This is a genomic window from Streptomyces sp. NPDC039736 (assembly GCF_055596485.1).
This window is the reverse complement of sequence record NZ_JBVIUQ010000012.1, coordinates 1-114,513: the sequence shown is the minus strand read 5'-3', so window position 1 is coordinate 114,513 and position 114,513 is coordinate 1. Positions and strand designations below refer to the sequence as shown.

Sequence of the window (114,513 nt, the reverse complement as noted above, 5' to 3'; positions counted from 1 at the left end):
CAGGGCGTTGTCGGTGTACGTCAGGCCCGTGACGGTGGCGACCGCCTTGCCGTCGCGCAGGACGTCGTAGTTCTTGACGCCCTTGTCGTCCGTGGCGGCGGTCCAGGTCAGCTTGGCCGAGGTGTCCTTGATGTCGCTCGCGACCGGGGTGCCGGGGGCGGTCGGGGCGGTGTCGCCGGGCTGGGAACCGCCGTCGCAGGAGCCGCCGTTGAGCTTGCAGCCCGACGGGTTGCCGGGGCCGGTGCCGTTGAAGCCGAAGGTGACGGCGGCGCCGGGTGCCAGGGTCCCGTTCCAGGAGAGGTTCTTGGCCGTGTAGTGGTTGCCGGCGGAGGTGAGCGTGGCGTCCCAGGCCGAGCCGGCCTTGGTGCCGGTGGGGAAGTCCCACTCCACGGTCCAGGAGGACAGGGTGGTGGTGCCCGTGTTCTTCACGGTCCACGAGCCTTCGAAGCCCGTGCCCCAGTCCGACTTCTTGGTGTACGTCGCCGTGGCCGAGGGGGCGGCCTGGGCGGGGGAGGCCAGGCCGACCATCGCGGCGAGGGGAAGGGCGAGTGCGGTGAGCGTGGCCGCGATGCGTGTTCTGTAGCGCTGTCGCGTGGGGGTTGCTGTACTCAAGGGTTGCTCCCGAGAGAGGTCCGACATGACGGGGGTGGGACCTGCGCCGCCCGGTGAACACGCCACGGCCCGGATGGAGATGGGGAGGCGGGCCTTGGCGTGCTCACCACACAGTGCGGCGAGCGTGCCAAGGTCTGGACCAATCGTCAAGAGGTCTGGACCAGAGAAGGGGAACTCCCGTTCGGGACCCGGCACCGTTTCAGGAGAGCCCCAACTCCTGTGAGAGGACCGCCGCCTGGACCCTGCTCCGCAGCCCGAGCTTGCCCAGAAGCCGGCTGACATGCGTCTTGACGGTGGCCTCCGCCATGTCGAGGCGCACCGCGATCTCCGCGTTGGACAGCCCCTCGCCGAGCCGCGCCAGCACCTCCCGCTCGCGCCGGGTCAGCGGGTCCAGCACGGCCGGATCGGGAGCGTCCTCGCGGCGCGCGGGGGCGGGCGCGGCGAACTCCGCGATCAGCCGCCGGGTCACGGCGGGCGCGATCAGGCCCTCGCCGCGCGCCACGGTCCGCACCGCCTCCAGCAGGTCCTTGGCCTCGGTGTTCTTCAGCAGGAAGCCCGCCGCGCCGGCCCGCAGCGCCCCGAAGACGTACGCGTCGAGATCGAAAGTGGTCAGGACGAGCACGTCGGCGAAACCGCCGTCGACGACCTGCCGCGTCGCCGACACCCCGTCCAGGCGCGGCATCTGGACGTCCATCAGGACCAGGTCGGGGCGCAGCTCACGGGCCAGGCGCACGGCCTCCTCGCCGTCCGCGGCCTCGCCGACGACCTCGATGTCGGGGGCGCTGCCCAGGATGAGGACGAGTCCCGCCCGCACCGCTGACTGGTCCTCGGCGACGAGCACCCGCACCCGGCCCTCTCCTCGGGGTTCGGCGTTCATATGGGCAGCTCCTTGCTGTTGTCCTCGGCGGGCAGTTCGGCCCGCACCTGCCAGGTCTTCGTGCCGTCCGGGCCGGGGACGGGCCCCGTCGCGAGCACGCCGTGGAGGAGCGCCACCCGCTCCTCCATGCCCACCAGGCCCGCTCCGGAGCCGGGGGCGCGCGGGCCCGCGCGGTCGCCGTCGTACGGGCTGGTCACGGTCACCGTCAGGGTGTCGTCCGCGTGCGTGAGCGCGACGGTGACCGGGCCGGGGGACGCGTGCTTGAGGGCGTTGGTCAGGGACTCCTGGACGATCCGGTACGCGGCCAGCTCGACCGGCGTCGGCAGCTTCAGCCCCGGCGGCCGGGCGTCGTCGAGCGCGAAGGCCAGCCCGGTGTCCGCGGCGAAGGCCCGGGACTGCGCCAGCAGCGCGTCGAGCCCGTCGAGGGTGGGGGCGGCGGCCGGTTCCTCGCTCTCGCCGCCCGCCCGGAGCAGTCCGATCAGCCGGCGCATTTCGGCCAGGCCCTGGACGCTGTTCTCCCGGATCACGGCGAGGGCGCGGGAGGAGGTCTCGGGGGTGTCGATGGAGAGGGCCGCGGTGGAGTGGATGGCGATGGCGGAGAGGTGGTTCGCCACCATGTCGTGCAGCTCCCGGGCCATCCTCGTGCGCTCGGCGAGGACGGCCTGGTTGTGGTCGATCTCGGCGAGCAGGGCGGTCTGCTCGGCGCGCAGCCGGGCGGCGTCGGCGGCCTGGCGGTGGTTGCGCAGGGTGACGCCGGTCAGGGCGGGCGCGAAGCTGACCGCGGCGACGATCAGGCCGAACAGCAGGGCCTCCGCCGTCCTGAACCAGGCGACGAAGCCGATGGTCGTGATCAGCGTGATCATGCCCGTGGTGATCGGGATGCGCCGGGCGGCCGAGGGCGTGCCGTAGACGACGGCTGCGTACACGATGTCCGCGAACATGATCACGGTGGCGAGGTTGCCCCGGGTGAACTGGTCCGCGACCACTCCCAGGGTGGCGAGGACCAGGGCGAGCTGCGGAGAAGACCTGCGGATCAGCTCCAGCGCGGCGAGCAGGGTCAGGGGGAGCAGGGTCACCCAGGCGGGGAGCAGGTCGCGGTTCCCCTGGCTGTAGAGGCCCAGCAGCCACAGCAGCAGTCCGCCCAGCCAACTGCACACGGCGAGCAGGACGTCGTCGCGGTGCGGGCGGAAGGGCGGGCGGCGGAGGGGCACGCCTCCCATCCAACACGGATCTTCCCGGCGCGTCCTCCCCGCGCGGGCCGAAGCCGGGGTACACCGAAGGATGCAGTGGGGTTTCGTCACTGGTGACGATGTACGGCCAGGGGCGTACGGGCGATCGTGGGAGTGCGCTCACCGGAGTGCGTACGGGAGGAGCTGCTGTCGTGATCGTCGCACTGGTCGTCGCGTGTGAAGTGGGCTTCTGGGTGCTGCTGTTGGCGGGACTCGGGCTGCGGTACCTGGCGAAGATGCCCCGGCTGGGGGCGGCGGTGCTGCTGTGCGAGCCGCTGCTGGAGGTCGTGCTGCTCGTGGTGACCGTGCTCGACCTGCGCAACGGGGCGCGGCCGGACTGGAAGCACGGTCTGGCGGCGGTCTACATCGGCTTCACGGTGGTCATGGCGCACCGGGTGATCCGGTGGATGGACGCGCGCTTCGCCCACCGGTACGCGGGCGGGCCGCCGCCGGTGAAGCCGCCGAAGTACGGGTGGGGACGCACGAAGTTCGAGCTGCAGTCGGCGGCGCGGTGGATTCTGGCGTGCGCGATCGCGGCGGGGCTGTTGCAGGGGGCCGTGTGGCTGGTGGGGGAGAGCGGCGACGTCTCCTCCCTGCGGTGGTGGCAGCAGCGGATGGGGGTCGTGGCGCTGATCAACGTGATCATCGCGGCCGCCTACACCTTCTTCCCGAAGAAGGAGCCGGAGGGGACGGCCCTGCGGGAGCCGGAGCGCGTCCAGCGGCCGGGGGCGTTCACCGAGCGCTGAGGCCGGTGGCAGCGGCGGTACCCGGCCCCGGGCGCGCGGAGAGCCGCACGCCCGGGGCCGCCCTTCAGGCGTACCGCCCCGCCTGACCTGCCGCTCCGCCTGGCCTACCGCTCGCCGCCCGGCACCCACAGCACGTCGCCGACGGACTTGTTGGCGGTGCGGGCCAGGATGAAGAGCAGGTCGGAGAGCCGGTTGAGGTAGGTGGCGGTGAGCGGGTTCATCGTGTCGCCGTGCACCTCGAAGGCCGCCCAGGTCGAGCGCTCCGCGCGCCGGACGACCGTGCAGGCATGGTGGAGCAGGGCGGCCCCCGGCGTTCCGGCCGGGAGGATGAAGGAGCGGAGCTTCTCCAGGTCCGCGAGGTAGGTGTCGCAGTCCGCTTCGAGTTTGTCGATGTAGGACTGCTCCACGCGCAGGGGCGGGTACTCGGGGTCCGCGACCACCGGGGTGGACAGGTCCGCGCCCACGTCGAAGAGGTCGTTCTGGATGCGGGTGAGGACCTTGACCACGTCCTCGTTCAGGTTCCCCAGGGCGATCGCCGTCCCGATCACCGCGTTCGCCTCGTTCGCGTCCGCGTAGGCCGAGATCCGCAGATCCGTCTTCGCGGTGCGGCTCATGTCGCCCAGCGCGGTGGTGCCCTTGTCGCCGGTACGGGTGTAGATGCGCGTCAGATTGACCATGCCCCGAGGGTAGCCATCACGCGCCCGCCCGGCGGAACTCCCGGGTGCCCGCGAACACCGCCAGGCCCGTGAAGGCGACGGCCACCAGGACTCCGTACAGCATCGTGGTGTTCGCGTACTCGCCGACGTACGCCGACCGCACCGCGTCCACCAGGTACCGGAACGGCATGAAGTGGGAGAGGACGTCCAGCCAGGTCGGCGCCAGCGCCATGGGGAGCATCAGGCCGGACAGCAGGATCGCCGGCATCGAGACCGCGTTCACCACCGGCCCGAACCCCTGCGGCGTCGCCACCTTCATCGCCAGCGTGTACGAGAGCGACGCGAGTGCGACGGTGAGCACCGCGACGAACGCGAAGCCGATCAGGATCCCGGCGAGCGGTGCGCGCAGCCCCATCAGCAGGGCCGCCGCCACCAGCAGTACCGCCTGGAAGACGAAGAGGACCGTGTCCCGCAGCACCCGGCCCAGGAGCAGCGCGAGCCGGCTGACCGGGGTGACCCGCATCCGCTCCACCACGCCCGTCCCCTTGTCCAGGATCAGCGCGAATCCTGCGAACGAGGCCCCGAACAGGCCGAGTTGCAGGAGCAGGCCGGGTACCAGGACCTGCCAGGAGTCGCCCTTGGAGGCGAGGGGGAGGTCGGTGAGGAGCGGGCCGAAGAAGAGCAGGTAGAGCAGCGGCATGAGGACGCCGAAGAAGATCTGGAACTTCGAGCGCATCGTCTGCCGCAGATAGCGGCCGAGGACGATCGAGGTGTCGCTGAGTACGGAGGGCATCTCGGTGTTCCCCTTAGACCGCTGCGGGCGTGTTGTCCTTCGGCGCCGGGGCGGCGCGTCCGGTGATGGCCAGGAAGGTGTCCTGGAGGGAGGCGTCGGGCGAGCCCGCGTGGCGGGCCTTGAGCGCGCGGGGGGTGTCGTCGGCGGCGACCCGGCCCTTGTCGATGATCACCAGCCGGTCGGAGAGCGCGTCGGCCTCGTCCAGGTAGTGGGTGGTGAGGACCACCGTCGTGCCGTACGTGTCCCGCAGGCGGCGCACCAGGTCCCACAGGTCGCTGCGGCCCCCCGGGTCGAGACCGGTCGTCGGCTCGTCGAGGAAGAGGACCTCCGGGCGGTGGGTGAGGCCCATCGCGATGTCCAGACGCCGCCGCTGCCCGCCGGAGAGGGCGGAGCAGTCGCGGTCCAGGAAGCCGGTGAGGTCCAGTTCGTGGGCCAGCTCCTCGGCCCGCGCGGTCGCCTGGGCGCGGGTGAGGCGGTAGAGGCGGCCCTGGGTGACCAGCTCCTCGCGGACCGGGACGTGCGGGTCCACGCCGCCGGACTGGGCGATGTAGCCGATCTTCCGCCGCACGCCCGTGGGGTCGGTGAGCAGGTCGCAGCCGGCGACCGTGGCGGTGCCGCCGGTGGGGGCGAGGAGCGTGGTGAGCATCCGCAGGGTGGTGGTCTTGCCCGCGCCGTTGGGGCCCAGGAAGCCGAGGATCTCGCCCCGGCGGACGGTCAGGTCGATGCCGCGGACCGCCTCGACCGGGCCTGCCGCGGTCGTGAAGGTGCGGGCGAGGCCCGTGGTGCTGACGACCGCGGGCGGGACTTCGTTCGCTGTCATGGCTCCAGAAAAACAGAGACGGGCTAAATTTGCAATCACCCCAAAAATTAAGAGGGTGCAAGTTTCCAGTCGGTTCAAGGACGCTGCGTACGATGGCCGCATGGCTGAGGGACTGAGAGAGCGCAAGAAGCGGCAGACCAGGCAGTACATCTCCGACGTGGCCACCGGGCTGTTCCTGGACAAGGGCTTCGACGCGGTGACGATCGCCGAGATCGCCGCCGCCTGCGACGTCTCCGTCAACACCGTCTACAACTACTTCCCGGCCAAGGAGGACCTGTTCTTCGACCGCAGCGCGGGCGTCGTCGACCTCCTCGCCCGGTACGTCAGGGGGCGGGACCGGGGCGAGTCCGCGGCCGCCGCCGTCCTGCGCGAACTGCGCTCCGAGGTGGAGGCCGTCTCGCCGCGGGTCGGCCTCATGGCGGGCTACGACCGCTTCCTGAAGGTCGTGCACGGCGCCCACACCCTGCGCTCCCGGCTCTGGTACATCCAGCAGGAGTCGCTGGAGAACCTCCAGCGGGCGCTGGGCGAGGAGACCGGGGCCGAGGACGACATGCCGGAGCTGGTCGCCGGACAGATCTGCTGGGTGCACTCGACGCTGATGGCGTGGATCGGCCGCGAGATGGTCAAGGGGCGCGCGCCCGCCGAGGTGTCGCGGGAGGCGCTGGGCCTCCTGGACGACATGGAGGGGCTGTTGAGCGCACCGGTGCTCAACTACGCCGTGCGGGACGCGGCCTGACGCCCCGGGCCCCGCGCGCCGGCGCGTACCAGTGTGATGTCCGTCATCTGAGACGTGACGCGCATCTCTTCGCCGCCCCAGCGGCCCGATCCGGCGATAGCCTCCGCCACAGGACAACGAATACGCGCGTGCTCGCGGCAGTCGGCGCGGCAGTCAGAGGGAGTGTGCAGTGGCCAGGAAGCTCGCCGTCATCGGTGCCGGTCTCATGGGATCGGGCATCGCCCAGGTCTCGGCCCAGGCGGGCTGGGAGGTGGTCCTGCGCGATGTGACGGACGCGGCCCTGACCCGCGGCACGGACGGCATCAAGGCGTCGTACGACAAGTTCGTGAGCAAGGGCAGGCTGTCCGCCGAGGACGCCGGGGCCGCCCTCGGCCGGATCACCACGACCACCGACCTGGACGCCGTGGCGGACGTGGACATCGTCGTGGAGGCCGTGTTCGAGAAGCTGGAGATCAAGCACGAGATCTTCCGCACCCTCGACAAGCTGGTCCGCGAGGACACCGTGCTCGCCTCCAACACCTCCGCCATCCCGATCACCAAGATCGCGGCCGTGACGGAGCGCCCGGAGCGGGTCGTCGGCGCGCACTTCTTCTCGCCGGTGCCGATGATGCAGCTCTGCGAGCTGGTGCGCGGCTACAAGACGAGCGACGAGACCCTCGCGAAGACCCGCGAGTTCGCCGAGTCGGTCGGCAAGACCTGCATCGTCGTCAACCGCGACGTGGCCGGCTTCGTGACGACCCGTCTGATCTCCGCGCTCGTCGTCGAGGCCGCCAAGCTGTACGAGTCGGGCGTGGCCAGCGCCGAGGACATCGACCTCGCCTGCAAGCTGGGCTTCGGCCACGCGATGGGCCCGCTCGCCACCGCGGACCTCACCGGCGTCGACATCCTGCTGCACGCCACCGGCAACATCTACACCGAGTCGCAGGACGAGAAGTTCGCGCCGCCGGAGCTGATGCGGCGCATGGTCGACGCGGGCGACATCGGGCGCAAGAGCGGCCAGGGCTTCTACAAGCACTGAGCCGGTACGGGAGCGGAACCGTGTCATAACGGGCACGGTCTTCACCCCTGCGGGTGAATTCGGTATCGATTCGCTTACAGACGGCAACTTATCTGCCCGTACAGCAGTCAGTTGATGGAAAGAAAAAAGATGACGTAGACGTCACGGCGTCACGGACACGCACTCTCGGGGAGCGCACATGCACATCAGGGGCGATCACGTCGAGCTGGTCGTCGGGGGCCGCCTCGACGTCCGCAGCGCGGCGGACGCCCGTACGGTCCTGCACTCGGCCGTCGACGACGGCGCCGGCGACCTCGTGCTCGACCTGACCGAGCTGGACTCCTGGGACGCCGCCGGGCTCGGCGTCATCATGGGCGCCCACCGCAGAGCCGGCCGGTGCGGCCGGCGGCTGGTGCTGCGCGGAGTGCCCCCGCAGATGCAGCGGCTGCTCGTGGCGACCCGGCTGCACCGGATCCTGGCGATCGAGGGCGGACTCGCGGCGGACTCGCTGCCGCGGGTCTGAGACCCCTCCGGGCGGGGCCCGTCCCGTGCGCCCCGGCGAGGGCCGCCCGGCGGCGCAATCCTCACAGGACTGTGACGTGCCCGGCCCCCCGGGGCCCCGGACGTTCGTAGATAATGTGCGAAGGTCTAGGGTTCGGTCGCCTGCCGCTTGACGAGCCCATGCAATGGATGCACCCACGTCGGCGGGCACCGGACCAGAAGCGACAGCGAGCGTGCGAAAGGCCGGGAGGGGCAGTCAGCACGCAACGCATCTGGGGGGCTTTGACCATGTCTGAAGAGCGCGGTCAGGACAACATCCGCAACCACGACGAACGGGGCATACCGGACGGCGCGCGGGAGCGCGAACGCGCCCCGGTGCACCGCGACCCCGTCACCCGCGATCTCGCGCAGGGCGGGCCGCACTCGCTCGCCCGCACCGTCCAGTTCACGTCCGGGGACTTCCTGCTGACCGTCAACCCGGTCGACGGGAGCGAGATAGAGCCGTGCCCGCCGGGCGAGCGGCCCGCCGTGCCCGTGCGCCGTCCGGCCGTCGACCGCGCCGAACTCGCGCGCGCGGCCAAGCCGCCGGTGCCGCCGGGCGCCGCCGGGCCCGAACTGCCGCTCCTGGAGCGGCAGGAGGAGCGCGAGCGGCTGGTGGGGCTGCTGTCGCGCGGGCGTTCCGTGCGGCTGGTCGGCTCGCCGGGCTCCGGCCGCACCGCACTGCTCGACGCGGTCGCCGAGGAGTGCGCGGAACTCGCACCGGACGGCGTCGTACGGCTGTCCGGGCACCGGCGCACCGCGGCGGAACTGCTGCACGACCTGTTCGCCGCCGTCTTCCGGGCCCCGCTGCACCGCCCCGACCGCGACGAACTGCTCGGCCGCGTCCACGAGATCGGCGCGGTCGTCGTCGTGGACGACCTGGAGATCGGCGCGGAAGGGCTGGAGGAACTGCTCCGGGCCACGCCCGAGTGCGCGTTCCTGTTCGCCGTCACGCCCGAGACCGCCGCAGGCCTCCCGGCCGGCCGCCTCGAAGAGGTGCTGCTCGGCGGGCTCGGCCGGGGCTCCTCGCTGGAACTCCTGGAACTGGCCGTCGGCCGGCCGCTCACCGACGAGGAGGCCAACTGGGCGGGCGACCTCTGGTTCGAGTCGGAGGGGCTGCCGCTGCGCTTCGTGCAGGCCGGGGCACTGCTGCGGCAGCGCGACGCGCTGCGCGCCGGCCCCAGCGCCTTCGACGCGCACGAAGACGCCACCGGGACGCCGCAGGACGCGCCCCTCGACGCCGAGGACGGGCACGACGTACCGCTGCCCACCCTCGCCGAGGGCATCGCCCCCGTCGCCCCGCTGGCCGCCCGGCTCAGCGAGTCCGCCCGGGCCACGCTGCGCATCGCGCTGGCGCTCGGCGGCGAGGTCCCGCACCGGGCGCACCTGCCCGCACTGGTCGGCGACACCCACGCGGACGCCGCGCTGGGCGAGCTCGTCGCGTGCGGGCTGCTGTCCGCCTCCGGGGCGAACCACCGGCTGGCCGCCGGGGCCGCCGTGCAGTTGGAGAACGCCGGGTACGGCGAGGACGCCGTCGAGCACGCGCTGACCGCCGCCCAGCACTACGCCTGGTGGGCCGGACACCCCTCGGTGACCGCGGAGCGCGTCAGCGCCGAGGCGGACGCCGTGCTGGCCGCGCTCTCCGCCCTCGTGCCGGGCACGGAGTCGGGGCACCCGAGCGCCGCCGTGCTGCTGGCCCGCACGGCCGCGCCCGCGTTCGCGGCGGGCATGCAGTGGGGGGCTTGGGAGCGTTCCCTGCGCACGGGCGCGGAGGCGTCCCGGATCGCCGGCGAGGTCGCCGAGGAGGCGTACTTCCACCACGAGCTGGGCATCCTCGCCCTCTGCACCGGTCAACTCGACCGTGCTCGGGCCGAGTTGGAGACCTCGGTCGGGCTGCGCGGCGCCCTCGCCGACCGCCGGGGCACGGTCGCCGCCCGGCGCGCCCTGGCGCTGGTCACCGACCGCAGCGGGGGAGCGGGACTGCCGCCGCTGGTGCTGTCCGCACCGGGCCCGGTGTCGGGGTCGGTGTCGGGCACGGCGTCGCGCTCACCCTTCGACAGCCCGTTCAACCCCTTCGAGTCCGACTACGACGGGTACGGCTCGCCCTCGGCCGGCGAGGAGATGCCCGCCGCCCGGTACGAGGAGTCCGCGTCGCCGCCCGCCGGGGTCACCGCTCCGCCGGCCGGGGCCGAACTCCCCGACACGCACGCGGCCGTGGTCATCCGCCGCAGCCCCTCCGCGGCGGGCTCCGGTGCGCCGAGCAGGCAGTCGATGCTCAGCGGCGCCCGGCGCAACCTGGTCGCGGCCGGGGCGGGCGCGCTGCTGGTCGCGGTGCTCGGCACCGTGGTCACCCTGGGCGCCACCGGCAACAAGGACGGCATCGGCGAGCGGGTGTCCCCGCAGCAGTCCGCCAACGAGGACTCCGGCCGGGGCGGCCTCGACGCCGACCGGGCCGACGGGACCTCGGGCAACGGCGCCACCGGTGGCGGCGGCGCGGGCGGTGGCGGCGTCAAGGGCCCCGCCGAGCCCGGCGTCCCCGCCGCCGACTCCACCAGCCGGGGCCGGGTCACCCCCGGCGCGACCAGCGACCCGGGACCGACCGGCAAGCCCGGCGGGAAGCCGGGCACCACCGCACCGCCGACCAGCGACAAGCCCACGGACCCGCCCACCAAGCCGACGGACCCGCCGACCAGGCCGACCGATCCGCCGACGAAACCGACGGACCCGCCGACCAAGCCGACCGATCCGCCCACCAAGCCGACGGACCCGCCCACCAAGCCGACCGATCCGCCGACGACCACGGACCCGGAACCGACGGACCCCAAGACGGACCCGCCGTCCTCGCCGGTGGAGCCCCCGCCCACGGACGACAAGCCCCCGGCCTCGTCGTCCGGCGGGAACTCGCCCTCGGGCACGATCGCCTAGCGGCCCGTACGCGCGCGAAGAGGAGAACGGTGGCGGCCCGCCTGGAGTCAGGCGGGCCGCCACCGTTTCGTGCGTCGTGTCCGATCGAGGGGGTGCGGGCGGGGCGGCCCGGGGGTCAGAACAGCCGCAGCTTGTCGTCCTCGATGCCGCGCATCGCGTTGTAGTCCAGGACCAGGCAGCGGATGCCGCGGTCGGTGGCCAGCACACGGGCCTGCGGCTTGATCTCCTGGGCGGCGAAGACGCCCGTCACCGGGGCCAAGTGCGGGTCGCGGTTGAGGAGTTCGAGGTAGCGGGTGAGCTGCTCGACGCCGTCGATGTCGCCGCGCCGCTTCAGCTCGACGGCCACCGTGGCGCCGTCGGCGTCCCGGCAGAGGATGTCGACCGGGCCGATCGCCGTCATGTACTCGCGGCGGATCAGCGTGTAGCCCTCGCCCAGGGTCTCGATGCGGTCCGCGAGGAGCTCCTGGAGGTGCGCTTCCACGCCGTCCTTGATGAGCCCCGGGTCGGTGCCCAGGACGTACGACGAATCGTGGAGGACTTCCTCCATCGTGATGATCAGTTTCTCGCCCGCTTTGTTGATCACCGTCCAGACACCGGCTTCGTCACCGGTGCCCTCCTTGAGGGTGCACGGCGGCGACATCCAGTTGAGCGGCTTGTACGCCCTGTCGTCCGCGTGAATGGAGACGCTGCCGTCCGCCTTCACCAGGATCAGACGGGGGGCGGAGGGCAGATGGGCGGTGAGCCTGCCCGCGTAGTCCACGGAGCAACGGGCGATGACGAGACGCATGGGGAGCAACGCTACTTCACGACACGGGGTGGGCGCGATTCGCCCTGTAAGGCACGCTTCGCAGAGCGCGGACGTGCTTCCCCCGGTGGCCGGTTGTGTGCGCAATCCCCTGTCGCGGCAAGGGTGCCGCGCTTACGGTGGAAGCAGGAGGTCGCCGTGCGTGCACGCTGCGTGGCCGCCTCCTGCCCTGCCCGGAAGACCCCGTCTCGGTGCGGGGTCGCGAGAGGAGAACCCATGTCGCTCGACGTCTCACCGGCACTGTTGGAACAGGCCGAGCGAGGCGAGGTCGACGAAGCCGACTTCGTCGACTGCGTCCGGACCTCCCTGCCTTTCGCGTGGGAGATGATCAGCTCGCTGGTGGCCCAGTTGAAGGTCGACGGCGGCCAGTTCGCCGACAACCAGACGCCGCCCCCCGACGAGCAGGCCCGCGGCCAGTTGCTGCGCGCCCTGGCGAGCGACGCGATCCGCGGATCGCTCGAACGCCACTTCGGAGTACGTCTCGCGTTCCAGAACTGTCACCGTGTCGCGGTGTTCCCGCTGGACTCCTCGGTCGACGAGCGGCTCGCCCGCTTCACCTCGATCCGCGGCCAGTTGCTCAACCAGTCGCCGGAACTGCGGGACTGCTGACGTGTGAGGCTGCCGCTCCCGTGTCGCGGGAGGTGTACTGACCCAGGGGCGGCAGCCCCCGGCCTTCGGTGCGAGGAGGACGAGGCGCAGAGGACGTACGAGGCGTACGACGAAAGATGAGCCACGAGGAGACGAGGGGGACGGGGACACGAGCCCGGTCTCGCGCGTCCGGCAGCCGGCGCGCCGCCGCCCCGCGCGAGCAGGTGCCGCACCCGTGTCTCACGCGAGCAGGTCCCGGACCTCGCCGCCCAGCCGCCTGACGTTCTGCTCCGTGCAGGCCAGGTCGCCCGACCCCTCGGTGAGCAGGGCGAAGCGGGTGATGCCGGTCCGCTCGGCGGTCGCCGCCAGCCGGTCCGCCGCCAACTGCGGCGTCCCCACCGGGTGCAGCTCGCACAGCTTCTCCGTGTACTCCACCGGATCGCGCATCGCGCGGTGCCGGCCGTCGACCGTGACATGGGCGTCGAGGCCCTGCTTCAGCCAGCCGGGCATCGACTTGGCGAGGATCTCGCGCGCGTCCGCCGTGCTGTCGGCGATCTGCGCGACGCCCGCCGAGACATGGCCCACGAGGGCGATCTCCTCGGCGCTGCGGCCCGCCTCGCGTGCGCACCGCCGCCACAGGGCGGTCATCTCCGCCTTGTCCTCGTCGCCGCAGTGCATGCCCAGCAGCATCGGCAGCCCGCGCTCGGCGGCCAGCCGCACGCTCCTGGGCGAGGTGCACGCGACGACGACCTCGGGTCCGGGCGCGCCCTCCAACTGCTCGTCCGGGCGCGGTACGACCGCCACTTCCCGGAACTTGTAACGCTCCCCGTCCGCCCCGACCCGCGGCTCGCGCAGCCAGCGCAGCACCAGGTCCAGCGCCTCCGGGAAGCCCTCCTCGTACGCCTTCAGCCCGCTGCCGAAGACCTCCAGGTCGACCCAGGGCCCGCCGCGCCCCACCCCGAGCGAGAACCGTCCGCCCGATGTCAGGTGCAGCAGGGCCGCCTGCTCCGCCACGTTGACCGGGTGCGCGGTCGGCAGCACGGTCACCGCCGTGCCGACCCGCAGCCGGCGGGTGCGGCCGAGCATGAGCGCGGCCAGCGTCACCGCGGACGGGCACACCCCGTACGGAACGAAGTGGTGCTCGGCCAGCCAGACCGAGTCCAGCCCGGCCTCCTCCGCGACCTCGGCCGTCCGCACGGCCCGGTGCAGCGTCTCCCCCTGCCCCTGACCAGGGAACTGGGCCGCCAGTACAAAAGCTCCAATGTGCATCGCCCTCTGCCTCCTTCAGGCTCCGAAATCGGCGATCCCCCATTGGCATTAACGTCTGACAAGTGCCAAAGGCACGGGCCCGCGCAAAGTTCTTGTGATTTTCCGGTCGGTCGCGCGCCGGGAGTTCCGCGGTACCCACTTCAGTGGTACGCCTACCCCCGCCGGTTGGGCCTAGGCTGGAGGAAACCTGCCCGTACGGCCCCATGAGGTGCTACGTGTCCCCGCGCCGCAACCGCCCCCGAGGCGGCGAGTATCCGACCGCGAACAGCGGAGGCGCCGGTGGCTCACCGGACCGTTACGGACTCCAGCGCACGGAGACCTGGCAGGGCGAGGAGTGGCTGGTGCGCCAGGTGGCCGGGGCCAGTGCGCGGGGCAAGAGCTACCGCTGCCCCGGCTGCGACCAGGAGATCCCCTCCGGCGTTCCGCACGTGGTGGCCTGGCCCGACTACGGCGGCGTCGACGACCGCCGGCACTGGCACAAGGCCTGCTGGAACGCGAAGGACCGCCGCACCACGAAGGTGCAGCGGTCCCGGAACGCGCCCCGGCACTGAGCCGGCGCCACCCCGTCACGGCGTCGGCACGCCGGCGTGTCAGCGCATCAGTGTTTCGCCCGTCAGACGTCCCGGCGGTCCTGCAGGAAGAACGCGAGCCCCAGGAAGAGCGCCGTCAGGCCGCCCATGATGCCCAGCGCCTCCCAGCCGCCCGGCGCGTCCTGGGCCATCGCCGTGCCGTAGAAGACGCCGAGCTGGCTGGGGATGGAGTACTCCAGCAGGAAGGTCTGGAGGCCGCCCAGCGGCGTCGCGGCCAGGAACAGGGCCAGCACCAGCGGCAGCAGCACGAAGCCGATCATCAGGGTGATCGAGCCCGCCGAGTGCCGCAGCAGCGCGCCGATCGCGAGCGCGAAGAGGCCGATCAGGGCGACGTACACGCTGACGCCCACCGTCGCCCACCCCCACATCGGGGCGGTGGTGCGGCCGCCGAGGGTACCGACCAGGATCGCCGAGACGAGCGCGGTGGCGACCAGCGAGACGACGAAGGTCAGCGCCGCGAAGACGATCGCCTTCGCCGCCAGCACGCGCGCCCGGCTGGGGCAGGCGGTCAGGGTCGTACGGATCATGCCCGTGCCGTACTCGGAGGAGATCGTCATCACGCCGAGCGTCATCACCGGCATGATGCCGAGCAGCACCCCGACGAAGCCGAGGGCGATCGCCGATCCGCCCTCCGGCAGGTCGGACCGGGAGAGCGCGACGCCGATCAGCGTGCCGATGCCGAGGACCAGCGCGAGCATGACGCCGAAGCTCCACAGGGTGGAGCGCACGGAACGGATCTTCGTCCACTCCGAGGCGAGCGCGTCCGTCAGGGTGGCCCGGCGCAGCGGCACGGGGGAGACGTAACCGGTCCGCTGCCCCTGCCCGTGCGGCTCGGGGGCGGCGACGCTTCCGTACTGCTGCGGGTGCGGGGTCGAGGGAGTCGTCATCGGGCGTCCTCGGGGGTGGTGTCGTCGCTCTTGCTGAGGCTCGGGGGCGTCGTCGGCGCGGCGGCCGGGGGAGTGGGCGCGGGCGCCTGGGCGGGCGGCACGGGCCGCGCGTACGGGTTCTGGTCCGGCGGTACGGGACCGGGCGCGCCCGGCGCCGGGCCCGGCACTCCCGGGTGCGGCACGCCCGGCTGCGGGGGCGGGGGCGCGTACCAGCCCTGCTGCGGAGCCTCCTGCGGCACGGCGGCCTGCGCGCCCGGGAGCACGCCCGGCAGCACGCCGTCCGCGCCCTGCTGCGCAGCGAAGCCCGCGAGCTGGTCGTCGGTGGACCGGTAGTCGACCGCCCCCTGCGTCATCCGCATGTACGCCTCCTCCAGCGAGGCCTGGTGCGGGGCGAGTTCCCACAGCCGTACGTCCGCCTCGTGCGCGAGATCGGCGATGCGCGGCAGCGCGAGACCCGTGACGCGCAGCGCCCCGTCCTGTTCCGGCAGGACGTGGCCGCCCGCCTCGGTGAGCACGCCGGTCAGCTTCTCCCGCTGGGCCGGATCGGTGTGCGGGGTGCGCACCCGGGCGAAACCGGCGGAGTTGGCGGCGATGAACTCCCTGACGCTCATGTCGGCGAGGAGCTGCCCGCGGCCGATCACGATGAGGTGCTCGGCGGTCAGCGCCATCTCGCTCATCAGGTGCGAGGAGACGAAGACGGTGCGGCCCTCGGAGGCCAGCATCTTCATCAGGTTGCGCACCCACAGGATGCCCTCCGGGTCGAGGCCGTTGACCGGCTCGTCGAAGAGCAGCACCTGCGGGTCGCCGAGCAGGGCGGCGGCGATGCCCAGACGCTGGCCCATGCCGAGCGAGAACCCCTTGGAGCGCTTCTTGGCGACCTCCTGGAGGCCCACGACGCCCAGCACCTCGTCGACCCGGCTCGCCGGGATGCCGGAGAGCTGGGCCAGCGAGAGCAGGTGGTTGCGGGCGCTGCGGCCGCCGTGCACGGCCTTGGCGTCCAGCAGCGCGCCGACCTGGCGGGGCGCGTTGGGCAGGTCGCGGAAGGCGTGGCCGCCGATGGTGACACGGCCCGCGGTGGGACGGTCGAGGCCGAGGATCATGCGCATGGTGGTGGACTTGCCGGAGCCGTTGGGCCCCAGGAAGCCGGTGACGGTTCCCGGCCGCACCTGGAAGGAAAGGTTGTACACGGCTGTCTTCGCGCCGTAGCGCTTGGTCAGGCCGACTGCCTCGATCATTCTCCAGCCCCATCGACAGGTTGTCGGGGCCACGATCACGCGCCTGGTCGTGTGCGGTGATCCGTCTTGCCCCCGTAAGCAGTAGGAGCTTAACCAGGGGTGGCCCGTTCCGGCCAAGAACGGGTGTTCGGAGGGGGAGGGCCGGATGCGGGAGAGCGGTGTTCACGCCGACGGGCAGCGGGCCCGCGGCGCGGCGGCCCCGCTCACGCGTCCCGGTTCCGCAGCACCAGCCAGCCGCACAGCACCGCAAGCGCCGCCCAGGCCGCCATGATCGCGAAGCCGCCCCACGGTCCGTACGGTGCGACGTCGTTCTCCGGCGCCACCACCTGCATGATCTTGATGCCCGCCTGGTCGGGAAGGTACTGGGCGATCTTCCGGGTGGCCTCCACGCTGCCCAGGATCGGCGCGATCAGGAAGAAGACCGGCATCAGGATGCCCAGCGACAGCATCGGCGAGCGCAGGACCGTCGCCACGCCCATCGCGAAGACCGCGATCAGCGTCATGTAGAGCGCCGCGCCGATCACCGCCCGCAGCACTCCCGGATCGCCGAGCGACGCCTTGAACTCCCCGAGCGCCGCCTGCCCGACGAAAAACGTCACGAAGCTCGTCGCCAGCGCCACCACGAACGCCAGCAGCGTGGCAATTCCGATCTTGCTGAACAGGAAAGCGCCGCGCCGGGGCACCGCGGCCAGGGAGGTGCGGATCATTCCGGTGCTGTATTCGTTACCGACGACCAGCACCCCGAAAACGATCATTGCGAGCTGGCCGAGACTCGTCCCCGCGAAACTCGTCAGCGTCGGATCGATGAACTGCCGCTCCTGCGCATTCATCTTCGAGAACTGGTCCTTGGACAACAGGCTGATCAGAAAGCCGAGTCCGACCGTGAACACGAAGGCCGTCGTGAGTGTCCACACCGTGGAACGCACCGATTTGATCTTGGTCCATTCCGACGTCAATACCTGGGCGACCGCCATGTCAGTTCCCGCCTCCGGTCGATCCCCGGTCCTCGGAGGCCCCGGAGTCCGTCCGGGGCGCTCCCCAGCCCGGCCCGGACGCGGGCGAAGCCGGTTCCGTGTGCGCGTGGTACTCGACCGAACCGGCCGTGAGCTGCATGAACGCCTCTTCCAGCGAAGCCTGTTGCGGACTGAGCTCGTGGAGTACGAGCTGATGCCGGGCGGCGAGCTCACCGAGCTGCTCCGACCCCGCCCCGTCGACCTCCAGCGTGCCGTTCCCGGCCGTCACCGCGGTGATCCCGGCCTGGTGCAGCACGTCCCGCAACCGCTCCTGCTGGGGGCTGCGCAGCCGTACGTACGACCGGGAATTGGTACGGATGAAGTCGGCCATCGAGGTGTCCGCGAGCAGCCGGCCCTGCCCGATGACGACCAGGTGGTCGGCGGTCAGCGCCATCTCGCTCATCAGGTGCGAGGAGACGAAGACGGTGCGGCCCTGCGAGGCGAGGGACTTCATCAGGTTGCGGATCCAGTGGATGCCCTCGGGGTCGAGGCCGTTCACCGGCTCGTCGAACATCAGGATCTGCGGGTCCCCGAGCAGCGCGCCCGCGATGCCCAGACGCTGCCCCATGCCCAGCGAGAAGCCCTTCGAGCGCTTCTTCGCGACGGCCGTCAGCCCGACCGTGTCCAGCACCTCGCCGACCCGGGAGGACGGGATGCCGTTGCTCTGCGCCAGGCACAGCAGGTGGTGGTACGCGCTCCTGCCGCCGTGCAGCGCCTTGGCGTCCAGCAGGGCCCCCACGTGCGTCAGCGGGTCCTTGAGGTCCGTGTAGCGCCTGCCGTCGATGCGGACGGCCCCGGCGGTGGGCCGGTCCAGGTCCAGCATCATGCGCATCGTGGTCGACTTGCCCGCCCCGTTGGGACCCAGGAACCCGGTGACGATGCCCGGGCGCACCTGGAAGGTGAGGTCGTCGACGGCCAGCTTCGGTCCGTACCGCTTCGACAGTCCCGTTACCTCAATCATGCGGACACGCTAAGGGCGTACGAAACCCCCCGCCACCGGAATGGTGACGGAGGGCACGGGGCGTACGAGAGTGACTAGCGGGACTGCTGGGCCGGGACGCCGCGGGAGATCGGCTCGTCGTCCACCGGGGCGCCGGCGGCGGCCACGGCCGCACCGGTCAGCGTCGCCAGCATCTCGCGGACGTTGGTGAGCTGGGCGTTGATCGAGTCGCGGCGGTTGGTGAGCGCCGCGAGCTCGCGCTCGGACTCGCTGCGGATCCGGTCGGCCTTGGCGTTGGCGTCGGCCACGATGTCCTCGGCCTGGCGCTGCGCCGTCTCCACCGTCTGACGGGCCCGGCGCTCGGCGTCCGTGCGCAGCTTCTCGGCCTCCAGACGGAGCTGCTCCGCCCGGTGCTCGATCTCCGCGAGACGCTTCTCCGCCTTCGCCTGACGCGAGGCCAGGTCGCGCTCGGACTGCTCGCGGCGCTTGGCCAGGTTGGTCTCGAAGTCGGCGGCGGCCTGGGCGGCCTTGGCGCGGGTCTCCTCGAAGAGGGCGTCGGCCTCCTCGCGCTTGGACTGCGCGTCCTTCTGCGCCTCGGTGCGCAGCTGGGTGGCGTCGCCCTTCGCCTTCTCGACGATGCGGACGCCCTCGTCCTCGGCCTTCGCCTTGCGCTCGGCCGCGAACGACTCGGCGTCGTTGCGCACCTGCTGGGCGGCCGACTCGGCCAGCTCGCGGTGCTGCTCGGCGGCGCGGCGGGCCTCCTCACGCAGGTCCTTCGCCTCCTCCTCGGCAAGACGGAGGATCTTCTCGACACGGGCGCCGAGGCCCGCGTACGACGGCTCGGCATCGTTGACCTGGGCCTGCGCGTTCTGCGTTTCGAGGTGGAGCTCCTCGATGCGCTTCTCCAACGAGGTGATCCGGGCGAGCGCGCTGTCGCGGTCGGCGAGCAGTTTGGCGATGCGGTCGTCCACCTGACCGCGGTCGTAACCTCGCCGCACCTGCTCGAAGCCGTAGGGGGAGGCGGATGTGTCGCTCATGAGGTTCCTGTCGAATGAGACCGGTGAGGTGATAGGGGAATCCTAGGGGCCATAGCGGCGTGTCATCGAGCCATTGCCGGTTTGATCTGGAGAATGACCCTCCTTTTGAGTGGCAACCCGTCCAGTCGCTTGCCACTCGCACGGATGAACACACCGTCAAACCTGCCCGGAATCACGGCTCCCTCACAAGTGGCCCGTCGGTCACGGATGAGATTTCTCGAAACATCCGTGACTGCCGCACCTCGACCGCCGCCCGATTCCGCTAGCCGTTCGAGGACTTGCCACCCGATCGAGTCCCGCCCGCCGCCGCACCGGCCTTGACACCGCCCGGACCCGGACCGCCGGCCGACTTGCCGCCCTGGGACGGGGCCTCGAATGATTCCAACGCCTCAAGCACGTCCTGGACACGGGAGATCTCGGCCTGGATGTCCTCGCGTCTGCGCACCAGGACGTCCAGTTCGCGCTTGCCGTCGGCGACCATGCGGTCCGCCTCGGCCTTCGCGTCGTCCCGCAGCTTCGTGGCCTCGCGAACCAGTTCGGCCTTCTTCTGCTCGGCCTCCTTGAGCAGTTGCTCGGCCTTCTTGACCGCTGCGATGCGGACCTTGCCGGCCTCCGAACTCGCCTCGGAGACCATGGACTTGGCCTTCGCCTCGGCCTCGGCCTGCTGCTCGGTCGCCGCCTTCATCAGCTTGTCGACGCGCTCCCCGGCGGTCTTCATCTGCTCGGCGGTCTCGCGGCGGGCCCGCTCGTGCAGCTCCTCGATCTCGCCCTCCAGGCGGGCCCGCAGCTCCTCCGCCCGCTCCCTTATGGCCGTCGCGTCCCGGCGGGCCCCGACCAGCAGCTCGTCGGCGTCCGTACGGGCCCGCTCCACCAGGGAGTTGCCCTCGACCTTGGACTCCGAGACGATCCGCTCGGCCTCCTTGCGGGCCGCGCCGACCATCGTGTCGGCCTGCTCCTCGGCCCGGGTGGCCGCGCGCAGCGCCTCCTCCTGGGCCTTCGCGACGAGGGTGTCCGCCTGCTCGGCCGCGTCCGCGCGCCGCTTGGACGCCGCCTCGCGGGCCTCGTCGAGCAGCCGGTCGGCCTCGCTCCGCGCCTCCGTGCGCAGCCGCTCGGCGGCCGCCTCGGTCTCCTCGCGGTGCTGGGCGGCCTCGCTGCGGATGCGCTCGGCGGCCTGCTGGGCGGAGCCGACCGTCTCGGCGGCCTCCGCGCGCAGCCGCTCGGCCTCGCCGGTGGCGTCCGCCACCAGCCGCTCCGACTGCTGCGTGGCGTCGGTGACGAGCTGCTCCGCCTGCTGGAGCGCCTCGGTGGTCAGCTTGTCGGCCTCGGCCGCCGCCTCCGTGATGAGCGTGTCGACCTGCTCGGCGGCGTCCGTGCGCCGCTTGTCGGCGGCCTTGCGGGCCTCGTCGAGCACCTGCTCGCCGTCCGCGCGGGCGGCCGCCCGCAGCTCCTCCGCCTGCGCCTCGCCGTCCGCCTTGACCTGCTCGGCCTCGGCGCGCAGCCGCGCCGCGTCCTGCTCGGCGGTGGTCAGGGCGGCCGCCGCGTGCGCGGTGATCCGCTCGGCCTCCGCGGTCGCCTCGGCGACGGCGCGGGCGGCCTCCTCGTCGGCCCTGGTGCGTACCTCCGCGGCCTCCCGCTCGATCCGCTCGGCCTCGCCGCGGGCCTCCCCGATCAGCAGGTCGGCCTGGGCGGCGGCCTCGTTGCGGATGCGGTTGGCGTCGTCGCGGGCCTCGGCACGGGACTTCGCCGCCGCCTCCTCGGCCGCCGCGAGGGCATCGGACGCCTCGGTGCGGAGCTGCTGGGCGCGCTCCTGGGAGTCCGTGCGCACCCGCTCGGCCTCGGCGATGGCGTCGCCCACGGTGCGCTCGGCGAGCGCCTTCGCCGCGTCCGACTCCTCCTGGGAACGGCTGCGGATGCGGGCGGCGTCCTCGGCGGCCCGCTCCCGCTCGGCGTGCGCGTCGGCACGGACCCGGTCCGCCTCCTGCTGCGCCTCGGTCGTGGTGCGCTCCGCCGCGTGCTCGGCGGCGCTGCGCAGCCCGGCGATCTCCTCCTCGGCCTGCTCCTGGAGCCCGGCCACCGCGTCCCGCACCTGCTGCGCGGTCTGCTCGGCGGCCGACACCAGCTCCGCGGCCCGCCGCTCGGCGTCCTCGACCAGGCGCTGGGCCTCGGCCTGCGCCTCCTCGACGCGCTTGCGTGCGGAGGCGAGGAGCTCCTCGCTCTGCTCGCGGGCCTGGGCACGCTCCCGCTCGGCCTCTTCGCGGGCGCCGGTCAGCGTCTCCTCGGCCTCCCGACGGCGTCGTACGGCCTCCTCCTGCGCGGCGGCCAGCGCCTCCGCGGCCTCCCCGGACACCCGCTCGGCGGCCGCGGACGCCTCCGCGCGCACCCGGTCGGCGCTCTCCAGCGCCTCCGCCTTCAGCCGCTCGGCCTCCGACGCCGCCTCGCCCCGCAGGCGCACGGCGACGGACTCGCCCTCCGCGCGGGCCTGCGCGGCGTCCGACGCGGCCTCGGTCCGCAGCCGCTCGGCCTCCTCCTCGGCCTGCGCCTGCACGGTCCTGGCCCGCTCGGCGGCCTCGGCGCGCAGCCGGTCGCTCTCCTCGCCGGTCTCCCGGCGGATCCGCTCGGCCTCGGCGCGGGCCCCGATGAGGGTCTCCTCCGACGAGGTGAGCCGCTGCTCGGCCTCGCCGCGCAGCCGCTCGATCTCCGCGTCGGCCTCCGCCTGCCGGGCCGCCACCGCGCGCTCCGCCTCCACGCGCAGCGCCCGGGCGGACTCCTCGGCCTCGGCGCGGGTCCGCTCGGCCTGCTCGTCGGACTCCGCGCGCAGCCGCTCCACCTCGGCGCGGGCCGCCTCCAGGGCGTCCTCGGCCTGCTTGCGCAGCGCGGCCGCCCGCTCGGCGGCCTCGGAGCGGACCTGCTCGCTGTCGGCGCCCGCGGCGGCCCGCAGCTCCTCCGCGTCGGTGCGCGCCTTGGTCAGCAGCTCCTCGGCGGTGCGGGCCGCCTCCTCGATCTGCTGGACGGCCTCCCGGCGGGCCTCGCCGCGGATCCGCTCGCCCTCGGCGACGGCCTCCGCGCGCAACTGCTCGGCCTCGCCGCGCAGCCGGCGGGCCTCCTCCTGGAGCTCGACCGTTCTGGCCCGGTACTCCTTGGTGTCGTCCTTGGCCGCGCCCTTGAGCTCGTCGGCCTGCTCGGCGGCGTCGCCGCGCAGCCGCTCCGCCTCGGCCTCGGCCTCGCGGCGGATGCGCTCGGCCTCCTCGGCGGCCTTGCGGGTGGTCTCCTGGGCGTTCTCGGAAGCCTTGGTGAGGATCTCCTCGGCGGTCCGCGCCGCCTTCGCGAGCTGGGCGGCGGAGTCCTCGGACGCGGCGGTGCGGGCCTTGTCGGCGGCCTCCTTCACCACCCGTTCGGCCTCGGCGCGGGCGTCGGCGAGCGCCTGCTCGGCCTCCGCCTTCAGCGCCTCGGACTCCTTGGTCGCCTCGCCGACCAGGCGGGCGATCTCCGTCCTGGCCGTACGAGTGCGCTGCTCGTTGACGGACTCCGCGCCGGAGAGCTGCTTGGCGGCGGCCTCCTTCGCCTCGCTGAGCACCCGCTCGGCTTCGAGGCGGGCCTCGCGCAGCGCCGTCTCGGCCTCCTGCATCCGCGTCTCGGCGGTGCGGGACAGCTCGGCGGCCTGCTTGCGGGCGGCCTCCGACTCGGTCGTCGTGGAGGTGCGCAGCTCCTCGGCGTGGGCGGTGGCCTCCTGCGCCTGGGTGGAGGCGGCGTTCAGCAGGCGCTCGGCGTCCTTGCGGGCGCGCAGCAGGATCGCCTCGGCCTCGGCGCGGGCGGCCTCGGAGTCGGCGGTGAGCCGCTGGCGGGCCTCCTCGGTGACCCGGGCGGCCTCGGCGCGGGCGGCGGACAGCGCCTGCTCGGCCTCGGCGCGGGACTCCTCCATGAGACGGCGGGCCTGCGCCTCGGTACGGGCGCGAAGCTGCTCGGCCCACGCCACGTTCTCGTTGACGTGCGACTCGACGGTCTGGCGGCGCTCCGCCAGCTCCTGGTCCAGGCGCTGGCGGCGCGTGACGGCTTCCTGGTGCAACTCGGCCTGGAGCCTGGCCTGGTGCTCGGCGTGCTCCTGGAGGATGCGCTGGGTCTGCGCGCGGGCGTCCCGCAGCTCGCGCTCGGCGTCGGTGCGGAGCTGGTCCGCCTGCACCTGCGCGTTGCGCAGCAACTGCTCGGCCTGGTAGCCGATGTCCGCCGCGTCGTAGGCAGGCCGGGACGCGAGGTTGCGGCGCGCCTCGTGCAGCTTGGCGCGCAGCACCTCGACCTGGTAGCCGAGGTCCTCGGCGTGCTGGACCGCCTTCTCCCGCTCGGTCTTCAGCCGGTCCATCTCGGCCTCGAACCGCGAGAGATGGTCGGACTCAGCCCGTAGAGGGCCCTCCTGGCGTTCGTAGCCCCGCACTGCGCGGTCCCATCCGTCCCCTGGTCGCAACTGACTGTCGTGACTCTGTTGTCGTACGTTCGTGGTCGTATCGGCCCGTCCGGGCGCGGCGAGCGCGCACGGGCGATCCGTACGGCCCCACCCTGACAGCGGGCGGGCCCCCGGGGGAATGGTGTCAGATCAACAGCGGGCCACAACTCGCAGGCCCGATTCCCGGCCCCGGCCCGGAACGGCCCACTGTACCGGCCGGGTCGGGCGGGAGTCAGTGGTCCTCCGGACTGCCCCCCTCGGCGGGCGGGGCGGCCGTGACCAGTTCGGTCAGCACGCCGTGGCAGTCCTTGGGGTGCAGGAAGGTGATCCGGGACCCCATGGAGCCGGTGCGCGGCTCGTCGTACAGCACCCGCACGCCCTTCTCCCGGATGTCCGCGGCGTCCGCGTCCACGTCGGCGGTGCCGAAGGCGATGTGGTGGACGCCCTCCCCGTTCTTCGCCAGCCACTTGCCGACCGCGCTGTCCTCGCGGGTCGGTTCGAGGAGCTGGAGGTAGGTGGCGCCGCCGTCGGAGGCGTCGTTGACCTTGATCATGGCCTCGCGGACGCCCTGCTCCTCGTTGATCTCGGAGTGGTGCACCTCGAAGCCGTACGTGGCCCGGTAGAACTCGACTGTCCTGTCGAGGTCGTGGCAGGCAATCCCGATGTGGTCGATTCGCGTCAGCATGCTTGTAGTGCAGCGTGGTTGGGGCCGGTTACGCAACGTGCGCGCCGTCACACCGGCTGCCCGGTGACGTGCGAGGACGGCGTCAGTATCGTCGGGTGAACCCTCGTTCACTTCCAACCTCCCAAGGGGCCGTGCCTCATGTCTGGAACGACCGGTACCACTTCTGTCATCGTCGCGGGCGCGCGCACGCCCATGGGCCGCCTCCTCGGCTCCCTGAAGTCCTTCTCCGGAGCCGACCTCGGCGGCTTCGCGATCAAAGCGGCCGTCGAGCGTGCGGGCATCGGCGGCGACCAGGTGCAGTACGTGATCATGGGCCAGGTGCTCCAGGCCGGCGCGGGCCAGATCCCGGCCCGCCAGGCGGCCGTCAAGGCGGGCATCCCGATGCACGTCCCGGCGCTCACCGTCAACAAGGTGTGCCTGTCGGGCCTGGACGCGATCGCGCTCGCCGACCAGCTCATCCGCGCCGGAGAGTTCGACATCGTGGTCGCGGGCGGCCAGGAGTCCATGACCAACGCCCCCCACCTGCTGCCGAAGTCCCGCGAGGGCTACAAGTACGGCGCCGTCGAGATGCTCGACGCGATGGCGTACGACGGCCTGACCGACTCCTTCGAGAACATCCCCATGGGGGAGTCGACGGAGAAGCACAACACCCGGCTCGGCATCGAGCGCGGCCCGCAGGACGAGTTCGCCGCCCGGTCCCACCAGCGCGCCGCCGCCGCCCAGAAGAACGGCGTCTTCGAGGCCGAGATCACCCCGGTCGAGGTGCCGCAGCGCAAGGGCGACCCGGTGCTGGTCTCCACCGACGAGGGCATCCGCGCCGAGACGACCGTCGAGGGCCTCGCCAAGCTGCGCCCCGCCTTCGCGAAGGACGGCACGATCACCGCGGGCACCTCCTCGCAGATCTCCGACGGCGCGGCCGCCGTGGTCGTCATGAGCCGGGCCAAGGCCGAGGAGCTCGGCCTGGAGTGGATCGCCGAGATCGGCGCGCACGGCAACGTGGCGGGCCCGGACAACTCGCTCCAGTCGCAGCCGTCGAACGCGATCGCGCACGCGCTGAAGAAGGAGGGGCTGGGGGTCGACGACCTGGACCTGATCGAGATCAACGAGGCCTTCGCCGCGGTCGCCGTCCAGTCAATGAAGGACCTGGGCGTGTCCCCGGAAAAGGTGAATGTCAACGGTGGCGCGATCGCCCTGGGCCACCCCATCGGCATGTCCGGCGCGCGGGTGGTCCTGCACCTGGCGCTGGAGCTGAAGCGGCGCGGCGGCGGGGTCGGCGCGGCCGCCCTGTGCGGGGGCGGCGGCCAGGGCGACGCGCTGATCGTGCGCGTGCCGGGCAAGTAGTTCTCGCAGGTACGGAGCGGATGAGCGGAGCGCTGAGATGCAGGACGTCCCCACGCTGGTGGAGCAGGCCCGGGCAGGGCGGCCGAGGGCCGTGGCCCGGCTGATCTCGCTGGTCGAGGGGGCGTCCCCGCAACTGCGCGAGGTGATGGCGGCCCTGGCGCCGCTGGCGGGCAACGCGTACGTGGTGGGGCTGACCGGGTCGCCGGGGGTCGGCAAGTCGACCTCCACGTCGGCGCTGGTGGCCTCGTACCGGCGGGCCGGGAAGCGGGTCGCGGTGCTGGCCGTCGACCCGTCCTCCCCGTTCAGCGGGGGAGCGCTGCTCGGGGACCGGATCCGGATGGCCGACCACGCCTCGGACCCGGGCGTCTACATCCGGTCGATGGCGACCCGGGGGCACCTGGGCGGGCTGGCCTGGGCCGCCCCGCAGGCGATCCGGGTGCTGGACGCGGCCGGTTTCGACGTGGTGCTGGTCGAGACGGTGGGGGTCGGGCAGTCCGAGGTGGAGATCGCCTCGCAGGCCGACACCTCGATGGTGCTGCTCGCGCCCGGGATGGGCGACGGGATCCAGGCCGCCAAGGCGGGCATCCTGGAGATCGGCGACGTGTACGTGGTGAACAAGGCGGACCGCGACGGGGCGGACGCGACCGTGCGCGAGCTCAACCACATGCTCGGGCTCGGGGAGTCCCGGGGGCCCGGCGACTGGCGGCCGCCGATCGTCAAGACGGTCGCCGCGCGCGGTGAGGGCGTCGACGAGGTCGTGCAGGCGCTGGAGAAGCACCGGGCGTGGATGGAGGAGCGGGGGGTGCTGGCCGAGCGCCGGGCCGCCCGCGCGGCGCACGAGGTCGAGACGATCGCGGTGACCGCGCTGCGGGAGCGGATCGGGGACCTGCGGGGCGACCGGCGGCTGGGCGCGCTGGCGGCGCGGATCGTGGCGGGGGAGCTGGACCCGTATGCGGCGGCGGACGTGCTGGTGGAGGGAGTGCGGGAGGGGGACTGAGGGCTTCCGTGCGGGGCGGGCGGCCGCTGTTCCTGCCGTGGATTCCGCCCCCGGACCCCCGTCGCGCGGTTCCCCGCGCCCCTGACGGGGCCCGGGAAACCTGTCGCGGCCCGGAAAACCCCTTGTGCGGGGTGCGCGGGCCCTGTTGGCTCGGCCGCATGATCTTCCCCCGTGTGTAGGCGGCACCCCCTCCACGACCCCCCTCCGGCAGGAGCGCGCGCGGTCGTGGTCCGGCGTGTCCTCATTCCCGCACACCTTCCGAGGAAGACCCATGTCCGCCAAGCCTTCGTACGGCGCTGTCCTGCGCACCCCCCGAGCCGCCCGCACCTTCGGCTCCGCCCTGCTCGGGCGTCTCGCCTACGGCGTCCTTCCGCTGCCCCTCGTCCTCACCGTCAAGAACGCCACCGGGTCGTACGCCGCCGCCGGCACCCTGGTGGCCGTCGAGGCGGCCTGCGCCGTCCTGCTCGGGCCCTGGCGGGCCGGGCTCGTCGACCGGTTCGGGCCCCGGCGGGCCCTGCTGCCGCTGGCCACGGTCTTCGCCGCGTTCCTGGTGGCCTTCGCCCTCGTCTGCTGGACGCCTGGCGCTCCCCTCCCGCTGATCGGCGTCCTCATCGCCCTCGTCGGCGCGAGCTGCCCGCCGCTCGGGCCCACCATGCGGGTCCTGTGGGGGCGGCTCGTGCCCGACCGGGCCCTGCTCCAGCGGGCGTACAGCCTGGACGGGGTCGCGGAGGAGCTGCTGTTCGTGACCGGCCCGCTGATCGTCGCGATCCCGGTCGTGTACGCGTACCCCGCCAGCGGCCTCCTCGCCGCCGCCGCCCTGGTGCTCGTCGGCACGGCCGCCATGGTCACCTCACCGGTCGCCGCCCAGGTCGGGGCGGAGGGGCCGGACGCGAAGGCGACGGAGGGCCGGAAGAAGGCGCGTCTGCCCGGCGTCGTCCTGCCCGCGGCCGTCGCCGCCGCCACCGGGCTCTCCCTCGGCGGCGTCGGGCTCCTCGGCATCGCCTTCACCGAGAGCCACGGCCACCCCACGGCCGTCAGCTGGGTCGAGGCCGCGCTCACGTTCGGCAGCGCCGTCGGCGGGCTGGCGTACGGCGCGGTCACCTGGCGTTCCGGGGGCCGTACCCGGCTGCTGGTCCTCGCGAGCCTGCTCGGGTGCGCCCTGGCGGCCGCCGGGTCCGCATCCGGGGTGGCCGTCCTGGTGCCCGCCGTGGCGGTCGTCGGGCTCTTCATCGCCCCGGCCGTCACCACCGCCTACCTCATCGCCGACGAGGCGGCCGGCCCTGGCTCCCGCGCCCGGGCCGGGGCCTGGGTCAACACCGCCCTCAACGCCGGCTCCTCGCTCGGCGCCGCCGGCGTCGGACTGCTGGTGGGGCGGGTCCCGCTGCCCCTGTGCTACGTGCTGGTCGCCGCGCCGGTGCTGTGCGTCGCGGCGACGGGGCTCGTGCTGCGAGCGGGCCGGCGGGGCGGGCGTCCGGCTCAGTCGTCGGAGCCGGCGTCCGCCGTGCCGTCGTCCGCAGCGGCGTCGTCGTCCTGATCCTGCGGGACCACGGCCGCCCTGCCGGTCTTCGCGTCCACGGCCACGTCCGTGTGCCGGCCGTCCTCGCCGCGCACCTCCACCGACCAGTGGCCGCCTTCGAGGTCGGCCTCGGTGACCTGGCCGGGGGCGGCCTTCAGCGCCGCCGCTACGGCCTTGTCGACGGTGACGTCCGCGCCCTTCGGGGCGTGGTCGTCGCGGTCGTCGTCGCCGGTGCCGACGCGGTCGTTCCGTACCTTCGCACCCGTCGGATCCAGCGTCACGTCGTGCCACTTGCCGTCCTTGCCGAAGACGTCGACGTCCCACTGCCGGCCGTCGTCCTCCAGGTCCACACCGGTCACGGTGCCGGGCACGGCGGACGCGGCCGTGGCGACCGCCCGGTCCAGGTCGGCGGGGGCCGCCTGGGCGGACGTGCCGGCGGAGGCGGGGCCGTCGTCCGACGGCAGGCTCAGCGCCGTCGCCGTACCCCCTCCGACCAGTACGACTGCCACGGCCGCTGCGACGACGGACTTGCGCTTCATGGGTTCCTCCCGGGTTCGGTGCGAACGAGCGGTTACGTCCACCAATCTGCGCCCGGCATCCTTAACCCCGCCTGAAGGCGCCTGAAGCCCGGTTCAGCTTCGCCCTGCGACCCTTGTCCCATGCGCCTGTTGATCGTGGAGGACGAGAAGCGGCTCGCGGTGTCGCTCGCCAGGGGACTCACCGCCGAGGGCTTCGCCGTGGACGTGGTGCACGACGGGCGGGAGGGCCTGTTCCGGGCGGGCGAGACCCCGTACGACCTGGTGGTCCTCGACATCATGCTGCCCGGGATGAACGGCTACCGGGTCTGCGCCGCCCTGCGCGCCGCCGGCAACGACGTGCCGATCCTGATGCTCACCGCGAAGGACGGCGAGTACGACGAGGCCGAGGGGCTGGACACCGGGGCCGACGACTACCTGACCAAGCCGTTCTCGTACGTCGTGCTCCTCGCCCGGATCCGGGCCCTGCTGCGCCGCCGGGCGAGCGCCGGAGCCCCGTCGCCCGTGCTCGTCGTCGGCGGGCTCAGCCTCGACACCGCGAGCCGCCGCGTGCACCGCGACGGGGCGGAGGTCACCCTCACGGCGAAGGAGTTCGCCGTACTGGAACAGCTCGCGCTGCGGCCCGACGCCGTGGTCAGCAAGGCGGAGATGCTGGAGCACGTCTGGGACTTCGCCTACGACGGCGACCCCAACATCGTCGAGGTCTACATCTCCACGCTGCGGCGCAAGCTGGGCGCGGAGCGCATCCAGACCGTGCGGGGCGCCGGATACCGGCTGGTCGCCGTGGGGCCCGCGGGGGAGGGCACGGCGTGATGCGCTCGGTGCGGGCCCGGGCCGCCCTCGGGGCCACCGCCGTCGTCACCGTGGCGCTCGTCGCGGCGGGGCTCGCGGTGCTGCTCGTGCTCGGCGCGAAGCTGACGGACCAGACCGACCTGCGGGCCGAGGTCGCCGCGCGGGAGGTGGCGTCGCAGGTCGCGGTGGGGGTCGCGTACGAGAAGCTGGAGCTGCCCGACAAGGACGACAACCCGGTCCAGGTGGTCACCGAGGACGGGCGGTTGGCAGCGGTGAGCGAGAAGCTGGAGGCGATCTCGGGGGCCGGGAGCCCCCGGGTGCGGCCCGCCGCCCCCGGGACCGCGCCCGCCGAGGACGACGACGAGTCCGACGGCCCCGGCCGCGGCGAGGTCTCCCGCGACGAACCCCGCATGTCGACCGGCAGCGCCACCGTCGACGGGGACACGGGCGAGTACCGCTTCGCCGCCGTCGAGGCGACCGGCCCCGACGGGCGGACCGTCACCGTGTACGCGGGCGCGCCCCTGTCCGGCGAGCGCGAGGCCGTCGGCGCCGTGCGGGACGCCATGCTCACCGGGCTGCCGGTGCTGCTCGTGATCGTGGCCGGGGTGACCTGGCTGGTCACCCGGCGGGCACTGCGGCCGGTGGAGGGCATCCGGCGCGAGATGGCCGCCATCACCGCGTCCGAGGACCTGTCGCGCCGGGTGCCGGCCCCCGGCACCGGCGACGAGGTGGACCGGCTCGCGGTCACCACCAACGAGACGCTCGCCGCGCTGGAGGGTTCCGTGGAGCGCCAGCGCCGGTTCGTCGCGGACGCCTCGCACGAGCTGCGCAGCCCGATCGCCTCGCTGCGCACCCAGCTCGAAGTGGGCGCGGCCCATCCGGAGCTGCTCGACCTGGACGGGGCGGTGGCGGACACCGTACGGCTCCAGGACCTGGCCGCCGATCTGCTGCTGCTGGCCCGGCTGGACGCGGGGGAGCGGCCGGGGTCCGCCCGGGTGGACCTGTCGGCTCTCGTGCGCCGGGAGGTCGCCCGGCGGGCCGACCGGGACCGGATTCCGGTGACGGCGGAGGTCGCGGACGGCGTCCAGGTGGCTGGATCGCGCGGTCAGCTCGGGCGCGTGCTGGGCAATCTGCTCGACAACGCGCAGCGCCACGCGACGGGTTCGGTCGCGGTGACGCTGCGCGCGGAGGCCGGGCGGGCGGTGCTGGAGGTGTCCGACGACGGGGCCGGGGTGCCGGAGGCCGAGCGGGAGCGGATCTTCGAGCGGTTCGTCCGGCTCGACGACGCCCGCAGCCGCGACGACGGCGGCGCGGGCCTCGGCCTCGCCATCGCCCGGGACGTCGCCTACCGGCACGGCGGCACGCTGACGGCGGGCCGGGCGGCGGACGGGGGCGCGCTGTTCCGGCTCGTACTGGAGCTGACGTAGGCGCGGCGGCCGCTGATCGCGCGGCGCCGGCGGCCCGGGGCGCCACGGAGCACGCAACGGCTCAGATCTTGCCGCGCTTGTCCCGCAGGTCCCGTGCGACCGGCTTCAGGACGGTGCTCAGCCGGTCCAGGTCCGCCGGCTCGATCAGGTCGATGAAGTGCCGGCGCACCGACGCCACGTGGTGCGGGGCGACCTTCTGCATCACCTCGCCGCCCTCGTCGGTGAGGACCGCGTAGAGGCCGCGCCGGTCGGACTCGCAGTTCTCGCGCCGGACCAGGCCCGCCTTCTCCATACGGGTGATCTGGTGCGAGAGGCGGCTCTTGGACTGGAGGGTGGCCGCCGCCAGGTCGCTCATCCGCAGCCGCCGGTCGGCGGACTCGGAGAGGTTGACGAGGATCTCGTAGTCGTTGTTCGTCAGGCCGAACGGCTGGAGGTCCTTCTCCATCCCGTGCATGACGAGCTTGCTGGCTTCCAGGTAGGTGCGCCAGGCGCACTGCTCGGCGTCGCTCAGCCAGGGAGTGTCAGCCGGTTCGCTGTCAGAGGGGGGCATGCAGGCATCATACCTAAGAAGTTGAATACTGGACGAAAATGGCGGGTCTGCGCGGTGTGACGCCCGGCACGCCCCTCAACGGGCGGCTCCCCTCGAACGGACGGTCACACTGCGCAGAATACCGCTCACAGTCCGAAGCGCCGCTGGAGGTCCCCGAGTTGGCCGGGAAGGCGCGTTCCGGAGCCCTGCGGACCGCCCTGCCCGCCGCCCGGCACCCCGGCATTCTGCCCCGCCGCGCCGCCGACCGCGCCCACCGCCTGCTCGGCCATCAGCAGCTCGGTCGACTGGAGCAGCACCGTGCCCGCGCCGACGAACTCGAACTGGTGCTCCTCGCCGGAGGCGCCGCCGACGCCGGTCATGGCGCGGAGCCCGCCCAGCACGCCGGCCAGATACCCGTGGTCGTAGTGGTGGCAGGGGGACGGGCAGTCCGCCCAGCCCACCAGCGCCTGCGGGTCCACCCGGATCGGCGGCTCCATGAAGACGACCGGACCGTTGGAGGCGGCGACGAACTTGCCCGTGCCGATCAGGGTGAGGAAGCCCGGCACGATCGACTGCTTGAGCGCCAGCGTCGGCTGGTACGCGAGGAGGTTCCCGGCGCGGATCGTCAGGTTGCCCTCCTCCAGGTCGAAGGAGTTCACGTCGAAGGCGCGGTCGGCGAGCAGCATCTTGCCGCTGCCCTCGGCGACCACCCAGTCACTGGCGTGCAGCGGCGAGTGGAAGCTCGTGCGCAGCAGCCGGTCGAAACGGCCGTGGCCGATGCCGTTGAACTCGATCTGCCCGTAGTAGGCGATCATCTTGCCCTTCTGCAGGAACCACTGGCTCCCCTTGAGCTCCACGCAGAAGGTGTACGGATTGACGTTGTCGTCCGAGGGAAGGGTGTGCGGGTCGAGGACCACAGGGCCGGTCACAGCTTCTCCTCCGAGGCCTGGACGTACACCGCGCCGTGGCCGGACAGCTCCAGTTGGAACGCCTCGCCGGAGCCGCGTCCCACCATGTCGCGCCAGCCGAGCGCGGTCGACAGCTTGTTGCGGACGTCCCCGTGGTGGGCGACGTACGCCTGCGGGTCGACGTGCACCGGGCGCTGCGGGGTGATCGGCAGCTCGATGACGCCGCCGTGCGCCATGACGGCCACCGCGCCGTGGCCCTTGAGGGTCGTGGTGAACAGGCCCTGGCCCGTCACCTGGCCGCGCACCATGCCCATGACGCCGCCCTGCGAGCCCATGAACATCGTGCCCTGGGTCAGGGTGCCGTCGAAGGCGAGGAGGCGGTCGGCCTCCACGCACAGGGTGTCGCCGGACAGGTTGATCACCTGGATGTGGTGGCCGCCGTGGCCGAACATCACTGTGCCGCTGCCCTCGACCGTCATCAGGGGCGTCGCCTCGTTGGCCACCCGCCGGCCGATCATCGACATGACGCCGCCCTGGCCGCCCTGGATGTTCGGGGTGAAGGACACCTCGCCCCGGTACGCGAGCATCGCGCCGCGCTGGCTGTACATCTTCTGGCCGGGCAGCACCCGCGCCTCGACCATCCGGGAGTTGATCTCGCGGAACGGCATCAGACGTCGCCCCCGACCGTGTTGCGCTCGCTGGGCTGGACGTACACCAGGCCCTCGCCCTCGAAGCGGATCTGGAAGGCCTCGCCCGAGCCCTCGCCGATGAACGTCCGGAAGGTGACCCCGGACTGGAAGGACTGGCGGAGGTTTCCGGTGTGCGCGACGTACGCGCCCGGGTCGACCTGGAGCGGGTACTGCGAGGACACCCGCAGGGCGACCGCCTGCCCGTCGGAGGTGATGGCCGCCTGGCCGTGCCCCTCCACGGTCGTGGTGAACAGGCCGTTGCCGGTCGCGCCGCCGCGCAGCCCCGTGAACGTGGTGCCGGTCCGCAGCCCCGCGTCGACGCACAGCAGGTTGCTGGACTCCACGTGGAGCTTCTCACCGCTGAGGTTCACCAGGTTGATCTCGGAGGCGCGGTCGGCGAAGTAGCACGTGCCGTGCCCCTTGGCCTCCATCACCGTCATCTGTTCGCCGGTGATGCGCCGGGTCACCATGCCCCGTACGCCCTCACCGCCGCCGGTCATCTTCTTGAAGGTGATCTGGCCGTCGTACGCCACCATGGAGCCGTTCTTCGCCTTGACGGCGTCCCCGGTCATGTCGACGGCGAGCACCTTGCTGCCTTGCAGTCGGAACTGAGCCACGACTCGACGGTAGCGGGCGGCTGCCGTCGCGACCAGGGGCCTTCCGGTGGAGGACGCCCCTGACCCGACCCTGAGCCAAGGGTTGGCAAAGCCGGATGCCACAATGTGCGGAGCGCTTGTGCATGCGTTCACAAGATCGCTTCTCCGTATGCCCCGTGAGCTGCCCGTCCGCTCGCGCCGACGACGAAGGTTGCCCCTCCGTGGATCTCAAGACCGCCTCCGCACTCCGCCGCCTCCGCCTGGTCTCCGCCCCCGAGGCGGTGTCCTTCCTGCTGCTCCTCGTCTGCTCGGTGCTCAAGCGCACCACGGAATTCAACGCGGTCCCGGCGATGGGCGCGATCCACGGGCTGCTCTTCGTGCTGTACGTCCTGTTCTGGGCGGACGCCTGGAACCGCACCAAGTGGCCGCTGAAGACCGCCGCCTTCTACGTCGTGATGTCGGTGCTGCCGCTGGGCGGCTTCTTCGCCGAGCGCAAGCTCAAGGCCGAGGCCGAGCAGGCGGTCATCGCGGCCCGCGCCTGCAAGGAGGCCGTCGCGTGATCGTCGCCTTCTCCGTCACGCCGCTGGGCGTCGGCGAGGACGTGGGGGAGTACGTCGCGGACGCGGTGCGGGTGGTCCGGGAGTCCGGCCTGCCGAACCGCACGGACGCCATGTTCACCTCGATCGAGGGCGAGTGGGACGAGGTCATGGAGGTCGTGAAGCGGGCCGTGGCCGCCGTGGAGGCCAGGGCGCCCCGGGTGTCCGTGGTGCTGAAGGCGGACATCCGGCCCTCGGTCACGGACGGCCTGACGTCCAAGGTGGCGACGGTGGAACGGCACCTGTCCGCCTGACCCGCACGCACACGAGAGACCCCTGGCCCACGGGCCGGGGGTTTTTTGCCGCCCACGATTTGAGCAGTAGCTCAAAAGCGTCTTGAGCAGTCGCTCAAAAAAGCGTATCTTCCGTTTGAGCGGTCGCTCAAATCCGGCGGGGTGTGGAGGTTCGCAGATGAAGCGGCAGAGGAAGCAGCTGTACGTCGAAGCGCTGATCCGGGCCGATCCGGAGCTGCTCTGGGAGCGCACCCAGGAGCCCGCCCAGCACCAGCGCTGGGACCTGCGGTTCGGAGAGATCGACCCCCTGCCGTGCGCCGGCGCCGGTGAGCCGCAGCGCTTCCGCTACGCGACCCGGGTGCTGCCCTTCCTGGTCATCGCCGGTACCGGCGTCTCGGCGGGCGAGAAGCGGCGGCCGGACGGCACCCGCACCTCCGCGCTGCGCTTCGCGTCCGCGCACCCGCTGTCCCTGCTCGCCGAGGGCAGCGGGTACTGGCGGTACGTGCCCACCGGGGACGGGGTCCGGTTCCTGACCGGGTACGACTACACGCCCCGCTGGGGACGGTTCGGGGCGGTCGCCGACCGGCTGGTGTTCCGGCCGCTCATGGGGTGGGCCACCGCCTGGTCCTTCGACCGGCTGCGGCTGTGGCTGGAGCGGGGGACCGGCCCGGGGCGGCTGCTGGCGCGGGCCCTGGGCGAGGCGGCCGTCCGTGCCGTCGCGGCCGCCGGCGCGGTCGCCCTCGCCGTGGACGCGGCCGGGCACTCCGACGACGCGGTCGCGGGCGCGGTGCCCGTCCTCGCCGCCGCCCTGCTCGCCGCGGCGGTCCTGCTGCCGCCCCTGCCGGGCACCCCGGCCGCCCGCCGCTGCCGGCGCGCACCGCTCGCCCCCGTCCGCACGCCCGCCGTCCTCACCGCCCTGGAGCAGTCGTGAACCACGCCTCGATCTTCCGCACCGCCATGGGCGACGACCTCTTCGACCGGCTGCACCCGCAGCTCCAGCGCCGCTTCTCGGTCGGGCTGGACAGCGGGGAGATGTGCGTCGGGCGCGGGGTGATGGACCGCATCTGGCACGGGGGCGCCTTCGTGCGGCCGTTCCTGAAGCTCGGGGCGACGCGCAACATCCTGGTGCCCGAGACCGGACGGCACGTCCCGTTCGTGATCGAGAACGTGCCCTACGTCGACGCGTACGGAAGGGAGACCGTCACCTTCGTGCGCACCTTCCACCTGCCGCGCGGACCCCGCCGGTTCGACGCCACCATGGTCCACAGCCCGCAGCGGCAGTGCGTGCTGGACTACCTCGGCACCCACCAGCACCTCGCCAGCGACCTGCACTTCTCCGCCGACCAGCGGGGCGGCCTGGTGATCCGCTCCGGCGAGCACCGCTTCCGGGAGGGGCCGGTGGACGTCCGCGTACCGGACCTGATCGGCGGGGACGCCGAGGTCCGCGAGGACTACGACGACCGGACAGGACGCTTCCGGATCCGTGTCAGGGTGGTCAACCGGCGGTTCGGGCCCCTCTTCGGGTACGAGGGGTCCTTCCGGGCCGCCTACCGAGACGCGTCAGCGCACGGCCTGCGGCCGGGGCTGCGCCCGATCAGGGAAGAGGCTCGCGCGTGAGTGCCGCGGAGACCAAGGAGAAACTGCTGGCCGGAGCGTTGCGCACGCTCAACGAGCAGGGCATCGCCAAGACCTCGGCACGCACCGTCGCCGCCGCCGCCGGGGTGAACCAGGCCCTGGTCTTCTACCACTTCGGCTCCGTCGACGAACTCCTCGCCGCCGCCTGCCGGTACGGCGCCGAACAGCGCGTCGCCCGCTACCGGCTGCGGCTCGCCGGCATCCGGTCGCTCGCCGAACTGCTGGACTTCGGCCGGGCCATGCACGAGGAGGAGAAGCGCGGCGGACACGTCGCCTTCCTCGGGCAACTGCTCGCCGGGGCCCAGAACCAGCCGGGGCTGGCCCCCGCGACCGCCGCCGGCCTGGACCTGTGGATCGAGGAGATCGAAAAGGTGCTGGTCAGGGTGCTGGACGGCAGCCCGCTCGGGGAGTTCGCCGATCCGGCGGGGCTCGCCAGGGCCGTCGCCGCCTCCTTCGTGGGCCTGGAGCTGTACGAGGGCGTCGACGAGGCCGGCGCGGCGGGAGCGTTCGACGCGCTGGAGCAGCTCGCCGCGTTGGCCGGCGCCCTGGAGCACCTCGGCCCGGTCGCCCAACGCGCCGTCAGGCACCACCTGCGCAAGGTCCGCAGACAGAGCGCTCCGTGAGGAACCGGCCGCGGCCGCTCCGCGCACCGGTGACCACCGGCCGCGTCCCCCGGTAGCTCCATCGGACGCCCCAAGTCGACACGAACTCATATCTGACGTTTCGTGGCTTTCGTGAGGTATGGGCCTCACGTGATCAGCTTGGAGGCAGTGTGTTGCCGGAGGGCTACGACTACGAGAAGCACAGCCGCCTCGCGGGGCCGTTGACGGACCCGGGGCGCGGTCCCTACACGGTCCAGTACACGAGCCTGCTCTCGAAGGAGCCCCACCGAATACGAGCGGTCCTCCTGATGACGCTCGCCCCGCTCCTCTCGGCCGTGCTGCTCGCGTACCTGGTGTGGCCCTCGCACTGGACCGAGCGGGAGAACGCCGACCCGTGGCTGGTCCGGGCCGACCACACGATGCTCGGCGCGATCGCGCTGATCATGTTCTTCATGCTGCTGAACGTGGTGTCCATCGCGCACGCCACGATGGTCGCCCGCGACCCCGTCCCGGTGAGGGCGCAGAAGGGCACCCGGGTCGCGTTCCTGACGACGTACGTTCCGGGCAAGGAGCCGCTGGCGATGGTCCGCGCCACCCTGGAGGGCGCGGTCGAGGTCCGCCACAAGGGGCGGCTCGACGTGTGGCTGCTCGACGAGGGCGACGACCCGGCGGCGAAGGCGCTCTGCGCGGAACTGGGCGTCAAGCACTTCACCCGCAAGGGCGTCCCGGACTGGAACCAGGAGAAGGGCGCGCACCGGGCGAGGACCAAGCACGGCAACTACAACGCCTGGCTGGCCCTGCACGGCGGCAAGTACGACTACTTCGCCTGCGTCGACACCGACCACGTCCCGCTGCCCAACTACCTGGAGCGGATGCTCGGCTACTTCCGGGACCCCGACGTCGCCTTCGTCGTCGGCCCGCAGGTGTACGGCAACTACACCTCCGTCGTCACCAAGGCCGCCGAGTCGCAGCAGTACCTCTTCCACGCCCTCATCCAGCGGGCCGGCAACCGCTACCGCGCGCCGATGTTCGTCGGCACCAACAACGTCGTCCGGGTCAGCGCGCTGACCCAGATCGGCGGTCTGTACGACTCGATCACCGAGGACATGGCGACCGGCTTCGAACTGCACCGCCGCAGGAACCCGGCCACCGGGCACTTCTGGCGCTCGGTCTACACCCCCGACGTGCTCGCGGTGGGGGAGGGGCCCGCCTCCTGGACGGACTTCTTCACCCAGCAGATGCGCTGGTCCCGGGGGACGTACGAGACCGTCGTCAAGCAGTTCTGGAAGGTGCCCTTCCGGATTCCGCCGGGGCGGCTCCTCAACTACGGCCTGATGCTCGTCTACTACCCCATGACGGCGGTCAACTGGCTGCTCGGCATCCTGAGCTGCGTGCTGTTCCTCTGGTTCGGCGCGTCCGGCACCCAGGTCTCCACCTCCGTGTGGCTGATGCTCTACAGCGACGCCGTGGCCCTCCAGATCTGCCTCTACCTGTGGAACCGCCGCCACAACGTCTCCCCGCACGAGCCCGAGGGCTCCGGCGGCCTGGCCGGCATGGCGATGTCCGCGATCTGCGCGCCGATCTACCTGAAGTCGCTCGGCGCGGCCGTCGTCGGGCGGCGCGGCACGTTCGTCGTCACCCCCAAGGGCGGCGAGGCCAGCCCCGACCGGCTGCTCACCTTCCGCATCCACCTGTTCTGGGCGGCGGTCGTCGTCGCCTCCCTGTGGGCGTCCGCGTACTACGGGCACACCCACGCGGCGATGCGCACCTGGGCCGTACTCGCCCTGGTCATCACGCTGGCCCCGGTCGCGCTGTGGATCTGGAGCCGGCACGCCGAGCGGGACCCGGGCACCGCCGCGCGCCGCCGCGCCCAGGGCGACGCCGGCCCCGAGCCCGCCCGCCCCGCGAGCCCCCCGGCGCCCGCCAGCGCGGCCGCCGCAGCCACCGTCAACGCCACGTCCGGAGGGAAGTGACATGGCTCCCCGACCGCCCGACGACCGGCCGAAGGCCTCCTCGAACACGCCCGGCCCCACCCCGGGCAAGCCCCGCCGGAAGCTGAAGAACTCCCTGCTCGGCGGTGGCGCGGTCATCCTGCTCGTCGGCCTCAACGCCCCCGCGGCGCTGGACTTCGCGCAGGAGAAGTACCACGCGTACAAGATCGCCCAGCCCGACTACCTGGCGGAGTACGGCTCCTGGGACATGCTGGAGGTCCCCGGCGAGTACCGGCTCAACGCCATCCACGCCGCCCTGCTGCACACCGGCAAGGTGCTGCTGATCGCGGGCTCCGGCAACGACCAGAAGAAGTTCGACTCCGGCACCTTCGAGACCGTGCTGTGGGACCCGAAGAAGAACACCTGGAAGAAGATCCCCACCCCCGAGGACTTCTTCTGCGCCGGTCACGCCCAGCTCCCCGACGGCAGGCTCCTCGTCGCGGGCGGCACCGCGCGCTACGAGGTCCTCGACGGCAAGGTCACCCGGGCCGGCGGCGGCATGCGGGTCAAGAACGAGTCGCCGGACAAGGAGATCACCCTCAAGAAGGGCACGCGCTTCCGCTCGCCGTCGGGCGTCGAGTACGTCTCCAAGTTCGACGTCACCGTCCCCAAGGCCGAGCGGGACTTCAAGATCGGCTACTTCTCGTCCGGCCGGATGAAGCCCTGGGAGACCAAGGTGAAGGCCGCCGAGGCGCGGGTCTTCGTCGAGGCCGCCGAGGAGGGCGCCGCCGCGCTCACCACCCAGGCCGCCCAGTACGAGGTCGTCGGCCTGGAGGGCGAGGACGCCGACAACGTCTACGGCCTCGCCCAGAAGATCACCACCGAGAAGCAGGACTTCCAGGGGATCAAGGCGGCGTACGAATTCGACCCCAGGGCGGAGAAGTACGTCCCGGTCGCGCCCATGAAGGACGCCCGCTGGTACCCGACGCTGACCACCCTCGAAGACGGCCGGGTCCTCGCGGCCTCCGGACTCAACGACATCGGCGACGTCGTCCCCGGCGACAACGAGATCTACGACCCCCGCACCAAGAAGTGGGGCAAGGGCCCCTTCCGCTACTTCCCGACCTACCCGGCGCTCTTCCTCACCAAGGGCGGCAAGCTCTTCTACTCCGGCTCCAACGCCGGATACGGCCCCGCCGAGAAGGGCCGCGAGCCGGGCCTGTGGGACGTGCGGACCAACACCTTCAGCAAGGTCTCCGGGATGACCGACCCCGACCAGCTGGAGACCTCGGCCTCCGTGCTGCTGCCGCCCGCGCAGGACCAGAAGGTGATGGTGCTCGGCGGCGGAGGCGTCGGCGAGTCCGAGAAGGCCACGGCCCGCACCGCCATCGCCGACCTGAAGGCCGGCAACCCCGCCTTCAGGACCGGGCCCCCGCTGGCCCGGGGCACCCGCTACCTCTCCTCGGTCCTGATGCCCGACGACTCGGTCTTCACCAGCGGCGGTTCCCGGGACTACCGGGGCCGGGGCGCCAGCGACATCCTCCAGGCGCAGTTCTACGACCCCCGGGCCAACGCCTTCAGGGACGCCGCCGAACCCACCGTCGGCCGCAACTACCACTCCGAGGCCCTGCTGCTGCCCGACGGCCGCGTCGCGACCTTCGGCTCCGACCCGCTGTACGGCGACGAGGACAACACCAAGCTCGGTACCTTCGAGCAGCGCGTGGAGATCTTCACCCCGCCCTACCTGCACCGGAACAAGCCCCGCCCGGTCCTGGAGGGCACCGCCGACTCCTTCGGCCCGGGGAACTCGGCGACGTACCGGACCAAGGACGCGGACCGGATCGTGAAGGCGCGCCTGATGCGTCCGAGCGCCGTCACGCACACCACCGACGTCGAGCAGCGCTCGATCGAGCTGGGGCTGAAGAAGGGCGGCGGCGAGGTGACGCTCACCGTCCCGCGCGACCCCACGCTGGTGCCCGCGGGCTGGTACATGCTGTTCGTCACCGACCGGGACGGCGTGCCGTCCGAGGCGAAGTGGATCCAGGTCAAGTGACCCGGCAGCCGGGCCCGCGGTCCTAGCGGGACGCGCGGGCCAGGCCGAGCGCGTAGTCCGGCCACCAGGTGCCCGCCGTGGGGCCGCCCCGGCACTCGCCGTCCGAGTCGCCGGGGCGCTTGACCCACAGGTAGGCGTCGAGCAGCGGGTCGCCGGTCCGGTCGGTCGGCGGTTTGCCGAGCGCCCGGCCGGGCGGGTTGCACCAGGCGTCGGTGCGGGTCCCCGGGAGGGGGCCCGCGCCGTTGCGGCTGGAGTCGACGACGAAGTGCGCGCCGCCCAGCAGCCCGGACAGCTTCCGGCCGTACGCCCGCACGTCCGCGTCGCGCTGGAAGTTGGAGACGTTCAGCGCGAAGCCGTCGGCCCGGGCGATCCCGGCGCGCCGGAGGGGCCCGACCAGCTTGCCCGGGTCGGTGATCCACGCCGGGTTCCCGGCGTCCACGTACACCCGCGTCCTGGGCTGCTTCTTCAGCCGGTCGACGGCCTGCGTCAGGAGCGTGCTGCGCTCGGCGTGGAACTCGGCGGGGGTGCAGCCGTCGACGATGTGCGGGACGGCGTCCGGCTCCAGGACCACCGTGGCGGACGCGTCGCCGACGGCGCTGGCGAAGGCGTCGAGCCAGCCCCGGTAGGCGGCCGCGTCGGCGGCGCCGCCCGCGCTGTGCTGGCCGCAGTCGCGGTGCGGGATGTTGTACGCGACGAGGACGACGGTGCGTCCCTCCTCGGCCGCGCCCGCGGTGACCCGCCGGATGTCGGCCGCCGGGTGGTCGCCCGCGGGCCAGTCGGCGACCGGCCGCCCGGAGATCTTCGTGAGCTGGCGCGCGTCCTCGGTGCGCCCCTGGGCCGACCACTGACGGACCTGCCGGGCGGCGCTGGAGTCGGGGTCGACCCAGAAGGGCGAGGTGTCGGCGGCGGGGCTGCCGGACTGCCGGGAGGGCTCCGGTCGCGCGGGTTCCGGCTCCGGGGGCGCGGAGCAGGCGACCGCCGCGCAGATCAGCGCACCGGCGAGCGCGGCCGACGCCCGGGTGCGGATCGGGGTGTGGGAACGGAAGGACCTGCGGCCGGACATCCAGCCCCCTCGGGCGACTGCGGGCGGGTGGAACGGAACGCGGCCAATCGTGACACAAGGGATGGTTCGGGCAGGGGTGCGACGCGGTGGCGCGGGCGGATGCGGGCCCGGCGAGGGGGCCCGGTGCGTCGCGGTCGCGGAAGGGGAGGCTCCACAAGACCGAACAGCGAGACAAAGCTGACCAGCATATGACTGACCGGTAGGGTCGGGACCGTGCCGAAGCCGCTCAGCCTCCCCTTCGATCCCATCTCCCGCGCCGACGAACTCTGGCAGCAGCGCTGGGGTCCCGTGCCGTCGATGGCCGCGATCACCTCGATCATGCGGGCCCAGCAGATCCTCCTCGCGGAGGTGGACGCCGTCGTCAAGCCGTACGGGCTGACCTTCGCCCGTTACGAGGCGCTGGTGCTGCTCACCTTCTCCCGGGCCGGCGAGCTGCCCATGTCCAAGATCGGCGAGCGGCTGATGGTCCACCCGACCTCCGTGACCAACACGGTGGACCGGCTGGTGCGCTCCGGCCTGGTCGACAAGCGGCCCAACCCGAACGACGGGCGCGGCACGCTGGCGTCCATCACGGAGAAGGGGCGCGAGGTCGTCGAGGCGGCGACCGGGGACCTGATGGCGATGGAGTTCGGGCTCGGGGCGTACGACGCGGAGGAGTGCGGGGAGATCTTCGCGCTGCTGCGGCCCCTGCGGGTGGCGGCGAAGGACTTCGACGAGAGCTGAGTCCGCCGCCCCGGGCCCGGCGGAAGATCGTCCCGGTCGTCCCGTTACGCTCGACGCATGAAACAGAGCGTGCTGACCCGCTACCGGGTCATGGCCTACGTCACCGCCGTGTGGCTCCTCGTCTTCACCGGGGCCATCGTCCTGAAGTACGCCTTCCAGATCGGCGACACCATGCTGATCTCGCAGATCCACGGCGTGCTCTTCATCATTTACGTGATCTTCGCCTTCGACCTCGGCTCCAAGGCGAAGTGGCCCTTCGGGAAGCTCCTGTGGGTGCTCGCCGCCGGCTGCATCCCCGTGGCCTCCTTCTTCGTCGAGCCGAAGATCACCCGCGAGGCCAAGCCCCTCGTCAAGGACCAGGGCCCGGTCACCGGCGTCAGCAAGGCGTAAGCCTCCCGCCGTACGGATGTGCGCATTCGTGCGGCGGTTGTCCATCGACATTTACTAGGACGTCCTAGTAAATTGGTGGGCATGGACGCCGAAGCGATCGAAGAGGGCCGCCAGCGCTGGCAGGCCCGGTACGACAAGGCCCGCAAGCGTGACGCCGACTTCACCACGCTGTCCGGGGACGAGGTCGAGCCCGTCTACGGCCCGCGGCCCGGGGACGCGTACGAGGGGTTCGAGCGCATCGGCTGGCCCGGCGAGTACCCCTTCACCCGGGGCCTGCACGCCACCGGCTACCGCGGCCGGACCTGGACCATCCGCCAGTTCGCGGGCTTCGGCAACGCCGAGCAGACCAACGAGCGCTACAAGATGATCCTGGCCGCGGGCGGCGGCGGACTGAGCGTCGCCTTCGACATGCCCACCCTCATGGGCCGCGACTCCGACGACCCCCGCGCCCTCGGCGAGGTCGGCCACTGCGGCGTGGCCATCGACTCCGCGGCCGACATGGAGATCCTCTTCAGGGACATCCCGCTCGGCGACGTCACGACCTCGATGACGATCAGCGGCCCGGCCGTGCCCGCCTTCTGCATGTACCTGGTCGCGGCCGAGCGGCAGGGCGTCGACCCCGCCGTCCTCAACGGCACGCTCCAGACGGACATCTTCAAGGAGTACATCGCCCAGAAGGAGTGGCTCTTCCAGCCCGAGCCGCACCTGCGCCTCATCGGCGACCTGATGGAGCACTGCGCCGCGGGCATCCCGGCGTACAAGCCGCTCTCCGTCTCCGGCTACCACATCCGCGAGGCGGGCGCGACGGCCGCGCAGGAGCTGGCGTACACCCTCGCCGACGGCTTCGGCTACGTGGAGCTCGGCCTGTCCCGCGGCCTGGACGTGGACGTCTTCGCGCCCGGCCTCTCCTTCTTCTTCGACGCGCACCTGGACTTCTTCGAGGAGATCGCCAAGTTCCGCGCCGCGCGCAGGATCTGGGCGCGCTGGATGAAGGAGGTGTACGGCGCGAAGACCGACAAGGCGCAGTGGCTGCGCTTCCACACCCAGACGGCGGGCGTCTCGCTCACCGCCCAGCAGCCGTACAACAACGTGGTGCGGACCGCCGTCGAGGCCCTGTCCGCCGTGCTCGGCGGCACCAACTCCCTGCACACCAACGCCCTGGACGAGACCCTCGCCCTGCCCAGCGAGCAGGCGGCGGAGATCGCGCTGCGCACGCAGCAGGTGCTGATGGAGGAGACCGGCGTCGCCAACGTGGCCGACCCGCTGGGCGGTTCCTGGTACGTCGAGCAGCTCACGGACCGCATCGAGGCCGACGCGGAGAAGATCTTCGAGCAGATCAAGGAGCGGGGCCTGCGCGCCCACCCGGACGGGCAGCACCCCATCGGCCCGATCACCTCGGGCATCCTGCGGGGCATCGAGGACGGCTGGTTCACCGGCGAGATCGCCGAGTCCGCCTTCCAGTACCAGCGTTCGCTGGAGAAGGGCGACAAGAAGGTCGTCGGCGTGAACACCGCGCACGGCTCGGTGACGGGCGACCTGGAGATCCTGCGCGTCAGCCACGAGGTGGAGACCGAGCAGGTACGGGTCCTGGCCGACCGCAAGGCACGCCGCGACGACGCGAAGGTGCGCTCCTCCCTGGACGCCATGCTGGCGGCCGCCCGCGACGGGTCGAACATGATCGAGCCGATGCTGGAGGCGGTACGGGCGGAGGCGACGCTCGGCGAGATCTGCGGGGTGCTGCGGGACGAGTGGGGCGTGTACGTCGAACCCCCGGGCTTCTGAGCCCCCGGCTTTCTGAACCCCCGGGTCTCCGAGCGGAGTCCGGCCGGGCGGAAGACGCTTGACCTCGACCCAGGTCGAGGTTCTAGCGTCTCGCGCATGACCACGACGACGAACGCCACCCCGCAGCACCCGGCCGACCCGCTGGCCGCCGACGCCGACCTCGCCTCGCAGCCCGTCGCCTACTGGACGGGGGTGGCGAGCACCACGGTGAAGAACCTGCTGCGCGACTCGATGGCCCGGTACGACGTGACGCAGCCCCAGTGGTGGGTGCTGAGCCGGGTCGCCGCGGGCCCCGCCACCCGGGAGGAACTGGTCGCGGGGCTCGCGGAGGTGGCGGACAACCCGTACGACATCTCCCGGGTCGTCGACCAGCTCCTGCACCGGGGCTGGCTCGCCGCCGACGCGACGGGCGGGCTCTCCCTCACCGAGGCGGGGACCGCCGGGCGGGCGGAGATCAAGGCGCTGGTGACGGAGCTGCGGGCGCGGGTCCACGAGGGCGTCACGGACGAGGAGTACGTGGCGGCGCTCAAGGTGCTGCGCCGTATGACGGCGAACGCGCGGCGGGCCGCGGAGAACCGGTAGGGGTGCACCGGCGAACGGGGGCGCGGGACGGCGGCCGGCCGCCGGTGCTCGCTCTCACAGGCTCCGCAGGAAGTCCGTGAGGTACGCGTTGAAGAGGTCGGGCCGTTCCATGTTCGGGTAGTGCGCGGTGCCCGTGACGCGTTCGATCCGCCCGTGCCGGACGGTCCGTACCAGCCGTTCCGCCATGGCGTGGTGGTCGTCGGAGTCGAGTTCGCCGTTGAGGAGGAGGACCGGCACGTCGATGCCGGCGGCCCGGGCCCAGGTGTCGGCGACGGGCACCCGGTGGTCGGGCTCGGCCCCGGTGTGCTTGGCGAGCGTGTGCGCCTGCATCTCCCGCAGCAGTCGTACGACGCCGGGGTCGACGGCGTCCAGGGAACGGTGCGGCCCGGCGGCGTACAGGGTGAACTCCTCGATCCACCGCGCCGCGTCCCCGGCCGCGAGCGCGCGCGCCTGCTCGGCCTGCCGCTCCAGCACCCACGGGTCGTGCCACTCGGGCTCGCTGGTCCCGGTGCCGCTGACCACCAACGCCCTTACGAGGTGCGGGTGTTCGAGCGCCACGTCGACGGCGGTCGCCCCGCCCATGCTCAGCCCGACCAGCACGGCGGGCCCCGTGCCCAGGTGCGCGAGCAGAGCCGCGACGTCGTCGGCGGGCCGGAAGGGGGCCTTCGCCACGGAGGAGCCGCCGTGCCCGCGGGCGTCGGGGGCGATGACGCGGTGGGTGCCGGCGAGTGCGGGGACCTGGGCGCGCCACATGCGGTGGTCGAGGAAACCGCCGTGCAGCAGGACCACGGGGGGCCCGTCGCCGCCGGTGTCGCGGTGGACGAGGGGGCCGCCCTCGGTGTCGAGGGTGCGGAGTTCCTGGAACTGTGTCCCGATGGCATCAATCATGACAACCAAGGTGTCATGAAGGGTAGTTGATTGGCAACCAAGGTGTCATGAGGGACGGTTGATTGGCAACCGAGGTGTCATCATGTGCGCATGACCGAGAAGCCGCTGCCGCCCGACGAACTCGCCTCCCGCCTCACCGAGGTCTTCGACCTGGTCGGCCCGCTCTACCGGCGCGTGCAGCGCAAGGTGGAGCAGGCGGCGCCGCTGGAGGGGGTGTCGGCGGGGGTGCGCGCGGTGCTGGACCTGCTGCGGGCGCGGGGTCCGATGACGGTGCCGCAGATGGGCCGGGCCCAGTCGCTGAGCAGGCAGTTCGTCCAGCGGATGGTGCACGACGCGGAGTCCCGCGGCTGGGTGGAGACCGTCCCCAACCCGGCCCACCGGCGCTCGTCCCTCGTCCGCCTGACGGACGGGGGACGCACGGTCATCGCGGCGGTGACCACCCGCGAACACGCGCTGCTGCGCCAGGTGGGCGGCGACCTGACCGACGCGCAGGTCACGGCGTGCGTGCACGTCCTGGGCCGGATGCTGGCCCTCTTCGACGACGTGGACGTCGACTGAGGCCGCCGGCGCGCGGCGCGGCCGGCGCGGCGAGCCGCTAGGCGGGGGCGAGCCGGGCCAGGTCCTGCTCCGTGAGGCGCAGGGCGGCCGCCGCGACGTTGGCCGCCAGGTGGGCGGGGTCGCCCATGCCCGGGATGGCCAGGACGTGGGGGCCCTGGTGGAGCGTCCAGGCCAGTCGGACCTGCGCGGGGGAGGCTCCGTGGGCGCGGGCGACGGCGAGGACGCGGTCCTCCTCGGTGCCGGTCGCGCCCGCGTCGCGGCCCGCGCCGGCGATGGCGTAGAAGGGGACGAACGCGATGCCCTGCTCGCCGCAGGTGCGCAGGAAGGCGGTCTCCTCCGAGGTGGCGTCCAGGCCGTACGGGTTCTGGACGCACACCACCGGCGCGATCGACCGGGCCTCGGCGAGGTGCGCGGCGGTGGCGTTGGAGAGGCCGAGGTGGCGGACGAGACCGGCCTCGCGGAGTTCGGCGAGGGCGCCGAAGTGCTCGGCGACGGAGCCGGTCGCCCTGCTGCGCGGAAGGCGGAGGTTGACCACGTCGAGGTGGTCGCGGCCGAGCGCGCGGAGGTTGTCCTCGACCTGCTCGCGGAGCTGGTGCGGCTCGGCGTACCACCAGGAGCCGTCCGGGTTGCGGGCCGGCCACACCTTGGTGGTGATGGTCAGGTCGTCGCGGTACGGGAAGAAGGCGGCGCGGAGCAGGTCGTTGGAGGAGTGCGCCGAGGAGAAGTAGAAGGCGGCGGTGTCGAAGTGGTTCACGCCGAGTTCGACGGCCCGGTGCAGCAGGGCGACGGCCTCGGCGCGGTCGCGCGGGGCGGAGGCGGTGTCGAGCGCCGGGCCGATCTGGGGCAGGCGCATGGTGCCGTAGCCGAGGCGGTTGACGCGGAGGTCGCCGCCGAGCTTCCAGGTTCCGGCCGCCGCTGCGGCGGGCGTCCCTGCGGTCGGCGTCCCCGCGGTGCTGCTCGTGGTCACACGTACCCCTGTCGGTGAGTGGGCCCCCGCCCGGACCGGCGGAGGTCGACTCGGAGTATGCGGGGGCGGCGGGACCGGGGGGAAGGCCCGACGGACCGGGCGAATGTCACTCGGATTCCGGGAACAGGACGGGCCGGGCGGGGAGTTGAGAGGGGTGGCGGCGCGGGAGGACGGGGGCCTTCACCGGCGGGACGGCCCTCCCGCGGTCACGCGTGCGTACGGCCCCCGAACCGCAGCCGGAACAGCGCCCCGCCGCCCGGCGCCCGTTCGGCGGTCAGCTCCGCCCCGTGGGCCCGCGCGATCTGGCGGGCCATCGCCAGGCCCAGGCCCGAGCCGGGCAGGGCGCGGGCCGCCTCCGCGCGGTAGAAGCGGTCGAAGACGTACGGCAGGTCGTCGGCGGAGATCCCCGGGCCGTGGTCGCGGACCGTGACCTGCACGCCGAGGCCGACGGCCGTGAGTTCGACCTCCACCGGCGTCCCGGGCGGGCTGAACTTCGCCGCGTTGTCGAGCAGGTTGGTCAGGAGCCTGGTCAGGCGGGCCGGAATGCCCGGCAGGGTGCGGTCCGAGGTCTCGGGGGCCACGGTCAGGGGGAAGGGGACGGCGGGCCAGTGCGTCTCCGCCGTCGCGACCGCGTGCTCGACCAGGGCGGCGAGCCGGACCTCCTCCAGGAGCGGCTGCGGCTCCTCGTCGCGGGCCAGCTCGATCAGGTCGTTGACCAGCCCCGTCACCTCGCGGAGCTGACGGCCCAGGGCCCCCGCCGCCCGGTCGCGCTGCTCCGGGCTCAACCGGTCCGCGCGGGCCAGGAGTTCGGCGTTCGTGCGCAGGGCGGTGAGGGGGGTGCGCAGCTCGTGGGAGGCGTCGGCGACCAGGCGGCGCTGGGCCGAGACCGACTGTTCGAGTTCGCCGAGCATGGTGTTGAAGCTGGCGGCGAGCCGCGTCACCTCGTCCTCGCGGCCCGGCGGCCCGGGCGGGAGTTCGATGCGGTGGCGGGGGTCGCGGGTGGCGGCGATGCGTTCGGCGGTGGCCGTCAGGCGGGCGACGGGAGCCAGTCCGGTACGGGACACCCAGTAGCCGAGCGCTGCGGCGAGCAGCACGCCCGCCCCGCCGACGGCGGACAGCAGGAGCGCAGCCTGCCGGACGCCGCGCTCCACCGAGTCGGCCCGCAGGGCGAGTTGGAGCGCGCGTCCGTCGCCGATCGGGGTGACCGCCATCCGGGCCGGGTGGCCTTCGAGGGTGAAGTTGGAGAAGTACGGGGTGCGCTCGCCCGACGCCACTTCGCGCACCGGGGGCGAGAGGGGCAGGACGTAGCGGCCCGCGGCGTCCTTCGCCGGGTCGGCGGGCACGACCTGCGCGCACGCCGGGGCCGACAGGTACCGGCACTCGCCCGCGAGGACGGCGGTGTCCGGATGCCGGTCGGCCTGGATGATGCGGGTCGCCGACTGGGTCAGGTTCAGGTCGAGCTGGTGGTACATCTCGTAGCGGATGACGAAGTACGCGGCCGTGCAGACGCCGACCGCGACCAGCGCGACGGCCGCCGACGCGGCCACCGCGAGCCGGGCCCGCAGGGGCCGGTGCCGCCGCCAACGCCCCCCGAGCCCGCGCCCGCGCCGCCCGCCGCTCACGCGCGGCCCGGGCGGCGGAGGGGACGCAGGCTGCGGCCGGCAGGTACGGCGGACGTACGGCCCGGCGCCGGACGGCCACCGAGGTGCGCCGGGGCGTCGGCGGTGCGACCGGCCGCCGGGGCCGGGCGCGGGCCGGTGCCCGGGAGGCCGGCCGTGGGTCTGCGGGGGCGGCCCCGGTGCGCGGTCACGCCACGTCCAGGCGGTAGCCGACGCCGTGCACCGTGTGGACCAGCCGGGCCTCGCCCGCCGCCTCCAGCTTGCGGCGCAGGTAACCCACGTACACCGCGAGGGAGTTGGAGTCGGGACCGAAGTCGCGGCCCCACACCAGTTCGAGGATCAGCTCGCGGGGGAGCACCTGGCCCGGGTGCCGCAGCAGGAGTTCCAGCAGGGCGAACTCGGTGCGGCTGAACTCCAGCGGGCGGCCGGAGCGGTGGCCGGTGCGGGTGGCCGGGTCGACGGCCAGGTCCGCGTACGTGAGGAAGCCGTCCTCCTCGGGGAGCGGCGCGGCGCGGCGCAGCAGGGCGCGCACCCGGGCGACCAGCTCGTCCAGGGCGAAGGGCTTCACCAGGTAGTCGTCCGCGCCCGCGTCCAGCCCGTCGACCCGGTCGCTCACCGAGTCCAGCGCGGTGAGCACCAGGACCGGGGTGCGGTCGCCGGCCGCGCGCAGCCGGCGGCAGACCCCGAGGCCGTCCAGCACCGGCATCATCACGTCCAGGACGAGCGCGTCCGGCTGCCAGGCGGCGAGGGCGGAGAGCGCCGCCAGCCCGTCGGGCGCGCCCCTGACCTCGTACCCCTCGATGGACAGGCCGTCCTCGACGGCGGCCCGCACTTCCGGTTCGTCGTCGGCCACCAGGATCTTCGTCATGGGCTGAATACTGCCAAAGCGGACTCTTAGAACCTTCTTAAGGATCTTCGTGAGTGTGGCGGCCATGCGCACACCACTCTCAGCCGGACCCCTGTCCGTCGTGATCGGGGCGGGCGGCACCGGGGGGCACATCTACCCGGGGCTCGCCCTCGCCGAAGCCCTGCGCCGGGCCGTGCCCGACGCCGTCGTCTCCTTCGTCGGGACGACCCGGGGACTGGAGACGGACCTGATACCGGGCGCCGGGTACCGGCTGCACACCGTCGACATGATTCCGTTCGACCCCGCCCTCGGGGCGAGGAGATTCCTGCTGCCCGCGGCCCTGCTGAAGTCGGGCGCGCAGGCCCGGGCGGTCCTCAGGGAGCAGGGGGCGCACGTCGCCGTCGGCATGGGCGGCTATCCCAGCGCTCCGGTGATCGTCGGGGCGAGGCTGGCCGGCCTGCCGAGCGTCATCCACGAGTCGAACGCCGTTCCCGGGCGGGCCAACCAGTTCGCGGCCCGGCTGACCGGCAACGTCACCGTCGCCTTCGACCGCAGCCGCGCCCACCTCGCGGGCGGGCAAAACGCCATGACGGTCGGGATGCCGATCGCCGCCTCCCTGGCCCGCCTCGACCGGACGGGGCTGCGGGCCGGGGCCCGGCGCGCGCTGGGCGTCCCGGCGGGGGCGCGGCTCGTCCTCGTCAACGGGGGCAGCCTGGGCGCCGTACGGCTCACCGACGCGGCCACCGGGCTCGCCGAACGCTGGCGCGGGCGCGAGGACGTACACCTGCTGATCAAGACCGGCCCGGCCCGGCTGGAGGAGACCCGGGCCCGGATCGGGGACAACCCCGTCGCCACGGCCGTGCCCTACCTGGACCGGATGGACCTCGCGTACGCCGCCGCCGACCTCGTGGTCTGCCGGGCCGGATCGGCGACCGTCGCCGAGCTGGAGACCGTCGGCGTCCCCGCCGTGCTCGTGCCCTATCCGCACGCCCCCGGCGACCACCAGACGCACAACGCCCGGGTGCTGTCCGACGCCGGCGCGGCCCATCTCGTACCGGACGGGGAGGCGACGGCCGAGCGCCTCGCCGCCCTCCTCGGACCGCTGCTCGCCGACCCCGCGCGGCTGGCCGCGATGTCACGGGCCGCCGGGCCCAGCACCCACGCGCGGGCCGCCGACCTGCTGGCCGCGCAGGTCCTGCGGCTGTCCGGCCTTCCCCACCCCACCCACGACGCAACGGAGTTCACCCGATGACCCTCAGCGAGCACGGCAACCACGGAAACCGCGACAACCGCGGCAACCGCGTCGACTGGAACGGCCGCAGGGTCCTCGTCACCGGCGCCGAGGGCTTCATCGGCTCCACGCTCGTGGACCTGCTGGTGGAGCTGGGCGCCGACGTCCGCGCCTTCGTGCACTACAAGCCGTACGCCGAGAAGGGCTTCCTCAAGCACCACCTGGCGGGCGGCCGGGTCGAGATGTTCACCGGAGACGTACGGGACGCGGGCCGGGTGTCCGACGCCGTGGCGGGCACGGACACCGTCTTCCACCTCGCCGCGCTCATCGGCATCCCGTACAGCTACTCCTCGCCCGGCGCGTACGTCCAGACGAACGTGGTCGGCACGGAGAACATCGCCGAGGCCTGCCGCCGGCACAGCGTGCGCCGTCTCGTCCACACCTCCACGAGCGAGGTGTACGGGACTGCCCTGACCGTGCCGATCAGCGAGGCCCACCCGCTCCAGCCGCAGTCGCCGTACTCCGCGTCCAAGATCGGCGCCGACATGACGGCGCTCAGCTTCCACCACGCCTTCGAGCTGCCGGTGACGGTGGTGCGGCCCTTCAACACGTACGGCCCGCGGCAGTCGGCGCGCGCCGTCATCCCGGCCGTCCTGGCCCAGCTCCACTCCGGCGCACGGCAGATCAAGCTCGGTTCGCTCACTCCGACGCGCGACTTCACCTACGTCACCGACACCGCGCGCGGCTTCCTGGCGATGGCCGGCTGCGACCGGGCGCTCGGGCAGACGGTCAACCTCGGCACCGGCCGCGAGATCGCCATCGGCGAGCTGGCCGAGGCCCTGATCGCCGCGTCGGGGCGGGACGCCGAGGTCGTCGTCGACCCGGCACGGCTGCGGCCGTCGGGCAGCGAGGTCGAGCGGCTGCTCTCCGACAACACCCGGGCCCGCGAATGGGCGGGCTGGGAGCCGGAGACGAGCCTGGCGGAGGGGTTGAAGCGGACCAGCGAGTGGGTCGCGGAGAACCTGCACCTCTTCGCGCCGGACCGCTACCAGGTCTGAGCCTCCGGGGCGGGCGGCGCCGGGGACGACGGCGGCACGCCGCCGAGGCCGCCCACCAGCAGGGCGGTGAAATTGCGCGCCCAGGTCGCGTCCACCGGCTCCGCGCTCACCAGCGCCCGGTGGACGACGGCCCCGGCGATCACGTCGAAGATCAGGTCCGCGTTGCGGGCGGCCTGCGCGGGGGACTCCTCGTACGGCAGCTCGCCGCGGGCCTGCGCGCGTTCCCGCCCCAGCAGCACGAGGCGCTTCTGCCGGTCCACGATCGCCGAGCGGATCCGCTCCCGCAGGACCGCGTCCCGGGTGGACTCCGCGACCACCGCCATCAGCGCGGTCTTGGTCTCCGGACGCTCCAGGAGCGCCGCGAACTGCAGGACCACCCCCTGCACGTCCTCCAGCAGGCTGCCCCGGTCCGGCAGCTCCAGCTCGTCGAAGAGCACCGCGACCGCGTCCACCACCAGCTCGTTCTTGTGCGCCCAGCGCCGGTAGAGCGTCGTCTTGGCGACCCCGGCGCGCTGTGCCACGTCGCCCATGGTCAGCTTCGACCAGCCCAGCTCCACCAGCGCGTCCCGCGTCGCGCGCAGGATCGCCGCGTCGGCGGCGGCACTGCGGGGGCGTCCGGGACGGGGCTGCGCCGGGGTGGCAGGGGTGGCGGGGGTGGACATGCCCGCGACCATACCGGTGAGTAGGTACGGCGCGTCCATGCCCTGTCAGTGGCCCGGTGCATGATCGTGAGGGAGATCACGGGGCGCTCGGGCGGGGTGTCGAGTTACGCTACGGCCTGTAGCGAAAGCTCCTCCGGCACCGGGCACGGTGCCGCGGGCGGGCCGAGCGACAACCACCGGCGCCAGGTGGGGACCCGGCGCCAGAGGCACCACCCGTCGCGGCACCGCCGCGACGCTTTTCTGAACCGGCCGCCGAGGGGGGAGGATGTACGCATGCAGCCTAGGAACATGTCCATGAGCGGCGTCGTCGACCTCGCCGCGGTGAAAGCGGCCAGCGAGGCCAAGCAGAAGGCGGAGCAGGCCCGCGCCGAAGCCGCCCGGCAGGGCGGCGCACCGGCCGTGCCCGCCGACAACCTCGTCTTCGACGTCGACGAGGCCGGCTTCGAGACCTCCGTCCTCCAGCTCGCCTCCGAAGTGCCGGTCGTCGTGGCCTTCTGGTCGCGCCGTTCCGCGCAGAGCGAGCAGCTCGTGCAGCAGCTCGCCGGTCTCGCGGCCGAGTACCGGGGGCGCTTCGTCCTCGCCAAGGTCGAGGGCGAGAGCGCCCCGATGCTCCTCCAGCAGTTCGCCGTCCAGGGCGTCCCGGCCGTCTTCGCGGTCGTCGCGGGACAGGCCCTGCCGCTCTTCCAGGGCGTCGCGCCCGAGGAGCAGGTCCGGGCCACGCTGGACCAGTTGATCCAGGTCGGCGAGGAGCGCTTCGGGCTCACCGGCATCCAGGTCGCCGACGCCCCCGCACCGGTCGACGCCCCGGCTCCGGCGGGACCGTACGACGCCCTGCTGGACGCGGCGATGGACGCGCTGAACGCGAACGACTTCGCGGGCGCGGTCCGGGCGTACCAGAACGTGCTCGCCGACGACCCGGCGAACCCGGACGCCAAGGCCGGCCTCGCGCAGGCCGAACTGCTCGGCCGGGTCACGCAGTTGGACCCGCAGCAGACCCGCAAGGACGCGGCGGAGCGCCCCGCCGACGTGCCGGCGCAGATCGCCGCCGCCGAACTCGACCTGGCCGGCGGCCACATCGAGGACGCCTTCGGGCGGCTCGTGGACACCGTGCGTGTGACGGTCGGGGACGACCGGGACGCGGCGCGCGTGCGCCTCCTGGAACTCTTCGAGGTCGTCGGCGCGGACGACCCCCGGGTCGGCAAGGCGCGGACGGCGCTGGCGCGGGTGCTGTTCTAGCCGGAACGCTCCCGCCCGCGCCGGGGACGCAGTGCGTCCCCCCTGCGGAAGCGGTTCGTACGGAAGTGCTCAAAGCGGTCTCACGGGGTGTCGGTGCTGTGCGCACCGGCACCCCGTTCAGCTCTCCTTGTCGATAAATCACGGCTCCGCTTTGCCAAAACTTGGCCATCGCGGGAGCTGTTACTCGCAGTAAGCCGAACTCGTCCTTCTGTCCGACTTGTTGCGGCATTCGCCTGCTTTTCCGTGTCACGGGTCGCAGCCGTCCGCGACCCTGCGAGACCGCCCGGCCGCGCTTCGGTTATCCGGCCGTTACCAGTGAGTAACGAACCCCCTTGTGCCCGGCCCGTGAATGCACCACGATCGGCCACGCTCGGTCCATTGGTCGCGCCCTGACAAGCCAGTCGGGTCCGCACGGCCGATGGGTCCCCACCGGGTGGGCCGGCAGCAGTGTGCCGGCCCCGGACAGGGGGGTCTCCGCTCGTGCGGCGGGGCCTGTCCGGCAGGTTGCGCGAACGCGTGGCCAAGTGGTTGTCGCTCGGGGGTGATCGCCGGTGATTTCGGACGGCACGGACGTGGCTTGCGCCGTGGTTCACGCCTGATGACGCAGGCGCCCGCACTCCGAGGACGTAGCACTTCTCCCATCCCGGGACGGGCCCGATCGAGGCCCGGATCTGGAGATGTACGTCCGAGAAGGAGGAAAGTACATGAGCTCAGCAGTACGCGGTGGGACCAGATGGCGTCGCTTCGCGGTCGTCATGGTGCCGAGCGTCGCCGCGACCGCGGCGATAGGCGTGGCCATGGCCCAGGGTGCGCTGGCGGCTTCGTTCAGCGTCTCCGGCCAGAGCTTCAAGGTCACCACCGACAAGCTGGACGGCGAGGGCTTCGTCCAGTACGGGTCGCTGGCCAAGGGCAACGACCTGAAGGGGAACCCGACGCTGCACCCGGTCGCGGTCTCCGGCTTCAAGAAGGCCACGATCTCGAACATGTGCCAGTCGGTCGTCACCCCCGACGTTCCGGTCTTCGGCAGCGTCAGCCTGATGTTGAAGGCCGGCACGGACGCGGCGAACCCCGTCGTGGCCGAGAACCTCTACCTGGACGTCGCCGACCTCGACGCCGACGCCGAGTTCTCGAACATCGACATCGGTGTCGCGGCCGGTCAGGCCAAGAAGGGCCCCGGCATCCAGAAGGGCACGGAGGCCAACCCCTTCGGCTTCGCGCAGCAGGCCGACCGGGCCGTGCTGACCAACGTGAAGCAGCGCGCCTGGGCGACCTCGGCGGGCACCTTCAAGCTCAACGGGCTGAGCCTGCGCCTGCACAAGGGCGTCAAGGAGTGCTACTAAGCACCCCGTCGCGGGCGGGGCGCTGAACAACTGCCGTACTCGGCCGCCGGGCTGACCGGTCGTCGGGCGCGCGCGGGGTGCTCCGCCCGTTCCCTCTCTCCTCTTCTGCACAGCAACACCGGTTCCAGGGAGCTGTTTTCATGAGCGCCGAGACCTCGGTTCCGAGCGGGAGCCGCGATGGCGAGAGCCGCGATGTCCACTACTGGCGGCTGCGATTCCGCGCCTGGCGGGGCGCCCGGCCGTTCTGGGCGGGACTCTTCACCATCCTCGGTGGCATCCCGATCATGTATTTCCCGTACAACGACCTCAAGATGGGCGCGCTCACGCTCACCATGGCGACGACGGCGGGCGCGGGCTCGCTGATCATCGGCGTGCTGCTGGTCACGCTGGGCCTCACGATGTGGTTCCACTCCATCGTGCGGATCTTCGCGGGTGTGGCCGCGATCCTGCTGGCCCTGGTCTCCATACCGGTGTCGAACATCGGCGGCTTCCTCGTCGGCTTCCTGCTGGCGCTGCTCGGCGGTGCGCTGTCGATCGCGTGGTCCCCGGCGAAGGGGGCGGGCGTTCCGGCTCCGCCCGAGGGGGCCCCCGCTTCCGCCCACGCCCCCGGCGGTGCGTACGCGGGCCCGCCGGCCGGTCCCGAGACGCCCGCCGAGCAGACGATGGCCCTGACGCAGGTGCCGCCGCAGCAGGCGGAGCAGTCGGCGCAGACGGCGCAGCCCAGGGCGAACCTCATGAAGTCCCCGGGGCCGGGGCCGGACACGACCACGACCGACGCCGATGGCAGGAGGAACAGTGCGGGGTGACGAGGCCCGGACGACCGCGGGCGGGGGAGCGCAGTCCCGCGGCAGAAGCGGGCCGCGTCACGCGGCCCCCAAGAAGTCGCTGCTGACCAAGTTCCACATGCCGGCCGGCAAGGCGCTCGCCCTCGCGGCGATGCCCACGGCGGTGTTCGTCGGGATGGGGCTGACGCCGAAGCTGGCGGTGGCGGCCGAGGAGCCGGGCAACCCGTTCGCCCCCGGCCCGTGCGTGACGCAGCCGGACGCGGCGGGCAAGGACGCCGAGAAGGACGCGGAGAAGGACGCGGCCAAGGGCAAGGACGACGCGGCCAAGGGTGACCCCGACAAGGCCAAGCCCGACAAGGCTGAGCCCGACAAGGTCAACCCCGACAAGGCCGGCCCCGACGCCGCGAAGCCCGGCAGGACCCCGGTTCCCGGCACGGCGAAGCCCGGCAAGACCCCCGCTCCGGACGCGGCGAAGCCCCCGGCGGAGCAGCCCGCGGGCGGCGCGGAGAAGGCGAAGGCCCCCGGGGCCCCCGCCGGGGCGGAGACCAAGAACCCCCTCGACCCGCTCGGGGTGGGCCCGGCCATCAAGGACTTCTTCGAGGGCCTGGGCGGCAAGAAGAAGGAGGAGCAGCCCGCTCCTCCGGCCGCCGACCCGGCGAAGAAGGACGCCCCGGCCGCCGACGCGGCCAAGAACGCCGAGCCCGACGGGAAGGCCGGCAGGCCGACCCCGAAGGACGACGCCGGGGACACCAAGGACACCAAGGAATCCGGGGCCGAGAAGGCCGCCGAGGAGACCGAACAGACCAAGGACGCCAAGGACGCCAAGGACGCCGAGCAGGCCGAGAAGGCGAAGGCCGACAAGGCGGAACGGGCCGAGAAGGCGAAGCTCGACAAGGCCGCCGAGGACGCCGAGGAGAAGGCCGAAGCGACCGCCGCCAAGACCGCGAAGGCCATCAGGGCGGCCGCCGAGAAGCTGGGCATCGAGGTCGAGGACTTCGACAAGGACGGCGACGGCAAGCCCGACCTCGTCCCGAACGAAGACGGCCTGATCCCCTTCCCCTGCCCGACCGCCGACCCGGACGCCCTGGCCGACGCCGAGCTGGAACCGGGCATCCCGGCCCTCCCCGACGACCCCTGGGTCCTGGAGACCTCCATGCTGACCCTGCGCGGCCTGGACTACGCGGGCGTCGTCGAGGTGCGCACCGCCAGCGGCAAGATCAAGAAGGTCCTGAAGTTCACCGCCAAGGAAACGGACATCAAGGACCTGCACCAGACGACGGTCGGCCCGAACGGCACCACCGGCCACGTCATGGCCCGCAAGGGCTCCACCTCGACCCTCCGCCAGGGCACGGTCACGATGTACACGGAGGAGCTGAAGGGCAACCTCTTCGGCCTCATCCCGGTGACCTTCAGCCCGCGGACCCCGCCCCCGCTGAACGTCCCGATCGCGATGTTCACCAAGGTCAGGGTCACCCAGGCCGGCCAGTTCGGCGGCACCCTGACCGTCCCCGGCCTGCACAACTACTACACCGGCCCGGGCACGGGCAACGCCGCCGGCTGAGGGCGGCGAAAGGGGCGGGCCCGGGGTTCACAGGGAACCCCGGGCCCGCCCCCGCCTGCGCGGTGCGGCTCAGGCAGCGCCCTCTTCGCCGCCCAGGTGGTGGACCCGGACCATGTTCGTCGTGCCGGGGATGCCGGGGGGCGAACCGGCGGTGATGATCATGGTGTCGCCGTTGTTGTAGCGCTGGAGCTTCAGCAGCTCGGCGTCGACCAGGTCGACCATCGCGTCCGTGTTGTCCACGTGCGGAACGACGAAGGACTCGACGCCCCAGCTCAGCGCGAGCTGGTTGCGGGTGCCCTCGTCGGTGGTGAAGGCCAGGATCGGCTGGGCCGCGCGGTAGCGCGAGAGGCGGCGGGCCGTGTCGCCGGACTGGGTGAAGGCGACCAGCGCCTTGCCGTCCAGGAAGTCCGCGATCTCGGCGGCCGCGCGGGCGACCGAACCGCCCTGGGTGCGCGGCTTCTTGCCGGGGACCAGGGGCTGGAGGCCCTTGGAGAGGAGTTCCTCCTCGGCGGCGACGACGATCTTCGACATCGTCTTGACGGTCTCGATCGGGTACGCGCCGACCGAGGACTCGGCGGAGAGCATGACCGCGTCCGCGCCGTCCAGGATGGCGTTGGCGACGTCGGACGCCTCGGCGCGGGTCGGGCGGGAGTTGGTGATCATCGACTCCATCATCTGGGTCGCGACGATCACCGGCTTGGCATTGCGGCGGCACAGCTCCACCAGGCGCTTCTGCACCATCGGGACCTTTTCGAGGGGGTACTCGACGGCCAGGTCGCCACGCGCCACCATCACACCGTCGAACGCCGCGACGACGCCCTCCATGTGCTCCACGGCCTGCGGCTTCTCCACCTTGGCGATGACGGGGACCCGGCGGCCCTCCTCGTCCATCACCTTGTGCACGTCCTTGACGTCGTCGGCGTCGCGGACGAAGGACAGCGCGACCAGGTCGCAGCCCATGCGCAGCGCGAAGCGGAGGTCCTCCACGTCCTTCTCGGACAGGGCCGGGACGTTGACCGCCGCGCCGGGCAGGTTGATGCCCTTGTGGTCGGAGATGACGCCGCCCTCGATGACGATCGTCTTCACCCGCGGGCCGTCGACCGACACGACCTTCAGCTCGACGTTGCCGTCGTTGATGAGGATCGGGTCGCCCTTCTGGACGTCGCCCGGCAGCCCCTTGTACGTGGTGCCGCAGATGGACTTGTCGCCCGGCACGTCCTCGGCGGTGATGGTGAACTCGTCACCGCGCACCAGCTCGACGGGGCCTTCGGCGAACTTCGCCAGCCGGATCTTCGGACCCTGGAGGTCGGCGAGCACGCCCACCGCGCGGCCGGTCTCGGCGGCGGCCTTGCGGACCCGGTCGTACCGGCCCTGGTGCTCCTCGTGGGTGCCGTGGCTGAAGTTGAATCGGGCCACGCTCATGCCGGCTTCGATCAGAGCGACGAGCTGCTCGTGCGAGTCGACGGCGGGGCCAAGGGTGCAGACGATTTTGGAACGGCGCATAAGACGATCCTATCGGTTTGTTTCGCTGCGGAATATTCCGTCTGGTGGAATGTACAAATGGGCGCGGGTGCGCTCAGACGGGCTGTCTTGTCGGCTCCGGATTACTCACTGACCAGGTCGTACACCTGGGTCGCGATTTCCAGTTCTTCGTCGGTCGGTACAACGGCCACGGCGACCCGGGCGTATTCCGGCGAAATCAGCCGCGGTTCGTCGGATCGTACGGAATTGAGGTCCGCGTCGACCGCCAGGCCCAGCTCCTCCAGCCCCGCGACGGCCGCCGCCCGCACGGGAGCGGCGTTCTCGCCGACGCCCGCGGTGAAGGCCACCGCGTCCACCTTGCCGAGCACGGCGCAGTACGCGCCGATGTACTTCTTCAGCCGGTGGATGTAGATCTCGAAGGCGAGTTCGGCCTGCTTGTCGCCCGCGTCGACACGACGGCGGATTTCCCGCATGTCGTTGTCGCCGCAGAGTCCGACGAGCCCGCTCTTCTTGTTGAGGAGCGTGTCGATTTCGTCCGTCGACATTCCGGCCACCCGCTCCAGGTGGAAGATCACCGCCGGGTCGAGGTCGCCGGAACGGGTGCCCATGACGAGGCCTTCGAGCGGGGTGAGGCCCATCGAGGTGTCCACGCAGCGGCCGCCCGCGACGGCGGAGGCGGAGGCTCCGTTGCCGAGGTGCAGGACGATCACGTTGACCTCGGACGGCTCCTTGCCGAGCAGGGCCGCCGTCTTGCGGGAGACGTACGCGTGCGAGGTGCCGTGGAAGCCGTAGCGGCGGATGCGGTGGGCGTCGGCGGTCTCGACGTCGATCGCGTACCGGGCCGCGTACTCCGGCATCGTGGTGTGGAAGGCCGTGTCGAAGACCGCGACCTGGGGGAGGTCGGGGCGCAGGGACATGGCGGTCCTGATGCCGGTGATGTTGGCGGGGTTGTGCAGCGGGGCGACCGGGACCAGGCGCTCGATCTCCGTCATGACCTCGTCGGTGATCACGGTGGGGGCGGAGAACTTCAGGCCGCCGTGGACCACGCGGTGGCCGATCGCGGCGAGCTCGGGCGAGTCCAGGCCCATGCCGTCGGCGGCGAGCTCCAGGGCGACGGCCTGGAGCGCTTCGTCGTGGTCGGCGAACCGGGTCTCCTGGGTGCGCTTGCGGCCGGCCCGCTCGCCGAGGAGGGGGGTGTGGGCCAGGGCGGAGGTGTCCTCGCCGATCTTCTCGACGAGGCCGACGGCGAGGCGGGACCGGTCGCGCATGTCGAGGAGCTGGTACTTGACGGAGGAGGAACCGGAGTTGAGGACCAGGATGCGGGTGGGGGTGCTGGGGGTCACGGAGGGTGCCTTCTTGTACGGGTACGAGTAGGGAGTTCGGCGGTACGGGGCGGCTCGGCGGTGCTTCGGGGTGCGGGGCGGGCGGGGCGAGCGGGCGGGCCGCCCCCTTGTCCGCCCGTCCCGTTCCCGGGGGCGGCCCCGCCGCCCGAGGGGGATCGGGCCCCGGGGCTAGGAGGGTTCCCCCTGGGCCTGGACGGCGGTGATGGCGACCGTGTTGACGATGTCCTGGACCAGGGCCCCGCGCGAGAGGTCGTTGACCGGCTTGCGCAGGCCCTGGAGGACCGGGCCGACCGCGACCGCGCCCGCCGAGCGCTGGACCGCCTTGTAGGTGTTGTTGCCGGTGTTCAGGTCCGGGAAGATCAGCACGCTCGCCTGGCCCGCGACCTCGGAGCCCGGGAGCTTGGTCGCGGCGACCGAGGGCTCGACGGCCGCGTCGTACTGGATCGGGCCCTCGACCTTGAGGTCCGGCCGCGAGGAGCGGACCAGCTCCGTCGCCTCGCGGACCTTGTCCACGTCCGCGCCCGCGCCCGAGGTGCCGGTGGAGTACGACAGCATCGCCATGCGCGGCTCGACGCCGAACTGGGCGGCGGTCCCCGCCGACTGGATCGCGATGTCGGCGAGCTGGACCGCGTTCGGGTCCGGGTTCACGGCGCAGTCCCCGTACACCAGGACCTTGTCCGCGAGGCACATGAAGAAGACCGAGGAAACGATCTTCGCGTCCGGCTTGGTCTTGATGATCTCGAAGGCCGGACGGATGGTGGCGGCCGTGGAGTGGACCGAGCCGGACACCATGCCGTCGGCCAGGCCCTCCTGGACCATCAGCGTGCCGAAGTAGTTCACGTCCGCGACCACGTCGTACGCGAGCTCCACGGTGACGCCCTTGTGGGCGCGCAGCTCGGCGTACCGCTCGGCGAAGGTCTGCCGGAGCTCGGAGGCGGCGGGGTCGATGAGCTGGGTGGCGGCCAGGTCGATGCCCAGGTCGGCGGCCTTCTTGCGGATCACGTCCACGTCGCCGAGCAGCGTCAGGTCGCACACGTCCCGGCGCAGCAGGACGTCCGCGGCGCGCAGCACGCGCTCCTCGGTGCCCTCGGGCAGGACCACCCGGCGGCGGTCGGCGCGGGCCTGTTCGAGCAGCTCGTGCTCGAACATCATCGGGGTGACCCGGCCGCTGCGGGCCACCGAGACCCGGGCCAGCAGCTCGGCGGTGTCGACGTGCCGCTCGAAGAGGCCGAGCGCGGTCTCCGCCTTGCGCGGGGTCGCCGCGTTCAGCTTGCCCTCCAGCGCGAACAGCTCGCCCGCGGTCGGGAAGGACCCGCCGTCGACGGAGACGACCGGGGTGCCGGGGGCCAGCCGTGAGGCCAGCGTCAGGATCTCCGGGCCCGGCCGCTCGCCCAGCGTCAGCAGCACGCCCGCGATCGGCGGGGTGCCGGCGCTGTGCGCGGCCAGCGAGCCGACCACCAGGTCGGAGCGGTCGCCGGGGGCCACCACCAGGCAGCCGGGGGTGAGCGCGTTGAGGAAGTTGGGCAGCATCGCGCCGCCGAACACGAAGTCCAGGGCGTCGCGGGCAAGACCCGCGTCGTCGCCCAGCAGAACCGTTCCGCCGAGCGCCTGGGTGATCTGCGCGACCGTCGGCGCGGCCAGCGCGGGCTCGTCGGGCAGGACGTACGCGGGCACCGGCAGGCGGCTGTCGTTGAGCCGCTCGGCGATGCCGGCGCGGTCCACGGGGGCCACCCGGTTCACGACCAGCGCCAGGACGTCGCAGCCCAGGCCCTCGTAGGCCCGGTGGGCGTTGCGCGCCTCGGCCCGCACCGACTCCGCGGTCTGCTTGCGGCCGCCGACCACGGGTATCACCGAGGCCCCGAACTCGTTCGCCAGGCGCGCGTTCAGCGCCAGCTCGTCGGGGAGCTGGGTGTCGGCGAAGTCCGTGCCCAGGACGAGTACGACCTCGTATCCGCGCGCCACCCGGTGGAAGCGGTCCACGAGCCGGGAGACCAGTTCGTCGGTGCCCTTCTCGGCCTGCAGCGCGGACGCCTCGCGGTAGTCCATGCCGTACACCGTCGCCGGATCCTGGGACAGCCGGTAACGGGCGCGGAGCAGGTCGAAGAGCCGGTCGGGGCCGTCGTGCACCAGCGGGCGGAAGACGCCCACCCGGTCCACCTGGCGGGTCAGGAGTTCCATGACTCCCAGCTCGACGACCTGGCGGCCGTCCCCCCGGTCGATGCCGGTCACGTACACGCTGCGCGTCACGCGTGCTCTCCGTCTCGTCGTCGGTCGGCGGTGCCGCGGCGCTGCCGACAGGTAAACAGGTAACTTTGCCTATTTTGTGCGGTTAGGGTGGCCTTGCACCCTTGACAATACCTTTGGGGCTGGATAGAGCGCCCGCCGGAAGAAGTACCCGCGAACCGGGCACAAAGGCCCCCTGTCCCGCTTGTACCGGAGTATCCGAAAGCGCGCCGCCTGTTCCGGGCGTGGAACAATCGGAACCTGGCTCACAAGTACCACCAAGAGCAGGAGACACAGCACGATGCGTATCGGAGTTCTCACCGCAGGCGGCGACTGTCCCGGGTTGAACGCAGTGATCCGGTCGGTCGTGCACCGTGCCGTCGCCGGACACGACGACGAGGTCATCGGGTTCGAGGACGGTTTCAAGGGTCTCCTCGACGGCCACTACCGTCCCCTGGACCTCAACGCGGTCAGCGGCATCCTCCCGCGCGGCGGCACCATCCTCGGCTCGGCCCGCCTGGAGCGCGACCGGCTGCGCGAGGCCGCCGAGAACTGCGCCGCGCTCACCGCGAAGTACGGCATCGACGCGCTCATCCCGATCGGCGGCGAGGGCACCCTGACCGCCGCCCGGATGCTCTCCGACGCCGGAATGCCCGTGGTGGGCGTTCCCAAGACGATCGACAACGACATCAACGGCACCGACCGCACCTTCGGCTTCGACACCGCCGTCGGCGTCGCGACCGAGGCCATAGACCGTCTGAAGACCACCGCCGAGTCGCACCAGCGCGTCATGGTCGTCGAGGTCATGGGCCGCCACGCGGGCTGGATCGCGCTGGAGTCCGGCATGGCCGGCGGCGCCCACGGCATCTGCCTGCCCGAGCGCCCCTTCGAGGTCGACTCGCTGGTCAAGATGGTCGAGGAGCGGTTCGCGCGCGGCAAGAAGTTCGCCGTCATCTGCGTCGCCGAGGGCGCGCGCCCCGCCGAGGGCACCATGCCGTACGAGAAGGGCGTCATCGACCAGTTCGGCCACGAGCGCTTCACCGGCATCGGCACCCGGCTGGCCGTCGAGCTGGAGGCCCGCCTCGGCAAGGAGGCCAGGCCGGTCATCCTCGGCCACGTCCAGCGCGGCGGCACGCCCACCGCGTACGACCGCGTCCTGGCCACCCGCTTCGGCTGGCACGCCGTGGAGGCGGCGCACGCCGGGCAGTTCGGCAAGATGACCGCGCTGCGCGGCACGAGCATCCGGATGGTGCCGCTGGCCGAGGGCGTCACCGAGCTGAAGACGGTCCCCGAGAGCCGGATGTACGAGGCCGAGTCGGTCTTCTAGGCGCGCTCCGGCCGCCCGCCGGGCGCGACAACGGCCCCCGTCGTCTCCTCCGTGGACGGCGGGGGCCGCCGCGTGCCCGCGGGGAATGCGGCGTCCCCGGCACCCGCCTCACCGGGCGGCTCCCGCCCGACGGCCGATTCGGGTCCCGCGGCCGTGCGGGAGACACCCCCCGACGGCCCCGGCGGACCCTGCCGCACCGCCCCCTCCGACGGGCCGGAAGCCACCGGTCCGCACCGGCTGCCGAGGGCCGAGGTCCTTGCGGCGGTCGCGGCGACGGAGCCGTACCCCTGCGCCGGCGGCGCCGGCGGCGGGCTCCTCCGCTTCGGCCCGGCCCGGTCAGACCCGCTGGACCCGCTCCCAGAAGTGCCCCACGATCCCCTCCAGGAACTCCCGCCCCGCCATGCCGTCCCCCGCGTCGCCCACCCCGCCGCCCCAGCCCAGGGTCGCCACCATCCGGGACTGGTAGTCGGCGTGCAGGCGCGGCAGGGCCGCCTCGATCGTGCCGCGGTCCACCGGCAGCAGTTTGGCCAGCGGTTTGACGTACGCCTGCCAGCGCGTGGTGACCGCGCTGCGCAGCAGCTCCGCCAGCTCCGCGTCGCGTCCGGCGGCCGTGACGAACTGGGCGGGGGAGAGGCCGAGCGCGGCGACGAGCGCGGCGGACTGCCGCTCGGTGCCCCGCCAGCGCCCGCTCTCCTCCATCCGCTGGTACGCGTCCACGCTCAGCCCAACCCGGCGGGCCAGGTCCGGCACGGCCACGCCGCGCATGGTGCGGTGCTCGCGCAACGTCCGGGCGGCATAGAGGAGTTCGGCGGGGTCGCACCACAACACCCCGGCCAGGGCGCTCACTTCACGGCTGTCGGGCGCGCGCAGCCCCCGCTCCCACGCGGTGACCAGATCCGGCCCCACGTCCATGCCGTACTGCGCGCGCAGCCCGTACGCGACGTGCCCGGGCAGCATCCCGAGGGCCTCACGCAACCGCCGGGCGGCCGCGCTGTCGAACGGAGGGGCCTCGGAGGGCGGGACGTCTGACGGCGGGGTGGGGTGCACGCGCACACGGTATGGGGGAAGGGGGGAAATGGCTACGGTGTGTTCGGCCAACGTCACGGCTCGTAGGAACGTCCAGTGTGTACGCATTCGTCGAACTGTGAACTCAACGACCGCAAGGGTGTGTCGGCGCGCGAGGTGATGCATAGTCGCCGGGACCCACTTCCACGTGGGCGAAGACCGGTGAGGACGAAGGAGGGCCCCGTGGCCGCAACGGAGACCGGAGCGGGGCAGCAGCCCGCGCCCAAGAGGCGGGACAGGTCGCACTACCTGTACCTGGCGGTGATCGTCGCGGTCGCCCTCGGCATCACGGTCGGCTTCCTGGCCCCGGGTGTGGCCAAGGACCTGAAGCCGATAGGCACCGGCTTCGTGAACCTGATCAAGATGCTGATCTCGCCGATCATCTTCTGCACGATCGTGCTGGGCATCGGCTCGGTGCGCAAGGCCGCCAAGGTGGGAGCGGTCGGCGGGCTCGCCCTCGGCTACTTCATGGTGATGTCGACGGTCGCGCTCGGCATCGGCCTGCTGGTCGGCAACCTGATCCACCCGGGCACCGACCTGGACATCGACGCGCACAAGGGCGAGGGCGCGAAGCAGGCGGCGGGCGGCGACGAGGGCACGGCCGACTTCCTGCTGGGCATCATCCCGAAGACCCTTGTGTCGGCGTTCACCGAGGGCTCGGTGCTCCAGACCCTGTTCGTCGCGCTGCTCGTGGGCTTCGCGCTGCAGGCGATGGGGCGGGCGGGCGAACCGGTGCTGCGGGGCATCGGGCACATCCAGCGGCTCGTCTTCCGCATCCTGGCGATGGTGATGTGGGTGGCCCCGGTGGGCGCCTTCGGGGCGATCGCTGCGGTGGTCGGCGAGACGGGCGGCAAGGCGCTGGCCGCACTCGCCACCATCATGATCGCCTTCTACATCACCTGCGTGCTGTTCGTCTTCGTGGTCCTCGGCGCGATCCTGAAGCTCTGCACCGGGATGAACATCTTCCGGCTGCTGGGGTACCTGGGCCGGGAGTTCCTGCTGATCCTGTCCACCTCGTCCTCGGAGACGGCGCTGCCCCGGCTCATCGCGAAGATGGAACACCTGGGGGTCAGCAGGCCGGTCGTCGGCATCACCGTCCCGACGGGCTACTCCTTCAACCTCGACGGCACGGCCATCTACCTCACCATGGCGTCGCTGTTCATCGCGAACGCGCTGGGGGACCCGCTGTCCGTCGGGGAGCAGATCGCCCTGCTCGGCTTCATGATCATCGCCTCGAAGGGGGCGGCGGGAGTGACCGGCGCGGGGCTCGCCACCCTGGCGGGCGGCCTCCAGTCCCACCGGCCCGAACTGGTCGACGGGGTCGGCCTGATCGTCGGCATCGACCGCTTCATGAGCGAGGCGCGGGCGCTGACGAACTTCGCGGGGAACGCGGTGGCGACGGTCCTGGTCGGGACCTGGACCAAGGAGATCGACAAGGAGCGGGTGGCGGAGGTCTTCGCCGGCCGGCTGCCCTTCGACGAGCAGACCCTGCTGGACGACGGGCACGGCCACGGCCCGGACCCGGAGCCGGAGCCGGCCCCCGCCGGCACCGCTCCGTCCCTTACCAAGTAGCGGCGACGCGCGGCGAGAAGCCACCGACGGAAGCGGGAGGGCGCGCGCCCGGCACCGCGCGCCCGGCCGCCCGGCGACCACGCGATGCCGCGCCTCCTTCGGGGTACACGCCCCCCGGAGGCGCGGCCTCGTCAGTACGTCGTCGCGAGGTGAGGGACATGAACCGGGAGCACCGCTGGCTGGAAGCGTCCGTCCGACTGGCCGAGCTGATGCGGGCCGGTCCGGGCCCGGAGCCCGAAGCGGGCGTCTTCCTGCGGGAGTTCTGCCGGATGGGCGTCGAGCTGCTCCACGTTCCCGCGGTGGGCGCCGTGCTCGCCGAGGCGGGCGGCGCGCCGCGGGCCGCCGCCGCGCCGGACGGGGACTCGGGGCTTGTGGACCTCGTCGCCGTCGCGCCGGACGGGGACTCCGGGCTCCTGGACCTCGTCGCCGCCCGGCGCCAGGACGGCCCCCGCGCCGAGGGCTCCTGCCGGGACGAACCGCTGCTCGACCTCGATCTGCGGGCGCACGCCGGCCGCTGGCCCGACTTCTGCGCCCGCGCCCTGGCGCACGGCATCGACCGCGTCGCCGTGCTCCCCCTGCGGCTCCGGGAAACACGGCTCGGCACCTGGCAGGTCTACGGCCGCGACGGACTGCCGGCCCGTGAGGAACTGGACATGGCCCAGCGGCTGGCGGACATCGCCGTCCTGTCCCTGGTGCAGACCCGGCAGTTGTCCCGGTTGTCCCGCTCGGCCGACGAGCTGCGCGGCGCGCTGGCCAGCCGGGTGGCCATCGAGCAGGCCAAGGGCATGCTCGCGGCCCGGTGGGGGGTGCGCCCGGACGAGGCCTTCCAGCCGATGCGCTCCTACGCGCGGGCCCGTCGGCGCAAGCTGCGCGAGGTCGCCCACGACGTCATCGAGGGCAGGCTCCAGCTCTCGCCGTACGGTGTCCGACATAGCTGAGGCGCACCGAAAGTCAATGTCCGCAGCTCAGCTTCACTCGGAAGTGCCATACCTGGATGAGTAACCGATTCTTCTCGGGTACCGCACGCGTACCTTGCTTCAAGACCATCCCAGACCCCGGTGAGTCCGACAGACGCCACCGATCGCTCAACAAGGCACCTGGGGTGAAGAGATGCCCGAATCATTCGTGGAACAAGCCGTGGAAGTGCGCCGTGCCGGCGACGCGCTCGTCCTCGCGCTCTGCGGAGAGCTGGACCTCTACGCGGGGCTGCGGGCCGGCCCGCTCACGGACCGGGTCCTGCGCGGACACCCCCGCCACGTCGTCGTGGATCTGACCCGCGTCACCTTCATGGACTGCGGCGGTCTCGCCCTGCTGCTGCGGATGCGCGGGCAGGTGACCCGCCGGGGAGGCGAGTTCGCGGTGTACTGCCCCGATCCCCGGCCGCTCAGGATCCTGAGGTACGTGCGGCTGGACGAGCCTCTGCGCACGGTCGCGGAGCTTCCCTCCGGCGGCTGACCTGCGCTGCGGCGGGCACCGCACGGGCCGACGGGCCAAAAGAAACACCCCGGCGCATTGACAGCCGGGGTGTTTCTCTGCGTATATTGGGCGATTCCCTGCCGAAATTACAAGCGGGCAGGGGGAAGCGCTATATGGACACGATAACCCAGTGGGGGAAGACTTGTCAACCGAGGAATTGTCAACCCGTGAACTGCGGGAGGAGCGGCAGTTCGTGGCGGGGCTCTACGCACGCCTCGACGAACTCCGCGCCGAGGCCGAGACCGCCGTGCGCGGTTCCCTCGCTCCGGCCGGGAACGGACGCCAGGCCCGGGTGGAGCGCGACGTCGCCGTGATCGAGCGCTCCGCCACCCTTACCGCCCTCAACGCGGCGGACTCCGGCCTCTGCTTCGGCCGCCTCGACTTCGCCCCCGAGTCCGAGGGCGAGCCGGGCGCCACCCACCACATCGGCCGCATGGGCATCCGCCGCGACGACGCCGAGCGCAGCCCCCTGCTCGTCGACTGGCGCGCCGCCGTCGCCCGCCCCTTCTACCTCGCGACCGGCCACACCCCCATGGGCCTGCGCCGACGCCGCCACCTGACCACGAAGGGCCGTACCGTCACCGCCCTGCACGACGAGATCCTCGACCTCGGCGACCCCACGCGCACCGGACATGAGGACCCCACCGGCGACGCCGTCCTCCTCGCCGCGCTCAACGGCGCCCGCACCGGCCGCATGTCCGACATCGTGCAGACCATCCAGGCCGAGCAGGACCGCGTCATCCGCGCCCCGCACCGCGGCGTCCTCGTCGTCGAGGGCGGCCCCGGCACCGGCAAGACCGCCGTCGCCCTGCACCGCGCCGCCTACCTCCTCTACGCCCACCGCGAGCAGCTCGCCCGCCGCGCCGTGCTCATCGTCGGGCCCAACCCCGCCTTCCTCTCCTACATCGGCGACGTCCTGCCCTCCCTCGGCGAGACCGGCGTCCTGCTCGCCACCCCCGCCGAACTCTTCCCCGGCGTCACCGCCACCGCCGCCGACACCCCCGAGGCGGCCGCCGTGAAGGGGAGCGCCGCGATGGCGGACGCCCTCGCCGCGGCCGTACGGGACCGGCAGACCGTGCCCGACACCGTGACCGAGATCGACCACGAGCAGTGGACGCTCTCCCTGGAGCGCGCCGTCGCCGAGGACGCCCGGCACCACGCCCGCGCCACCGGGCTCCCGCACAACCTCGCCCGCGCCCACTTCGGCCGCCACGTCCTGGACGCCCTGACCGAACAGCTCGCCGACCGCGTCGGCCGCGAACCGTACGAGGCCATCGCGGAGGAGCTCGGCGAGGAGATCCCCGAGGGCAACGTCCTCGCCCCCGCCGACATCGAACAGCTCGGCAGGGAGATCGCGGGCAACCCGGACGTCGTCGCCGCGATCGACGCCCTGTGGCCGGAACTCACCCCGCAGCGGCTGCTCACCGACTTCCTCCAGGAGCCCGTCCACCTCCCGGACGCCGACGCCGCGTCGATCCGCCGCGCACCGGGGGCCGGCTGGACCGCCGCCGACGTGCCCCTGCTCGACGAGGCCGCCGAACTCCTCGGCGAGGACGACCACGCGGCCCGCGCCGCCGCCGCCCGGGAGTACGAGGAGCGCGTCGCGTACGCCAAGGGCGTCCTGGACGTGTCGTACGGCTCCAGGACCTACGAGTTCGAGGACCTGGACGACGAGGACTCCGAGGTGCTCGGCGCCCACGACCTCATCGACGCCGAGCGGTTCGCCGAGCGCCACGAGGAGGACGACCACCGCAGCGCCGCCGCCCGCGCCGCCGCCGACCGCACCTGGGCGTTCGGGCACATCATCGTGGACGAGGCGCAGGAGCTGTCCGCGATGACCTGGCGGCTGCTGATGCGCCGCTGCCCCACCCGCTCGATGACCCTGGTCGGCGACCCGGCGCAGGTCGGCGACGCGGCGGGCTGCGACTCCTGGAAGCAGATCCTCGACCCGTACGTCGGCGACCGCTACGAGCACACCCGCCTGGGCGTCAACTACCGCACCCCGGCCGAGATCATGGACCTCGCGGCACGGGTGATGCGGGAGGCCGACCCGGCCTTCGAGCCGCCGAGCTCCGTACGCTCCACGGGAGTGGAGCCGTGGGTGCGCCGCAGCACGCCGGACGAGCTGCCCCGTACGGTCGCGGAAGCCGTGGCGGCGGCCGGAGGGGCGGGGCGGACCGCCGTCGTCGCCCTCGCCGACCTGCTCCCGGCGCTCGCGCGGGAGCTGCCCGGCGCGTCCTGCGGGGCGCACCCCGACCTCACCGCGCCGGTCGTGCTGCTCGCCCCGCGGCAGGCGAAGGGCCTGGAGTTCGACACGGTGGTCGTGGCGGAGCCGGACCGCATCCGGTCCGGCTCGCCACGCGGACTCAACGACCTGTACGTGGCCCTGACCCGGGCCACTCAGTCACTGGGCCTCGTCCACACCGGGGGCTGGCAGGTCACGCCGGCCGCAGCCACACCGTCGCCAGCGGCGGCAGCGTCAGACTGATGCTCGCCGGGCGGCCGTGCGACGGGTGCGACTCCGGCTTCAGGGGCTCCGGGTTGTGGACGCCGCCGCCGCCGTAACCGGCCGCGTCGGTGTTCAGGACCTCCACCCACGCCGGTACGTCGTCCGGGACCCCGAGGGTGTACGCATGCCGCACGACGGGCGAGAAGTGGGACACCGCGAGGAGCGGGTTCCCGGCGGCGTCGTGGCGCAGGAACGCGAACACGTTGTCCTCGGCGGCGTCGCCCGCCACCCAGGCGAAGCCCTCGGGGACGGTGTCCCGCTCCCACAGGGCGGGGGTGGCGCCGTAGACGGTGTTCAGGTCGCGGACCAGGTCGCGCACGCCCCGGTGGTCGGCCTCCGCGCCGTACGACGGGTCGAGCAGCCACCAGTCGGGCCCGTGCGCCTCCGACCACTCCGCGCCCTGCGCGAACTCCTGCCCCATGAACAGGAGCTGCTTGCCGGGGTGGGCCCACATGAAGCCCAGGTAGGCGCGGTGGGTGGCGCGCTGCTGCCACCAGTCGCCGGGCATCTTGCTCACCAGCGAGCGCTTGCCGTGCACGACCTCGTCGTGCGAGATCGGCAGGACGTAGTTCTCGCTGTACGCGTAGACCATCGAGAAGGTCATCTCGTGGTGGTGGTACTTGCGGTGCACCGGCTCCTTGGACACGTAGTCCAGCGAGTCGTGCATCCACCCCATGTTCCACTTCAGCCCGAAGCCCAGGCCCCCGAAGCCGCCGGGGCCCATGTGGTGCGTGGCGCGGGTGACGCCGTCCCAGGCGGTGGACTCCTCGGCGATGGTGACGACGCCCGGGTTGCGGCGGTAGACGGTGGCGTTCATCTCCTGGAGGAAGGCGACCGCGTCGAGGTTCTCCCGGCCGCCGTGCGCGTTGGGCACCCACTGGCCCTCCTCGCGCGAGTAGTCGAGGTAGAGCATCGAGGCCACCGCGTCCACGCGCAGGCCGTCGATGTGGAACTCCTCGCACCAGTACGTGGCGTTGGCGACGAGGAAGTTGCGGACCTCGGTGCGCCCGTAGTCGAACTCGAGCGTCCCCCAGTCGGGGTGCGCCGACTTCAGCGGGTCCTCGTGCTCGTACAGCGGACGGCCGTCGAACTCCGCGAGCGCCCAGTCGTCGCGCGGGAAGTGCGCGGGCACCCAGTCCATGATCACGCCGATGCCGGCCCGGTGCAGGGAGTCGACGAGGAAGCGGAAGTCGTCGGGCGTGCCCATCCGGGAGGTCGGCGCGTAGAACCCGGTGACCTGGTAGCCCCAGGACCCGCCGAAGGGGTGCTCGGCGACCGGCATCAGCTCCACATGGGTGAAGCCCAGGTCGGCGACGTACGTCGGGAGCTGCTCGGCCAGTTGGCGGTACGTCAGTCCGGGCCGCCAGGACGGCAGGTGCACCTCGTACACCGACAGCGGGGCCTCGTGCACCGGCCGGGCGGCGCGCGAGGCCATCCAGGCGGCGTCCTGCCACACGTGCCGCGAGGAGGTGACGACCGAGGCGTTGGCCGGGGGCACCTCCGCCTGCCGGGCCATCGGGTCGGCGCGCATCGTGTGCGAGCCGTCGGGGCGGGTGATCTGGAACTTGTAGAGGGCCCCCTCGCGGACGCCGGGCAGGAACAGCTCCCACACGCCCGTCCCGCCGAGCGAGCGCATCGGACAGCCGGCGCCGTCCCAGTAGTTGAAGTCGCCGGCGACGCGCACGCCGCGCGCGTTGGGCGCCCAGACGCTGAAGCGGGTGCCGGCCACGTCCTGGAGGGTCATCGGCTGCGCGCCGAGCACCTTCCACAGCTCCTCGTGCCGGCCCTCGCCGATCAGATGCAGGTCGAGGTCGCCGAGCGAGGGCAGGAACCGGTACGGGTCGTCGACGTCGATCTCGTTGTCGTCGTACGTCACCCGGAGCCGGTACGCCGGAACGTCGGGGAGCGGCAGCACCCCGGAGAACAGGCCGTCGCCCTCGTCCAGCAGCGGCACGCGCAGGCCGGGCGCGAGGACGGCGACCGCCCTGGCGTGCGGGCGCAGCACCCGGAAGGAGACGCCGCCGGGCGCCGGGTGCGCGCCGAGCAGGTCGTGCGGGGCGTGGTGCGCGCCGTGCAGCAGGCGGCCCCGGTCGTCCGGGGAGAGGGGGGCGGCGGGCAGGACGGCGAGGTCACCGGCGGGGGCCGGTGCGACGGGTCCGGCGGGGGAGACCTGGTCGTCCTTGGGCTTCACGGCCCGCGGCTTCACCGGCTTGGCCTTGGTGGGGGCCTTGGCCGCGCTCTTCTTCGCGGTCTTCCGGACGGTCTCCTTCACGGCCTTCTTCACGGCCTTGGGCCGCTCGGCCTTCGGCGGCGCGGCCTGGGCGCCGGCGGGCGCGGCCGGCGCGGCCTTGGTGCCGGCGGCCTTCGCCCTGGCGGCCTTGGCGGTGGAGGTCTTCGGCCCGGCGGGCGCGCCGGTGGTGGTCTTCGGCCCGGCGGCCGGGACCGTGGCGGGCCGCGGACTGTCGGCCGCGGCCGCCTTCGGCTTCCCGGCCGTGGTGCCGGCGGCCTTCGGCCGTTTGCGCGGGCCGGGCGGTACGGCGGTCTCCGCGACGGCTTCCGTCACCGTGTCCGGCACGGGTTCCGACCCGGGCACGGGCAGACGCGCGGGCGGGGCCGGGGCCTCGGTCGGTGACGAGGTGCGGCGCGTCGGCCGGGGGGCGTCCCCGCCGGAAGCGGGGGTGGGACGGGGGGTCACGGGAGGGTCCTCCTCGAAGGGGGGTCGTCAGGAAGGGGGAGCGGGGGTTCAGGAAGCGTGGGCGAGCCGGCGCACCGCCGCCATCGGCACCGGGAGCCAGTCCGGCCGGTGCCGGGCCTCGTACAGGACCTCGTACACGGCCTTGTCCGTCTCGTACGCCCGCAGCAGGACGGCCTGCCGGCGCGGATCGAGGCCGGAGGCCGCGGTGTAGCCGTCCAGGTAGGCGGTGCGGCAGCGGGCCGCCCAGTCCGGGCTCCACGGTTGGTGGGAGCGGGCCGCGTAGTCGAAGGAACGGAGCATTCCGGCGATGTCGCGGACGACCGGCTGCGGGCGGCGGCGCTCGGTGAGGGGCTTCGCGGGCTCGCCCTCGAAGTCGATCACCGTCCACGCGCCGTCCCGGGTGTGCAGCACCTGGCCGAGGTGCAGGTCGCCGTGGACGCGCTGGGCGGTGACGACCGGCCCGGCCGCGCCCAGCTCCCGCACGGCGTCGAAGGCCCGGCGCAGGCCGTCGGCGTACGGCAGCAGCGCGGGGACGGCCTGCACCGTGGCCGCCAGCCGTTCCGACATCTGCGCGCCGAGCAGTTCCGCCTGAGGGCGGCCGAGGGTGAGCGTGGGCAGCGAGGCGGCCAGCGCGAGGTGCACCTCGGCGGTGGCCCGGCCCAGCGCGTGCGCCTCCCGGGTGAAGTCCTGCCCGACGGCGAGCGACGCGAGGGCGAGCTGCCAGCCGTCCTGGGCCTCGCGCAGGAAGGGCTGGAGCAGACCGAGTGTGAACGGCTCGAAGGGGTCCTCCGGGTTGGCCCCCTCGAACCAGGCGATCGGCGCGGGCACCCGGGTGCTGCCCTCCGCGGCGAGCGCGAGCGGGAGCTCCAGGTCCGGATTGGCCCCGGCGTGCACCCGGCGGAAGACCTTCAGGATGGCGGAATCGCCGTACACGATCGAGGTGTTGGACTGTTCCACGCCGAGCGTGCGGGGGGTGAGCCCGGACCCCACCACGGCCTTCGGCTCCTTGTCGAAGCGCAGGGAGCCGATCGCCCCGGGCAGCCGCAGGCGCTCCAGGAGCAGCCCGGCCAGCTTCGGGTCCTGCAGGCCCTCGTACACGGTGTGACCGGCGAGCGGCCCCTGCGCGACGTACCCGATCAGGGCGGGCGCCAGCGCGGGCGGCAGCGATCTGCGCACGCCGAGGAGCAGTTGGTAGCAGTCGGCGGTGGGCGGCGACGGGGTCCCGCGCGCGGGGACGGCCGGCTGCTGGGCCCGTACGAGCAGATGGAGCAGCCCGGGGGAGCCGCTCAGCGGCAGCAGTTCGGTCGCCGAGACCAGGGTGAAGCCCACGACGGGACGGCCCTTGCCGGCGAACCAGCGCTGGCGGGGCAGCCAGTCGTGCAGCAGCGGGCTCAGCGAGGCGAGCAGCGCGGCCGACGCGTGCGGAACGGGTGGTGCGGGTGGTGCGGCGAGCGGTGTGGTGGGGCCGTGCAGATCAGAAGTGCTGCCGAGCGGACCGGAAGTACCGGCAGGGCTGGGCGCACCGGGTGTTGCTGATGAGGCGGGAGCAGCCTCCGACATGGCATCGCGTCCTTTCCCCGGGCACACCTCCGAATGCGCAGAGTGTCCCGGATTGCGGCAAAGCTGTCCGGCTGTACGGGACGTGTCGGGAGAGGGAGATCCATTGGGCGAACCGCGGCCGGTCGATTGGCCGCAGGGAGCTGTCGATGATCTGTGAATCGCATACGCGTATGAAAGGGAGAGTGCCCCGGGCGGGGCGGGGAAAACCGTCGTACGGCTCCCCGCCCCGGCCCGCGGGCCTCAGCGCGGCGGCTTCGGCGGACGGACCAGCGAGGGGGTGTCCTTGCGCAGCCGGAACCAGTAGAAGCCGTGTCCCGCCAGGGTCAGCAGGTACGGCAGCTCACCGATCGCCGGGAAGCGCACTCCGCCGATCAGCTCGACCGGGTGGCGGCCGTTGAACATCTGCAGGTCCAGCTCGGTGGGCTGCGCGAACCGCGAGAAGTTGTGCACGCACAGCACCAGGTCGTCCTCCCCGTCCCGGGACGAGGGGGCCTCGCGCAGGAACGCCAGCACCGCCGGATTGGAGGAGGGCAGCTCCGTGTAGGACCCCAGCCCGAAGGCGGGGTTCTGCTTGCGGATCTCGATCATGCGCCGGGTCCAGTGCAGCAGCGAGGACGGCGAGGTCATGGAGGCCTCGACGTTGGTCACCTGGTAGCCGTAGACCGGGTCCATGATCGTCGGGAGGGAGAGCCGTCCCGGGTCGCAGGAGGAGAATCCCGCGTTCCGGTCGGGCGTCCACTGCATCGGGGTGCGGACCGCGTCGCGGTCGCCGAGCCAGATGTTGTCGCCCATGCCGATCTCGTCGCCGTAGTAGAGGATCGGCGAGCCGGGCAGGGACAGCAGCAGCGCGGTGAACAGCTCGATCTGGTTGCGGTCGTTGTCCAGCAGGGGGGCCAGCCGGCGGCGGATGCCGATGTTGGCGCGCATCCGGGGGTCCTTGGCGTACTCCGCGTACATGTAGTCGCGCTCTTCGTCCGTGACCATTTCGAGGGTCAGCTCGTCGTGGTTGCGCAGGAAGATGCCCCACTGGGCGCTGGAGGGGATCGCCGGGGTCTTGGCGAGGATCTCCGACACGGGGTAGCGGGACTCGCGTCGCACGGCCATGAAGATGCGTGGCATGACGGGGAAGTGGAACGCCATGTGGCACTCGTCCCCGCCCTTCTCGAAGTCGCCGAAGTAGTCGACGACGTCCTCCGGCCACTGGTTGGCCTCCGCCAGGAGCACCGTGTCCGGGTACGAGGCGTCGATCTCCGCCCGTACCCGCTTCAGGAACTCGTGGGTGCGCGGGAGGTTCTCGCAGTTGGTCCCCTCCTCCTGGTAGAGGTACGGGACCGCGTCGAGGCGGAAGCCGTCGATGCCCAGGTCCAGCCAGAACCGCAGCGCGGAGATGATCTCCTCCTGCACGGCCGGGTTCTCGTAGTTGAGGTCCGGCTGGTGGGAGAAGAAGCGGTGCCAGTAGTACTGCTTGCGCACCGGGTCGAAGGTCCAGTTGGAGGTCTCCGTGTCCACGAAGATGATCCGCGCGTCCTGGTACTGCTTGTCGTCGTCGGCCCAGACGTAGTAGTCGCCGTAGGGCCCCGTCGGATCGCTCCTGGACTGCTGGAACCACTCGTGCTGGTCGCTCGTGTGGTTCATGACGAAGTCGATGATCACACGCATGCCGCGCTGGTGCGTGGCGTCGACGAACTCCACGAAGTCGGCGAGGTCGCCGAACTCGGGGAGCACGGCGGTGTAGTTGGAGACGTCGTAGCCGCCGTCGCGCAGCGGCGACATGAAGAACGGCGGCAGCCAGAGGCAGTCGACGCCCAGCCACTGGAGGTAGTCCAGTTTGGCGGTGATGCCCTTGAGGTCGCCGACGCCGTCGCCGTTGCTGTCCTGGAAGGAGCGGACGAGGACTTCGTAGAAGACGGCCCGCTTGAACCACTCGGGGTCGCGGTCCTTGGCGGGGGTGTCCTCGAAGGTGTCGTGGACGGGCTCATTGAAGATCATGTGGGTGACCCTCCGGTCAGCGGGGACGGTCGCAGGGTCACGATGTGCGCGGGCAGGACTCCCGGCTCCAGGCGCACGTAAGCGTCCCTGCCCCAGTGGTAGGTCTCGCCGGTGAGCTCGTCGCGCACCGGGACGACACTGTGCCAGTCGAGGCCGAGTGCCGGCATGTCCAACGAGACCGTGGCCTCCTGGGTGTGGTGAGGGTCGAGGTTCACGACCACCAGAACGGTGTTCGAGCCGCCTTCACCCTCCTGGCTCTGCCGGGTGCTGCTGGTTTCCGGGGTGCGGGCGCGCTTCGAGTACGCGATCACCGCGTCGTTGTTCGTGGGGTGGAAGGTGATGTCCCGAAGCTGCTGGAGCGCCCGGTGGCGGCGCCGCAGCCGGTTCAGGGTGGTGATCAGGGGGGCGATCGTGCGCCCTTCGCGCTCGGCGGCCTCCCAGTCGCGCGGGCGCAGCTGGTACTTCTCGGAGTCCAGGTACTCCTCGCTGCCGTCCCGCACCGGGGTGTTCTCGCACAGCTCGTAGCCCGCGTAGACGCCCCAGGACGGGGACAGGGTCGCCGCCAGCACCGCCCGGACCTCGAAGGCGGGCCGCCCGCCGTGCTGGAGGTAGGCGTGCAGGATGTCCGGGGTGTTCACGAAGAAGTTCGGACGCATGTACGCGGCCGTCTCGTGCGCCAGCTCCAGCGCGTACTCGGTGAGTTCCTGCTTGGTGTTGCGCCAGGTGAAGTACGTGTACGACTGCTGGAAGCCGACCGCGCCCAGCGTGCGCATCATCGCGGGCCGGGTGAACGCCTCGGCCAGGAAGATCACGTCGGGGTCGCTCCCGTTGATCTCGCCCAGGACCCGTTCCCAGAAGACGACCGGCTTGGTGTGCGGGTTGTCGACGCGGAAGATCCGCACGCCGTGCGCCATCCACAGGCGCAGGACGCGCACGGTCTCCGCGACCAGTCCGTCCATGTCCGCGTCGAAGGCGATCGGATAGATGTCCTGGTACTTCTTCGGCGGGTTCTCCGCGTACGCGATCGTGCCGTCGGAGCGGTGGTGGAACCACTCCGGGTGCTCGGTGACCCAGGGGTGGTCCGGCGAGCACTGGAGGGCGAAGTCCAGGGCGACCTCCATGCGCAGGTCGCGGGCGGTGGCGATGAAGTGGTCGAAGTCCTCGAAGGTGCCGAGGTCCGGGTGGACGGCGTCGTGGCCGCCGTCGGGCGAGCCGATCGCCCAGGGGACGCCGACGTCCTGCTCGGTGGCGGAGAGGGTGTTGTTGGGGCCCTTGCGGAAGGTGCTGCCGATGGGGTGGACCGGCGGCAGGTAGACCACGTCGAAGCCCATGGCGGCCACGGCGGGAAGGCGTTCGGCGGCGGTGCGGAAGGTGCCGCTGACCGCCGGAGCACCGCCTTCGGCCGCGCGTGCGCCCTCGGAGCGCGGAAACAGCTCGTACCAGGAACCGAAGAGCGCCCGCGGGCGTTCGACCAGCAACGGCAGCGGCTCCGAAGCCGACAGGGGCTCGCGCAGCGGGAAACGGGAGAGGGCGGCGTCGACCTCCGGCGTGAGGGCCGCGGCGAGCCGGGCGGCGGCGGGCCGCCGGGTGTCGCGCAGCGCGTCCACGGCGGCCAGGACGGCCTCGCGCCCGTCCTGCTTGGGCACGCCCTCGGCGGCGCGCTCGTACAGCCCGGCGCCCTCGGCCAGGACCAGTTCGGTGTCCTGGCCGGCCGGGATCTTGATCCCGGCGTGGTGCCGCCAGGTGGAGACCGGGTCGCCCCACGCCTCGACGACGTACGACCACAGGCCCTCGGCGTCCGGGGTGACGTCCGCGCCCCACCGGTCCGTGCCGGGGGCGAGTTCGCGCATCGGCGTCCAGGGGCCGGGGCGGCCGCTCGGATCGAGCAGGACCACATTGGCCGCCACGGCCTCGTGGCCTTCGCGGAACACGGTGGCGGACACCTGGAACGTCTCGCCGGACACCGCCTTCGCGGGCCTGCGGCCGCGGTCGACCGCGGGGGAGACGTCGAGGACGGGGATACGACCGATCATGGGCTCACCTGGGGCTGGGGCGGACGGACCTGGATGCCGATGGGGATGCGCTCTTTGTAACCCTTCCTTGCTCGGGGTGCTCGTCTTGCGGGCTGCGGGCATGACCGCTCCTGTCAGCGTTCACTCGGGCGGCGGGGGTGCGAGGCGATCCGGGGGGTTCGGAGCGAGGCGTTCTGGTGTTCTCTTCATCGGGTACCGGGGGATGCTTCCCTTACACGGGTGGGCGTCAATCCGGCCGTTTGTCGACTACCGACGCGTAACGGCGCACGACGGCCCCGACCAGGGGAAACGCCGGGAGGCCCGGTCGTTCCCGACAGGGCCCGTTTGCTCAACCGTCAGCGGGATATGGCCAGTTGTTGACGTACGGCCGGGGACCGGCCGCCTGGCCGCCCACCTGCAGGAGCCGGTTCGGGGAGCCGGGCCCCGGGCCCCGCACCCTTCCCCGCACGGCCTGGTCCGTGAGCGCCTCTCCCACCTCGGCGGGCGAGGCCCCCGGATGGTCGGCGAGGTGCAGCGCGGCCGCGCCGGTGGCGTGCGGGGCGGCCATCGACGTGCCGGAGGACACGCCCGAGGCGGTGTCGTCCGAGCTCAGGGCGGAGACGATGTCGACGCCGGGGGCGAAGAGGTCGAGGCGGGCGCCCCAGTTGGAGAAGTCCGCCCTGCGGTCCCTGATGTCGGTGGCGCCGACCGTGATGCCCTCCGCGACCCGGCCGGGGGAGAACAGGCTCGCGGGCAGCGTGTCGTTGCCCGCGGCGAGCACGAAGGTCACCCCGGACCCGATCGCGTTGCGCACGGCGGCGTCGAGCCGGCCATTGGCCACGCCGCCCAGACTCATGTTCGCGACGGCGGGCCTCCTGGCGTTCCGGGCCACCCAGTCGATTCCGGCGATCACCGACGCGGTGGTCCCGCCGCCCTCGCCGTCGAGCACCCGCACCCCGACGACCTCGGCCTTCTTGGCCACCCCGTACCTCTCGCCCACGGCGGTCGCGGCGACGTGCGTGCCGTGGCCGTTGGTGTCCTGGGCGACGGGGTCGTTCTCCACGAAGTCCCAGCCGCTGGAGGCGCGGCCGCCGAAGTCCCGGTGGGTGGTGCGCAGACCGGAGTCGATGACGTACACGTGGACCCCGGCGCCGGCGCTCTCGGGCCAGGTGTAGGACCGGTCCGGCGGAAGGTCGCGCTGGTCTATCCGGTCGAGCCCCCAGGACGGCGGCTCCGGCTGGGTGCGCCGGAGCGAGACGGCGGTGTCCTGCGCGACCGAGGCCACCCGCGGGTCCGCCGCGAGCCTGCGCGCCTGCGCCGGATCCGCCCGCACCGCGTAGCCGTTGAGCACCTGGTGGTACGTATGGCTGATTCTCACTCCGTACTTCTCGGCGATCCTCTTCCCGGCCCCGGACGGCGCGCGGACGCCGTCCGGTCCCGACCTGAGCGTGACGAGGTAGCTGTCCGCCACGGAACCGGGGGCCCCGGCTCCGAGAACGCGGCCCTCCGCCGGGGGCGCGTCGGCCCGCGCGGGCGGGGTGACGGCCGGGAGCCCCGCCGTCAGGGCGACGGCGGCGCAGGCCCCGGCCAGCCGCCTGCAGTACTGACGTGTACGTGTCATGAGCGAGGTTCCCCCTCCACGACCGGACGCTCCGGACCCGGCACCCGGCCCGAACGCACTTGTCAGCCTCTCCCGCGGTGTGAACCGGGACAAGGCCGCTGGCGGGGGCGGAACCGGCCATATCACTCGCGCGCCCCCTCGGGGTGCGGGACCGGCACGAGGTGCGGGCTCCGCCGCGTGGGCGCGGCCCGCCGCCCGCCCACCCGCGCCGACGCCCCCGCGCCCCCACCGCGCGCCGTGGAGCCCGCGCCCCCGGCTGCTCTACCGTCGAGGACAAGCGCGGACGCGCAACGCGGCGCGCCCGCCCCCGAGCCACACCCCCTGCGAAGGTGGTCACGTGAAGGCAATCCGTCGGTTCACCGTACGTCCCGTCCTCCCCGATCCCCTCCGACCGCTCTCCGACCTCGCCCGCAATCTCCGCTGGTCCTGGCATACCGAGACCCGGGAGCTGTTCCAGTCCATCGACCCGGAAGGCTGGCAGGCCTGCGGCGAGGACCCGGTACGGCTGCTGGGCACCGTCTCCGCCGAACGCCTGGCCGCACTCGCCCGGGACCGCCGCTTCCTGCGCCGGCTCCAGGCCGCCGCCGACGACCTCGCCGACTACCTGGGCGGACGCCGCTGGTACCAGAACCAGGAAAGGCCGGAGGGGGCCGAACTCCCCGCCGCCATCGGCTACTTCTCGCCCGAGTTCGGCGTCACCGCCGCCCTCCCGCAGTACTCCGGCGGGCTGGGCATCCTCGCCGGCGACCACCTCAAGGCCGCCAGCGACCTGGGCGTGCCCCTCATCGGTGTCGGGCTCCTCTACCGGCACGGCTACTTCCGCCAGTCCCTGTCCCGCGACGGGTGGCAGCAGGAGCACTACCCGGTGCTCGACCCCGACGAGCTCCCCGTGGCCCTGCTGCGCGAGGCCGACGGCACCCCCTGCCGGATCTCCCTCGCCCTGCCCGGCGGCCGCTCCCTGCACGCCACCGTCTGGCAGGCCCACGTGGGCCGCGTCCCGCTGCTGATGCTCGACTCCGACGTCGAGGAGAACGGCCCGGGCGAACGCGACGTCACCGACCGCCTCTACGGCGGCGGCAGCGAGCACCGCCTCCTCCAGGAGATGCTGCTCGGCATCGGCGGCGTCCGCGCGGTCCGCGCGTACTGCCGCCTCACCGGTCACCCCGAACCCGAGGTCTTCCACACCAACGAGGGCCACGCCGGCTTCCTTGGCCTGGAGCGCATCCGCGAACTCGGCACCCAGGGACTCGGCTTCGACGCCGCCCTGGAATCCGTCCGGGCCGGCACCCTCTTCACCACCCACACCCCCGTCCCCGCCGGCATCGACCGCTTCGACCGCGAACTCGTCGCCCGCCACTTCGGCCACGACGGCGAACTCCCCGGCGTCGACGTCGAGCGCGTCCTGGCCCTCGGCATGGAGACCTACCCCGGCGGCGAACCCAACCTCTTCAACATGGCCGTGATGGGCCTGCGCCTGGCCCAGCGCGCCAACGGCGTCTCCACCCTGCACGGCCAGGTCAGCCGGGACATGTTCGCCGGACTGTGGCCGGGCTTCGACCCCGAGGAGGTGCCGATCACCTCCGTCACCAACGGGGTGCACGCCCCCACCTGGGTCGACCCCGAGGTCGTCCGCCTGGGCGCGCGGCAGATCGGCGCGGGCCGCACCGAGGACGCCCTGTCCGTCGGCGGGTCCGCGCGCTGGGACGCCGTCGCCGACATCGCGGACGACGAGATCTGGGACCTGCGCCGCACCCTGCGCGAGAACCTGGTGCACGAGGTCCGCGACCGGCTGCGCGCGTCCTGGCGCCAGCGGGGCGCCGTCGACGCCGAACTCGGCTGGATCGAGGGCGTGCTGGACCCCGACGTCCTCACCATCGGCTTCGCCCGCCGCGTCCCCTCGTACAAACGCCTCACCCTCATGCTGCGCGACCGCGACCGGCTGACGGAACTCCTCCTGCACCCCGAACGGCCGATCCAGATCGTCGTCGCGGGCAAGGCGCACCCCGCCGACGACGGCGGCAAACGGCTCGTCCAGGAGCTGGTGCGGTTCGCCGACGACCCCCGGGTCAGGCACCGCATCGTCTTCCTCCCCGACTACGGCATGCGGATGGCGCAGAAGCTCTACCCGGGCTGCGACGTGTGGCTCAACAACCCGCTGCGCCCGCTGGAGGCCTGTGGGACCAGCGGCATGAAGGCCGCCCTCAACGGCTGCCTCAACCTCTCGGTCCTGGACGGCTGGTGGGACGAGTGGTTCGAGCCGGACTTCGGCTGGGCGATCCCCACCGCCGACGGCGCGGCCGCCGACGAGGACCGCCGCGACGACCTCGAAGCGAACGCCCTCTACGAGCTGATCGAACAGCGCGTCGCCCCGCGCTTCTACGAGCGGGGGCGTGGCCAACTCCCGGACCGGTGGATCGAGATGGTCCGCCGGACCTTGGCCGTCCTCGGCCCGAAGGTGCTCGCCGGGCGGATGGTGCGCGAGTACGTGGAGCGCCTGTACGCACCGGCCGCGCTCGCCCACCGGGCCCTCGGGCCCTCCTCCGCGCGGGAACTGGCCGACTGGAAGTCCCGGGTGCGGGCGGCCTGGTCCGGTGTCGCCGTCGACCACGTGGAGGCGGTCGCCGCCACCGCCGTCAACGGCACCGCCGAGCTGGGGTCCACCCTCTCCCTGCGGGTACGGGCCGGGCTCGGCGAGCTCGGGCCCGAGGACGTCGAGGTGCAGGCGGTCGCCGGGCGCGTCGACTCCGAGGACCGGATCACCGGCGCCCAGACCTTCCCGCTGAAGCCCGCCTCCGGTCCCGACCTGGACGGGCGCTGGACGTACGAGGGCCCGCTCGCCCTCGACCGGACCGGGCCGTACGGCTACACGGTCCGGGTGCTGCCGGCGCACCCGCTGCTGGCGAGCGGGGCGGACCTGGGTCTGGTGACCCTGCCGACGGAGGCCACGGGGGAGGGGGCCGGGGTGCTGCTGCGCTAGCGCAGCTCCTCGTTCGGCACGTCGTCGACCAGGGCTTTCGAGCTGAGGACACCGCCCGTGAAGCACAGCCGGTACACCGGCGTCAGCTCGAAGCGGTCCGTACGGAAGTAGGTGCAGGCGTCGGTCCCGGCGGGTTCGGGGCCGACGCCCGCGGGCGGGCCGTCCAGCGGGTGGTCCGGCAGCCGCTCCAGGAGCGTCGCCCGCTGCTCGCCCGGGCGGACGCGGTCGAACTGGTCCCGGGTCAGGACCGACCGCGACGCCCCGTACTCCTGGTACGCCAGGATCAGTGCGCCGAGGACGACCACTGCCGCCGCCGGGGCCACGACCGCCTGCACCAGCCCCCGCCGGACCTGCCGGCGGGCCCGGCTCAGCTCCCGCGCGGCGACCGGCGCCTGCGGGGCGCGCGGCACCGGGGCCCCGGCGAGCGGGAGGCGGGCGCGGACCGCGAAGCCGCCGTCGGGGGCCGGGCCGTGGGTGAGGGCGCCGCCCGCGAGGCGCACGCGTTCGTCCAGGCCGACCAGGCCGGTGCCGCCGGAGGCGAGGCCGGGGGAGGGGGCGCCGCCGGGCGGGGCGGGGTGGGTGACGGCCACCGACAGGGCCTGCGCCCGGGGGTCGCGTACGATCCGGATCCGTACCGGAGCGCCCGGCGCGTGCTTGGCCGCGTTCGTCAGGGCCTCCTGGGCGACGCGGTGGACGGCCCGGCCGACCATGCCGGGGACGGGCGACTCCGGTCCCTCCTGCTGGAGTTCCACCGGTATCCCGGAGTCCTGCGCGCGCTTCACCAGCTCGGCGACCGTCTCGTCGGCCGGGGCCGTCGGCGCGCCCTCGCCGTCCTCGCGCAGCACGCCCACGAGGTCGCGCAGCCGGGCGGTGGCGTCGGCGGCGGCCAGCCGCAGCTCGCCCGCGGCCCGCTGCTCGGCGGGCGGCAGATTGCGGTTGACCTCCAGGGCGGCGGCCCGCAGGGCGATCAGGGAGAGGTCGTGGCCGAGCGAGTCGTGCATGTCGCCCGCGATGCGCGAGCGCTCGCGCAGCCGCTCCCGGTCGGCGACGGCGCGCTGCTCGCGCTCCATGCGGTCGGCCAGCTCCCAGCCGTCGGCGACCAGTTGGGCGTAGTGGCGGACGTACCGGCCGACCAGCCACGGCACCACCACCTGGCCGAGCAGCGAGGTCAGCTGGGCGAACCACACCCACAGCCTGTCGTCGTACGTCAGGCTCAGCGCGAGCCCGGCGACCGCGTACGAGGCGAACACCAGGACCGCCGGCCGCACCCGGGCGTCGCGGCGGCCCGCGAGGAAGGCGAAGGCGCACATCGCGGCGGCGTACGACGGGGTGAACAGCTCCGGGTCGTCGAAGGCGGCGCACAGCACCGCGACCGTCAGCGAGACCAGCGGCGCGGCGCGGCACAGCAGCACGCCGACGCCGAGCGAGACGACGCCGACGGCCACCTGAGGCCAGGACCCGCCGTCGTTCGGGTCCTCCCGCATCGTGACGAAGAAGCCCAGGCAGACCCAGAGGGCGAGGTCGAGGAGCAGGTCGCGGCGGGTGGCCCGGCGCAGGGCGGCTGTGACACGCATACGGGGAAACGTATGCGGGGCCGCCGGGGGAGACACCAGTGGTGCCCGGGACCGCCGACGGTCCCGGGCACCACTGTCAGGTCGTACGAGAGCCGGCCCTCAACAGGTCAGAAGGTGAGCTTCCAGCTGTTGATGTAGCCGACGTCCTGGGACGCCTTGTCCTGGACGCGGAGCTTCCAGGTGCCGTTGGCGACCTCCGAGGAGGCGTTCACGGTGTAGGACTTGACCAGGTTGTCCGCGCTGCCGCCGGACCGGTTGTGCAGGTTGTACACCGAGCCGTCGGGGGCGACCAGGTCGACCACGAGGTCACCGACGTAGGTGTGGACGATGTTCACGTCGACCTTGAGGGTGGACGGGGCGTTGCCGGTGACGCCGGTGACGGTCACCGGGGAGGTCACCGCGGCGCCGTTGTCCGGCACGGAGACGTCGGCGGCGTTCTCGAAGACCTTGCCGGTCGGCGGGTTGCCGTCGTCCGGACGGCTGCCGACGTTGACCGCGGCCCAGGCGTGCTCGACGCCCTTGACCTCGGGGCTGCCCGCGCCGTACAGCTCGGTGGCCGCGGCCACCGTGCCGACCCGGGCGTTGGCGTAGTTGGTGCTGGCCGTGAACTTCGTGGTCAGCGCCCGGAACCAGATCTTCTCGGCCTTCGCGCGGCCGATGCCGGTGACCGGCTTGCCGTCGGAGGTCGGCGAGTCGTACGAGACGCCGTTGATGACCTTCGCGCCGCTGCCCTCGGACAGCAGGTAGAAGAAGTGGTTGGCGACGCCCGAGGAGTAGTGGACGTCGATGTTGCCGATGCCCGAGTACCAGGAGTCCTTCGACGAGCCGTCCTTGGAGGGCTTGTCCATGTAGCGCAGCGGGGTGCCGTTGCCACGGATGTCGATCTTCTCGCCGACGTTGTAGTCGCCGACGTCGTTGGCGTTGTTGGCGTTGAACTCGACGGCCGCCGCGAAGATGTCGGAGGTCGCCTCGTTCAGGCCGCCGGACTCGCCGGAGTAGATCAGCTTGGCGGTCACCGAGGTGACGCCGTGCGTCATCTCGTGCGCGGCCACGTCGATCGAGGTCAGCGGCTTGGCGTTGCCCGCGCCGTCGCCGTACGTCATGCAGAAGCAGGAGTCCTGCCAGAAGGCGTTGACGTACGCGTTGCCGTAGTGGACGCGGGAGGTCGCGCCGACGCCGTCACCGCGGATGCCGGTGCGGCCGTGCACGTTCTTGTAGTAGTCCCACGTCGCGCCCGCGCCGTACGCGGCGTCCGCGCCCGCGGTCTCGCGGTTGGACGGCTGGCCGTTGCCCCACACGTCGTCCGGACCGGTGAAGAGGGTGCCGCCCGACGTACCGCCGTTGAGGTCGATCGTCTTGTGGTTGCCGCGCCCCGCGTCGGTCAGGTTGTACGTCGAACCCGACTGCGTCGAGCCGAGTGTCACCTGGCCGCTGTACTGGGTGTTGCCGACGCCGTTCTCGACGGCCTGCCACTCGTGCAGCTTCTTGCCGGTGGCGGCGTCGGTGACGACGTGCAGCTCGTTGGGCGTGCCGTCGTGCTGGAAGCCGCCGACGACGGTCTCGAACGCGAGGACCGGCGCGCCGGAGCCCATCCACACCACCTGGCGCGGGGCGATCGACGCCTTCGTCCGGTCGGAGCCCTCCGCCTTCGCGAGACCGAGTGCCTGCTTCTCGGCGGCCGCGGCGGCGATCTTCGGGGTGGCGGCTATGCCCTGGAGCTTCGCCGTGGTGGAGCGGGAGACGCCCCGGGTGGCGGCGGCCTTGTCCTTCTTGACGACCAGGTCGCCGCCGAGGACGGGCAGGCCGTCGTAGGTGCGCTCGTAGCGGGTGTGCGTGGTGCCGTCCACGTCCTGGGCGACGTCACGGACGACGAGCGCTTCCTTGGCGCCGAGGCCGAGCTCCTTGGCGGTGGCCGCCTTGGACTCGTTCGCCTTGGCGAGCAGCGCGGCGCGCTGCGCGGGGGTGAGCTTGACGGGCTGGGCCCCGGGGTTGGGCTGGGCGGCGGCGGGAGCGGCCTGCGCGTTGTCGGCGCTGGCCGAGCCGGTCTGGACGCCGACGAGCAGCGCTGCGGCGGCGAGCAGTGCGCCGGTCGCCGTGGCGCGCTTGCGGTGCGTGGATCTCACGCGGACTCCTTCTGCGAGGGGGGTACCGGACGGCTGGGTGAGGCCGGCCGGGCAGTGCGTGCAGAGCAGGCAGAGCAGTGGTGCGCGTGGAGCTCGAAGGGTGGAGCGAAAGAGTGGAACGTGGTGCGGCGGTGCTGTGTGCGTCGGAAGAGTGGCAGCCGGATGCGGTCCGTGTCAGGAGCGCGTCAACAACTTGGCCGGAAGCGGTTCGTTGCCCGGGAGGTCATGTTCGGTATCCGGATCGTTTGCCTGTGCGTAAGGAAGGCGTCGTCACGCGTACGTACGGAAGGAGGCCGGGTGTGCGATGCGCTGCCATCGCAAACGGGGCGGGGCGCACAGCGGCGTACGGGCTCGCGGAAGGGACGCCTCCACACGACGGCCGCGGGGACCCCGCATGGCCGAAAACCTGTGCCTCTTGCGGCCGGATATGTTGCAGGCGTGTGAAGCCGCGGGCGCGCCATGACCATACCCGGGGGGTTGTGAGGACGCTGTGGAGGGGTCCCGCTCAGGCACCCGTTCCGGTGTCCGTTTCGGGGTGTGCGCCCCCGTGAGTGTCGGCGGATCGCGGGTACCCGGAGCGAGCCGCCCTCGCTAAGGAGTGACGTGTGATGGACGAACAGGCCCGGTACGAGCCCCGTTCGGGTACGGGAGAAGGGGCGCCGGTCGGTGAACTGGTGTCGCGCGCCTCGCAGCAGCTCACCGAGCTGGTGCGGGCGGAGATGCGGCTGGCACAGGCCGAGATGAAGGAGAAGGGCAAGCGGTACGGAAAGGGCGGGGGCCTCTTCGGAGGGGCCGGCCTCGTCGGCTTCCTCACCCTTCAGGCCCTGGTGGCCACCGCCATCGCGGGCCTGGCCGTACCGCTGCCCGTGTGGGCCGCGGCCCTCATCGTCACCGCCGTGCTCGGCGTGATCGCCGCGGTACTGGCGATGACGGGCAAGAAGGAGGTCGGCAAGGCGGGCTCGCCCACGCCGGAGCAGGCCATTGACAGCGTGAAGGCCGATGTGGCCGAGATCAAGGAGAGTGCCAAACGATGACGCAGCCACCCCATGACGAGCCCACCGCGGAGAACCCCGAGGAGCTCCGCGCACAGATCGAACAGACCCGCCACGAACTGGGCGACACGGTGCAGGCACTGGCCGACAAGGCGGACGTGAAGGCCCGCGCCCAGGACAAGGCGGCGGAGTTGAAGGAGCAGGGGGCGGCCAAGGCGGCTGAGCTGAGGGTGCAGGGCACGGCGAAGGCGGCCGAGCTGAAGGAGCAGGGCACGGCCAAGGCGGTGGAGTTCAAGGACCAGACCGCCGCGAAGGCCGCTGAGCTGGCGGAGCAGGTCAAGGCCAAGGCGTCCCAGGTGGACGAGGTCTGGCAGGCCAAAGCCCCGGCTCCGGTACGGGACCGCAAGGCGGCGGTCCTGGCGGGCGCGGCGGCGGTGCTGGTGCTGACCGGAGTGCTGCTGCGGCGCAGGCGGAGGTAGTCGCCGACTGCCGCGCCCCGCACGGGCGGTGAGCCCGTGCGGGGCGGTGTGCGGTGCGCGGAAGGGGCCCGGGGTCGGGTCCGGCGTGCGCACGAGACGAACCGCTGCCGGCTCTCCGGGGCGACGGCGAGTTCGGGACTCCGGTGACACCGCGGTCCGCCTGGTCGCGGAGCCCGCCGCGAACGCCGTCACGCACGGCCGCGCCCCGGGGCGGGACTTCGGGCTCCGGCCCGAACCCGGCCCGCGCACCCTCCGCGTGGGCGTCTCGGACGCGCGCGGCGCACGGCGGCCCCCACCCCGGGGAACTCGTGCCACCCACCCGCCGGGGCGGAGGCCGGGCGGGGGCTGCTCCTGGTGGAGGCGCTCGCCGACCGGTGGGAGGCACGGGAGAGATGGCCGGTCGGCAGGGCGGTCCGCGCGGAGCCGGTCCTGCCGCAGTGGTGTGCGCCGCCGTCCGGCCCCTCGCTCAGAAGCGGCCCGCCACCCGCGTCGGCGTCACCCGGACCGCCACGAACTCCGACTGCGCCGACGCCGGGTTGAACACGGCGAACGGCTTCCCGGTGTGGGCCCGCGCGAGGCGGTCCGCCAGCGTGCGGTCCGGGTCCGGCTCCAGCGTCGCCGTACCTCTGACCTCGGCATACGCGTACGGGTCGTCCGGCGCCCCAATCAGCAGCGTCACCCGCGGGTCCCGTGCGGCGTTGCGGCCCTGGAGCCGGTCCGGTGCCGTGGTGAACAGCAGGTCGTCGCCGTCCCGCGTCACCCACACCTTCGTCAGGTGCGGCAGCCCGCTGGGCAGCAGGGTGGCCACGGTGGCGAAGGCGGGGGAGGTGTCGAGGTACTGCCGCAGGGCGGGGGAGAGACGGTTCCCGGCCTCAGGCACCCGCCCGCACCGCCGCCCCCGCGAGGGCCAGCTCGGCGACCGCGTCGAGCACCGCGTCCGCCCCGGCCGTGAACTCCGGCGCGGCCCGGAAGGAGCCGCCCTCCACCAGGCCCTCGATGCCCGGCACCGAGAGCGTCGGCTCCGCCGGGCGCAGGCCCACCCGGTTCAGCACCGGACGGATCATCTCGATCGCCGGCGCGCCACCGGAGGGCCCCGCGCTGTAGCTGACCAGGCCGACCGGCTTGTCCCGCCACTCGGCGTACAGGGAGTCGATCGCGTTCTTCAGGGGTGCGGTGAAGCCGCCGTTGTACATCGGCAGGACGAAGACGAAGGCGTCGGCGGGGGAGATCGTCTCGCTCCAGGCACGGGTGTGCGGGTGTGCGTACCGCCCCGTCGACGGATACTCCGGCTCGTCCAGGAAGGGCAGAGCGACCTCCCCGAGGTCGACCGTCGTCACCTCGAACTCCGGCCGGGCGGCGGCCCGTTCCGCGATCCACCGGGCCAGCGGCCTGCCGGACGAGGTGGGACGGGTGCTCGCGGACAGGACGTACAGGCGAGAAGGCATGGGTGAGGAATCCTTTGCGCGGAGAGGAGTCGAGCAGGAAGAGTGAAGCGCTTCGGGGCCGGTCGGGCCGGGGGGCGTCGCCACCGCGTGGAGCACGGTCCCGGCGCCCGCCGTCCCGCCGGGCAGCCGGCCCGCCGCCGGGGCGGCCGGCTCGACGCCCGTGCGGGCCGCCCGGAGGGAGAGGCCGCGGTGGGCCGGGCCCGTCATCGGGCCGTCGCGCGGACCGGGACCGAGCCCCGCCCCACGTACGGCCCGGCCGCCACCGCGTCGAGCACGAACTCCGGTGGGCCCGTTCGTGCTCGGTGGCGGTCACCGCTCCCCGTCCCGTCGATTCGTTGACGTGTCATCGGTAACCTAGGGGTGGCATCGGTGACGTGTCAACCATTTCCCGGTAGGCTGCCCGGCGTGACCTCCGAACCCCGCTGGCTGACCGACGCCGAACAGCGCACCTGGCAGGCCTACCGCCGGATGCAGCTGCTGCTCGGCGCGCAGGTCTCCCGCGACCTGAACGCCGACAGCGGCCTCTCGGACGCCGACTACGACGTTCTCTCCCACCTCGGCCTCTCCGACCGCAACCGCTGCCGGATCAGCGAGTTGGCCGACCGCATGCTCTGGTCCCGCAGCCGCCTCTCCCATCATCTGACGCGGATGCAGCAGCGCGGGCTGGTGGCGCGGGAGGGGTGCGCGAGCGACGCCCGGTGCGCGGAGGTCGTCCTCACGGCCGACGGCCTGCGCACGCTGGAGGCGGCCGCGCCGCCGCACGTGGACTCCGTGCGCCGCAACTTCATCGACCTCCTCACTCCCGAGCAGCAGGCCGTCTTCGCGGAGATCGGCGAGGTCGTCGTCCGCCACCTCTCCGCCGGCGCGGAACCGCGCGCGAAGAAGCCGGCGCGCGGTACGGCGTAGGAAAGGGACCCGGCGCCCCCGCGTGAGGATGCCGGGCCCCTGGGGGCGTTCAGCCGTTCACCGCCCGGGCGGGCCGCGCCCCTTCAGGGACGAGGCCGACGCGGACGAGGGCACGGCGGGCGCCGGACCGTCGGGTGACGTGCCGTTGGGTGCCGTGCCGTGCCGTGCCGTGCCGTCCCGCACGGGCACGGGGCTTTCCCGGCGCCCGGACAGGGGCCGCCCCCTACACCAGGCTGTCCCGCCACGCCCGGTGCAGATCGGCGAAGCGGCCCTGCCCGCCGATGAGTTCCGCCGGGGTGCCGTCCTCGACCACCCGGCCCCGCTCCATCACCAGCACCCGGTCCGCCACCTCCACCGTCGAGAGCCGGTGCGCGATCACCACCGCCGTACGGCCCCTCAGCACCGTGTGCATCGCGTGCTGGACCGCCTGCTCGCCCGGGACGTCCAGCGAACTCGTCGCCTCGTCCAGGATCAGCACCGCCGGGTCGGCCAGCAGCGCGCGGGCGAAGGCCACCAACTGCCGCTGGCCCGCCGAGATCCGGCCGCCCCGCTTGCGTACGTCCGTGTCGTACCCGTCCGGCAGGCCCGCGATGAAGCCGTGCGCCCCGATCGCCTTCGCCGCCCGCTCGATGTCCTCCCGGGTGGCCTCCGGACGGCCGATCGCGATGTTCTCCGCGACCGTGCCCGAGAAGAGGAAGGCCTCCTGGGTGACCATGACGACTCCCCGCCGCAGCTCGGGGGTCGAGAGGGTGCGCAGGTCCGTGCCGTCCAGCAGGACACGGCCCTCCGTCGGGTCGTAGAAGCGGGCCAGCAGCTTCGCGAGGGTCGACTTGCCCGCCCCGGTGGAGCCGACCACGGCCACCGTCTGCCCGGCGGACAGCGTCAGGTCGAAACGCGGCAGGACCTCGCCGCCGGTCCGGTAGGCGAAGCGCACGCCGTCGAAGACCACCTCCCGGCCCGGGGACGCCGTCGGCCCCTTCGCCGGAAGCGCCTGCGGCTCGGCCGGCTCCGGCACCGTCGGCGTCTGGGCCAGCAGCCCCGCGATCTTCTCCAGCGACGCCGCCGCCGACTGGTAGGAGTTCAGGAACATGCCCAGCCGGTCGATCGGGTCGTACAGGCGGCGCAGATACAGGACCGCCGCCGCCAGGACACCGAGGGCAAGGGTGCCGGACGCGACCCGGTGGGCCCCCCACAGGACGATGCCCGCGACCGCCGTGTTGGCGACCAGGCGCGAGCAGGTGACGTACCGCGCCATCTCCAGCAGGCCGTCCCCGTTGCGGAGTTCGTGTTGCCGGTTGAGCGCCGCGAAGGCCTCGTCGTTCGCCTTCTCCCGGCGGAACGCCCGCACCGGCCGGATGCCGTTCAGCGTCTCCGCGAACTTCACGATCACCGCCGCCACTGCCGTGGACCGCGCCCCGAACACCACCCCGACCCGCCGGCGGTACATCCGCACCAGCAGGTACAGCGGTACGAACGACGCCACCGCCGCCCCGCCCAGACCCAGGTCCAGCCACAGCAGCATGGCCGAGATGGAGACGAAGGACAGGACCACGCCGATGAGTTCCTGCAGGCCCTCGGAGAGCAGCTCGCGCAGCGACTCGACGTCGGTGGTCGAGCGGGAGATCAGCCGGCCCGAGGTGTAGCGCTCGTGGAAGTCCACGCTGAGCGCCTGCGCGTGCCGGAAGATGCGCCCGCGCAGGTCCAGCAGCACGTCCTGGTTGAGGCGCGCCGAGACCATCAGGAACGCATATTGGAGCGCCCCGGCCGCCGCCGAGCAGACCAGGTAGCCGACCGCGACCGCGATCAGCGGCCCGTAGTCCGCCCGCCGGAACGCGGGCACGCCCCGGTCGATCGCGTACGCCACCAGCAACGGGCCCGCCTGCACCGCCACTTGCTGGAGCAGCAGCAGAACCACCCCGAGCGCCACCCTGCGCCGGCCGGCCCGCAGGAGGGAACGCAGCAGGCGGCCGGTCGCACCGGGCGGGGAGGGGAGGTCGTCCTTGTCGAAGGGGTCGTCGGCGGCCCCGGTCCGGATCTCCTCGGCGTCGTCCACGACGGGCGCGGGCTTCTCCTGGTCGATGGTGGTCACGCGTCCGCCCCCTCGTGGATGGTGGTGCCGGCGGTCTCCCCGGCCGCCCGCTCGCCCGACATCAGCCAGGCGTACTCGGCACTGTCCCGCAACAGCTCCTGGTGGGTGCCGACGGCCGTGATCCGCCCGCCGGACAGCAGCGCCACCCGGTCCGCGAGCAGCACGGTCGACGGCCGGTGCGCGACGACCAGCGCCGTGGTGTGCTCCAGCACCCGCCGCAGCGCCGCCTCGACCAGGGCCTCGGTGTGCACGTCGAGCGCCGACAGCGGATCGTCCAGTACGAGGAACCTCGGCTCCCCGACCACCGCCCTGGCCAGCGCCAGCCGCTGCCGCTGCCCGCCGGACAGGCTGAGCCCCTGCTCACCGACCTGCGTGTCCGTGCCGTGCGGCAGCCGGTGCACGAAGTCGGCCTGGGCGACGGCCAGCGCGCGCCGCAGCTCCTCGTCCCCGGCGTCCGGGCCCGCGCCCATCAGCACGTTCTCGCCGACCGACGCCGAGAACAGCGTCGGCTCCTCGAACGCGACGGCCACCAGCTCCCGCAGCTCCTCGCGCGGCATGGCGGTGATGTCCCGCCCGTCCAGCGTGATCCTCCCGCCGGTCGCCTCGTGCAGCCGGGGCACCAGGGCCGTGAGGGTCGTCTTCCCGGACCCGGTCGCCCCGACGAGCGCAAGGGTCTCCCCGGGCCTGACGTGCAGGTCGATGCGGCGCAGCAGGGGCACGGACCCGGGCTCGGCGTCCGGATAACGGAACTCCACCCCCTCGAACCGGATGCCGTCCCGGGCAGCGGGTGCGGCCGATGCCCCCGAGGGAGTGGGCGCGGCCGATGTCCCCGAGGCAGCCGGTACGGCCGAGGCCCCCCGGGCAGCCGATACGGCCGAGGGTTCCGGGGCGGCCGGAGATCCCGGAGCGACCGACCCGCCCGAAGATTCCAGGGCGGCCGGAGATCCCGAGACAACCGGCCCGCCCGAAGGTTCCGAGGCGGCCGGAGGCCCCGAAGCGACCGGCCCGCCCGACGCCTCCCGGGACGTGACCTCCTCCGTCTCCTCCTCGGCGTCCATCACCTCGAAGAACCGCTCCGTCGCCGTCGCCGCCTCCTGCGTCATCGCCAGCAGGAACCCGATCGACTCCACCGGCCACCGCAGCGCCAGCGCCGTCGACAGGAACGCCACCAGCGTTCCGGCCGACAGACCTCCGTCCGCCACCTGGACCGTGCCCAGCACCAGCGCCGCCCCGATCGCGGCCTCCGGGATGAAGGTGATCATCGCCCAGATGCCCGCGAGCAGCCGGGCCTTCAGCAGCTCGGTGCCGCGCAGCTCCAGCGACAGCTCGCGGAACGCCCGCGACTGCGCCCTGTGCCGGCCGAAGCCCTTGATGATCCGGATGCCGAGGACGCTCTCCTCGACCACCGTCGTCAGATCGCCGACCTGGTCCTGCGCCTTCCGCGCCACCAGCGCGTACTTTGCCTCGAACACCGAGAGCAGGATCATCAGCGGGAGCACCGGCACCAGCAGCACCAGCCCCAGCGACCAGTCCTGCACCAGCAGAATCGCGAACCCGGCCAGGATCGTCGTCCCGTTCACGATCAGGAAGGTGAGCGGGAACGCAAGGAACATCCGGATCAGCATCAGGTCCGTCGTACCGCGCGACAACACCTGCCCCGAGGACCACTTGTCGTGGAACGCCACCGGCAGCCGCTGCACGTGCCGGTACAGGTCCGCCCGCAGCCGCGCCTCCACACCGGCCAGCGGCCGGGCCACCAGCCACCGCCGGAAGCCGAACAGCAGCGCCTCCACGACGCCCAGCACCAGCAGCGCCGCCGCGCCCAGCCACACCCCGCCCGGGTCCCGGCCGGCGACCGGACCGTCGACGATCCACTTCAGGACGAGCGGGAAGACCAGGCTCAGACAGGACGCCACGATCGCGACGACCGCCGCGCTGCCCCAGCGCACGCGGACCGGCCGGACGTACGGCCAGAGCCGCAGCAGGACGCGCGGCGAGGACCGCGCCGGTTCCCGCGGTCTCCCGTCGGCGGACTCGGCGGCGTCCGGTCCGGGGCCGGGCTCGGGCTCTGGGGAGGTGCGTGTATCGCTCATCGGGCACGAGAGTACGAGGAGGGGACGCCGCCGCCCAGTGAGTATTCCGGGGCGCAGGGCAGCACACCCGCCCGGCCGGCCGTGCACCCCCGGGGCCCCTACGGGTCGTACGGGACGGATCAGCCGTCCGGCGTCGCCATCAACCGATCGGCTGATGCCTCCCGGGAGCGCGATGGCCGATACCGGCGCGCCCCGCGTCCGGGGATGCTCGTGCCATGCCTCAGAACACACCGCTGATCGAAGTCACCGGCCTCCGCAAGAGCTACAGCGGCCGCACCGTCGTCGACGGTGTCTCCTTCTCCGTCGAGGAGGGCGAGATCTTCGGCATCCTCGGGCCGAACGGCGCCGGCAAGACCACCACCGTGGAGTGCGTCTCCGGACTGCGCGTCCCCGACTCCGGCACCGTGCGCGTCGCCGGACTCGACCCGGTCGCCGACCACGAGCAGACCTCCCGCCTCCTCGGCGCCCAGCTCCAGGAGAGCGAACTCCAACCCAAGATCCTGGTCCGGGAGGCGCTGGAGCTGTACGCGTCCTTCTACCCGAACCCCGCCGACTGGCGGCCGCTGGCCGAACGCCTGGGCCTCAACGACAAGTTGACCACCCGCTTCGCCAAGCTCTCCGGCGGCCAGAAGCAGCGCCTGTCCATCGCGCTCGCCCTGATCGGCAACCCCCGCGTGGTGGTCCTGGACGAACTGACCACCGGGCTCGACCCGCGCGCCCGCCGCGCCACCTGGAAGCTCATCGAGGACGTGCGCCGGCAGGGCGTCACCGTCCTGCTGGTCACCCACTTCATGGAGGAGGCCCAGCGCCTCTGCGATCGCATCGCCGTCATCGACAAGGGCCGGGTCGCGGCCCTGGACTCGCCGTCCGGGCTGATCGGCCGCTCGGCCGGCTCCACCGTCATCTCCTTCACGCCCTCCCGCCCGCTGGACCCGGCGGACCTGGCGGCCCTGCCCGAGGTCGCCACCGTCGAGCACCGCGGGGAGCAGCTCACCATCACCGGCACCGACGTCACCGTCAACGCCGTCGTCACGCTGCTCGCCCAGCACCGCATCACCGCCCACCAACTGCGCGTCACCGACGCCACGTTGGACGACGCCTTCCTCGACCTCACCGAGGAGCGCGAGAGCACCGCCACGGACACCGCAGGAAAGGCCGCCTGAACCATGACGACCGCAGCCCCCGCCCCCGCCCGCACCCGCCGTCCGGTTCCCGGCGGTCCCGCGCTCGCCGCCGTGTTCAAGGCGGAGGGCCGGCTCTTCCTCCGCGAGCCCGGCTCCCTCTTCTGGATCCTCGGCTTCCCGACGACGCTGATGGTGATCCTCGGCCTGATCCCGTCCTTCCGGGAGGCCGACCCCGGCCTCGGCGGCCGCCGCGTCATCGACCTCTACGTCCCCATCGCCGTACTCCTCGGCATGATCATGGCCTCCATCCAGGCCATGCCGCCGGTCCTCACCAGCTACCGCGAACGCGGCATCCTGCGCCGGCTGTCCACCACCCCGGTGCGCCCGCTTGCGATCCTCGGCGCGCAGATCGCCCTGCACGGCGCGGCGATGATCGTCTCCGCGCTGATCACGATCACCGTCGGCAAGCTGGCCTTCGGCGTGGCGCTGCCCTTCTCGCAGCCCGGTTACGTCCTGTCCATGCTGCTGATGACCGCCTGCGCGCTCGCCCTCGGCGCGACCCTCTCCGCCATCGCGGCGACGACCAAGGCGGCGACGGCGATCGGCTCCGTGGTCTTCCTGCTGATGATGTTCACCTCGGGCGTGTGGCTGCCCGTGCAGACGATGCCGGACCTGCTCCAGACCATCGTCACGCTGACCCCGTTCGGCGCCGCGTCCCAGGCGCTGGACCACGCCATGCTCGGAAGCTGGCCGGAATGGCGGCACTTGGGGATCATGGCCCTGTGGGCGGCGGGCCTCACCGGTGCGGCAGCGCGCTGGTTCCGCTGGGAGTAGGCGCGTGGGACCGGGGGAGCGGACGATGAACGTCGAGGACGCACTGCGGGAGAGGACCTACCGCTGGGGTCCGTACGGACTCCTGGCCCTCGCCACGGGCATCTCCCTGTGCACGGTCGACGAACTGATGACCCCCACGAAGCTGTACGCACTGGGGCCGACGGTCGCCGCGGCGCTCGCCCTGCACCTCTGGGCGGGGGCGGCCGGGGTGCACCGGACGGGCGAGGTGTCCGTGAGCAAAGGGGTGTACTACGGCCTGCGGACGCTGCTCGGGCTCGTCCTGACCGTCCTCAACCCCTTCTACTCGATCTACGCCGTGCAGGGCTACTTCGACTCCCACGACATGCTGGCCGTCCGCTGGGCCCGGGTGGGCCTGCTGGTCACCGCGGGGACCATGGCGTACGGGCAGGCCGCCGGCGTGTGGGCGCTGTTCGCCGCCCTGTTCGTCCTGCACGCCGGTCTCGCCCTGACCTTCGAACACCTCGGGGCCAAGGCCGACCTGGACCGGAAGAAGAAGGCGGAAACCATCCTCGCCCTCGAAGAGGCCAACTCCCGCCTGGAGGAGGCCCTCGCCGAGAACGCCGCCCTGCACGACCAGCTCATCGTCCAGGCCCGCGAAGCGGGCGTCGCCGACGAACGCCGCCGGCTCGCCGCCGAGATCCACGACACCATCGCCCAGGCCCTCACCGGCATCGTCACCCAGCTCCAGGCCGCCGCCGACAGCCCCGACCGGGCCGCCGCCCAGGCCCACCTGGACCGGGCCACCACCCTCGCCCGCACCGGCCTCGGCGAGGCCCGCCGCTCGGTGCGCGACCTCAGCCCCGCCGCGCTGGTCCACGACGACCTGCCCGGGGCCCTGCGGAAGACCGTCGCCGACTGGTCCCAGTCGGCCGCCGTACCGGCCGAGTTCACGGTCACCGGCACCGTCGACCCCCTGCACGACGAGATCCAGGCGACCCTCCTGCGCATCGCCCAGGAGGCCCTCACCAACGCCGCCAAGCACGCGCACGCCACCCGCGTCGGCGTCACCCTGTCCTACATGGGCGACGAGATCACCCTGGACGTCCGCGACGACGGGCGCGGCTTCGACCTCGTCGCCGACGCCACCATCGGCTTCGGCCTCACCGGCATGCGGGCCCGCGCCGAACGCCTCGCTGGCACCGTCGACATCGAGTCCGAGCCCGGCTACGGCACGGCGGTCTCCGCCCGCGTACCTTTGGTCGACCATGCCTGAGAACCCCGCCGCCGACCGGCCCATCACCCTCCTCCTCGTCGACGACCACCCCGTCGTACGGGACGGCCTGCGCGGCATGTTCGCCGCCGCCCCCGGCTTCGAGGTCCTCGGCGAGGCCGAGAGCGGCCCCGAGGGCGTCGAACTGGCCCAGCGCCTTCGTCCGGACGTGATCCTCATGGACCTCCGGATGCCGGGCGGCGGGGGAGTGGCCGCCATCGCCGAACTCTCCCGGCGCGGCCTCCCGGCCAAGGTCCTGGTCCTCACCACGTACGACACCGACACCGACACCCTGCCCGCGATCGAGGCGGGCGCGACCGGCTACCTCCTCAAGGACGCCCCCCGCGACGAGCTCTTCACCGCCGTCCGCGCGGCCGCCGCCGGCCGCACGGTCCTCTCCCCGGCCGTCGCCACCCGCCTGGTCACCCAGGTCCGCAACCCCCGCCCCGCGGGCCCGAGTTCCGACTCGCCCCTCTCGGCCCGCGAGCTGGAGGTCCTGCGCCTGGTCGCCAAGGGCACCTCCAACCGCGAGATCGCCCGCATCCTCTTCGTGAGCGAGGCCACGGTGAAGACCCACCTCACCCACCTCTACGCGAAGCTCGCCGTCAACGACCGCGCGGCAGCGGTCGCCACGGGCTACGAACGCGGCATTCTGGGCTGAACCCCGAAGATCGTGACCCAGCCGTGCTGTCGGCCTCCGCGCCCCGCCCGGACCATGGGTCGCCGGATGTGATCACGACGGGCGGGAAACATGAAGACGTCGCACGCGAGCAGGGCTCTCGCACTGGCAGTGGTGCTCCTCCTGGCGGCGGTCGGCTGCACGGACGACGACACCGCCACGTCGGCCGCCCCGCCCCGACACCCGGTCTACTCCGAACGCCCCGCCGACCAGCTGGTGGCCGCCGGAAAGAGCACCAAGGCGGCCGGCACGGCCCGCTTCACCTCCACCTTCACCTGGGAGTCCCCGGCCGGGAAACTGATCGACACCACCACCGGCGACCAGTCCTTCAGCAGGGCCGTCGCCCACGCGAACCGCTCCGTCACCGTGCCCGAGGGATTCCCCGCAGTCATCGCCGACCTGTACGGCACCCGGCCCGGCCGCAAGCGTCACGGGTACGCCGTCCAGGGCAGCGACGTCTTCTACCGCACGCTGAAGGGCACCTGGCTGCGCTACCCCGCGGGCGCCCCGCAGGAGTTCGCACAGGCCACCTGGGGCTTCAACGAGCGTGCCGGCTCCGTCACCCCGTACGGCGGCACCCTCGCCGACACGGTGTTCGGCTCGTTCCCCACGGCCCCGCCCCGCGCCCTCCCCGACGGCACCCGCCGCTACACGCTGCACGCCGACGGCGGCGTCGCCGAGCCCCTCCTCCCGAAGGGCCTCACCGTCCGGGACTCGCCCGAGCCCGCGGTGGCGAAGTCCGAGCCCGTCAAGGTCCCGCTCACCGTCGACCTCGACACGGACGGCCGCCTGACCAGGGCCTCCGCGGACCTCACCCCGCTGCTCGCGGAGCGTACCGCCGAAGCGGACCTCACCCTCCGCGCCGAACTGCGCTTCACGCACTACGGCACCGCCACCGGCCCCCCGGTCCCCCGGGGCGACCGCACCGAGGACGCCACCCGTGCCCTGACCTTCCTGACCGGCCTGAAGCCCGGCGCCTGCGCCACCACCGACACCGGCCTCGACGGCCTCTCCCTCGTCCGCCGGGCGGACTGTGCCGCCGGGGAGCACGACCTGCGCGTCCTGGGCCAGATCAAGGTCGACAAGTCCACCCGGGAGCGGATCACCGCCCAGGACGGCGACGCCATCGCGTCCCGCCGCTGCTCCGCCCTCGCCGCGAACGCCGCCCCCCGCCTGCGCGCCGAGGCGCGTCCCGCGGGCCACCACGCCGTGTACGGCTGGAGCGAGTGGTCCACCCTCATGGGCGGCCCCGACGGCGGCACCAACACCATCGAGGGCCAGTACACCTGCTACTTCATCACCTCGGCCCCGGTCGACCCGGACACCGTCCGCGAAGTGTGAGTCACCTCCCCACCCGCAGCAGCACCACCGACCGCCCCGCCACCGCCACCACCGCGCCGCCCTCGTGGCGCGCCCCCGGCTCCGCCGCCTGCTCCTCCGCCGACGTGTCCACGACCACCTCGTACGACGCCGCCCACGGCTCCCCGGGCAGGGTGAACTGCACCGGGTCGGGGCCCGCGTGCAGCACCGCGAGGAAGCTGTCGTCCGCTATCGGCAGGCCCCGCGCGTCCCGGCCGGGGATGTCCGTGCCGGAGAGGTACATGCCGAGGGTGGAGGCCGGCGCGTACCAGTCGTCCTGGGTCATCTCCTCGCCCCGCGGCGTGAACCACGCCAGGTCCCGCAGCCCGTCCGCCCCCTGCGGCCGGCCCGAGAAGAAGGCGCGGCGGCGCAGCACCGGATGAGTGTGGCGCAGCGCCAGGAGGCGGGAGGTGAGGTCGAAGAGGGCCCGCCACTCCGGCCGGCCGAGCAGCGACCAGTCCACCCAGCTCGTCTCGTTGTCCTGGCAGTACGCGTTGTTGTTGCCGCCCTGCGTGCGCCCCATCTCGTCGCCCGCGACCAGCATCGGGACACCGGTGGACAGCAGCAGGGTGGTGACCAGGTTGCGCAGTTGCCGGCGCCGCAGGGCCAGCACGGACGCGTCCGACGTCTCGCCCTCCGTGCCGCAGTTCCAGGAACGGTTGTCGTGCGTGCCGTCGCGGTTGCCCTCGCCGTTGGCCGCGTTGTGCTTCTGCTCGTACGACACCAGGTCGCGCAGGGTGAAGCCGTCGTGCGCGGTGACGAAGTTGACCGAGGCGTACGGGCGGCGCCCGCCCCACGCGTACAGGTCGCTGGACCCGGACAGGCGGTACCCGAGGTCCCGCACGTCCGGCAGCGCGCCCCGCCAGAAGTCGCGGACCGCGTCCCGGTAGCGGTCGTTCCACTCCGTCCACAGCGGCGGGAAGGCGCCGACCTGGTAACCCCCGCTGCCCACGTCCCACGGCTCGGCGATCAGTTTCACGCGCCGCAGCGTCGGGTCCTGCGCGATCACCGCGAGGAACGGCGAGAGCATGTCCACGTCGTGCATCGAGCGGGCCAGCGCCGCCGCCAGGTCGAAGCGGAAGCCGTCCACGCCCATCTCGTTGACCCAGTAGCGCAGGGAGTCCGTGATGAGCCGCAGCACGTGCGGCTGCACCACGTGCAGCGTGTTGCCGCAGCCGGTGTAGTCCGCGTACCGGCGCGCGTCGCCCTGCAGCCGGTAGTAGCCCCGGTTGTCGATGCCCCGCAGCGACAGCGTCGGCCCCAGCTCGCCCGCCTCCGCCGTGTGGTTGTAGACCACGTCGAGGATGACCTCGATCCCCGCCGCGTGCAGCGCCTGCACCATCCGCTTGAACTCGCCGACCTGCCGGCCGGCCGTCCCGGACGCCGCGTACGCCGCGTGCGGGGCGAAGTAGCCGATGGAGTTGTAGCCCCAGTAGTTCTTCAGGTTCCGCCGCAGCAGGTGGTCCTCGTGCGCGAACTGGTGCACCGGCAGCAGCTCGACGGCCGTCACCCCCAGCCGTACGAGGTGCTCGACGGCGGCGGGATGGGCCAGCCCCGCGTACGTACCGCGCAGCTCCGGCGGAATCCCCGGGTGGCGCATGGTGAAGCCGCGCACGTGGAGTTCGTAGATGACGGTGTCCGACCAGGGCGTCTTCGGCCGCCGGTCGTCCACCCAGTCGTCGTCGTCCTGGACGACCACGCCCTTGGGGACGTACGGCGCGGAGTCCCGGTCGTCGCGCACGGTGTCCGCCACGTGCTGCTGGGGCCAGTCGCGCACGTGCCCGTACACCTGCGCCGGGAGCGTGAAGTCGCCGTCGACGGCCCGCGCGTACGGATCGAGGAGCAGCTTCGCCGGATTCCACCGGGCGCCCGTCCACGGGTCCCAGCGCCCGTGCACCCGGAACCCGTACCGCTGCCCCGGCCGCACCCCCGGCACGAAGCCGTGCCACACCTCGTGCGTCAGCTCCACGAGCGGCAGCCGCGTCTGCGCGCCCGCCTCGTCGAACAGGCACACCTCGACGGCCTCCGCACCCCCCGCCCACAGCGCGAAGTTGGTGCCCGCCACCCCGTCCGGGCCGACCCGGAAGCGGGCCCCCAGGGGGTTCGGGGTCCCCGGCCACACGGGCGGCCGGGGACCCCCGGCGGAGCGCCGGCGTCCGCCGTTCTGCTGCCCGGCCCTGGCCGCGGCCCCGTCAGGGGGGCCGTGGAACGCCTCGCCTGTACGTACCACGTGCACGCCTCGCTCGGGTGCGCTCTCGGGTGCGCTCGACACCTGTCAGCCTCCTGCGGCTCGTCGGGGACCGGCGAGTCGAGAGGCCCGGCGGCGTTCCGGCCGCCAGGCTCTCCACATGAGGTCCTTCCTGCTGTCATGCCCAGAGTGGCGCTCGCACTCACGTTTCCTCCGCAGGCCGCCGGTCGTTGGCCCGAACATGAGACGCCCCGTTCCGGGAGCCGGCCGCCCCGCCGTACTGCGGGCCGGGCTCGCCGTCCTCCTGTTCACCGCCCTCACCGGCTGCTCCGGCGGCGTCGGCTCCTGGTTCGACGGCGCGCCCCGTTCGCCCGAGGAGGCCATCCGGGTCGTCCCCGAGGACAACGCCCGGGACGTCCGGGCCGGCTCGCCGCTCGAAGTCACCGTTCCCGAGGGCCGCCTGGAACGGGTCAAGGTGCTGCGCGTCGAGGACGCCGAGCGGCAGGAGGTGCGCGGGCGGATCAGCGCCGACGGCACCTCCTGGCAGCCGGACGCCGCCGACGCCTCCGCCCGGCTGGTGCTGGCCGCCAAGTACACCGTGCACGCGGTCGCCGTCGACGAGGACGGCAAGCGGCAGGCCCGTACGACCTCCTTCACCACCTTCGTCCCCGAGGAGCGCTTCATCGGGTACTTCAAGCCCGAGAACCGGTCCACCGTCGGCACCGGAATGATCCTCTCCTTCTCCTTCAACCGGCCCATCCGGGACAGGGCGGCCGTCGAACGGGCCATCCGCGTCACCTCGCGGCCCGCCGTGCCGGTCGTCGGCCACTGGTTCGGCAAGGAGAGGCTCGACTTCCGGCCACGTACGTACTGGAAGCCGGGCACCCGCGTCACCGCCGACATCCGCCTGCGCGACGTCCAGGCCGCCCCCGGCGTCTACGGCATCCAGCACAAGACCGTCGGCTTCACCGTCGGCCGCCACCAGACCGCCCTCGTGGACGCCGCCGCGCACACCATGACCGTCACCCGCGACGGGGAGGTCCTCGCCGAGGTGCCGATCAGCGCGGGCACCGCCAAGAACCCCACGTACAACGGGAAGATGGTGGTCAGCGAGATGCAGGACGTGACCCGGATGAACGGCCGCACCGTCGGCTTCGGCGGCGAGTACGACATCGCCGACGTCCCGCACGCCGTCCGGCTCACCTCCTCCGGCACCTTCCTGCACGGCAACTACTGGGCGCGCGGCGTCTTCGGCTCCCGCAACACCAGTCACGGCTGCATCGGCCTGCGGGACGTGAAGGGCGGCAGCGAGTCCACCCCGGCGGGCTGGTTCTTCGACCGCACCCTGATCGGCGACGTGGTCGAAGTCGTGAACTCGACCGACCGGAACGTGGCTCCCGACAACGGCCTCGGCGGCTGGAACATGGGATGGGACCAGTGGACGGCGGGCTCCGCCCTGCGCTGACTCCCCGCACCGCGGCCAAGGCCCGCGTCCGGGCCCGCACCCGGGCCCGCTCACCCGGATTCACCTGCGCTCACTTGGAACGGAACGGTGACATTCCGGGGGAGTTCCCACCGCGTCCGGTGTGATTGTCTAGCGCGGTGTGCGCGGTAGTTGCGCACGGGGGTGCGGGCCTGGTCAGGCCGTGCGCGAGGGGAGAATTCCACATTGAACAGGCAGCCGGTCCGGACCTTCGAGGTCCAGGCATCCACAGGACGCCGGGCAGTACGCGGGAACGGCGGCCGGGCACTGCTCGCCCTCGTCCTCGGCGCCCTGCTGCTCCTCGTCACCGCGTGCGGCGGCGGTGACGGCAAGAGCCCCGCCCAGCGGGAGAAGCAGGAGCCGGGCGCGGCGGACACCAAGGCCTCGCAGGCCGTCGTCACCGTCGCCCCGAAGAACGGTGCGAAGGACGTCGCCACCAGCGGCACCCTGAAGGTCACCGCCGACAAGGGCAAGCTTGCCGAGGTGCAGGTCACCGACGGCAAGGGCAACGAGATCGAGGGGAAGATCTCCGCCGACGGCAGCGGCTGGGAGCCGTCCCACCACCTCGCCTCGGGCACCACGTACAAGGTGCACGCACTCGCGAAGGACGCCGAGGGCCGCGCCTCCGCGCAGGACACCAGCTTCACCACGCTCGTCCCGAAGAACACCTTCATCGGCGACTTCCGCCCGGAGAACGGCTCCACGGTCGGCGTCGGCATGCCGGTGTCCTTCCGCTTCAGCCGGGGCATCACCTCGCCCGAGGCCGTCGAGCGGGCCATCAAGGTGACGGCCGAGCCGTCCGTGCCGATAGAGGGCCACTGGTTCGGCAACGACCGCCTGGACTTCCGCCCGGAGAAGTACTGGGAGCCCGGCACCAAGGTCACCGTGAAGATCAACCTGAACGGCGTCGAGGGCCGCAAGGGCGTCTACGGCAAGCAGTCCCGCACGGTGAAGTTCACGATAGGCCGCAGCCAGGTCTCCACCGTCGACGCCAAGGAGCACACCATGGAGGTCGTGCGCGACGGCAAGACGGTCCGTACGATCCCGATCACCGCGGGCGCCCCGTCCACGACGACGTACAACGGCCAGATGGTCATATCGGAGAAGCTCAAGGTGACCCGGATGAACGGCGCCACCGTCGGCTTCGGCGGCGAGTACGACATCAAGGACGTCCCCAACGCGATGCGCCTGTCGGACTCCGGCACCTTCATCCACGGCAACTACTGGGCGTCCGCGGGCACCTTCGGCTCCGCCAACGTCTCCCACGGCTGCGTCGGCCTGCGCGACCAGCGCGGCGCGGGCAGCAAGAGCACCCCGGCCGCCTGGTTCTGGAACGGCTCCCTGATCGGCGACGTGGTCGTCGTCAAGAACTCGCGCGACAAGCAGATCGCCCCGGAGAACGGCCTCAACGGCTGGAACATGTCGTGGGAGGACTGGAAGAAGTAGTTCTTCCTCTCCGAGGGGAAGGGCGGGCCCGGCGCACTGTGACCAAGTGCACCGGGCCCGCACCCGTTTCACGGGCGTGAACGGCCGCTAACCTCCCCGTATGACAGTCACCCTCTCCGTCACCTCGGGCGTCGGCACGATCCGCCTCGACCGCCCTCCGATGAACGCCCTCGACGTCGCCACCCAGGACCGCCTGCGCGAGCTGGCCGAGGAGGCGACCGGCCGCGACGACGTGCGCGCCGTCGTCCTCCACGGCGGCGAGAAGGTCTTCGCGGCGGGCGCGGACATCAAGGAGATGCAGGCGATGGACCACGCCGCGATGGTGGTCCGCTCCCGCGCGCTCCAGGAGTCCTTCACCGCCGTCGCCCGCATCCCCAAGCCGGTCGTCGCCGCCATCACGGGCTACGCGCTCGGCGGCGGCTGCGAGCTGGCCCTGTGCGCCGACTTCCGCATCGCCGCCGACAACGCCAAGCTCGGCCAGCCCGAGATCCTGCTCGGCCTCATCCCGGGCGCGGGCGGCACCCAGCGCCTGTCCCGCCTGGTCGGCCCCGCCAAGGCCAAGGACCTCATCTTCACCGGCCGGATGGTCAAGGCGGACGAGGCCCTGACGCTGGGCCTGGTCGACCGGGTGGTCCCCGCCGCCGAGGTCTACGAGCAGGCCCACGCCTGGGCCGCGAAGCTCGCCCAGGGGCCGGCGCTCGCGCTGCGCGCCGCCAAGGAGTCCATCGACTCGGGTCTGGAGACGGACCTGGAGACCGGCCTGGCCATCGAACGCACGTGGTTCGCGGGCCTGTTCGCCACCGAGGACCGGGAGCGGGGGATGCGCAGCTTCGTGGAGGAGGGCCCCGGCAAGGCCAAGTTCCTCTGATCCGTGGCCGATTGACGCGGGGTCGCCCGAAGGAGAGGGTTAGCCCAGCCTTAAGCGGGCCTTAAGGAAATACGCGCCTCCCACTCCGGGTGATCACCCGCATGCACCGAGTCATCGCAGCTCACGGCCCTGACGGCCGCTCGCGCATGTCTCCGGCACATGCCAGGAGCCGCCCTGCGGGCAGGGTGTTCCGGGGGTCTGTTTCTCCCGGAACACCCCGCGTCGCGCCGCCGGCGGCCATGATGGGGGGCATGGCGGGCCTGGAAGGTGTGGAGGAGCCGCGGCAGCAGGGTCAGGCGACCGCTGCGCGGTGGTTGCCGGCCGTCGAGTGCGAACGTACGCGCGGAGAGCGGGCGTCGTTCGGCGACCCGACGGAGGCCGAGGTGAAGCTGCCCTCGCTGGGCGAGTCGGCGGGCACCGCGCGCCGGCTCACCCTGTGGGTGGTGCAGCACAAGTGGGGGCTCTCCCCCCAGGTCTCGGAGTTCGCCGTACTGCTCGTCTCGGAGCTGGTCGGCAACGCGGTACGGCATACGGGCGCGCGGGTCTTCGGGCTGCGGATGCTGCGCCGCCGGGGCTGGATCCGCATCGAGGTGCGCGACCCCTCGCGCGGGCTGCCCTGCCTGATGCCGGTGAGCGAGCTGGACGTGAGCGGCCGGGGCCTCTTCCTCGTCGACAAGCTCTCCGACCGCTGGGGCGTGGACCTGCTGCCGCGCGGCAAGACGACGTGGTTCGAGATGAGGGTGGTGGACCGCGAGCGCTGAAGCCCGTCGCGGACGCTCGGGGCCGAGCTCGGTATTCAGCCGTACGCCATCGCTGATTCACGCATCGAATCCCATACTTATGCAGCGAAAGCCAGGCCCGTGGCCCATCTCACCAACGATTCACATCTAAACTATGCTGCTTTGCCCACTTTTGCCCGAGTAAGAGTTTTTGGCTTGAAGGCTCCCGTCTGCCATAGTCGGAGCCACGGACCCCATTGACCCGGGCAAGTTCGTCATCCGGCCCCGGAGCACACCCCTTCCGCTCCGCGGCCCCCTCGGAAGCCCCCACAGCGCGCCCCACCCCGGCGCCGGGGGGCTTCTGGCGTTTCCGGGCGGCGGCGGGCCCGGTGTCCGTACGGGTGTCGGTGTCTGGTCCGAGGTTCTGGCACCGGCGTCTGTTCCGGCCCTGGCCTCCACCGCGGTTCCGGTGCCCGTCCCGGGCCCGGCGTCCGGGTGTCCGTCCGGGCCGCCCGTGCCCGCCCCGGCCCCCGCTCCCGCGCCGACCTCCGCCAACGCCCCCGCGGCCGCACCCACTTCCGGTCCGGCCGGTTGACCTCGCAGCCCCCGCGCCGGCGCATACGCGCAACCGAACCCACTGACCCGCCCAAGGCCCTGCCGCCCGACGAACAAAACACCCTCGATGGACCAATCGTGAAAATCCTCGCTTTTCACACTTAGGGTGCTCACCCGGGGCGCACCCGCCCCCGCCCGGCGCCCCACCCATACCGGCGAGGTGACCCCATCGCACCACCGACCGACCGCCGCGCCCTGATGCGCGCCGGAACAGGTGCCGCCCTGACCGCCGCGCTCAGCACGGCCTGCGCCGCCCCCTCGGTACGCACCGGAGCCGCCCCGCCCCCGAGCCCGTCCGACGGCACCGGCGGCACGCCCCCCGGCCCGGACGGCACCGGCGCCGCTGCCTCCCCGTACCGCACGAACGGCACGACAGGCCCCGGCGGCCGCCGCGTCCACACCCGCGTCGCCCCGGCCCCCCGCCGTTTCCCCGGCCGCCCGGCGCAGATCGAGCACGGCCCCCGCGACCGTCCCGCGGTCGCCCTCACCTTCCACGGCCAGGGCGACCCCGCCATCGCGCGCACCCTCCTCGCCCAGGCCGAGCGCGCCGGGGCGCGCGTCACCGTCCTCGCCGTCGGCAGTTGGCTCGACGAGCACCCGGCGATGGCCCGCCGCATCCTCGACGGAGGCCACGACCTCGGCAACCACACGCAGCGCCACCTCACGGTCTCGGACATGCCGGACGCCGAAGCCCTTCGCGAGATCACCGACTGCGCCCGCCGCCTGCGCCGCCTCACCGGCTCGATCGGCACCTGGTTCCGCCCCTCGCGCACCCAGTACGCGACCGCGCGCGTCCAGCGCCTCGCCGCCCGCGCGGGCTACCCCCACGTCCTCTCCTACGACGTGGACTCCCTCGACTTCACCTCGCCCGGCGCGACGGCCGTCACCCGCAAGGTCGCCGGGGAGATCCGCAACGGATCCGTGGTGAGCCTGCACTTCGGTTACGCGGACACGGTCGCCGCGCTGCCCGCCCTCCTCGACGACCTCCACCGCCGCGGTCTGCGCGCGGTCACCACCACGGAGCTGCTGACCCCATGACCCCCCGCGAACACACCCGTACCCGTACCCGTACCCGTGCCCTCACCGGAACCCTCTGCCTCGCCGGAATCCTCCTCTCGACCCTCGCGGCCTGCGCCGACGGCACGGAGAACGCCGCGGCCCCCGGCACGAAGGCGGCCGCCCCGCCGGCCCAGCCCGCGAAGGTGGTCCCGGCCGGCCTCCCCGGCATGCCCCCGGTCCAGAACCCCAAGGACATCTACGCGGCCAACCGTCCGGGCAACATCGCCCCGGTCGCCCGCAACTTCCCCTCCCGCGTCTACGTCCCCAACACCAACTCCAACACCGTCTCGGTCATCGACCCCAAGACCTACAAGGTCATCGAAACGATCCCCGTCGGCATCCAGCCCCAGCACGTCGTCCCCTCCTGGGACATGAAGACCCTCTGGGTCAACAACAACCGCGGCCACACCCTGACCCCCATCAACCCCGCCAACGGCAGAGCCGGGAAGCCCGTGGAGGTCCACGACCCCTACAACCTCTACTTCACCCCGAACGGCAAGCACGCCGTCGTCATGGCCTCGATGGACCGCGAACTGGTCTTCCGCGACCCCCACACCATGAACCGGGTGAAGACCGAACCCGTCACCTGCGCGGGCGTCAACCACGCCGACTTCTCCGCCGACGGCCGCTACTTCATCGTGTCCTGCGAGTTCTCCGGCGAACTCCTCAAGGTCGACACGGAGAAGATGAAGGTCATCGGCCAGCAGAAGCTCCCCTTCGCGGGAGCGATGCCCCAGGACGTCAAGATCTCCCCCGACGGCAAGACCTTCTACATCGCCGACATGATGGCCCACGGCATGTGGGTCCTGGACGGCGAGAAGTTCACCACCCCCCGGCTCCTGCCCACGGGCAAGGGCTGCCACGGCCTCTACATCTCCCGCGACTCCAAGGAGATGTACGTCCCCAACCGCGGCGAGGGCTCGATCTCCGTCTTCGACTTCGCCAAGAACAAGCTCACCAAGAAGTGGCGCCTGCCCGACGGCGGCAGCCCCGACATGGGCGGGGTCTCCGCCGACGGCAAGGTGCTGTGGCTGGCCGGACGCTACGACTCCGAGGTCTACGCGATCGACACCACCAGCGGCCGCCAACTGGCCCGCATCCCCGTCGGCGACGGCCCCCACGGCCTCGCCGTCTACCCCCAGCCGGGCCGCTACTCCCTGGGCCACACGGGAATCTTCCGCTGACCCCACCCGCGGAAGGCGAGCCAGACCTTCCCCCGGCCCCACCGCGTACACGGCCCCGCGCCCCTTCGCAGGCGCGGGGCCGCACCGATCCCCGCCCCGCCCCACCCCGGCGCACACCAGGGCCGCTAACCTGTCGCCGTATTGGCCTGACTGCACCAAGGGGTGGACCACATGGCGGACATCGACACCGAGTCGGCGCGCACGGCGTTCGACAAGTTCGACAAGAACGGCGACGGCACCATCACGGCCGCCGAGTACAAGAGCGTGATGGCGGAGCTCGGCGACTTCACGGTCACCGAGACCGTGGCCCAGGCCGTCATCAACGCGCACGACGGCAACGCCGACGGCCGTCTGACCTTCGACGAGTTCCTGGCCTCCCGCAAGGCCTGACCGAACCCGACCCACGCACGAAGGGCCGGACCCCCACCCGGGGCCCGGCCCTTTCGCGTCCCCCCGCCACCTACCCCTGCCCGTCCAGCTCCCGCAGCTCCACCATGGCCCCCTCCAGCCACGTCACCCAGAACCGCTCCATCTCGATGCCGGCCCGCAGCACCAGCAGCTGGATGCGTTCCTCCCGCCCGTCGGCCCCTACCGGGAAGTCCCGCTTCTCGATCTCCTGATACGTGGCCAACTGCACCCGGTGCAGTCCCAGATGCCGCTCGACCTCGCCGAGCAGCTCCCCGGTGCCCACCATGGCCGCCGCCCGCAGCCGCAACGCGAACGCGTCCCGCAACGGCTTCGGGTCCTCCGCCTTCGCCACCCACGCGATCAGCTCCTCGCGCCCGGCGGGCAGCACCTCGTACTCCCGCTTCTGCCCCCGCGTCGGCACGTCCTGCGGCAGCGCCCTGATGAACCCGGCCCCCTCCAGCTTCCCGAGCTCGCGGTAGATCTGCTGATGGGTGGCCGACCAGAAGTACCCGATCGACATGTCGAACCGCCGCGTCAACTCCAACCCCGACGAGGGCTTCTCCAACAGGGCCGTGAGAATCGCATGCGCCAATGACATCCCCGCATCCTAGACACCCCCCTCCCTCCACCCCCTCGACCGAGCCCCCGGGCGACGACCCCCCTCCCGGCCCTCTTCCCCCTCCCTCCTCACAACGGGGCAGCCCCCTTCCTCCACCCCCTTGGGCGACGGAACCGCCACCCCCCGTCCCCGTTCCCTTGGGCGACGGGGCCGCCATCCCCCCGCCCCCTTGCGACGGAGCCGCCGTCCTCCCGCCCCCGTTCCCCTGGGCGACGGGAGCGTCATCCTCCGCCCCAGCCCTCTTGAGCGACGGGGCCGCCCCAAGCGGGCGAGGGGGGTGCCCCCTGCTCGGGCGGAGCCGAGAACTCGGGGGAGGGCGGGCAAAGGGGCGGCCCCGCCCGATCCGGGCCCACCCCGGTCCCGGCCCCTGCCCGCACCCCCGACACCGAACACCCCCGACGGGCTGCCGCCCCCTCCGCCAGGCCCCCCACCAGGGCCCCGCCCTAAAGCCCCACCCCCACCTCCACCCCCCGCTTGATCGCCCGCTTCGCATCCAGCTCCGCCGCCACCTCAGCCCCCCCGATCAAATGCGCCGACACACCCCCGCCGACCAACCCCTCGTACAGATCCCGCCTCGGCTCCTGCCCCGTGCACAGCACGACCGAATCCACCTCCAGCACCCGTCGCCGGCCCCCCACCACGACATGCACCCCCGCATCATCGATCCGCTCGTACGTGGCACCGGCGACCATCTCCACCCCCCGCTTCGCCAGCTCCGCCCGGTGGATCCACCCCGTGGTCTTCCCCAGCCCGGCCCCCACCTTCGTCTCCTTGCGCTGCAACAAGTGCACCGTCCGCCGCGCCCGCCCCCGCTCAGGAGCCCGCAGCCCGCCCCGCGCCCCGTACTCCACGTCCACACCCCACTGCCGGAAGAACACCTCCGGCGACAAGGCAGCCCCCTCGCCCTCATCCGTGAGGAACTCCGCCACATCGAAGCCGATGCCGCCCGCCCCGAGGACCGCCACCCGCTCCCCGACCTCCACCTCGCCGCGCAGCACCTCCAGGTACCCCACGACGCTCCGGTGTCCGACCCCCTCGATCTCCGGCACCCGAGGCGTCACCCCGGTGGCGACCACCACCTCGTCGTACGCCCCGTCCTTCAGCCCCTCAACCGTTACGGCAGCACCCAGCCGCACCTCGACCCCGAACTCCCGCAGCCGATTGCGGAAGTACCGCAGCGTCTCGTCGAACTCCTGCTTCCCCGGCACCCGCCGCGCCACGTTCAACTGCCCGCCGACCTCGTCGGCCGCGTCGAACAGCGTCACCGCGTGCCCCCGCTCCGCCGCCGTCACCGCACACGCCAGCCCGGCCGGCCCCGCCCCGACGACAGCCACCCGCTTGCGCGACCGCGTCGGCGCGAGCACCAGCTCCGTCTCATGACAGGCCCGCGGATTCACCAGGCAGGACGTGACCTTCCCGCTGAAGGTGTGGTCCAGGCAGGCCTGGTTGCACCCGATGCAGGTATTGATGGAATCGGCGCGCCCCGCCCGCGCCTTCGCCACGAAGTCCGGGTCCGCCAGGAACGGCCGTGCCAACGACACCAGATCCGCGTAACCCCCCGCGAGCAGTTCCTCCGCCAGGTCCGGCGTGTTGATCCGGTTCGTCGTCACGAGCGGCACCCCCACCGCCCCCATGACCTTCTTCGTCACCCACGCGAACGCCCCGCGCGGCACCGAGGTCGCGATGGTCGGAATCCGCGCCTCGTGCCACCCGATCCCGGTGTTGATGATGTCCGCCCCGGCCGCCTCCACCGCCTTCGCCAGCTCGACGACCTCACCGAAACTGGAACCGCCCGGCACCAGATCCAGCATCGACAGCCGGTACATCACGATGAACTCGCGCCCCACCCGTTCCCGCACCCGCCGCAGGATCTCCAACGGGAACCGCACCCTGTTCTCGAACGGCCCGCCCCACCGGTCGTCCCTCTTATTGGTGTGCTCCGCGATGAACTCATTGATCAGATACCCCTCCGACCCCATGATCTCGACGCCGTCGTACCCGGCCTCCTGCGCCAGCGCCGCCGCCCGCACGAAGTCCTCGACGGTCTCCTCGACCTCCGCATCGCTCATCTCATGGGGTACGTACGGGCTGATCGGCGCCTGCACCGCACTCGGCGCCACCAGGTCCGGGTGGTAGGCGTACCGCCCGAAGTGCAGGATCTGCATCGCGATCCGCCCACCCGCCGCATGCACGGCGTCCGTGACGACCCGGTGCCGCGCCGCTTCGTCCGGTGTCGTCAGCTTCGCGCCCCCGGGATACGGCCGTCCCCGCTTGTTCGGCGCGATCCCCCCGGTCACCATGAGCCCCACCCCGCCCCGCGCCCGCTCGGCGTAGAACGCGGCCATCCGCTCGAACCCGTTCTCCGCCTCCTCCAGCCCCACGTGCATGGAACCCATGACGACCCGGTTGGGCAGCGTGACGAACCCCAGATCCAACGGGGCCAGCAGATGCGGGTACCGCTCCGACTTCGACGGGCTCGACTGGCTCGACTGGCTCATCCGACGCCTCCATGCGTCCATGCGCTCACGCGACGACTCTTGTGCAACTAGTTGCATAATAGAGTCCAGGCGTGCGGATACTGGGTGAGCGCTGAGTCACACCGAACCCCGCTCGCTCGGGTTTGACGCGGACCCCGGGCTTCCGTAGGGTTCTGCGGGTTGTCCTATGTGAGCACCGGTCCTCGACCGACCCAGTGGCAGCCATTCCGCAGAAACCATGATCAATGAGCCGACATCAGTCGCGCCCATTGCCCTGCGCTTTTGCGAAATGAGGAATCCGCGTTCGAAAGAACGCCCCCGATTGGCATCGGGGCCCAGGAATCCGCTAATGTCTCACTCGTCGAAACGGCCCAACAGCCGCAAAGACAACCCCCCGCTGACTGGGAATCAGGCCCGAAAGGATCTGATAGAGTCGGAGCCGCCGGAAAGGGAAAACGCGAAAGCGAAGAACCTGGAAAGCAGCAAGCGGAAACCGAGGAAATCGGCACTGGAAACAGTCTGATAGAGTCGGAGACGCAAGAACAACAGAAACACCGAACGAAAACGTCCGGAGGAAAGC

95 protein-coding genes (1 of these 95 only partly in view) are annotated in these 114,513 nt (G+C 72.6%); 51 read left to right on the top strand and 44 right to left on the bottom strand.

Going from position 1 to position 114,513, the window contains the following annotated elements; genetic code table 11:
- The 3 genes from ACZ56L_RS30680 to ACZ56L_RS30670 all read right to left on the bottom strand — a co-directional run.
- Positions 1-612: the 5' portion of a glycosyl hydrolase family 18 protein gene (locus ACZ56L_RS30680; protein WP_401755871.1), read on the bottom strand. It extends 1,239 nt beyond the left edge of the window; 612 of the gene's 1,851 nt are visible here — the first part of the coding sequence; it begins with the start codon at positions 610-612; its stop codon lies off the left edge, out of view.
- Between the two features lie 199 nt (positions 613-811).
- Positions 812-1,489: a response regulator transcription factor gene (locus ACZ56L_RS30675; protein WP_345228394.1), complete on the bottom strand. Its 678-nt coding sequence runs from the start codon at positions 1,487-1,489 to the stop codon at positions 812-814.
- A complete protein-coding gene (locus ACZ56L_RS30670) occupies positions 1,486-2,709 on the bottom strand; it encodes a sensor histidine kinase (protein ID WP_471067716.1) in 1,224 nt (407 codons plus the stop codon). Before ACZ56L_RS30670 ends, ACZ56L_RS30675 begins: the two co-directional genes overlap by 4 nt.
- Positions 2,710-2,870: 161 nt before the next feature.
- Here ACZ56L_RS30670 and ACZ56L_RS30665 point away from each other — a divergent pair, with 161 nt between their 5' ends.
- Positions 2,871-3,464 (top strand): hypothetical protein, encoded by a 594-nt coding sequence (locus ACZ56L_RS30665; protein ID WP_471067712.1) that lies wholly within the window; start codon positions 2,871-2,873, stop codon positions 3,462-3,464.
- Between the two features lie 104 nt (positions 3,465-3,568).
- Here ACZ56L_RS30665 and ACZ56L_RS30660 read toward each other — a convergent pair whose 3' ends face one another.
- Genes ACZ56L_RS30660 through ACZ56L_RS30650 form a run of 3 tightly spaced genes read right to left on the bottom strand, consistent with a single transcriptional unit; the run spans position 3,569 to position 5,733 of the window.
- Positions 3,569-4,141, bottom strand: coding sequence for a cob(I)yrinic acid a,c-diamide adenosyltransferase (locus ACZ56L_RS30660; protein ID WP_471067709.1), 573 nt, complete (start codon positions 4,139-4,141; stop codon positions 3,569-3,571).
- Between the two features lie 16 nt (positions 4,142-4,157).
- On the bottom strand, positions 4,158-4,913 hold the full coding sequence (locus ACZ56L_RS30655; RefSeq protein WP_345228390.1) for an ABC transporter permease: 756 nt from the start codon (positions 4,911-4,913) through the stop codon (positions 4,158-4,160).
- A gap of 13 nt (positions 4,914-4,926) precedes the next feature.
- The gene (locus ACZ56L_RS30650) at positions 4,927-5,733 is read right to left on the bottom strand and encodes an ABC transporter ATP-binding protein (protein WP_471067706.1); all 807 of its coding nucleotides are present in this window, start codon (positions 5,731-5,733) and stop codon (positions 4,927-4,929) included.
- Between the two features lie 100 nt (positions 5,734-5,833).
- On the opposite strand from ACZ56L_RS30650, the gene ACZ56L_RS30645 reads away from it, so the two are divergent.
- The 4 genes from ACZ56L_RS30645 (at position 5,834) to ACZ56L_RS30630 (ending at position 10,931) form a co-directional block, all read left to right on the top strand.
- Positions 5,834-6,469 (top strand): TetR/AcrR family transcriptional regulator, encoded by a 636-nt coding sequence (locus tag ACZ56L_RS30645; protein ID WP_468690271.1) that lies wholly within the window; start codon positions 5,834-5,836, stop codon positions 6,467-6,469.
- 169 nt (positions 6,470-6,638) lie between these two features.
- Positions 6,639-7,487 carry a 3-hydroxyacyl-CoA dehydrogenase family protein gene (locus ACZ56L_RS30640; protein WP_345228387.1) on the top strand — a complete coding sequence of 283 codons (849 nt, stop codon included), beginning with the start codon at positions 6,639-6,641 and terminating at the stop codon, positions 7,485-7,487.
- Positions 7,488-7,665: 178 nt separating this feature from the next.
- Complete coding sequence (locus ACZ56L_RS30635; RefSeq protein ID WP_345228386.1) at positions 7,666-7,989, top strand: STAS domain-containing protein; 324 nt, start codon at positions 7,666-7,668, stop codon at positions 7,987-7,989.
- A gap of 266 nt (positions 7,990-8,255) precedes the next feature.
- Positions 8,256-10,931 (top strand): ATP-binding protein, encoded by a 2,676-nt coding sequence (locus ACZ56L_RS30630; RefSeq protein WP_471067702.1) that lies wholly within the window; start codon positions 8,256-8,258, stop codon positions 10,929-10,931.
- Between the two features lie 115 nt (positions 10,932-11,046).
- Here ACZ56L_RS30630 and nucS read toward each other — a convergent pair whose 3' ends face one another.
- Positions 11,047-11,718 carry an endonuclease NucS gene (gene nucS / locus ACZ56L_RS30625; RefSeq protein ID WP_345228384.1) on the bottom strand — a complete coding sequence of 224 codons (672 nt, stop codon included), beginning with the start codon at positions 11,716-11,718 and terminating at the stop codon, positions 11,047-11,049.
- Positions 11,719-11,952: 234 nt separating this feature from the next.
- Between nucS and ACZ56L_RS30620 the strand changes: the two genes are divergently transcribed.
- On the top strand, positions 11,953-12,345 hold the full coding sequence (locus ACZ56L_RS30620) for an SCO5389 family protein (RefSeq protein ID WP_345228383.1): 393 nt from the start codon (positions 11,953-11,955) through the stop codon (positions 12,343-12,345).
- 219 nt (positions 12,346-12,564) lie between these two features.
- Here the strand turns inward: ACZ56L_RS30620 and ACZ56L_RS30615 are convergent, their stop codons facing one another.
- Positions 12,565-13,593 (bottom strand): LLM class flavin-dependent oxidoreductase, encoded by a 1,029-nt coding sequence (locus tag ACZ56L_RS30615; RefSeq protein WP_345228382.1) that lies wholly within the window; start codon positions 13,591-13,593, stop codon positions 12,565-12,567.
- Positions 13,594-13,808: 215 nt separating this feature from the next.
- On the opposite strand from ACZ56L_RS30615, the gene ACZ56L_RS30610 reads away from it, so the two are divergent.
- The gene (locus ACZ56L_RS30610) at positions 13,809-14,144 is read left to right on the top strand and encodes an ATP/GTP-binding protein (protein WP_345228381.1); all 336 of its coding nucleotides are present in this window, start codon (positions 13,809-13,811) and stop codon (positions 14,142-14,144) included.
- 62 nt (positions 14,145-14,206) lie between these two features.
- Here the strand turns inward: ACZ56L_RS30610 and ACZ56L_RS30605 are convergent, their stop codons facing one another.
- The 7 genes from ACZ56L_RS30605 to mce form a co-directional block, all read right to left on the bottom strand.
- Positions 14,207-15,070, bottom strand: a complete 864-nt coding sequence (locus ACZ56L_RS30605) for an ABC transporter permease (protein ID WP_468690282.1) — start codon at positions 15,068-15,070, stop codon at positions 14,207-14,209.
- A complete protein-coding gene (locus tag ACZ56L_RS30600) occupies positions 15,067-16,305 on the bottom strand; it encodes an ABC transporter ATP-binding protein (protein ID WP_468690289.1) in 1,239 nt (412 codons plus the stop codon). Before ACZ56L_RS30600 ends, ACZ56L_RS30605 begins: the two co-directional genes overlap by 4 nt.
- A 203-nt stretch (positions 16,306-16,508) precedes the next feature.
- Complete coding sequence (locus ACZ56L_RS30595) at positions 16,509-17,279, bottom strand: ABC transporter permease (protein WP_345228378.1); 771 nt, start codon at positions 17,277-17,279, stop codon at positions 16,509-16,511.
- A gap of 1 nt (position 17,280) precedes the next feature.
- Positions 17,281-18,279 (bottom strand): ABC transporter ATP-binding protein, encoded by a 999-nt coding sequence (locus tag ACZ56L_RS30590; protein WP_401755838.1) that lies wholly within the window; start codon positions 18,277-18,279, stop codon positions 17,281-17,283.
- A 74-nt stretch (positions 18,280-18,353) separates the two neighbouring features.
- On the bottom strand, positions 18,354-19,295 hold the full coding sequence (locus ACZ56L_RS30585) for a coiled-coil domain-containing protein (protein ID WP_345228376.1): 942 nt from the start codon (positions 19,293-19,295) through the stop codon (positions 18,354-18,356).
- Positions 19,296-19,557: 262 nt separating this feature from the next.
- Positions 19,558-23,721 carry a polarized growth protein Scy gene (gene scy / locus ACZ56L_RS30580; RefSeq protein WP_471067692.1) on the bottom strand — a complete coding sequence of 1,388 codons (4,164 nt, stop codon included), beginning with the start codon at positions 23,719-23,721 and terminating at the stop codon, positions 19,558-19,560.
- 241 nt (positions 23,722-23,962) lie between these two features.
- Positions 23,963-24,415 carry a methylmalonyl-CoA epimerase gene (mce, locus tag ACZ56L_RS30575; protein ID WP_345228374.1) on the bottom strand — a complete coding sequence of 151 codons (453 nt, stop codon included), beginning with the start codon at positions 24,413-24,415 and terminating at the stop codon, positions 23,963-23,965.
- A 138-nt stretch (positions 24,416-24,553) separates the two neighbouring features.
- Here mce and ACZ56L_RS30570 point away from each other — a divergent pair, with 138 nt between their 5' ends.
- From ACZ56L_RS30570 to ACZ56L_RS30560, 3 genes are all read left to right on the top strand, one after another.
- Complete coding sequence (locus ACZ56L_RS30570) at positions 24,554-25,756, top strand: acetyl-CoA C-acetyltransferase (RefSeq protein ID WP_401755831.1); 1,203 nt, start codon at positions 24,554-24,556, stop codon at positions 25,754-25,756.
- 37 nt (positions 25,757-25,793) lie between these two features.
- Positions 25,794-26,753: a methylmalonyl Co-A mutase-associated GTPase MeaB gene (gene meaB / locus ACZ56L_RS30565; RefSeq protein ID WP_345228372.1), complete on the top strand. Its 960-nt coding sequence runs from the start codon at positions 25,794-25,796 to the stop codon at positions 26,751-26,753.
- 271 nt (positions 26,754-27,024) lie between these two features.
- Positions 27,025-28,287: an MFS transporter gene (locus ACZ56L_RS30560; protein WP_471067687.1), complete on the top strand. Its 1,263-nt coding sequence runs from the start codon at positions 27,025-27,027 to the stop codon at positions 28,285-28,287.
- Here ACZ56L_RS30560 and ACZ56L_RS30555 read toward each other — a convergent pair.
- Positions 28,230-28,808, bottom strand: a complete 579-nt coding sequence (locus tag ACZ56L_RS30555; RefSeq protein ID WP_345228370.1) for a PepSY domain-containing protein — start codon at positions 28,806-28,808, stop codon at positions 28,230-28,232. The genes ACZ56L_RS30560 and ACZ56L_RS30555 overlap by 58 nt on opposite strands.
- Positions 28,809-28,928: 120 nt before the next feature.
- Between ACZ56L_RS30555 and ACZ56L_RS30550 the strand changes: the two genes are divergently transcribed.
- Together ACZ56L_RS30550 and ACZ56L_RS30545 are read left to right on the top strand one after the other, a co-directional pair.
- The gene (locus ACZ56L_RS30550; RefSeq protein WP_471067683.1) at positions 28,929-29,618 is read left to right on the top strand and encodes a response regulator transcription factor; all 690 of its coding nucleotides are present in this window, start codon (positions 28,929-28,931) and stop codon (positions 29,616-29,618) included.
- Positions 29,618-31,024, top strand: a complete 1,407-nt coding sequence (locus ACZ56L_RS30545) for a sensor histidine kinase (protein ID WP_471067808.1) — start codon at positions 29,618-29,620, stop codon at positions 31,022-31,024. Before ACZ56L_RS30550 ends, ACZ56L_RS30545 begins: the two co-directional genes overlap by 1 nt.
- 61 nt (positions 31,025-31,085) lie before the next feature.
- Here the strand turns inward: ACZ56L_RS30545 and ACZ56L_RS30540 are convergent, their stop codons facing one another.
- From ACZ56L_RS30540 to ACZ56L_RS30525, 4 genes are all read right to left on the bottom strand, one after another.
- The gene (locus ACZ56L_RS30540; RefSeq protein WP_345228368.1) at positions 31,086-31,574 is read right to left on the bottom strand and encodes a MarR family winged helix-turn-helix transcriptional regulator; all 489 of its coding nucleotides are present in this window, start codon (positions 31,572-31,574) and stop codon (positions 31,086-31,088) included.
- Positions 31,575-31,699: 125 nt separating this feature from the next.
- Positions 31,700-32,482: an AIM24 family protein gene (locus tag ACZ56L_RS30535; protein WP_345228367.1), complete on the bottom strand. Its 783-nt coding sequence runs from the start codon at positions 32,480-32,482 to the stop codon at positions 31,700-31,702.
- Positions 32,479-33,129, bottom strand: coding sequence for an AIM24 family protein (locus tag ACZ56L_RS30530; protein WP_345228366.1), 651 nt, complete (start codon positions 33,127-33,129; stop codon positions 32,479-32,481). The genes ACZ56L_RS30535 and ACZ56L_RS30530 overlap by 4 nt, the downstream gene beginning before the upstream one ends.
- Entirely contained in the window at positions 33,129-33,767 is a 639-nt protein-coding gene (locus tag ACZ56L_RS30525) for an AIM24 family protein (RefSeq protein WP_471067678.1), read from the bottom strand. Before ACZ56L_RS30525 ends, ACZ56L_RS30530 begins: the two co-directional genes overlap by 1 nt.
- 200 nt (positions 33,768-33,967) lie before the next feature.
- On the opposite strand from ACZ56L_RS30525, the gene ACZ56L_RS30520 reads away from it, so the two are divergent.
- From ACZ56L_RS30520 to glxA, 7 genes are all read left to right on the top strand, one after another.
- Complete coding sequence (locus tag ACZ56L_RS30520; RefSeq protein ID WP_471067675.1) at positions 33,968-34,306, top strand: DUF3817 domain-containing protein; 339 nt, start codon at positions 33,968-33,970, stop codon at positions 34,304-34,306.
- Positions 34,303-34,596 carry an MTH1187 family thiamine-binding protein gene (locus ACZ56L_RS30515; RefSeq protein WP_401755816.1) on the top strand — a complete coding sequence of 98 codons (294 nt, stop codon included), beginning with the start codon at positions 34,303-34,305 and terminating at the stop codon, positions 34,594-34,596. The genes ACZ56L_RS30520 and ACZ56L_RS30515 overlap by 4 nt, the downstream gene beginning before the upstream one ends.
- A 157-nt stretch (positions 34,597-34,753) precedes the next feature.
- Positions 34,754-35,506, top strand: coding sequence for a hypothetical protein (locus ACZ56L_RS30510; RefSeq protein WP_471067672.1), 753 nt, complete (start codon positions 34,754-34,756; stop codon positions 35,504-35,506).
- Between the two features lie 26 nt (positions 35,507-35,532).
- Entirely contained in the window at positions 35,533-36,192 is a 660-nt protein-coding gene (locus ACZ56L_RS30505; protein ID WP_345229140.1) for a DUF4166 domain-containing protein, read from the top strand.
- A complete protein-coding gene (locus ACZ56L_RS30500; RefSeq protein ID WP_468690304.1) occupies positions 36,189-36,833 on the top strand; it encodes a TetR/AcrR family transcriptional regulator in 645 nt (214 codons plus the stop codon). The genes ACZ56L_RS30505 and ACZ56L_RS30500 overlap by 4 nt, the downstream gene beginning before the upstream one ends.
- Positions 36,834-36,982: 149 nt before the next feature.
- On the top strand, positions 36,983-38,785 hold the full coding sequence (locus ACZ56L_RS30495; protein WP_471067669.1) for a glycosyltransferase family 2 protein: 1,803 nt from the start codon (positions 36,983-36,985) through the stop codon (positions 38,783-38,785).
- 1 nt (position 38,786) lies between these two features.
- A complete protein-coding gene (gene glxA, locus ACZ56L_RS30490) occupies positions 38,787-40,796 on the top strand; it encodes a radical copper oxidase GlxA (protein WP_471067666.1) in 2,010 nt (669 codons plus the stop codon).
- A gap of 22 nt (positions 40,797-40,818) precedes the next feature.
- On the opposite strand, the gene ACZ56L_RS30485 is transcribed toward glxA, so the two are convergent.
- Positions 40,819-41,859, bottom strand: a complete 1,041-nt coding sequence (locus ACZ56L_RS30485) for a glycoside hydrolase family 6 protein (protein WP_471067663.1) — start codon at positions 41,857-41,859, stop codon at positions 40,819-40,821.
- Positions 41,860-42,072: 213 nt separating this feature from the next.
- Here ACZ56L_RS30485 and ACZ56L_RS30480 point away from each other — a divergent pair, with 213 nt between their 5' ends.
- The 4 genes from ACZ56L_RS30480 (at position 42,073) to ACZ56L_RS30465 (ending at position 45,336) form a co-directional block, all read left to right on the top strand.
- Positions 42,073-42,582, top strand: a complete 510-nt coding sequence (locus ACZ56L_RS30480; RefSeq protein ID WP_345228352.1) for a MarR family winged helix-turn-helix transcriptional regulator — start codon at positions 42,073-42,075, stop codon at positions 42,580-42,582.
- A 57-nt stretch (positions 42,583-42,639) separates the two neighbouring features.
- Entirely contained in the window at positions 42,640-42,972 is a 333-nt protein-coding gene (locus tag ACZ56L_RS30475) for a DUF3817 domain-containing protein (RefSeq protein WP_345228351.1), read from the top strand.
- Positions 42,973-43,053: 81 nt separating this feature from the next.
- Positions 43,054-44,754, top strand: coding sequence for an acyl-CoA mutase large subunit family protein (locus ACZ56L_RS30470; protein WP_345228350.1), 1,701 nt, complete (start codon positions 43,054-43,056; stop codon positions 44,752-44,754).
- A gap of 96 nt (positions 44,755-44,850) precedes the next feature.
- Complete coding sequence (locus ACZ56L_RS30465; RefSeq protein ID WP_345228349.1) at positions 44,851-45,336, top strand: MarR family winged helix-turn-helix transcriptional regulator; 486 nt, start codon at positions 44,851-44,853, stop codon at positions 45,334-45,336.
- Between the two features lie 54 nt (positions 45,337-45,390).
- Here ACZ56L_RS30465 and ACZ56L_RS30460 read toward each other — a convergent pair whose 3' ends face one another.
- The gene (locus ACZ56L_RS30460) at positions 45,391-46,224 is read right to left on the bottom strand and encodes an alpha/beta fold hydrolase (protein ID WP_471067657.1); all 834 of its coding nucleotides are present in this window, start codon (positions 46,222-46,224) and stop codon (positions 45,391-45,393) included.
- Between the two features lie 90 nt (positions 46,225-46,314).
- Between ACZ56L_RS30460 and ACZ56L_RS30455 the strand changes: the two genes are divergently transcribed.
- Positions 46,315-46,782: a MarR family winged helix-turn-helix transcriptional regulator gene (locus ACZ56L_RS30455; protein WP_345228347.1), complete on the top strand. Its 468-nt coding sequence runs from the start codon at positions 46,315-46,317 to the stop codon at positions 46,780-46,782.
- 37 nt (positions 46,783-46,819) lie between these two features.
- Here the strand turns inward: ACZ56L_RS30455 and ACZ56L_RS30450 are convergent, their stop codons facing one another.
- The 3 genes from ACZ56L_RS30450 to ACZ56L_RS30440 form a co-directional block, all read right to left on the bottom strand.
- Positions 46,820-47,749: an aldo/keto reductase gene (locus tag ACZ56L_RS30450; RefSeq protein ID WP_471067653.1), complete on the bottom strand. Its 930-nt coding sequence runs from the start codon at positions 47,747-47,749 to the stop codon at positions 46,820-46,822.
- Between the two features lie 206 nt (positions 47,750-47,955).
- On the bottom strand, positions 47,956-49,371 hold the full coding sequence (locus tag ACZ56L_RS30445) for a sensor histidine kinase (protein WP_471067650.1): 1,416 nt from the start codon (positions 49,369-49,371) through the stop codon (positions 47,956-47,958).
- 184 nt (positions 49,372-49,555) lie between these two features.
- Positions 49,556-50,236, bottom strand: a complete 681-nt coding sequence (locus ACZ56L_RS30440; RefSeq protein WP_401755795.1) for a response regulator transcription factor — start codon at positions 50,234-50,236, stop codon at positions 49,556-49,558.
- A gap of 64 nt (positions 50,237-50,300) precedes the next feature.
- Between ACZ56L_RS30440 and ACZ56L_RS30435 the strand changes: the two genes are divergently transcribed.
- Complete coding sequence (locus tag ACZ56L_RS30435; RefSeq protein WP_468690326.1) at positions 50,301-51,467, top strand: UDP-N-acetylglucosamine--N-acetylmuramyl-(pentapeptide) pyrophosphoryl-undecaprenol N-acetylglucosamine transferase; 1,167 nt, start codon at positions 50,301-50,303, stop codon at positions 51,465-51,467.
- Positions 51,464-52,504 (top strand): GDP-mannose 4,6-dehydratase, encoded by a 1,041-nt coding sequence (locus ACZ56L_RS30430; protein ID WP_471067645.1) that lies wholly within the window; start codon positions 51,464-51,466, stop codon positions 52,502-52,504. The genes ACZ56L_RS30435 and ACZ56L_RS30430 overlap by 4 nt, the downstream gene beginning before the upstream one ends.
- Here ACZ56L_RS30430 and ACZ56L_RS30425 read toward each other — a convergent pair.
- Positions 52,492-53,166 (bottom strand): TetR/AcrR family transcriptional regulator, encoded by a 675-nt coding sequence (locus ACZ56L_RS30425; RefSeq protein ID WP_468690330.1) that lies wholly within the window; start codon positions 53,164-53,166, stop codon positions 52,492-52,494. The genes ACZ56L_RS30430 and ACZ56L_RS30425 overlap by 13 nt on opposite strands.
- A 273-nt stretch (positions 53,167-53,439) precedes the next feature.
- Here ACZ56L_RS30425 and ACZ56L_RS30420 point away from each other — a divergent pair, with 273 nt between their 5' ends.
- From ACZ56L_RS30420 to ACZ56L_RS30405, 4 genes are all read left to right on the top strand, one after another.
- Positions 53,440-54,402, top strand: coding sequence for a tetratricopeptide repeat protein (locus ACZ56L_RS30420; protein WP_468690332.1), 963 nt, complete (start codon positions 53,440-53,442; stop codon positions 54,400-54,402).
- Between the two features lie 704 nt (positions 54,403-55,106).
- Positions 55,107-55,742, top strand: a complete 636-nt coding sequence (locus ACZ56L_RS30415; RefSeq protein ID WP_345228339.1) for a DUF6230 family protein — start codon at positions 55,107-55,109, stop codon at positions 55,740-55,742.
- Between the two features lie 140 nt (positions 55,743-55,882).
- Complete coding sequence (locus ACZ56L_RS30410) at positions 55,883-56,548, top strand: DUF6114 domain-containing protein (protein ID WP_471067640.1); 666 nt, start codon at positions 55,883-55,885, stop codon at positions 56,546-56,548.
- Positions 56,538-58,088, top strand: a complete 1,551-nt coding sequence (locus ACZ56L_RS30405; protein WP_471067637.1) for a hypothetical protein — start codon at positions 56,538-56,540, stop codon at positions 58,086-58,088. Before ACZ56L_RS30410 ends, ACZ56L_RS30405 begins: the two co-directional genes overlap by 11 nt.
- A 69-nt stretch (positions 58,089-58,157) precedes the next feature.
- Here ACZ56L_RS30405 and pyk read toward each other — a convergent pair whose 3' ends face one another.
- From pyk to pta, 3 genes are all read right to left on the bottom strand, one after another.
- Positions 58,158-59,591: a pyruvate kinase gene (gene pyk / locus ACZ56L_RS30400; RefSeq protein ID WP_401755778.1), complete on the bottom strand. Its 1,434-nt coding sequence runs from the start codon at positions 59,589-59,591 to the stop codon at positions 58,158-58,160.
- A gap of 101 nt (positions 59,592-59,692) precedes the next feature.
- Positions 59,693-60,913 carry an acetate kinase gene (locus ACZ56L_RS30395; protein WP_471067633.1) on the bottom strand — a complete coding sequence of 407 codons (1,221 nt, stop codon included), beginning with the start codon at positions 60,911-60,913 and terminating at the stop codon, positions 59,693-59,695.
- 168 nt (positions 60,914-61,081) lie between these two features.
- Positions 61,082-63,160 carry a phosphate acetyltransferase gene (gene pta, locus ACZ56L_RS30390; protein WP_401755772.1) on the bottom strand — a complete coding sequence of 693 codons (2,079 nt, stop codon included), beginning with the start codon at positions 63,158-63,160 and terminating at the stop codon, positions 61,082-61,084.
- Positions 63,161-63,437: 277 nt separating this feature from the next.
- On the opposite strand from pta, the gene ACZ56L_RS30385 reads away from it, so the two are divergent.
- The gene (locus ACZ56L_RS30385; protein WP_345228333.1) at positions 63,438-64,463 is read left to right on the top strand and encodes an ATP-dependent 6-phosphofructokinase; all 1,026 of its coding nucleotides are present in this window, start codon (positions 63,438-63,440) and stop codon (positions 64,461-64,463) included.
- Positions 64,464-64,799: 336 nt separating this feature from the next.
- On the opposite strand, the gene ACZ56L_RS30380 is transcribed toward ACZ56L_RS30385, so the two are convergent.
- Entirely contained in the window at positions 64,800-65,516 is a 717-nt protein-coding gene (locus ACZ56L_RS30380) for a helix-turn-helix transcriptional regulator (RefSeq protein ID WP_468690340.1), read from the bottom strand.
- Positions 65,517-65,711: 195 nt separating this feature from the next.
- On the opposite strand from ACZ56L_RS30380, the gene ACZ56L_RS30375 reads away from it, so the two are divergent.
- From ACZ56L_RS30375 to ACZ56L_RS30360, 4 genes are all read left to right on the top strand, one after another.
- Entirely contained in the window at positions 65,712-67,100 is a 1,389-nt protein-coding gene (locus tag ACZ56L_RS30375) for a cation:dicarboxylate symporter family transporter (RefSeq protein WP_468690341.1), read from the top strand.
- Between the two features lie 158 nt (positions 67,101-67,258).
- Complete coding sequence (locus ACZ56L_RS30370) at positions 67,259-68,038, top strand: ANTAR domain-containing protein (RefSeq protein ID WP_471067626.1); 780 nt, start codon at positions 67,259-67,261, stop codon at positions 68,036-68,038.
- Positions 68,039-68,210: 172 nt separating this feature from the next.
- Positions 68,211-68,555 (top strand): STAS domain-containing protein, encoded by a 345-nt coding sequence (locus ACZ56L_RS30365; RefSeq protein WP_468690345.1) that lies wholly within the window; start codon positions 68,211-68,213, stop codon positions 68,553-68,555.
- Between the two features lie 193 nt (positions 68,556-68,748).
- Complete coding sequence (locus ACZ56L_RS30360; RefSeq protein ID WP_471067804.1) at positions 68,749-71,064, top strand: HelD family protein; 2,316 nt, start codon at positions 68,749-68,751, stop codon at positions 71,062-71,064.
- Here the strand turns inward: ACZ56L_RS30360 and glgB are convergent.
- From glgB to ACZ56L_RS30335, 5 genes are all read right to left on the bottom strand, one after another.
- Positions 71,015-73,780 (bottom strand): 1,4-alpha-glucan branching enzyme, encoded by a 2,766-nt coding sequence (glgB, locus tag ACZ56L_RS30355; RefSeq protein ID WP_471067622.1) that lies wholly within the window; start codon positions 73,778-73,780, stop codon positions 71,015-71,017. The two genes, ACZ56L_RS30360 and glgB, sit on opposite strands and share 50 nt — an antisense overlap.
- A 48-nt stretch (positions 73,781-73,828) precedes the next feature.
- Positions 73,829-75,340, bottom strand: a complete 1,512-nt coding sequence (locus ACZ56L_RS30350; RefSeq protein ID WP_468690346.1) for a maltokinase N-terminal cap-like domain-containing protein — start codon at positions 75,338-75,340, stop codon at positions 73,829-73,831.
- Between the two features lie 240 nt (positions 75,341-75,580).
- Entirely contained in the window at positions 75,581-77,329 is a 1,749-nt protein-coding gene (gene treS / locus ACZ56L_RS30345; protein WP_345228327.1) for a maltose alpha-D-glucosyltransferase, read from the bottom strand.
- Positions 77,326-79,362: an alpha-1,4-glucan--maltose-1-phosphate maltosyltransferase gene (locus ACZ56L_RS30340; protein ID WP_471067617.1), complete on the bottom strand. Its 2,037-nt coding sequence runs from the start codon at positions 79,360-79,362 to the stop codon at positions 77,326-77,328. Before ACZ56L_RS30340 ends, treS begins: the two co-directional genes overlap by 4 nt.
- A 328-nt stretch (positions 79,363-79,690) precedes the next feature.
- A complete protein-coding gene (locus ACZ56L_RS30335) occupies positions 79,691-80,962 on the bottom strand; it encodes a S8 family peptidase (protein WP_471067614.1) in 1,272 nt (423 codons plus the stop codon).
- A 337-nt stretch (positions 80,963-81,299) separates the two neighbouring features.
- Between ACZ56L_RS30335 and glgP the strand changes: the two genes are divergently transcribed.
- Positions 81,300-83,939, top strand: coding sequence for an alpha-glucan family phosphorylase (glgP, locus tag ACZ56L_RS30330; protein WP_468690350.1), 2,640 nt, complete (start codon positions 81,300-81,302; stop codon positions 83,937-83,939).
- Here the strand turns inward: glgP and ACZ56L_RS30325 are convergent.
- Both ACZ56L_RS30325 and ACZ56L_RS30320 read right to left on the bottom strand, forming a co-directional pair.
- Positions 83,936-85,513 carry a sensor histidine kinase gene (locus ACZ56L_RS30325; RefSeq protein WP_380837164.1) on the bottom strand — a complete coding sequence of 526 codons (1,578 nt, stop codon included), beginning with the start codon at positions 85,511-85,513 and terminating at the stop codon, positions 83,936-83,938. The genes glgP and ACZ56L_RS30325 overlap by 4 nt on opposite strands.
- Positions 85,514-85,620: 107 nt before the next feature.
- Positions 85,621-87,636, bottom strand: a complete 2,016-nt coding sequence (locus ACZ56L_RS30320) for a M4 family metallopeptidase (protein WP_345228322.1) — start codon at positions 87,634-87,636, stop codon at positions 85,621-85,623.
- Positions 87,637-88,244: 608 nt separating this feature from the next.
- On the opposite strand from ACZ56L_RS30320, the gene ACZ56L_RS30315 reads away from it, so the two are divergent.
- Positions 88,245-88,670 (top strand): phage holin family protein, encoded by a 426-nt coding sequence (locus tag ACZ56L_RS30315; protein WP_345228321.1) that lies wholly within the window; start codon positions 88,245-88,247, stop codon positions 88,668-88,670.
- Complete coding sequence (locus ACZ56L_RS30310; RefSeq protein WP_471067607.1) at positions 88,667-89,107, top strand: DUF3618 domain-containing protein; 441 nt, start codon at positions 88,667-88,669, stop codon at positions 89,105-89,107. The genes ACZ56L_RS30315 and ACZ56L_RS30310 overlap by 4 nt, the downstream gene beginning before the upstream one ends.
- Positions 89,108-89,573: 466 nt before the next feature.
- Here the strand turns inward: ACZ56L_RS30310 and ACZ56L_RS30305 are convergent, their stop codons facing one another.
- Complete coding sequence (locus ACZ56L_RS30305; protein ID WP_468693006.1) at positions 89,574-89,987, bottom strand: PPOX class F420-dependent oxidoreductase; 414 nt, start codon at positions 89,985-89,987, stop codon at positions 89,574-89,576.
- On the bottom strand, positions 89,980-90,552 hold the full coding sequence (locus tag ACZ56L_RS30300; protein WP_401755732.1) for an NADPH-dependent FMN reductase: 573 nt from the start codon (positions 90,550-90,552) through the stop codon (positions 89,980-89,982). Before ACZ56L_RS30300 ends, ACZ56L_RS30305 begins: the two co-directional genes overlap by 8 nt.
- A 405-nt stretch (positions 90,553-90,957) precedes the next feature.
- On the opposite strand from ACZ56L_RS30300, the gene ACZ56L_RS30295 reads away from it, so the two are divergent.
- A complete protein-coding gene (locus tag ACZ56L_RS30295) occupies positions 90,958-91,458 on the top strand; it encodes a MarR family winged helix-turn-helix transcriptional regulator (RefSeq protein WP_471067602.1) in 501 nt (166 codons plus the stop codon).
- 223 nt (positions 91,459-91,681) lie between these two features.
- Here the strand turns inward: ACZ56L_RS30295 and ACZ56L_RS30290 are convergent, their stop codons facing one another.
- Positions 91,682-93,511: an ABC transporter ATP-binding protein gene (locus tag ACZ56L_RS30290; RefSeq protein ID WP_471067801.1), complete on the bottom strand. Its 1,830-nt coding sequence runs from the start codon at positions 93,509-93,511 to the stop codon at positions 91,682-91,684.
- Between the two features lie 32 nt (positions 93,512-93,543).
- Positions 93,544-95,640, bottom strand: a complete 2,097-nt coding sequence (locus ACZ56L_RS30285) for an ABC transporter ATP-binding protein (RefSeq protein ID WP_471067599.1) — start codon at positions 95,638-95,640, stop codon at positions 93,544-93,546.
- A gap of 215 nt (positions 95,641-95,855) precedes the next feature.
- Here ACZ56L_RS30285 and ACZ56L_RS30280 point away from each other — a divergent pair, with 215 nt between their 5' ends.
- From ACZ56L_RS30280 to ACZ56L_RS30260, 5 genes are all read left to right on the top strand, one after another.
- Complete coding sequence (locus tag ACZ56L_RS30280) at positions 95,856-96,803, top strand: ABC transporter ATP-binding protein (RefSeq protein WP_345228315.1); 948 nt, start codon at positions 95,856-95,858, stop codon at positions 96,801-96,803.
- A 3-nt stretch (positions 96,804-96,806) separates the two neighbouring features.
- Entirely contained in the window at positions 96,807-97,598 is a 792-nt protein-coding gene (locus tag ACZ56L_RS30275) for an ABC transporter permease (protein WP_345228314.1), read from the top strand.
- Positions 97,599-97,623: 25 nt separating this feature from the next.
- Entirely contained in the window at positions 97,624-98,832 is a 1,209-nt protein-coding gene (locus ACZ56L_RS30270) for a sensor histidine kinase (protein ID WP_471067595.1), read from the top strand.
- The gene (locus ACZ56L_RS30265; protein ID WP_401755716.1) at positions 98,825-99,490 is read left to right on the top strand and encodes a response regulator; all 666 of its coding nucleotides are present in this window, start codon (positions 98,825-98,827) and stop codon (positions 99,488-99,490) included. Before ACZ56L_RS30270 ends, ACZ56L_RS30265 begins: the two co-directional genes overlap by 8 nt.
- A 90-nt stretch (positions 99,491-99,580) precedes the next feature.
- Positions 99,581-100,849 carry a hypothetical protein gene (locus ACZ56L_RS30260; protein WP_471067590.1) on the top strand — a complete coding sequence of 423 codons (1,269 nt, stop codon included), beginning with the start codon at positions 99,581-99,583 and terminating at the stop codon, positions 100,847-100,849.
- 1 nt (position 100,850) lies between these two features.
- On the opposite strand, the gene glgX is transcribed toward ACZ56L_RS30260, so the two are convergent.
- The gene (glgX, locus tag ACZ56L_RS30255; RefSeq protein WP_471067587.1) at positions 100,851-103,139 is read right to left on the bottom strand and encodes a glycogen debranching protein GlgX; all 2,289 of its coding nucleotides are present in this window, start codon (positions 103,137-103,139) and stop codon (positions 100,851-100,853) included.
- A gap of 157 nt (positions 103,140-103,296) precedes the next feature.
- Here glgX and ACZ56L_RS30250 point away from each other — a divergent pair, with 157 nt between their 5' ends.
- The 7 genes from ACZ56L_RS30250 (at position 103,297) to ACZ56L_RS30220 (ending at position 110,819) form a co-directional block, all read left to right on the top strand.
- Positions 103,297-104,520 (top strand): L,D-transpeptidase, encoded by a 1,224-nt coding sequence (locus tag ACZ56L_RS30250; protein ID WP_401755710.1) that lies wholly within the window; start codon positions 103,297-103,299, stop codon positions 104,518-104,520.
- Positions 104,521-104,724: 204 nt separating this feature from the next.
- A complete protein-coding gene (locus ACZ56L_RS30245) occupies positions 104,725-105,984 on the top strand; it encodes a L,D-transpeptidase (protein WP_468692992.1) in 1,260 nt (419 codons plus the stop codon).
- A 100-nt stretch (positions 105,985-106,084) separates the two neighbouring features.
- On the top strand, positions 106,085-106,852 hold the full coding sequence (locus ACZ56L_RS30240; protein WP_345228308.1) for an enoyl-CoA hydratase/isomerase family protein: 768 nt from the start codon (positions 106,085-106,087) through the stop codon (positions 106,850-106,852).
- A gap of 146 nt (positions 106,853-106,998) precedes the next feature.
- Positions 106,999-107,613 (top strand): ATP-binding protein, encoded by a 615-nt coding sequence (locus ACZ56L_RS30235; RefSeq protein ID WP_468692990.1) that lies wholly within the window; start codon positions 106,999-107,001, stop codon positions 107,611-107,613.
- A gap of 771 nt (positions 107,614-108,384) precedes the next feature.
- Positions 108,385-109,224, top strand: coding sequence for a polysaccharide deacetylase family protein (locus tag ACZ56L_RS30230; protein WP_471067582.1), 840 nt, complete (start codon positions 108,385-108,387; stop codon positions 109,222-109,224).
- Complete coding sequence (locus tag ACZ56L_RS30225) at positions 109,221-110,429, top strand: YVTN family beta-propeller repeat protein (RefSeq protein WP_471067579.1); 1,209 nt, start codon at positions 109,221-109,223, stop codon at positions 110,427-110,429. The genes ACZ56L_RS30230 and ACZ56L_RS30225 overlap by 4 nt, the downstream gene beginning before the upstream one ends.
- A 171-nt stretch (positions 110,430-110,600) precedes the next feature.
- Positions 110,601-110,819 carry an EF-hand domain-containing protein gene (locus tag ACZ56L_RS30220; RefSeq protein WP_345228304.1) on the top strand — a complete coding sequence of 73 codons (219 nt, stop codon included), beginning with the start codon at positions 110,601-110,603 and terminating at the stop codon, positions 110,817-110,819.
- Positions 110,820-110,889: 70 nt separating this feature from the next.
- Here the strand turns inward: ACZ56L_RS30220 and ACZ56L_RS30215 are convergent, their stop codons facing one another.
- On the bottom strand, positions 110,890-111,435 hold the full coding sequence (locus ACZ56L_RS30215) for a PadR family transcriptional regulator (protein WP_471067575.1): 546 nt from the start codon (positions 111,433-111,435) through the stop codon (positions 110,890-110,892).
- A gap of 464 nt (positions 111,436-111,899) precedes the next feature.
- Positions 111,900-113,954, bottom strand: coding sequence for an oxidoreductase (locus ACZ56L_RS30210; RefSeq protein ID WP_471067572.1), 2,055 nt, complete (start codon positions 113,952-113,954; stop codon positions 111,900-111,902).
- Positions 113,955-114,513: the final 559 nt, after the last annotated feature.

What these genes read in the sequence shown, in the direction of transcription:
- ACZ56L_RS30410 (WP_471067640.1), top strand. Translation starts at nt 55,883, where the DNA reads ATGAGCGCCGAGACCTCGGTTCCGAGCGGGAGCCGCGATGGCGAGAGC.
- ACZ56L_RS30435 (WP_468690326.1), top strand. Translation starts at nt 50,301, where the DNA reads ATGCGCACACCACTCTCAGCCGGACCCCTGTCCGTCGTGATCGGGGCG.
- ACZ56L_RS30270 (WP_471067595.1), top strand. Translation starts at nt 97,624, where the DNA reads ATGAACGTCGAGGACGCACTGCGGGAGAGGACCTACCGCTGGGGTCCG.
- ACZ56L_RS30645 (WP_468690271.1), top strand. Translation starts at nt 5,834, where the DNA reads ATGGCTGAGGGACTGAGAGAGCGCAAGAAGCGGCAGACCAGGCAGTAC.
- ACZ56L_RS30655 (WP_345228390.1), bottom strand. Translation starts at nt 4,913, where the DNA reads ATGCCCTCCGTACTCAGCGACACCTCGATCGTCCTCGGCCGCTATCTG.
- ACZ56L_RS30430 (WP_471067645.1), top strand. Translation starts at nt 51,464, where the DNA reads ATGACCCTCAGCGAGCACGGCAACCACGGAAACCGCGACAACCGCGGC.
- ACZ56L_RS30675 (WP_345228394.1), bottom strand. Translation starts at nt 1,489, where the DNA reads ATGAACGCCGAACCCCGAGGAGAGGGCCGGGTGCGGGTGCTCGTCGCC.
- ACZ56L_RS30560 (WP_471067687.1), top strand. Translation starts at nt 27,025, where the DNA reads ATGTCCGCCAAGCCTTCGTACGGCGCTGTCCTGCGCACCCCCCGAGCC.
- ACZ56L_RS30605 (WP_468690282.1), bottom strand. Translation starts at nt 15,070, where the DNA reads ATGACGACTCCCTCGACCCCGCACCCGCAGCAGTACGGAAGCGTCGCC.
- ACZ56L_RS30550 (WP_471067683.1), top strand. Translation starts at nt 28,929, where the DNA reads ATGCGCCTGTTGATCGTGGAGGACGAGAAGCGGCTCGCGGTGTCGCTC.
- ACZ56L_RS30440 (WP_401755795.1), bottom strand. Translation starts at nt 50,236, where the DNA reads ATGACGAAGATCCTGGTGGCCGACGACGAACCGGAAGTGCGGGCCGCC.
- ACZ56L_RS30215 (WP_471067575.1), bottom strand. Translation starts at nt 111,435, where the DNA reads ATGTCATTGGCGCATGCGATTCTCACGGCCCTGTTGGAGAAGCCCTCG.
- ACZ56L_RS30325 (WP_380837164.1), bottom strand. Translation starts at nt 85,513, where the DNA reads ATGCGTGTCACAGCCGCCCTGCGCCGGGCCACCCGCCGCGACCTGCTC.
- ACZ56L_RS30265 (WP_401755716.1), top strand. Translation starts at nt 98,825, where the DNA reads ATGCCTGAGAACCCCGCCGCCGACCGGCCCATCACCCTCCTCCTCGTC.
- ACZ56L_RS30585 (WP_345228376.1), bottom strand. Translation starts at nt 19,295, where the DNA reads ATGAGCGACACATCCGCCTCCCCCTACGGCTTCGAGCAGGTGCGGCGA.
- ACZ56L_RS30470 (WP_345228350.1), top strand. Translation starts at nt 43,054, where the DNA reads ATGGACGCCGAAGCGATCGAAGAGGGCCGCCAGCGCTGGCAGGCCCGG.
- ACZ56L_RS30485 (WP_471067663.1), bottom strand. Translation starts at nt 41,859, where the DNA reads ATGTCCGGCCGCAGGTCCTTCCGTTCCCACACCCCGATCCGCACCCGG.
- ACZ56L_RS30460 (WP_471067657.1), bottom strand. Translation starts at nt 46,224, where the DNA reads ATGATTGATGCCATCGGGACACAGTTCCAGGAACTCCGCACCCTCGAC.
- ACZ56L_RS30505 (WP_345229140.1), top strand. Translation starts at nt 35,533, where the DNA reads ATGGGCGACGACCTCTTCGACCGGCTGCACCCGCAGCTCCAGCGCCGC.
- ACZ56L_RS30415 (WP_345228339.1), top strand. Translation starts at nt 55,107, where the DNA reads ATGAGCTCAGCAGTACGCGGTGGGACCAGATGGCGTCGCTTCGCGGTC.
- ACZ56L_RS30530 (WP_345228366.1), bottom strand. Translation starts at nt 33,129, where the DNA reads ATGCCGTTCCGCGAGATCAACTCCCGGATGGTCGAGGCGCGGGTGCTG.
- ACZ56L_RS30225 (WP_471067579.1), top strand. Translation starts at nt 109,221, where the DNA reads ATGACCCCCCGCGAACACACCCGTACCCGTACCCGTACCCGTGCCCTC.
- ACZ56L_RS30300 (WP_401755732.1), bottom strand. Translation starts at nt 90,552, where the DNA reads ATGCCTTCTCGCCTGTACGTCCTGTCCGCGAGCACCCGTCCCACCTCG.
- ACZ56L_RS30635 (WP_345228386.1), top strand. Translation starts at nt 7,666, where the DNA reads ATGCACATCAGGGGCGATCACGTCGAGCTGGTCGTCGGGGGCCGCCTC.
- ACZ56L_RS30385 (WP_345228333.1), top strand. Translation starts at nt 63,438, where the DNA reads ATGCGTATCGGAGTTCTCACCGCAGGCGGCGACTGTCCCGGGTTGAAC.
- ACZ56L_RS30370 (WP_471067626.1), top strand. Translation starts at nt 67,259, where the DNA reads ATGAACCGGGAGCACCGCTGGCTGGAAGCGTCCGTCCGACTGGCCGAG.
- meaB (WP_345228372.1), top strand. Translation starts at nt 25,794, where the DNA reads ATGCAGGACGTCCCCACGCTGGTGGAGCAGGCCCGGGCAGGGCGGCCG.
- ACZ56L_RS30660 (WP_471067709.1), bottom strand. Translation starts at nt 4,141, where the DNA reads ATGGTCAATCTGACGCGCATCTACACCCGTACCGGCGACAAGGGCACC.
- ACZ56L_RS30420 (WP_468690332.1), top strand. Translation starts at nt 53,440, where the DNA reads ATGCAGCCTAGGAACATGTCCATGAGCGGCGTCGTCGACCTCGCCGCG.
- ACZ56L_RS30235 (WP_468692990.1), top strand. Translation starts at nt 106,999, where the DNA reads ATGTCTCCGGCACATGCCAGGAGCCGCCCTGCGGGCAGGGTGTTCCGG.
- ACZ56L_RS30315 (WP_345228321.1), top strand. Translation starts at nt 88,245, where the DNA reads ATGGACGAACAGGCCCGGTACGAGCCCCGTTCGGGTACGGGAGAAGGG.
- ACZ56L_RS30555 (WP_345228370.1), bottom strand. Translation starts at nt 28,808, where the DNA reads ATGAAGCGCAAGTCCGTCGTCGCAGCGGCCGTGGCAGTCGTACTGGTC.
- ACZ56L_RS30350 (WP_468690346.1), bottom strand. Translation starts at nt 75,340, where the DNA reads ATGTCGGAGGCTGCTCCCGCCTCATCAGCAACACCCGGTGCGCCCAGC.
- ACZ56L_RS30210 (WP_471067572.1), bottom strand. Translation starts at nt 113,954, where the DNA reads ATGAGCCAGTCGAGCCAGTCGAGCCCGTCGAAGTCGGAGCGGTACCCG.
- pyk (WP_401755778.1), bottom strand. Translation starts at nt 59,591, where the DNA reads ATGCGCCGTTCCAAAATCGTCTGCACCCTTGGCCCCGCCGTCGACTCG.
- ACZ56L_RS30285 (WP_471067599.1), bottom strand. Translation starts at nt 95,640, where the DNA reads ATGAGCGATACACGCACCTCCCCAGAGCCCGAGCCCGGCCCCGGACCG.
- ACZ56L_RS30595 (WP_345228378.1), bottom strand. Translation starts at nt 17,279, where the DNA reads ATGGCGGTCGCCCAGGTATTGACGTCGGAATGGACCAAGATCAAATCG.
- ACZ56L_RS30475 (WP_345228351.1), top strand. Translation starts at nt 42,640, where the DNA reads ATGAAACAGAGCGTGCTGACCCGCTACCGGGTCATGGCCTACGTCACC.
- treS (WP_345228327.1), bottom strand. Translation starts at nt 77,329, where the DNA reads ATGATCTTCAATGAGCCCGTCCACGACACCTTCGAGGACACCCCCGCC.
- ACZ56L_RS30510 (WP_471067672.1), top strand. Translation starts at nt 34,754, where the DNA reads ATGAAGCGGCAGAGGAAGCAGCTGTACGTCGAAGCGCTGATCCGGGCC.
- ACZ56L_RS30590 (WP_401755838.1), bottom strand. Translation starts at nt 18,279, where the DNA reads ATGATTGAGGTAACGGGACTGTCGAAGCGGTACGGACCGAAGCTGGCC.
- ACZ56L_RS30280 (WP_345228315.1), top strand. Translation starts at nt 95,856, where the DNA reads ATGCCTCAGAACACACCGCTGATCGAAGTCACCGGCCTCCGCAAGAGC.
- glxA (WP_471067666.1), top strand. Translation starts at nt 38,787, where the DNA reads ATGGCTCCCCGACCGCCCGACGACCGGCCGAAGGCCTCCTCGAACACG.
- ACZ56L_RS30335 (WP_471067614.1), bottom strand. Translation starts at nt 80,962, where the DNA reads ATGACACGTACACGTCAGTACTGCAGGCGGCTGGCCGGGGCCTGCGCC.
- ACZ56L_RS30260 (WP_471067590.1), top strand. Translation starts at nt 99,581, where the DNA reads ATGAAGACGTCGCACGCGAGCAGGGCTCTCGCACTGGCAGTGGTGCTC.
- ACZ56L_RS30240 (WP_345228308.1), top strand. Translation starts at nt 106,085, where the DNA reads ATGACAGTCACCCTCTCCGTCACCTCGGGCGTCGGCACGATCCGCCTC.
- mce (WP_345228374.1), bottom strand. Translation starts at nt 24,415, where the DNA reads ATGCTGACGCGAATCGACCACATCGGGATTGCCTGCCACGACCTCGAC.
- ACZ56L_RS30570 (WP_401755831.1), top strand. Translation starts at nt 24,554, where the DNA reads ATGTCTGGAACGACCGGTACCACTTCTGTCATCGTCGCGGGCGCGCGC.
- ACZ56L_RS30250 (WP_401755710.1), top strand. Translation starts at nt 103,297, where the DNA reads ATGAGACGCCCCGTTCCGGGAGCCGGCCGCCCCGCCGTACTGCGGGCC.
- ACZ56L_RS30425 (WP_468690330.1), bottom strand. Translation starts at nt 53,166, where the DNA reads ATGTCCACCCCCGCCACCCCTGCCACCCCGGCGCAGCCCCGTCCCGGA.
- ACZ56L_RS30615 (WP_345228382.1), bottom strand. Translation starts at nt 13,593, where the DNA reads ATGCACATTGGAGCTTTTGTACTGGCGGCCCAGTTCCCTGGTCAGGGG.
- ACZ56L_RS30670 (WP_471067716.1), bottom strand. Translation starts at nt 2,709, where the DNA reads ATGGGAGGCGTGCCCCTCCGCCGCCCGCCCTTCCGCCCGCACCGCGAC.
- ACZ56L_RS30600 (WP_468690289.1), bottom strand. Translation starts at nt 16,305, where the DNA reads ATGATCGAGGCAGTCGGCCTGACCAAGCGCTACGGCGCGAAGACAGCC.
- ACZ56L_RS30275 (WP_345228314.1), top strand. Translation starts at nt 96,807, where the DNA reads ATGACGACCGCAGCCCCCGCCCCCGCCCGCACCCGCCGTCCGGTTCCC.
- ACZ56L_RS30630 (WP_471067702.1), top strand. Translation starts at nt 8,256, where the DNA reads ATGTCTGAAGAGCGCGGTCAGGACAACATCCGCAACCACGACGAACGG.
- ACZ56L_RS30620 (WP_345228383.1), top strand. Translation starts at nt 11,953, where the DNA reads ATGTCGCTCGACGTCTCACCGGCACTGTTGGAACAGGCCGAGCGAGGC.
- ACZ56L_RS30455 (WP_345228347.1), top strand. Translation starts at nt 46,315, where the DNA reads ATGACCGAGAAGCCGCTGCCGCCCGACGAACTCGCCTCCCGCCTCACC.
- ACZ56L_RS30220 (WP_345228304.1), top strand. Translation starts at nt 110,601, where the DNA reads ATGGCGGACATCGACACCGAGTCGGCGCGCACGGCGTTCGACAAGTTC.
- ACZ56L_RS30365 (WP_468690345.1), top strand. Translation starts at nt 68,211, where the DNA reads ATGCCCGAATCATTCGTGGAACAAGCCGTGGAAGTGCGCCGTGCCGGC.
- ACZ56L_RS30545 (WP_471067808.1), top strand. Translation starts at nt 29,618, where the DNA reads ATGCGCTCGGTGCGGGCCCGGGCCGCCCTCGGGGCCACCGCCGTCGTC.
- ACZ56L_RS30310 (WP_471067607.1), top strand. Translation starts at nt 88,667, where the DNA reads ATGACGCAGCCACCCCATGACGAGCCCACCGCGGAGAACCCCGAGGAG.
- ACZ56L_RS30540 (WP_345228368.1), bottom strand. Translation starts at nt 31,574, where the DNA reads ATGCCCCCCTCTGACAGCGAACCGGCTGACACTCCCTGGCTGAGCGAC.
- ACZ56L_RS30650 (WP_471067706.1), bottom strand. Translation starts at nt 5,733, where the DNA reads ATGACAGCGAACGAAGTCCCGCCCGCGGTCGTCAGCACCACGGGCCTC.
- ACZ56L_RS30465 (WP_345228349.1), top strand. Translation starts at nt 44,851, where the DNA reads ATGACCACGACGACGAACGCCACCCCGCAGCACCCGGCCGACCCGCTG.
- ACZ56L_RS30230 (WP_471067582.1), top strand. Translation starts at nt 108,385, where the DNA reads ATGCGCGCCGGAACAGGTGCCGCCCTGACCGCCGCGCTCAGCACGGCC.
- ACZ56L_RS30340 (WP_471067617.1), bottom strand. Translation starts at nt 79,362, where the DNA reads ATGATCGGTCGTATCCCCGTCCTCGACGTCTCCCCCGCGGTCGACCGC.
- nucS (WP_345228384.1), bottom strand. Translation starts at nt 11,718, where the DNA reads ATGCGTCTCGTCATCGCCCGTTGCTCCGTGGACTACGCGGGCAGGCTC.